Origin of the sequence: Rathayibacter sp. AY1G1, assembly GCF_002932095.1 — a bacterium.
Lineage (GTDB): Bacteria > Actinomycetota > Actinomycetes > Actinomycetales > Microbacteriaceae > Rathayibacter.
The window spans coordinates 56,617-141,736 of sequence record NZ_PSUZ01000005.1; the positions used below are offsets into that span (position 1 = coordinate 56,617).

Below are 85,120 nucleotides of genomic sequence, written 5' to 3' on the forward strand. Positions count from 1 at the left end.
AGTAGAACATCACGCCGAGGGGGAAGGCGAAGCCCGAGAAGGCGAAGACGAGGGGGAGGATGTAGAGCAGGATCCGCTGCTGCTTGAACGTCGGCGAGGCCTTCGCCTCGGGCGACATGTTCTTCGAGACGATCTGCAGCTGCGTGATGAACTGCGACGCGGTCATCAGGACGACCATGATCACCGCGATGATGATGACCGGCTCCTGGCCGCCCTCGGCGAGTGCGCCCTGGATCGACTGGTGCAGCGGTGCGACGCCGAAGAGGTTCGCCTCGCCGAACTGGCGGGCGAGCGTCTCGTCGAGCGGGCCCACGCCCTTCTGGCTGTGCTGCGCCGCGTTCAGCACCGAGAACAGGCTGAAGAAGATCGGCATCTGGATCAGCAGGGGCAGGCAGGAGGCGAGCGGGTTGGTGCCCGTCTTCTTGTAGAGCTCCATGGTCTCGCGGGACATCGCCTCGCGGGACAGCTGGTCGCGCTTGCCCTTGTACTTGTCCTGGATCTTCTTGAGCTGGGGCGCGACCTCGAGCATCCGGCGCTGGCTCTTGATCTGCTTGACGAAGATCGGGATGAGCGCGGCGCGGATGACGATGACCAGGCCGACGATCGAGAGGACCCAGGTGATTCCCGCGGCCGCCTCCATGCCGGTGAAGGTCAGCAGCTGGTGGAAGGCGACGAGGAGCAGCTCGACCACCCACTTGAGGGGCCAGAGGATCGTGCCGAGGAGGTCCATGGAGTGGGGTCAGTCCTTTCGAGGGCCCACGACGAACCCGGCTCGCGTCACGGCGAAGCGGGTCCGGCCGGAAGCCGGTCGGTGCAGGGGGATCGAGGTCGGGACGTCGTCGATGCCGCCGGCCGCCCACGGGTGGCAGCGGAGCAGACGGCGGGCCGCGAGGACGGAGCCGAGGACGAGCCCGTGGAGCTGGACCGCCTGGAGCGCGTACGCGGAGCACGAGGGGTAGTAACGGCAGACGTCCCCGTAGAGAGGGGACACGACCGCCCGGTAGACGATCAGGAGCAGGACGCCGATGTTCCGCGGCAGCAGGAGGATCGCCCACCCGAGCCGGGCGAACGGCGCCTCGCGGCGGGGGAGCACGGCGGTCACGAGGACGCCCCGCTCTTCCGCGCGGCTCGCGCCATCGCGGACCACACCTCGGAGCGCAGCTCCGACCAGGGGGCGTCGGCGCTGCCGGGCAGCGCGCGGACGACGACCTGGGTGCCGGGGTCGATCTCGGGGACGAGCTCGAACGCCACGGCCTTGAGCCGGCGGCGGACGGTGTTGCGCGTCACCGCGGTGCCGACCGTCTTGGCGACGATGAACCCGAACCGCGCCGGATCGCCCGCGGAGGACCGGCGGACATACGTGACGGTGTGCGGTCCTGTGGACCGCACACCGCGACGGACGACTGTCCGGTACTCGCCTCCGTGGACGATGCGATTGGCTCTGGCCAGCACCGCTGGTCGGTACCGCTCGCTGCTAGGCGGAGAGCTCGGTGCGCCCCTTGGCGCGGCGCGCGCTGAGGATGCCGCGGCCGGCACGGGTGCGCATGCGCAGACGGAAGCCGTGCACCTTGGCGCGACGACGGTTGTTCGGCTGGAAGGTTCGCTTGCTCATAATCAGATCTCCACGTACGTGTTCCGCGGCGCGAACCGGCACCACCCGCTCGGGCGGAGACTCGGATCCTCCGGGAAGAAGGGGTGCCCGGCTGCGGAATCCGCTCGGCCTGCGAGGGCCGCACGGACGACACCGGGCAGGCGTCAACTGATTTAAACTACGGCCTGTTCCGTCACCGGTCAAATGTGGACGGCGCGAAACCTCGATCATGCACACGGGACACGGGGTTCCGCGCATTGACACGCGGGTGTCGCTGTGGTGGATTTGTCTCCCGTCGGCTCCGTTCGTTACGGTGTTGAGCCGCAGTTATCCACAGGTGGGATCCGCGTCCTCCCGCACCCGCACAGGCATCGCTCGAGGCCGGTGGACAACCCTGTGGAGAGAGCGGCACTCGAGACCCGGCTCCGCGCCCGGTCCGCGACGCCCCTGCAGCGGGCGGCGACGGGTCCGGCGGAGACGGCGATCCCGCAGCGACTTCACAGCGACAGCACCCAGGACCGGAGACAGATGGCAGACGACACGTCGATGGTCGACGCGTGGAACGTGATCCTCGGCGCACTGTCCCGGGACGAGCGGATCACCGCTCCCCTCTACGGGTTCGTCTCGCTCGTGGAGCCCAAGGGCATTATGGCGGGCACCTTCTACCTGGAGGTCCCGAACGAGTTCACCCGCGGGATGCTCGAGCAGCGCGTGCGCGTGCCCCTGCTCAGCGCGATCGGGACGCTCGACGACTCCTTCGGCGTCACGACGTTCGCCTTCGTGGTGAACCCCGACATCGAGCACGAGCCCCTCAGCTCCCCGTCGTCGCAGGAGTCGATGAACCCGTTCGAGCCGATCACCGCCTCCTCGGCGACGGTCGCGCCGACCCGCGGGGTCGAGGAGCTGCGGACCGTGCCGGCGACCGACACCCGGCTGAACCCGAAGTACAGCTTCGACAACTTCGTCATCGGAGGCTCCAACCGGTTCGCGCACGCCGCGGCCGTCGCGGTCGCCGAGGCTCCCGCCAAGGCCTACAACCCGCTCTTCGTCTACGGCGACTCCGGGCTCGGCAAGACGCACCTCCTCCACGCCATCGGCCACTACGCGATGAGCCTCTACCCGGGGATCCGCGTGCGGTACGTCTCGAGCGAGGAGTTCACGAACGACTTCATCAACTCGATCGCGAACAACCGGGGCAACGCCTTCCACGGCCGCTACCGCAACGTCGACATCCTCCTGATCGACGACATCCAGTTCCTGCAGGGGAAGGCGGAGACGCAGGAGGCGTTCTTCCACACCTTCAACCAGCTGCACGACCACAACAAGCAGGTCGTGATCACGTCCGATCTGCCGCCGAAGGCACTGACGGGCTTCGAGGACCGGATGCGCTCGCGCTTCGAGTGGGGCCTCATCACCGATGTGCAGGCTCCCGACCTCGAGACCCGCATCGCGATCCTCCGCAAGAAGGCGGTCAGCGAGAAGCTGCTCGTGCCCGACGACATCCTCGAGTTCATGGCGTCGAAGGTGTCGAGCAACATCCGCGAGCTCGAGGGGACGCTCATCCGCGTCACCGCGTTCGCGAGCCTGAACCGGACGCCGGTCGACATGTCGCTCGTGCAGACCGTGCTGAAGGACCTGATCACGCTCGACGAGGACAACGTCATCTCGCCGGTCGACATCATCAACCACACCGCGGACTACTTCAAGCTCACGGTCGACGACCTCTACGGCTCGTCGCGCTCGCAGGCCGTCGCCACCGCGCGCCAGATCGCCATGTACCTGTGCCGCGAGCTGACGAACCTCTCGCTGCCCAAGATCGGCCAGCTGTTCGGCAACCGCGACCACACCACGGTCATGTACGCGAACAAGAAGATCTCGGAGCTCATGAAGGAGCGCCGCAGCATCTACAACCAGGTCACCGAGCTGACCACCCGCATCAAGACGAACCGCTAGCCGGCAGTCGTACGGTCCCCGGGACCACCTGTCCCAGGTGGCGTGCCCCGGGGTCCATCGGCGTCCGTGCGCCGTGGTCGGGTAGTCGCTCCCCTCTCCTCGTGTGAGGGGAGGGAGCGACGGGGATCGCGGCGCGAGCAGCAGGGCGTCGGTGTCGGCGCGCGTCGAGATCAGGCGAAGGCGCTGGCGGGGGTCTCGATACGGCTCGCTGGGGCTACTCGACCAGCATGAACCGCACGTGCTCAAGGGGTCCGGGTGAGCGGCTGAGCGGCCGGCGTGCGATCGGACGGTGTCGATCCGCCGAGCGACGGCCAGGAGAGCAGCGCAGGGGAGAGGGAGCGCGCATCGTCTTCCGCGCCGCTCGGACGGCGCGAGCCGCGTTCGACGGTCTCCGTCGTGACCCGGAGACGTCGTCGACGGACTCCTCGACCCACTGCGCGGGCCTCGGACACGCCGCCTCGCGCGCCTCGGAGGGCCGATTTCCACAGTGTGAGGAACCTGTGGATAACTGTGGACAACCGCCTCGGGACTGTGCGCCGGGAGAGCCCGCCTGTGGAGGGCGACCGGTCGGCTCGGATCGCTCCACAGGGCGTCCACGGGCCCGCTCACACTCCCTCCACAGGGGCGGGTCCCTCCGATCCCACCCAGGAGTAGGGGTCCGAAGCGTTTTCCACAGTTTCCACACGTGTTAACACTGTTAACGCAGTTCTCTCTTTAATGAAGCCTCGACCGGCAACCTCTCCACAGCGGCTCGGGAGTGCTCGGCGGTCCACCCCCTTCCGAGCTCGTCGAGCCCGGCGGGTACGATGGGCGACGGTCTTCGTCCGCGACTCGTCAGGGGTGTACTCGTGAGGTTCCAAGCCAACCGCGATGTCTTCAGCGAGGCGGTGTCCTTCGCGGTCAAGCTGCTTCCGCAGCGCACGACCCTGCCGATCCTCTCCGGAGTCCTCATCGAGGCGACCTCCGAGGGTCTGACGCTGTCCTCCTTCGACTACGAGGTGTCCGCGCAGACGCAGATCGCGGCCGACGTGGAGGAGACGGGGACCGTGCTCGTCTCGGGCCGTCTGCTCGCCGACATCGCGAACCGCCTCCCCAACGCTCCCGTGCGCATCGCCACGGAGGAGTCGCGCGTCTCGGTCTCGGCCGGCTCGGCGCACTTCACGCTCCTGCAGATGCCCGTGGAGGAGTACCCGAGCATCCCCGAGATCGATGCCTCCACCGGCCTCGTCCCGGCCGACGCCTTCGCGGCCGCCGTCTCGCAGGTGGCGGTCGCCGCATCCCGCGACGACGTGACCCCCGTCATCACCGGCGTGCAGCTCGAGATCACCGAGAACACGATCGGCCTCGTCGCGACGGACCGCTACCGCGTCGCCGTCCGCGAGATCGACTGGGACAACGGGGACAACCCCGCGCCCACCCAGCCGCTCACCGCCCTCGTGCCCGCGCGCACGCTGCAGGAGGTCGGCAAGACCTTCGGCCACTCCGGCACCGTCTCCGTCGCGATCACCAACCGCGACGAGCGCGAGCTGATCGCCTTCACCGCGGACCGCAAGACCGTCACGTCGCTGCTGATCAAGGGCAACTTCCCGCCCGTGAAGCGCCTCTTCCCCGCCTCCGTCGAGAACTACGCGGTCATGTCGACCAGCGACCTCATCGAGGCCACCCGCCGCGTCTCGCTCGTGCTCGAGCGAGAGGCGGCCCTCCGCTTCAGCTTCAGCAGCGACGGCCTCACCCTCGAGGCCATCGGCTCCGAGCAGGCGCAGGCGTCCGAGAGCATCGACGCGATCGTGACCGGCGACGACGTGGTCGTCTCGCTCAAGCCGCAGTTCCTGCTCGACGGCCTCGCCGCCGTCCACTCGGAGTTCGTGCGCATCGCGTTCACGAAGACCGAGAACCCCAACAAGCCCGGCCCCGTCCTGATCACCGCGCAGACCTCGCGGGAGCAGCCCGGCAGCGACAGCTACCGCTACCTGCTCCAGCCCAACCTGCTGCTGCGCTGACCACTCGCCGGATCGCAGAGCCGCGACCGCCCCGCTCCCGACGAGCGCCCGCCCGCCGGACAACGAATCCAGGAAGGTTCACCATGCACATCGGACTCGTCGGCCTCGGCAAGATGGGCGACAACATGCGCTCCCGCCTCCGCTCCAAGGGGCTCGAGGTCACCGGCTACGACCGCAATCCCGACGTCTCGGACGCGGCCTCTCTCGACGAGATGATCGCCGCACTCCCCTCGCCCCGCATCGTCTGGGTGATGGTGCCGGCCGGCGAGATCACCGACGCGGTCGTCAAGGACCTGTCGGAGAAGCTCAGCGAGGGCGACCTCGTCATCGACGGCGGCAACTCCCGCTTCACCGAGGACTTCAAGCACGACGCGCTGCTGAAGCCCAAGGGCATCCACTACATCGACGCGGGAGTCTCCGGCGGCGTCTGGGGACTCCAGAACGGCTACGGCCTGATGGTCGGCGGCCCGAAGGAGCTCGTCGAGTACGCCATGCCCGTCTTCGACGCGCTGCGCCCGGAGGGCCCCCGCGAGGAGGGCTTCGTCCACGTCGGCGAGGTCGGCGCCGGCCACTACGCGAAGATGGTCCACAACGGCATCGAGTACGCCCTGATGCAGGCGTTCGCCGAGGGCTACGAGCTGCTCGAGACCCGCAGCGACATCATCAAGGACGTCACCGGCACCTTCAAGGCGTGGCAGCGCGGCACGGTCGTGCGCTCCTGGCTGCTCGAGCTCCTCGTCCGCGCCCTCGAGCAGGACCCGGACTTCAAGAACATCGAGGGCTACGTGCAGGACTCGGGCGAGGGCCGCTGGACCATCGAGGAGGCCATCAACAACGCCGTCCCGGTGCCCACGATCAGCGCCTCGATCTTCGCCCGCTTCGTCTCCCGCCAGGAGGACTCCCCCGCGATGAAGGCCGTCGCAGCGCTCCGCAACCAGTTCGGCGGGCACTCCGTCAAGGCCGTCGACTGAGTGGGCTGGTGAGGACTGCCTCCGGCAGTCCTCACGGCGGTCGGCTTCCGGAGGGGGGCGCATTCCGCAGGGCCGGTGACGGACGGCGGACTGCGGCCCGCCGCCCCCGTGAGGCAGGGATGCTCTCACGGGGGCGGCGGGCCTCCGGCCGCCTCCACCTTGCTACCGGCGTCGGGCGGCGAGCCTGCGGCCGCCTTCACGGGCGGGGACGGGGCTCGGCCGATCATGGTGAGCGAGTAGTGGCCCCGGAGGGGCGTATCGGGATCCGCGTCCCGGACGGTTCCGCCGCCGTGCCGGTCGAGTAGCCCGAAGGGGTGTGTCGAGACCGGGGGCGCAGGCCAGGCCGGCAGGGGGAGAGCGGGCCGCAGGCGCCGGAGCGGGTGGATCGGCCGATCGGGACGGGCGAGGAGCCCGCAGGGGTGCAGGGAAGGCCCGCGACGACGGGTGGAGGAGAGGAGCGCGACGTGCAGGTGACGCAGCTGGCGCTCAGCGACTTCCGGAACTACGAGTCGGTCGACGTCGATCTCGTGCCCGGACCGAACCTCTTCGTCGGCCGCAACGGCCAGGGCAAGACGAACCTCGTCGAGTCGCTCGGCTACCTCTCCACCCTGGGCTCGCACCGCGTGTCGAGCGACCAGGCGCTCATCCGCGCCGGCCGGGACAGTGCCGTGGTGCGCGCCCGCCTCCGCAACGGCGAGCGCGACCTGCTGGCCGAGGTGCAGATCAACCGCTCCTCCCCCAACCGCGCGCAGATCAACCGCGGCGGGATCAAGCCGCGCGAGCTCCCCCGCTTCTTCTCCAGCGTCCTCTTCGCGCCGGAGGACCTCCTCCTCATCCGCGGCGACCCGTCGGCCCGCCGCCGCTTCCTCGACCAGCTGGTGATCCTCCGCTCCCCGCGGATGAGCGCCGTCCAGGCCGACTACGAGCGGGTGCTGCGCCAGCGCAACTCGCTGCTCAAGTCCGCACGGGCGAGCGGCGTCCGCGACCCCTCGAAGCTCGGGACCCTCGACATCTGGGACGAGCGCCTGATCGCGCTCGGGACCGAGATCATGCAGTCGCGCCTCACCCTGGTGGAGGAGCTGAGCGGACCGGTGCGCGCCGCGTACGAGGCGGTCGCCGGTGCCGACCAGCGTCCGGTGCTCCGCTCCCGCCTGAGCATCGAGGGCGCGGTCGACGACGACGGCGAGCCCGTGGAGCAGCCGGGCGCCGCGTCACCGGCGGCGGGCGAGGGACTGGCGGAGGCGTTCGCGTCCGCGCTGGCCGGGGTGCGACGCCGCGAGCTCGACCGGGGCGTCTCCCTCGTCGGCCCGCACCGCGACGACGTGCAGTTCGAGCTGAACGCGCTGCCGGCCAAGGGCTACGCCAGCCACGGCGAGAGCTGGTCGTTCGCCCTGGCGCTGAAGCTGGGCGCCGCGGAGCTGCTCCGGCGCGACTCCCCCATGGGCGATCCGGTGCTGATGCTCGACGACGTCTTCGCCGAGCTGGACGCGCGCCGGCGCGAGCGCCTCGCCTCGGTGGTCGCCGACTACGAGCAGGTCCTGATCACCGCGGCCGTCTTCGACGACGTCCCGGAGGCGCTGGCCGCGCACACCGTGCGGATCGAGGCCGGCCGGATCGTCGGCACGGGCGCCACCGCCGCGCCGATCGCCGTGCCGGAGCCGATCGCACCCGACTCCGCCTCGTCCGATCCTGTGTCCTCCGACTCCCCTCCTCCCGGTCCCGAGTCCTCCCGCTCCTCTTCTCCCGATCCGGTCTCGTCCGTTTCCCCTTCTCCTGGCGCCGTCTCCTCCGCCGCGGCGTCCTCCGCGGAGCCCGCGTCCCCAGCGCCGGCGTCCACAGATCCCGCGTCCCCGGAGCCGCCCGCCCCGTCGGAGCCGTCCGATGGCTGACTCCCCCCGCCGCGGAGCCCCCGCACCCGACTCCGAGGCCGCCCGCGTCTACCGCCACCTCAAGGAGGTGTTCGGCGCCGACGGCCCGCGCCGCATCCGGAAGACCGTCGAGCGCGCCGAGCCCAAGGGCGACGCGATCCCGTTCGGCAAGGGCCGCGACCCGCACGACCTCGGCGACGTCCTCGACTCCCTCACCGTGAAGCTCGGCTGGACGGCACCGCTGGCGCAGGGCGACCTGATGTCGTCGTGGACGGCGATCGCCGGCGAGGAGACCGCGAAGCACTCGACTCCGGTGGGCGTCGTCGACGGCGTGCTGACGGTCGCGTGCGAGTCCACGGCGTGGTCGACCCAGCTCCGGCTGATGCGGATCGAGATCATGAACCACATCGCGGTGAACTTCCCCGACGCGGGCATCGCGTCGATCCGTTTCCAGGGCCCGGACGTCCCGAACTGGAAAAAGGGTCCCAGGTCGATTCCAGGGCGTGGTCCGCGCGACACCTACGGCTGAGGACGCATTTTCGGTCGACCGCCGATCTTTCGCGCCTCAGATCGCCGTCCAGCGCTTCGGATCGACCCGGCACGCGGTAGAATGGAGGGCCGCCGAACCGCAGTGACGCCGCCGCGCGGGCGATCTCCAGATCACCGTGCGCGTCGCGACGGACCGTCAGAGGAGAACTCCACAGCTATGACTCACGAGCCGAACGACTCCACGTCACCCGCAGCGAACGACCTGGACGCGAACGGCTCAGCAGCCCCCTCCGCTCCGCACGAGAGCATGTCGACCAAGTCGTCCGGTGACTACGGCGCGAACCAGATCCAGGTCCTCGAGGGCCTCGAGGCGGTCCGCAAGCGCCCCGGCATGTACATCGGATCCACGGGTCCGCGCGGTCTGCACCACCTGGTCTACGAGATCGTCGACAACGCCGTCGACGAGGCGCTCGCGGGCTACTGCGACAACATCGAGATCCTGATGCGCGCCGACGGAGGCGTCACCGTCTCCGACAACGGCCGCGGCATCCCGGTCGACATGCACCCGACCGAGGGCATCTCCACGGTCGAGCTGGTCCTCACCGTGCTGCACGCCGGCGGCAAGTTCGGCGGCGGCGGCTACGCGGTCTCCGGCGGCCTGCACGGCGTCGGCTCCTCCGTGGTCAACGCGCTGTCGACGCGACTCGACGTCGAGGTCAAGCGCCAGGGCGCCGTGTACCGGATGAGCTTCACCGACGGAGTGCCGGACGCCCCGCTCGAGAAGGGCGAGGCCAGCGACGAGACCGGCACGACGATCACCTTCTGGCCCAACGCCGGCATCTTCGAGACGGTCGAGTTCGACTACGAGACCCTGCGCGCGCGCTTCCAGCAGATGGCGTTCCTCAACAAGGGCCTGCGCATCGCGCTGACCGACCAGAACGAGGTCGAGTTCGAGGGGGAGGGCGAGAACGAGACCGAGGGCGACCGGACCGACGTCTTCCACTACGAGAAGGGCCTCGTCGACTACGTCGAGTACATCAACTCGCTGAAGAAGTCGGACCTCGTGCACTCCGAGATCATCGATTTCGAGTCCGAGGACACCGAGCGCCGCATCTCGCTCGAGGTCGCCATGCAGTGGACCACGGCCTACACCGAGAGCGTCCACACCTACGCGAACACCATCAACACCCACGAGGGCGGCACCCACGAGGAGGGCTTCCGCGCCGCGCTGACCACTCTGGTCAACCGCTACGCGCGCGCGAACAACCTGCTCAAGGAGAAGGACGAGAACCTCTCGGGCGACGACATCCGCGAGGGCCTCACCGCCGTCGTGTCGATCAAGCTCGGCGAGCCGCAGTTCGAGGGCCAGACCAAGACGAAGCTCGGCAACACCGAGGCGAAGGCGTTCGTGCAGCGCGTGGCCGGCGAGCAGCTGGCCGACTGGTTCGACCGCAACCCGAGCCAGGCCAAGGACATCATCCGCAAGGCGATCCAGGCGGCCTCGGCCCGCATGGCGGCGCGCAAGGCGCGCGAGACCGCCCGCCGCAAGGGCCTGCTCGAGGGCGGCGGCATGCCGGGCAAGCTCAAGGACTGCCAGTCCAAGGACCCGTCGATCTCCGAGATCTTCATCGTCGAGGGCGACTCGGCGGGAGGATCCGCGGTGCAGGGCCGCAATCCCGAGACGCAGGCGATCCTCCCCCTCCGCGGGAAGATCCTCAACGTCGAGAAGGCCCGGCTCGACCGCGCTCTCGGCAACAACGAGGTCCAGGCGATGATCACGGCGTTCGGCGCCGGCATCGGCGAGGACTTCAACCCCGACAAGGCGCGGTACCACAAGATCATCCTGATGGCCGACGCCGACGTCGACGGCCAGCACATCACGACGCTGCTGCTGACGCTCCTCTTCCGCTACATGCGCCCGCTGATCGACCTCGGCTACGTCTACCTCGCGCAGCCGCCGCTGTACCGCCTCAAGTGGTCGAACTCCCCGCACGAGTACGTCTACAGCGACCGCGAGCGCGACGCCCTGATCGCGCACGGCTCGGCGACCAACAAGCGCATGCCCAAGGAGAACGGCATCCAGCGCTACAAGGGCCTCGGCGAGATGGACTACAAGGAGCTGTGGGAGACCACGATGGACCCCGCCACGCGGACCCTCCTCCAGGTCACGCTCGACGACGCGGCCGCGGCCGACGAGATCTTCTCCACTCTCATGGGCGAGGACGTCGAGTCCCGCCGTTCCTTCATCCAGAAGAATGCGAAGGACGTGCGCTTCCTCGACATCTAGTGGTCGAGGAAGCGGACGTCCTTCGAAAGACGGCGGCCGGGCGGTCCAGTGGACCGTCCTCGCGACCACCTCGAACACGTGACGGCGGCCCTCGATGGGCCGCATCCTCGACCAGAACACGACAGTAGCCCTCACCGGCCCGCACACCTGACACCCAGCGCGACCGCCGCCCCCGCTCCTCCGGGGCACGGACCCACCTGAGAGACCAGAGATCATGGCAGAAGAACCCACCACCCCCACCGGCCCGGACGAGAGCGACGACATCGTCACCGAGACCGGTGTGGTGATCCACGGTCACGACAAGATCGAGCCGGTCGACCTGCAGCTCGAGATGCAGCGCTCCTACCTCGACTACGCGATGAGCGTCATCGTCGGGCGAGCCCTGCCGGAGGTGCGCGACGGCCTGAAGCCCGTGCACCGCCGCGTGATCTACGCCATGTACGACGGCGGCTACCGGCCCGACAAGGCGTTCTCGAAGTGCTCGCGCGTCGTCGGCGACGTGATGGGCCAGTTCCACCCGCACGGCGACTCCGCGATCTACGACGCGCTGGTCCGCCTGGTGCAGCCGTGGAGCCTCCGCTACCCGCTCGCGCTCGGGCAGGGCAACTTCGGCTCCCCCGGCAACGACGGCGCCGCCGCCCCCCGGTACACCGAGACCAAGATGGCGCCGCTCGCGCTCGAGATGGTCCGCGACATCGACAAGAACACCGTCGACTTCCAGGACAACTACGACGGCCGCACGCGCGAGCCGGCGATCCTGCCGGCCCGGTTCCCGAACCTGCTCGTCAACGGCTCCGTCGGCATCGCGGTCGGCATGGCGACCAACATCCCGCCGCACAACCTGCGCGAGGTCGCCGCCGGCGCCAAGTGGGCGCTCGAGAACCCCGACGCGACGCGCGAGGAGCTCCTCGAGGCGCTGCTGCAGCGGATCAAGGGACCCGACTTCCCCACCGGTGCGCAGATCCTCGGCGTCCGCGGCATCCAGGACGCGTACCGCACCGGCCGCGGCTCGATCACGATGCGCGCCGTCGTCTCCATCGAGGAGATCCAGGGCCGCACCTGCCTCGTCGTCACCGAGCTGCCGTACCAGGTGAACCCGGACAACCTGGCGATCAAGATCGCCGAGCTGGTCAAGGACGGGCGCGTCTCGGGCATCGCCGACATCCGCGACGAGACCTCCGGTCGCACCGGCCAGCGCCTCGTCGTCGTCCTCAAGCGCGACGCCGTGGCGAAGGTGGTGCTGAACAACCTCTACAAGCACACGCCGCTGCAGGAGAACTTCGGCGCGAACATGCTCGCGATCGTCGACGGCATCCCGCGCACGCTCTCGCTCGACGGCTTCATCCGCGCGTGGGTCGACCACCAGGTCGAGGTCATCGTGCGCCGCACCCAGTACCTCCTCGACGAGGCGGAGGCGCGGATCCACATCCTGCGCGGCTACCTCAAGGCGCTCGACGCGCTCGACGAGGTCATCGCCCTCATCCGCCGCTCCCCCACCGTGGAGGAGGCGCGCGACGGTCTGATGGAGCTGCTCGACATCGACGAGGTGCAGTCCCGCGCCATCCTCGACATGCAGCTGCGCCGCCTCGCGGCCCTCGAGCGCCAGAAGATCATCGACGAGCACGACCGGATCCAGGCCGAGATCGAGGACTACAAGTCGATCCTCGCGAGCCCCGAGCGCCAGCGCACGATCATCTCGGACGAGCTCGACGAGATCGTCGACCGCTTCGGCGACGACCGCCGCACCGAGATCCTCTTCGGATTCGACGGCGACATGAGCGTCGAGGACCTGATCCCCGAGGAGGAGATGGTCGTCACCGTCACCCGCGGCGGCTACCTCAAGCGCACCCGGAGCGACTCCTACCGGGCGCAGCACCGCGGCGGCCGCGGCGTGCGCGGCGCGCAGCTGAAGGCCGACGACATCGTCGAGCACTTCTTCGTCACCACCACGCACCACTGGCTGCTGTTCTTCACGAACACCGGTCGCGTGTACCGCGCCAAGACCTACGAGCTGCAGGAGGCCGGCCGCGACGCCAAGGGCCAGCACATCGCGAACCTGCTCGCGCTCGAGCCGGGGGAGCAGATCGCGCAGATCCTCGACATCCGCGACTACGAGGCGGCCCGCTACCTCGTGCTCGCCACGCGCGACGGCCTCGTGAAGAAGACGGCCCTCTCGGAGTACGACACGAACCGCTCCGGCGGCATCATCGCGATCAAGCTGCGCGACGGCGACGAGCTCGTCTCGGCGCTCCTGGTCGAGGAGGACAGCGACGTGCTGCTGGTCTCCCGCAAGGGCATGTCGATCCGCTTCACCGCGTCCGACGAGGCGCTGCGTCCGATGGGCCGCTCCACCTCCGGAGTCCGCGGCATGTCGTTCCGCGGAGAGGACCGCCTCCTCGACGCCAACGTCGTCAGTGACGAGGGCTTCGTGTTCGTGGTCACCGAGGGCGGCTACGCCAAGCGCACCGCGGTCGACCAGTACCGCCTCCAGGGACGCGGCGGGCTGGGCATCAAGGTGGCCAAGCTGGAGGAGAAGCGCGGCGACCTCGTGGGCGCCATCATCACCGGAGAGGACGACGAGGTGCTCGTCGTGCTCGCCAGCGGCAAGGTGGTACGCTCTGCGGTGGCCGAGGTACCGGCCAAGGGTCGCGACACCATGGGAGTCGTCTTCGCACGATTCGCTGAGGACGACCGCATCATCGCACTCGCCAAGAACACCGAACGCAATCTCGACGCCCAGGACGAGGATCCCGACGCCGCGGCGCCGGCCGAGTCCGCCCCGGTGTCGGAGGAGGATGGGTCCGTAGATGAGTAGCACCGTCGCCGAGAAGCTCGCCAGGAAGTCCGCGAAGAGCCCGGCGGCGAAGCAGGTCCGCCTGAAGCTCGTCTACGTCGACTTCTGGTCGGCCGTGAAGCTCTCGTTCCTGCTGGGTCTGACGCTCGCGATCATCACGATCGTCGTCGTCTACCTGGTCTACACGGTCCTGGCCCAGACGGGAGTGTTCGACGAGGTCAACGGCCTCGTGCAAGACATCGCCGGCGCCGAGGCGTTCGACCTCAACACGATCATCTCGCTGCCGCAGGTCATGGGCTTCGCGATCGTCGTCGCGGTGCTGAACACCATCGTCACCACCGCGCTCGGCGCGATCGTGGCGCTGCTGTACAACCTCAGCGTCAAGATCACCGGCGGCCTCCTGGTGGGCTTCACCAACCAGTAGGGCGCACGGTCCGGCCGATTGGGATTCCTGCTCGATGTCGGGTAGAGTCTCCTCTGGCCATTCCGGGGGTATAGCTCAGGCGGTTAGAGCGCTTCACTGATAATGAAGAGGTCCCAGGTTCAAGTCCTGGTACCCCCACCCGGTCCGAACGGCCCGTCACCTCGCGGTGGCGGGCCGTTCGACTCTCGGAGACGGATCGCCCCGTCTCCGGCCCGGGGCCTTAGCTCAGTTGGTAGAGCGCCTGCTTTGCAAGCAGGATGTCAGGAGTTCGAATCTCCTAGGCTCCACACTTCCTCCCCTCTCGCGGGTGCTCCCCCTTCGCCGGCCCTTCTGGTCCACCGGCCCACGGCACTCCGGGTCCTCCGCCGTCGCAAGGTCACCGTGTCGAGGTCTTCGGCGGCCTCTCCTGTCGCCGACCGTGCGGTCGTGCGATCGAGGTCGCCGCTCGGACGGCCGAGCCGCCCGCTCAGCGGTTCACGCAGGCGAGGCCGAGGAACTGCTGGACCGAGAGGGTCTCGGACGTGCCGTCGCGGATGTCGCCGACGATGATCTCGCCGACGGAGAGCGTGTCGAACTGCTCGGCCGTGAAGACGACCGGGCGGGCGAGCACGGAGCGGTCGGTCGCGTAGGCGCCCAGCGCGAGGTAGACGCCGAGCGGGAACCGCTCGATCACCGTGTCGGCCGGCCAGACCGTGGATCCGGAGAGGTCGGTCGCGCCCAGCTGCGTGACCGGGGACGGGGAGACCCAGCGGGTGACCCTCCGCAGCCCGTCGCCGATGGTCAGGGGGGCGGAGTCGGAGGCGGCGAGGTCGAGGCCGTCGACGGATCCCGAGCACACGACGACGACGCCGAGGACCTCGCCGCGCTCGCCGCCCCGTCCGAGCCCGACCGCGGCCGTGGTCACCGGCTCCTCGGAGGCGCATCCCGAGAGCGCGAGGGCGCCGAGCAGAACGACGGTGCTCGCGAGCGCGGCGCGACGGTGCATGGGTCCTCCCGCGGCCACCCTACGCGGGCAGGGCGAGGGCCAGAGCGGCGAGAGCCTGCGGGAGGGAGGGGGCGCCCTCCGCCCGGAAGACCACCTCTCCGGCCGTGTCCCGCACGACGACCGTGGGCGTCGAGCGGATGCCGGCGGCCTCGGCCTCGACGGGGTGGAAGGCCACGTCGCGCTCGCGGATCTCGGCGGCGGGGACGAGCTCCGCGGCACGCTCCAGCACCGAGCGCGCGGCATGGCAGGCGCCGCAGAAGGCGGAGGTGTAGAGCTCGACGATCACGACGAAGGGAACGCCGGGGCGCGGCCGGGGATTCCCGGGCACCGTCAGCGGAGGAGCCAGGCCTCGTTCATGGTCAGGGCCGCGTCGACGAGCTCAACGCGCTCCAGCTCCTCGACGTCACTCAGGGGGAACCAGGCGGCGGCGTCCGTGGAGCCGTCCACCTCGTGCGTGAGCTCGCCGCCCACGATGCGGGCGCGGTACACGACGCGGATGGCGTGCAGGGGGCCGGCCTCGGGATCGCTGCGGCGGTGCGCGGGGATCACGTGCGAGTCCACGCCGATGAGGGCCTCGAGCTCGGCACGGTAGCCCGTCTCCTCGAAGATCTCGCGGACCGCGGCGTCGGCGGGCGACTCGCCCTCGTCGATCCCGCCGCCCGGAAGCGTCCAGGCCGACCAGGGGCCCTGGCTCCAGTGCGCGAGCAGCATCCGCTCACCGTCGATGATCACGCCGTACGCGGCGACCCGGATGTCCACCGCAGAAGCCTAACCCGGGCATGCGAAGGAGCCGGACCCCCTGAGGGGCCCGGCTCCAGCGACGAGAACGTCAGGAAGCGGTCGAGGCCGCGTTCTGCGCGGCGCTCTGCGGCTCGTCCTCGGCGACCCACAGCTCGTCGTCGGCGCGGAACGTCTGCCAGACGGCGTAGCCGATGCCGCCGACGGCGACCAGCGCGGCGCCGATCGCGAAGACCGTGCCGACCTTGTTCTTCTTCTTCGGGGGAGTGGTGAGCTCCTCCCAGCGCGCCTTCGAGATCTCGGCGAGCTTCGCGCGGTTCTTCGAGTCCTTGGCAGCCTCGAAGGCGGCGGCGGCCGTGCCACCGACAGCGGCGAAGGTCGGGACGACCTTGTGCTTGTAGGCGTGGCGGGCCGAGGAGTACGTGCCCTCGACGGCCGAGACGCCGTTGTCGTAGACCGGCTTGACGCGCGAGTCGTACGTGTCCTTTACGAAGGGGACGAGCTCCTTCTTGGCGTACTTCGACGCGTGGCGGCGGCTCTTCTCGAGCACGGAGGCCGCGTGCGCCAGCACCTCCTGCTGCTCGCCCCAGACCGCCTCGGCGTTCTTGCGAAGACGCTTGAGGTCCTTCTTGTGCTTACGTGACAGACCCATGTTGGTCCTCCATCGGCTACGAGCAGCGAACGCCTCAATACTGCCACTCATCGATCGGCGTCCGCATCGCGCACCCAGCGCATTGACACCGGGCGTTGCAGGGGCCTACAGACGCGCTGTGCGAGAATCCGAGCATGCCTTTGCACACCGCAGTCGCGACGTTCCACACCAACAAGGGCGACATCGTCGTCAACCTCTACGGGAACCACGCTCCCAAGACGGTCCGCAACTTCGTCGGTCTCGCGACCGGCGACATCGAGTGGACCCACCCCGCCACGGGTGCGAAGACGAAGGAGCCGCTCTACAACGGCACCGTCTTCCACCGCATCATCCCCGACTTCATGCTCCAGGGCGGCGACCCGCTCGGTCAGGGCATCGGCGGCCCGGGGTACCAGTTCGACGACGAGATCAACTCGGAGCTCGACTTCACCCAGCCCTACATCCTCGCGATGGCGAACGCCGGCAAGCAGGCGGGCCGCGGCACCAACGGCTCGCAGTTCTTCATCACCGTGGCGCCGACCACCTGGCTCCAGGGCAAGCACACCATCTTCGGCGCCGTCGCCGACGAGGAGTCGAAGAAGCTCGTGCAGTCGCTCTCGGCTGTTCCCACCGACGGCCGTGACAAGCCGCTCGAGGACGTCGTGATCGAGAGCGTCGAGATCACCGAGGTCTGATCGCCTCATCCACCACTCATTCGAGGGCCGGGTCCGTCAGGGCCCGGCCCTCGTTCTCCCCGGAGGCACGTCCGTGACCCAGGTCCCGCCGAGCAGCACCTACTCCTGCTACCGACACCCCGACCGGCAGAGCTTCGTGCGCTGCCAGCGGTGCGGCCGCACCATCTGCGGCGAGTGCCAGACGCCCGCTCCGGTCGGCGTGATCTGCCCGGACGACATGGCGCAGCAGCGCGCCACCGCACCGCGCACCCGCGGTCCCCTCCTCTCCCGCGTGCGGGCCATGACCCGTGCCGACCAGCCGACGGTGACCTACGCGATCATCGCGCTCTGCATCGTGCTGTGGATCGTCGAGATCCTTCCCTTCGTCGGCGGGCCGGCGGTCAACGCGCTCCTGTACGCCCCCGCCTACACGCTCCCCGGCTTCGGCGCCGGCTTCGAGCCGTGGCGGATGCTCACCTCGGTGTTCCTCCACAGCACGTCGCTCTTCATCGTCATCCCGTTCCACCTGGTGCTGAACATGTACACGCTGTGGGTGTTCGGCATGGTGCTCGAGCGCATGCTGGGCCGCGGGCGCTACCTCACCCTCTTCCTCCTGAGCGGTTTCGCCGGATCGGTGGGCGTCCTGCTCCTTGCGAACCCGTTGACCCCGGTGATCGGCGCCTCCGGTGCGATATTCGGGCTGATGGGCGCGTACCTGGTGATCCTCCGGCACCTGGGCGGTCAGGCGTCGCAGCTGCTGGTGCTGGTCGGACTGAACCTCGTCATCGGCTTCCTGCCCGGGATGAACGTGGCGTGGCAGGCGCACGTCGGCGGTCTGGTGGCGGGCGCGCTCATCGGGCTGGTCTTCACGAAGACGCGGCAGCGCGCCCAGCGGCGCACGCAGAACCTCCTCGTCGGGCTCATCGGAGTCGGACTGGTCGCGATCACCGCCGGCGCCTACGTCCTCGGCTGATCCCTCCCCCTCCCGCAGCGGCGGGTCCGGCAGTGCCTCGCGCACTCCCGGGCCCGCCGCTTCGTCGTTCCCGTGGCGACCGTCTCCACCGCTGTCCACAGGTGCTCTCAACAGGTGGGGAGGAAGTTATCCACAGAGTTGTTAACACTGGGGAGAACGTCCCGGGTGTCCTCCTCGGGAGGACGATCCGGGGACGGCGGCGCGTCCGAGGACCGGCGGACTGGTGCGGATCCGGGCCCTCCTCACCTCGAGCAGGCCAGCGCGGCGGGGACCGCGGAGTTCTCCACAGGAGATTCCACAGCTGGGGATAATTACAGCGGTGTAGTTCTCCGGCGGACGGCCACCAGGGCCGTCGCCTCACGGTCGTCGTCGCGGTGCAGCGAGGTGGCGAACCCGGCCGCCTGGAACGCCGAGGCACTCGCCGCGGCCTGATCCGCGCCGACCTCGATCACGACGACGCCGTGGGGTGCGAGCCACGCCCCCGCCTCCTGAGCGATACGGCGGTGCAGGGCTAGCCCATCCGACCCGCCGTCGAGCGTGAGCATCGGCTCGTGCACCCGGGCCTCCGGCGGCATGAGCGCGATCGCCGCGGTGGGGACGTAGGGGGCGTTGACGACCACGACGTCGATCCGCCCGCGCTCACTCCGGGGGAGCGCGTCGAAGAGGTCGCCCTCGTGGACGTCGGCGCGGCCTGCGAGCGTGCTGCGCGCGCAGGCGACGGCGGCGGGGGAGAGGTCGGCCGCGAGCAGGCGGACGTCCGGCCGCTCCTCCGCGATCGACCGTGCGAGGGCGCCGGATCCGCAGCAGAGGTCGAGCACCACGGCGCCGTCCGGGAGGACCTCCAGGGCGCAGTCGACCAGCCACTCGGTGCGCACGCGGGGCACGAAGACGCCGGGTGCGACGGGGACGCGCAGGCCGCGGAAGGCGACCCAGCCGAGGATCTGCTCGAGGGGTTCGCCCGTCTCGCGGCGTCGGAGCAGCAGCTCGAGGTCGGACGAGGAGTCGGCGGCCTCCTCGAGCAGGCCCGCCTCCTCCTCGGCGAAGACGCAGCCGGCGGTGCGCAGACGCTCCACCGACGACGAACGCCCCGTCGGCGGACCGGACGGGGCGTCGTTCACGACTGGGGGAGGCTCAGCGCCAGCGCGTCGTCATCAGGAAGCCGATGAACGCGATGCCGAAGCCGATCAGGATGTTGAGGTTGCCGAGATCGGGGATCGGCAGGGTGCCCTGGCTCACGTAGAAGACGATGATCCAGGCGAGTCCGAGCAGCATGAAGCCGAACATCACCGGCTTGAACCAGACCGGATTCGGTGCGTTCTCGCCGGTCCGGGCCTCGTCGCGCTCGGGCTTCGGGCTCTTCGTCGCTCGTGCCATGCCGACCACTGTACCTGGCGGAGGCTCCGGGCCGGGAGCACCGGGGCTGCGCGGGTGCTGTGCGGACTCGCGGAGCGGCCGGTGCAGGCGCTCGAGTGGTCCCATCGGCCCTCCTCAGGCGGCGACTCGGGAGGGCTCTCCACAGGTCCGGATCATGCGCCACAGCCGGTCACGGCTCGCGCCTAGACTCGTCGCATGACCGCCCAGAACCCCGACGGGGCGGCTCTGCGGCCGCGAGCGAAGCGACGGAGGGCCCGCCCGGTCCGACGACTCTCGTTCTTCGGAGTCGTCGGCGAGCTCCTGATGACCGCCGGCGTCCTGGTCCTGCTCTTCCTGGCCTGGCAGCTCTGGTGGAACGACGCGGTGATCGCGGGCCGGCAGACGACGCAGGCCGCGGAGCTCCGCGAGACCTGGGGCGACTCCTCGCCGGCCCCGCAGCCGACCGAGGCCGCCCCGGCGGAGCCGGTCGTCGCGTCGGTCGCCGCCCTCGACACCTCCTTCGGCAACCTCTACATCCCCCGCTACGGCGAGGGGTGGGTGCGCACGATCGCCGAGGGCATCGACGCCGAGAACGTGCTCGACGAGGGGAGCATCGGCCACTACCCCGGGACGCAGATGCCCGGCCAGGCCGGCAACTTCGCGCTCGCCGCGCACCGCAGCGCGTACGGCGGAGGCATGCACTTGATCGACGAGCTCCAGCTCGGCGACCCGATCTACATCGAGACGGCGGACGGCTGGTACACCTACCGCTTCCGCAACCTCGAGTACGTCCAGCCCTCCGACGTCCAGGTGATCGACCCGGTTCCGTGGACTCCGGACGCGGCTCCGACCGACCGCCTGATCACGCTGACGAGCTGCAACCCGCTCTACTCGACGGCCGAGCGGATCATCGCGTACGGCGTCTTCGACTCGTTCCAGCCGCGGTCCGCGGGCGCCCCCGCCGAGATCGCCGCCTCGCTGGCTCAGGAGGGCTGACCGTGTACGCAGCGCTGTGGCGGCTTCTGCCCGGGCCGTGGTGGGTCCGGCTCCTGATCGTCCTCGTCCTCGTCGCGGCGGTCCTGGTCGCGCTCGACGAGTGGGTGTTCCCCTGGGTGCAGTCGCTCGTGCTCGACCGGAACGTGACCGTCGGCTCGTGACCGGCGGCGCGGCCCCGCGGATCCTGGTCGTCGACCACCACGACAGCTTCGTCTTCACGCTCGTCTCGTATCTCCGCGAGCTCGGTGCCGAGGTCGACGTGGTCGAGTTCGACGACCTCGGGACGACGGCGCTCCTGGCTCTCGCGGAGGAGGCGGACGGAGTCCTGGTCTCACCCGGACCGGGCCGCCCCGAGGACGTCCCCGCGTCGACGGCGCTCGTGCAGCGGGCGGAGGCGACCGGGCGGCCGCTGCTCGGAGTCTGCCTCGGCCACCAGGTGCTCGCCCACGCTCTCGGCGCCCGCGTCACGGAGGCGCCGGAGCTGCTGCACGGCCGGACGTCCGCGGTCCTCCACGACGGAGATCCGCTCTTCGACGGCCTGCCCTCCGGATTCGCCGCGATGCGGTACCACTCGCTCGCGGTCGACGGTGAGAGCCTTCCCGAGGAGCTGCGGGTGACGGCGCGGACACCGGAGGGAGTGGTCATGGCCGTCCGGCACCGGAGTGCTCCGCTCGTGGGCGTGCAGTTCCATCCGGAGTCGGTCCTCACCGAGGGCGGGCGGCGCCTTCTCGAGAACTGGCTGCGCGAGGTGAGGCCGGGCGGAGCATCCGTATCGGCCGACGACACGCCCGGACTCTCGATCCCGGCTCGATGAGGCGGAATTCGCCGGGCTTATCGGGCTCGTTATCGAGTCGGAAGCATTGAGAATGATCAGCGACCACCGTCCCCCGAACGGGGATGCCGCCCTGAGTGCGTTCTCACGTAGAAATCCGCCATCTGACGGCTAAATGACGGCGGGCGGAGGAGAACGCCGCGACAGGGTATGAGCGTGACCTTGTCCACCCCCTTGCGCACCCCCCGATCAGGTGGCGGGATTTGACGGGCTCCCGGCGGAGGATGCGGCCCCTTTTCGCTGCATAATCAGAGGGCGTCGACAGGGGGTCGGCGCCACAAGAGAAGTCCGGGGGGACCAGATGGTCGCATCGATCTCCTGGGCTTTCTCGGGAATCCGAGAGCTCGAGAATCTCGGACCGCGCATCGTCGTCAAACCCGGCACCGTTCCGAGCATCACCGGTTCGGGATTCGGCACCGCCGATCTGAGCGTCGTGCTGATGACGGTCTCGCCTCTGCGCGTCCTCCGCGGGACGTGGCCGGCCGACGACACCTCCTTCCTCACTTTCAGCTTCCTCATCGACGGCTTCGTGCGCATGGTCGCCCCGGACCGAACGGTGCTGCTGCGTCCGGGCTCGATCTCGTACCAGCAGGGGACGACGACGTTCACGACCGAGTCGACGACTCCGGCCACGATCCTCCACCTCTCGCTGCGCGCCGACGAGATGCGCCGCTACGGCTTCGACACGTCGGCCCCGGTCTACGCGCTCGACCCCGACGCCCGGTCCACCCGCGCCGCGTACGCCTTCACGACCGCCTTCGCCCTCGCGGCGGAGTCGGGGACGGGGCTGCCCGGCGAGGGCGAGGTCACCGGCTTCGCCCACGTGGTCAAGCAGCTCCTCACCAGCGCGTTCCTCGCGGCGGCGAGCTCGCAGCCCGGCACCACGAGCGTGCGAGCCGCCACGCTCGGGCGCGCGCGCACGGTCATCGACCGGACGCACCGCACGCCGCGCTGCACTCCGGAGGCGGTGGCCGACGCGGTCAACGTGTCCACCCGCTCCCTCCAGCGGCTCTTCGAGGATGCGGGCACCACGGTCGCGAGCGAGATCGAGCGATCCCGGGTCGCCAGCGCCGTGGAGCTCCTGCGCCGCCGCCCGCGGGAGGTCCCGCTCGAGGCGATCGCCGCCGCGTCCGGATTCTCCTCGGCGGACCACCTCCGCCGTGCGCTCAAGCGCCGCGAGGGGCTCACCCCGAGCGACATCCGCGGCAGGATCGCGCGCCCCGCCGATGGATCGGCAGCCGGCGAGGTCGTGCTGCTCCAGCCCCCGCTCGCCGACGCGCGCAGGGCCTAGCCGTTCAGCTCGGGGCCGTCGGCCCCCGTGGAGCATCGAACCCGACGAGCAACGTCCGGACGAGCCCTTCTCGGCGCGCAGAGCAGCGACCCGGCCTCCACCGGGCACCGTCGGCCGACGCCGCAGCCGCAGCGGGCTGCAGGCCGGGTCAGCCCGCGCAGTATCCGAGCTGGACGGTCGATCCCTGCGGGACGTCGCCCGGAGCCAGGGACTGGGTCGTGATGGGCGGGTTCGCCCGGGTCGCGTCGCAGGTCTCGTCCGGGACCTCGACCCCCACGAGCTGCAGCTTCTCGGAGGCGAGGGTGGCCAGTGCGCTGCTGAGGGACGTCCCGACGAGGTCGGGGAGCGTGACCTGGCCGGAGGAGACCGTGAGGTCGACCGGCGTGCCCGGGGCGACCTGCTGTCCCGCTCCGGGGGAGGCGGAGAGCACGACGTCGCCCGGGACGGTCGGCGAGTTCTCGCGGGTCTGGGAGCCCTCGACGAAGCCGACGGCGGTGAGCGCGTCGATGGCCTCGGCGAGGCTCTGCCCGACGGTGTCCGGCACGGCGACGGGCTGGGGGCCCTGGGACACGACGATGCGGATGACCGTCTCGGGCGCGACGATCGTGCCCGAGCCAGGATCCGTGCGGATCACCTCGCCCTCGGGGACGGTCGAGCTGTACTCCGCGACCTGGCTCGGCACGAGATCGAGCTCGGTCAGGGTCGACTGGGCGCTGTCGTAGGTGGTCTCGGTGAGGGTGGGGACCTCGCGCGACTGCGACGGCAGCGTCGACGCGGGCTGGAGCGTCAGCACCCAGATCACGAGTGCGGCGACGATCACGGCCAGCACGACGATCGAGGACCAGATCCAGAGGACCGGCGGGCGGCGCTGGGTGCGGACGATCGAGTTGTCCTCGGCCAGCTGGCGGAGGGCGAGCTCGGAGTCGTTGACTCCGCCCTGGCTGCGGGCCGCGAAGAGCGAGGTGGTCAGCTCGTCGATCGGGCGGTGGTCGGGGAGGCGTCCCGCGGCGGCGTCGCGCAGGTCGTCGCGGAACTCCGCAGCTCCCTGGAAGCGCTCGTAGCGGTCCTTCGACAGCGCGCGGGCGACGACCGCGTCGAGCGCCGGCGTGACGGCCGGGTTGATGGAGCTCGGCGCCGGCGGCGTCTCGCTGACGTGCTGGTAGGCGACGGCCACCGGGGTGTCGCCGCGGAAGGGCGCACGGCCGGTGAGGAGCTCGAAGAGCACGATGCCGGCGGAGTAGAGGTCGCTGCGGGCGTCGACCTGCTCGCCCTTCGCCTGCTCGGGGGAGAAGTAGGCCGCGGTGCCGAGGATCGCCGTGGTCTGAGCGACCGTGGCGGCGGAGTCGGAGACGGCGCGGGCGATCCCGAAGTCCATCACCTTCACCTGGCCCGACGGGGTCAGCATGATGTTGCCGGGCTTGATGTCGCGGTGGACGACGCCTGCGCGGTGCGAGTACTCGAGGGCGGTGAGGATGCCCTCCGTGATGCGGACGGCCTCGTCCACGTCGAGGGGGCCCTCGGCGATCAGGTCCTTGAGGAGGCGGCCCTCGATGTGCTCCATGACGATGAAGGGCCGGCGCGACTCGGCGCCGTTGTCGTCGAGCGAGACCTCCTCGCCCGCGTCGAAGACCCGGACGATCGTGGGATGCGACATGCGCGACGCGGACTGCGCCTCCTGCCGGAACCGCAGGCGGAAGGCGGAGTCGGAGGAGAGGGAGAGCTTCAGCTCCTTGATGGCGACGGTGCGGCCGAGCCGGGTGTCGGTGCCGAGGTACACCTCGGACATCCCGCCGCGGCCGAGCCGGGGCCCGACCTGGTACCGTCCCGCGATCAGGCGACCCTCATCCGTCACGCGCACGCTCCCGCCCTGTACTTCCGTGTGGTGCGGCCCCGAGGAGCCACGGCAAGTGTACCTATGGGCCCCTGGTGTTCCGGGCGGGGGCGCGACGCGACGGCCGCGAGGCGCCGGGCCGGAGCGGTGCCCCGGCCCGGCGCGCCGCCGCTACTCGGAGGGGGTGGGCGTCGAGGTGGCCTTCGAGGTGGGGGTCGGCGCCGGGGTCGGAGCCGGTTCCTCGACGGTGACGGAGAGGGTGGGCGAGGCCGCCGACTCCGACTCGCCGCAGAGCACGGTGTACGTGACGTCGATCGTGCCCGCCGTGGTGCCGGCCTGGATCGTCGCGGTCGTCGAGTTCGACGGGTTGGTGCTCGTCACGCTCGCGCCCTCGCCGGTCGCGGTCACCCGGTAACCGCTCACGGAGGTTCCGCTCGGGCACTGGTTGTAGTTGCTCCAGGTGACGTTGAACGTCGCGCCCGCCTCGACGCTGGAGGCGGCGGGGGTGACGGTCGGCACGGCGGTCGGTGCGTCCGGGGTCGCGACCTCGGTGAAGACGGAGACCTCGATGGTCGTGCCCTTCACCACGTTCGCGGTGGGGTTCACGTCCTCGACGAGTCCGACCTGCTCGGCGGTGGGGGCGCTCGGGCCGTCCGCGCGGCGGACGCCCATGCCCAGGGCCTCGAGCTCGGTCTCGACGTCGTCGAAGGAGCGCCCGACGTAGTCGGCCTTGTCGATGACGACCGTGTTCGAGGTCGGCGTCGGCGTGGGACTCGGAGTCTCGGACGGCGTCGGCGACGGGGCAGTGCTGGTCGTCGCGGTGGGGGAGGCGGCCGGGTCGCTGCTCCCGCCGGTCGTCAGGGCGAAGATCGTGCCCGCGATGACGACGGCGAGGATCACGATGAGGGCGATCAGCGGCCAGGTCCAGGGGCTGCGCCTGCGCGGCTCCTCGGAGGCCTCGAGCGGCTCCTCGATCGGCACGAACGGAGCGGCGGCCGCGGCCGCGGGCGCGCCGGAGGGCAGCACCGTGGTCGCCTGCGTCGCGCCCTGGTTGGAGGGGAGGACGGTGGTCGCCTGCGTCGCGGGCAGGTCGCTGAGGACCGCGGGGACGGCCAGCGCCGCTCCGCGCACGTCGCCCGAGCGCAGCGCCTGGGCCGCCCGCGCGAGGTGCGCGGCGGTGGCGGGGCGGTCGGCCGGCTTCTTGGCGATGCAGGAGTACACGAGGTTGCGCACCGGCTCCGCGACCGTGACCGGCAGCTCCGGCGGGGTGTCGTTGATCTGCGCCATCGCGATGGCGACCTGCGACTCGCCCGTGAAGGGGCGGCGCCCGGCCAGGCACTCGTACGCGACGATGCCCAGCGAGTAGATGTCGGTGGCGGGGGAGGCGGGCTGGCCGCTCGCCTGCTCCGGGGACAGGTACTGGACCGTGCCCATGACCTGCCCGGTCGCCGTCAGCGGGACCTGGTCGGCGATGCGCGCGATGCCGAAGTCGGTGATCTTGACGCGGCCGTCCGGCGTGATGAGCAGGTTGCCCGGCTTCACGTCGCGGTGCACGAGGCCCGCGGCGTGCGCGGCGTGCAGGGCGAGCGCGGTCTGCGCGACGATGTCGAGGACCTTGTCGGTCGACAGGACGCGCTCGCGCTCGAGGACGGTCGAGAGCGCCTCGCCGGGGACGAGCTCCATGACCAGGTAGGCCGAGCCGTCCTCCTCGCCGTAGTCGTAGACGTTGGCGATGCCCTCGTGGTTGACCAGCGCCGCGTGGCGGGCCTCGGCGCGGAAGCGCTCGAGGAAGCCGGGGTCGCCGAGGTACTCGTCCTTCAGGATCTTGATCGCGATGGTGCGGCCGATGACCAGATCGGTCGCCTGCCACACCTCTCCCATGCCGCCGATGGCGATCCGGGACTGCAGCTCGTAGCGTCCCCCGAAGGTGAGGCCTGTCGTGGGTCTCATTTGTTCAGCACCGCCTCTAGTACCTGTTGTCCGATGGGTGCGGCGATCAGGTTGCCGTACCCGGTCTGGCCGAGCCCTCCACCGTTCTCCACGAGCACGGTGATGGCGTACTGCGGGTCGTCCGCAGGCGCGAAGCCGGTGAACCAGAGGGTGTACGGGTCGTCCCCGCCGTTCTCGGCGGTACCGGTCTTACCGGCCACAGTGACGCCCCCTATTGTTGCATTCGTCGCCGCGCCGCCCTGGACGCTGGCGACCATCATCGCCTCGACGGCGTCCGCGGTCTGCGTGCTCACCGCCCGGCCGAGCGACTTCTCCTGGAACTGCTGCAGCACGCTGAGGTCCTGCGAGCGGATCGAGTCGACCAGGTTCGGCTGCATCACCTCGCCGCCGTTCGCGATCGCCGCGGAGACCATGGCGATCTGCAGCGGCGTAGCGCGCACCTCGTACTGCCCGAAGGCGGTGAGGGCCGTCTGGGCGTCGTCCGTCTTCGTCGGGTACGTGCTCGCCTCGACCGACATCGGGATCTCGAGCTCGGTGTCGAAGCCGAACTTCTCGGCCTGCGAGCGGATCGCGTCCGCTCCCAGCTGCACGCCCATCTCGGCCATCGGGACGTTGCAGGAGAGCGAGACGGCGGTGGCCAGCGTGACCGTCTCTCCGGAGCCGCAGAGACCGCCTCCGGAGTTGATCACCTGCGACGAGGAGCCGGGCAGCGTGTACGACTCGACGTTGGGGAAGCTCGAGTCGGCGGTGAAGCGGCCGGACTCGAGGGCGGCCGAGGCCACGACGAGCTTGAAGACGGAGCCGGGCGGGTTGAGCGAGCCGCCGATGGCCCGGTTCACGAGGGGCTCGGAGGAGTCGTCGTTCAGCGCCCGGTAGGCGGCGAGGACGTCGTCGGTGTCGTGGGAGGCGAGCGCGGTGGGGTCGAAGGTGGGCTTCGAGACCATCGCGAGGATGCGGCCGGTGGCCGGCTCCGTCACGACGACGGCCCCCGTGTAGTCGCCGAGCGCGTCGAAGGCGGCCTGCTGGGCGACCGGGTCGATCGAGAGCTCGACCGACGCGCCCTTCGGGTCCTGGCCCGTGACGAGGTTGTTGATCTCGTCGAAGAACTGCGAGTTCGAGGTGCCCGAGAGGTAGTCGTTGAGCGTGCGCTCGATGCCGGTGGTGCCCTGGTTCAGAGTGAAGTAGCCGGTCACGGCGGAGTAGAGCGGGCCGTTCGCGTACTGCCGCTGGAACTTGTAGAGGTCGTCCGACGGCGTCGAGGAGGCGATCGGCTGACCGCCGGCGAGGATCGCACCGCGCTCGGTCGAGAAGCTCTCGTAGAGGGTCCGCGTGTTGCGGCCGTCCTCGTCGAGGGAGTCGGCCTGGATCACCTGAATGGTGGTGGTGGAGAGGAAGAGGGCCACGAACATCGTCAGCACGACGAGGCTCACCCGTTTGAGTTCTCGGTTCATCGACGGATCACACCACCAGACGAGGCTGACTGCGGACTGTGTCGGACAGGCGCAGCAGCACCGCCACGATCATCCAGTTCGCCACGAGGGAGGAGCCGCCGGCGGCGAGGAACGGCGTGGTCAGGCCGGTCAGCGGGATGACACGGGTGACGCCTCCGATGACGATGAAGCACTGCAGAGCGATCACGAACGAGAGGCCGACTCCCAGGAGGCGCCCGAAGTCGTCCTGCCCGGCGAAGCCGATGCGGAACCCGCGCGAGACCAGCAGGAGGTAGAGGCCGAAGATCGCGAAGAGCCCGGCGAGGCCCAGCTCCTCGCCGAGGCTGGCGATGATGTAGTCGGACTGCGGGACCGGCGTGAGATCCGGCATCCCCTGGCCGAGGCCCGTGCCGAGCAGCCCGCCGTGCGCGAGGCCGAAGAGGCCCTGCACGAGCTGGTAGCTGCCGCCCGGATCCGCCCCGTAGCGCTCGGCGCTGAAGGGCTCGAGCCAGTTGGCGAAGCGGTTGCCCACGTAGTCGAGCGTCTGGCTCGCCAGCAGCGCGCCGCCGAGGAACAGGCCGACGCCGATGAGGACCCAGCTGGTGCGGCCGGTCGCGACGTAGAGCATGACCAGGAACAGGCCGAAGTAGAGCAGAGCCGTCCCCAGGTCGCGCTGGAAGACGATGACGCCCATCGTGACCGCCCAGACCACCAGGATCGGGCCGAGGTCGCGCAGGCGCGGGAAGCGCATCCCGAGGACGGTGCGGCCCACCATCGAGAGGGAGTCGCGGTTGCGCACGAGGTAGCCGGCGAAGAAGACCGCGAGGGCGATCTTGGCGATCTCGCCGGGCTGGAAGCTCGCCACGTCGCCGATCCCGATCCACACGCGCGCGCCGCTGACCTCGCGGCCGATGAAGGGCAGGAGCGGCAGCAGGAGCAGCACGATCGCCGCGAACCCGGCGACGTAGGTGTAGCGGAACAGCACGCGGTGGTTGCGGATGACCAGCAGCACCACGATCGCCGCCACGACGGCCAGGGCGCTCCAGAAGATCTGCCGCACCGCCACCGACTCCCAGCCGGTCGCGCCGTCGGCGATGTCGATCCGGTAGATCTCGGCGACGCCCAGGCCGTTCAGCACGGTGGCGATCGGGAGGAGGAAGGGGTCGGCCGCCGGGGCCGCGAAGCGCAGCACGACGTGCACGGCGAGCACGAGCGCCGAGAGGCCGGCGCCCAGCGAGACCAGCGTGGTGTCGATCGAGCCGAGGGCGCCGAGCTGCACGAGCACGATCGCGCCGGCGTCGATGAGGCATGCGCCGATCAGGAGCAGGAGCTCGAGATTGCGCAGCTTCTGGCGGAAGAAGCCCTGCCGCTCGGGGGCGGGGCGGGCGGTGGCCGTGGCGGCGTCCGTCATGGTGCTCCGTTCGCGTCCGTGAGGCGCTCGACGATGTCGACCGCGCCGGCGTAGGAGTCGGCGCTGATCGTCTGCTCCAGCTGCTCGACGTCGTAGGCGCGGAGGGAGTCGAGCGGGATGCCCGTGTCCTCCTTCACCTCCGAGAGCGAGAGCGGGCCGACCGACTGCTGGATGCCCTGGTAGATGATCACGGTGTCCCCGTCGGTGCCGACGTAGAAGCGCGACTGCGTCCAGTCGTAGGCGAAGAGGATCCCGAGGAATCCGATGATGAGCACGAGGGACAGGCCGACGAGCCAGGTGATGCGGCGGCGCAGGTGCCGGCGGCGGTCCTCCTCGATCAGCTCGTCGAGGTAGTCCTCGGACGCGGGCTCGAAGTGGGTGGGGCCCTGCGCGGCGGGAGCGCGGGTGTGCAGGCGGAGGCCGGGGATCCGGACGCGGTTCTGCGAGTCGTCGGTGCTGAAGGGCGTGGGCGCGGCGGCGGATCCGACGACCACCGGCTCCTCCACGGGGGCGAGGATGCGCGCGGTGTCGCCCGCCCCGGGGATGTCGAGGACGACGACGGTGACGTTGTCCGGGGCGCCGTGCGAGAGGCTGTCGCGGATCAGGCGGTCGGCCACCTGCTGGGCGGTCTCGTCGCGGCTGAGCTCCTTGAGGATCTCGTCGTGCGGGACGACGCCGGAGAGGCCGTCGGAGCAGATCAGCCAGCGGTCGTGCGGCTCGGTCTCGAGCGTGAGCGTGTCGATCTCGGGGTTGGTGTGCACATCGCCGAGGACCCGCATCAGGACGGAGCGGCGCGGATGCGTCATCGCCTCCTCCTCCGTGATGCGGCCGGAGTCGACGAGGCGCTGCACGAAGGTGTGGTCGGTCGTGACCTGCTCGAGCCGGCCGTCGCGGAGGACGTAGATGCGGGAGTCGCCGATGTGCGCGATCGCCACCGACTCGCCGACGCGGGCGATCGCGCTGACGGTGGTGCCCATGCCGGTGAGCTCGGGGTGGTCGACCACGGCGTCGGCCAGCAGGGTGTTGGCCGCCAGCAGGGTGCGCTTGAGCTCGTCCTCGGCCTCGTAGGTGGAGGCGTAGACGCGGTCCGCCTCCGCGATGCGCTTGATCGCGATGGAGGAGGCGACGTCGCCGCCCGCGTGACCGCCCATGCCGTCGGCGACGACGAAGAGCTGCCGGCCCGCGTAGCCGGAGTCCTGGTTGTTGGAGCGGATCCTGCCGACGTGCGAGACGGCGGCGCTCTCGCGCACCGCGCCGTGGCCGGAGCCGCTCTCCGGAGTGGGGGCCACGCGCTACGACCGCCGCAGTTCGAAGGTGGTGGTGCCGACCTTCACGGGCGTGTCCAGCGGCACCTTGGTGGGCGCGCCGACGCGGCGGCCGTCGAGGAAGGTGCCGTTGGTGGAGTCGAGGTCCTGGATCATCCACTCGTCGTTCCAGAGGAGAAGGCGCGCATGGTGGGTCGAGGTGTAGTCGTCGCGGATGACCAGCGTCGACTCGGCGGAGCGGCCGATCGTCAGCGGGTCGCCGGTCAGCTCGAGCTCGGTGCCCCGCTTGGGGCCCGAGGTGATCACGAGGCGCTGCGCCGTGTGGACCGTGGCGGCGCCTCCCTGCTCGGCGCGCTCGGCGGCGGCCTCGCGGCTCCTCCGGGCCGAGGGTGCCGACGGGGAGGCGGGCTGCGCGGGCGTGGGAGCCGCGGCGGCCGCGGCGACCACGGGCTGGGCCGCCGTCACGAACGGGGCCTCGGGGGACGCGGCCTGCGCGCCGGGCGGCAGCTTGCGCACGCGCTGCCCGAACAGGTCGGAGCGCAGCGCGTAGACGATGCCGAACACGAAGAACCACAGCAGCGCGAGGAACGCGATGCGCAGGAGGAAGAGAGTGAGCTCGCTCATAGCCGGTCGTCCCAGAATCCCTCGGAACCGCGTCCGGCTGCCCTGCCGGACGACGGGCGGTCGGTGCGTGCGGGCGCGGAGCCCTGCACGACGCGGTAGACGATCGAGGTGCGCCCGATCGTGATGGTCTGCTCGGGGGCCAGGGGCGCCTGCGTGACGGGCCGGCCGTCGAGCTTGGAGCCGTTCGTGGACCCGAGGTCGTGCACCTGGGCACGGGACCCGTCCCAGAGGATCTCGACGTGCTTGCGGGAGGTGCCCGAGTCGTCGACGGTGATGTCGGCGTCGCTGCCGCGGCCGATGACGGTGCGCGCCTTCGTGATCGGGTGGCGCCGGCCGTCGATGTCGAGGACGGGCGTGTAGGCGACGGTGCCCTTCACGCTGCGGGAGTCGACCTCGACCATGCCGTCGCTGAGCGCCGGATCGACGGCGAGGGAGATGTCGATCGGGCCGGGGAAGCGGAAGCCCTGCTTGGTGGCGTGCTCGGTGGCGACCGTGGTGAGCTCGTCGATCAGCGTGGCGCCGAGGCGCTGCATCCGGTCGAGGTCGGTCGCGGACATCCGCAGGACCAGGCTGTTGGGGACGAGGATGCGGTCGCGGCTGACCACGGCGGCGGAGGTGTCGAGCTCCCGGCGGAGGGCGGAGGCGAGCTCGACCGGCTGCAGACCCGACTTGAAGGTCCGCGCGAACGCGCCGTTGACGACGCGCTCGAGTCCCTTCTCGAAGTTGTCCAGTATGCCCACAGTCTTCCGATCTTCCGGTTCTTCGCCTTCTCGGCGGTCGCGCACGGATCGAGATGTCTGCGCGCCCGTCGCCGCTTCCTCTTCTTGGTCTGCGCCGCGCACGGCTACGGGCATGTTACTGGGATGGTCTGGATGCGCGATCCTCCGCGGTGGTTTCGCGGCCGGAGTGCCGTGTGCGCGCTCTCACCGGCACGGCCCGGTGGCGGCTCCCGGGGGAGCTCCGACCCGGGGCGGCGGGTGCCGGTTCGGCTCCGGGGCCGGGGGATGCTACGATTTCTCGTCGGCGCTTCGGTGCCGCTGGTGAGCGCGAGTGGCGGAATAGGCAGACGCGCACGGTTCAGGTCCGTGTGCCCGAAAGGGCGTGGGGGTTCAACTCCCCCCTCGCGCACCAGAGTTCATGAGAACCGGGTTCGAGAGAACCGGAGAAGAAGCCCTCGATCGGATGTCCGGTCGGGGGCTTCTCCCGTTCCCGGCCGGAAGTACTTGCTGAAGTTCGAGCTGCCGGCAGGACTGAGCCTCGGGTCCCGTGCCTGCGCTAAGGGTTCTGCTAGCGAAGGTGCCGCTGACCTAGCGCGGATGACCCGGGGTCAATAATTGATCTCTGATTTCCCCTAGTAATCTTTGAGCCGTTGCCTGCACTCGGCCACGCCTTCGCGAATCTACGCGCAAATCTCGCGTCTGAGGTACTCATCCGACGGTGACTTTTAGGGGAGGTGCTGTTAATGCCGCCAAACGTACCCCTCTGCCTGTAAAAGCTTCTATTCTTCTTGTTTTATATTTTTCGCCGTTTCTTCAGCCGCCTCTGCGTCTGCGTCTGCTTCTGCTTCTTCTTCTGCTTCTTCTTCTTCTTCTGCTTCTTCTTCTTCTTCTGTTGCTTGCATCTGTCGAAGTTCCTCGGCTGCATCCCACTCTTCAACGCCGGATAAAAGGTTCTCCAGGGTGTTCAGTGCCGGATCGTCGCCGTGGCCGACTTTCTCTCCTCGAAGATACGCCGCGAGTAGGTCGACGGCAGACGAGGTGAGTTTCTTTCCCAGCTCGCGAAGGTCGATGGCGGATGTGGGCGCACGGCCTCCGGTGTCGGCAGCGATGTCCGCCGCTCCGTCGAGGAGCCGATTAATCTTCTTCAGCTTTGATCTTGCTTCAGGGTCGAGCAGGAGTTCTCCGAGAACGTCGGCCTCAAGGCTTCGCTCCTCAGTCCAGATTGCGCTCCATTTAGGCTGCCAACTCGCACCTCTGATCGTCTCTGCTAGTGAGGGTCTTGCCGCAAGGAGGTCGCGGTAAACTTGAGTGTAGAGCGCGTAGAGCAGTCGAATATCTTTTTGGTTGCTTTCTCGGAGGCGGGCCATTTTATCCCGTTCCCACGCTTCCTTGTCTCGTGCAAGTTGCAGAGTTCCAGCTATGCCCTGTGCCCTCAATTGGTTCTGCGCTGTATTGCGTTGATTGAGTTGAGTGAGCGTGAACGTCACGAGCGCAGCAAGGGCGGGCCTGCACCAATCCCAAAACGTCTCGTCCTGAAGGAAGTAAAGGAACCATGGCGGCGTGGTGATCCACCTATACGCCGAGGCTGCCCACAAGCTGATATCCATCAATTCTTCTTCTTGCCAACCGTCTCATTGTTGAGGTCGAAGCAGCGGCGGGTGAGCTCCACGACGGGGATGGTGCGGGTGGTGCGCTTCTCGTAGTCGAGGAAGCCGGCGGAGGCGGTGGTGAAGCGTGCCCAGCCGGCGTCGCGCTCCTCCCCGGCGAGGACGCGGGCCCGGACGTCGACGGTGCCGTCGTCGGGGGTCTCGATCGCCAGGTCCGGGTGGGCGATCGTGTTGTGGAACCAGGCGGGGTGCTTCGGCGCACCGGCGGCGGACGCGGCGAGCAGCCAGACGTCGTCGGAGGGGTGCAGCGCCATCAGCGGAGTCACGCGCTCCTGACCGGAGCGGGCGCCGCGGTGGTGCACCAGCACGAGGCTCCTCCCGAAGCCGCCCGTGGTCACGGTCCCGCCGTTCGCGCGGAACTCCTCGATGATCGTGTCGTTCCAGTCGGCCATGCTCGTCCTCCTCGACGCGGTGCCGGCACTCGAGTGCCGGGGTCAGGCGCGGGCGCCCAGGGCGTCCTCGCGGCTGCTGCTCCCACCCGGCGGCTGCGCGCCCCCGGTGACGGCGGCGGGATCCGCCAGCGCCCGCCGCCAGGGTAGCTCCGCGGCGCCGACGAGTTCCAGCCTCGAGCGCAGGGCGGCCCGCTCGATCCGCACGCCGCGCGCGAGGTCGCTCAGGGCCCGGGCGGAGACGCGGGCGGCGAGGCGCTCGCGGTCGACGGTGAGCAGCGAGCCGAGGAAGCCGCCCAGCACGACCGCGGTGGGGTTGAAGAGGTTGATGTAGGTGGACAGGCCCTCCGAGAGCAGGTCGACCTGGCGGGCGACCTCGCCGAGGACGGCGGGGTCGCGGGAGGTGCCCAGGGCGATGTCGAGCTCGTCCTGGTCGAGGACGCGGGCGCCGAGGACGTCGAGGAGGGAGCGCATCCGGACCTCGGCCTCCAGGCAGCCGCGCCGGCCGCAGCCGCAGAGGCGGCCGTTCGTGGCGACGAGGGTGTGGCCCAGCTCGGCCGCGAACCCCGAGGAGCCCTGGAGCGGGACGCCGCCGATGATGACTCCTCCGCCGATGCCGCCCGCGCCGCCGGTGACGTAGACGACGTCGGCCACGCCGTGCGCGGCTCCGAAGAGGGACTCGCCGATGGCGCCGAGGGTCGCGTCGTTGCCGACGGCGACCGGGAGATCGAGGGCGCGGCTGAGCTGGGTGGCGAGGTCGACGTCGCGCCAGCCCAGGTGCGGGGCGCGGTGGACGAAGCCGGAGTCGGCCTGGACGAGGCCGGGGACGGCGACGCCCGCGCCGACCAGCGTGCGCAGCGACTCCCGCTCGGAGCGGAAGCCCTCGACGATTCCGGTGACGACGCGGACCACCGTGGCGGGGCTCGCGGGCTTGGGGGTGTCGAAGCGGACGCGGCGGAGCAGCTCGCCGTGCAGCCCGACGAGGCCGACGATGATCGCGTCGGTGTCGAGGTGGACGCCCACGGCCGCGAACCGGTCGCCGGGGACGACGGTGGCGCTGGGGCGGCCGATGCGGCCGTCGGGCGCGGTGGTCTCCTCCGCCACCCAGCCGAGCTCGCTCAGCTCGCCGACGAGGTTCGCGACGGCGGAGCGGTTCAGCCCGGTGAGGCGGCCGAGCTCGGCGCGGCTGGTGGGACCGGAGCGGTGCACCAGCGTCGCGAGGCTCGCGAGGTTCGTGCGGCGCAGCAGCGCGTTGCTGGAGGCTCCGACTGCTCCTGCCATGATCGCCTGCCTGTCGCTGGACCCCGACGGGTCTCGGATGCACTCGGGCGCGGCTCCCCCGAGGAGAAGCCGCGCCCGAGAACTGTAGAAGAGAAGGACGAGGAGCGCCGCTGGGCGGCGCCCGGCGTTCGCCTAGCGGCCGCCGGCGCGGCGCTTGTTGAAGATGTCGAACGCCACCGCGAGCAGGAGCACGAAGCCCTTGATCGCCATCTGCCAGGCCGCGTCGACCGAGAGGATGGAGAGGCCCATGTTGAGCACGCCCATCACGAGTCCGCCGATGACGGCTCCGACGACGGTGCCCACGCCTCCCTGGACGGCGGCGCCGCCGATGAAGACCGCGGCGATCGCGTCCAGCTCGTAGTTCTGTCCGGCCGAGGCGACCGCACCGCCGGCGCGGGCGGTGCTGACTATGCCCGCGACTCCGGCCAGTGCGCCCATGTTGACGAAGATGAAGAAGTTGACCCACTTCGTCTTGACGCCGGACATCATCGCGGCGAACAGGTTGCCGCCCATCGCGTAGATGTGGCGGCCGAAGACCGTCCGGCCGAGCACGAAGCTGTAGGCGAGGATCAGCACGGCGAGCACGATCAGGATGATCGGGGTTCCGCTGTAGCCGGCGAGCAGCCAGGAGAGGGCCATGATCGCGATGACGGCGATGGCCGACTTCGCGACCAGCGAGCCGATGGGCTCTCGGGGCAGCTCGAGGCGGCGGAGGGTCGCGCGGCTGCGGAGCTGCTGGGCCACGAGGACGACGCAGACGATCAGGCCGAGGACCAGGGTGAGCGCGTCGCGCCCGGCGATGCCGCCGAGGACGCCCGGGAGCCAGCCGGCGCCGATCGCGGTGAACTCGGTGGGGAGGCCGTTGATCGTTCCGCCGGTGAGGAGGACGAGGGTGAAGCCGCGGAAGATCAGCATGCCCGCGAGGGTCACGATGAACGCCGGTATGCCGACGAAGGCGACCCAGAAGCCCTGCCAGGCTCCGACGGCGGCGCCGGTGACGAGGGCGACGACGACGGCCGCCCACCAGGGCAGGCCCCAGTTGTTCATCGCGATCGCCGAGATGGCGCCGACCATCGCCACGACCGAGCCGACCGAGAGGTCGATGTGGCCGGCGATGATGACCATCACCATGCCGATCGCGAGGATCAGCACGTAGGCGTTCTGCTGGATCAGGTTGTTGACGTTGCCGGGCAGGAGCAGGCGCCCGCCGGTCAGCACCTGGAAGAGCAGGATGATGATGGCCAGCGCGGCGAGGATGCCGTACTGCCGGAGGTTGATGTTCAGCCGGCGCGAGCGCTTGGGCGGGGTGGAGGGCGTGTTGGCGGGCGTGTCCGCCGGCGCTGTGGTGGTCGTGGCGCTCATCGGGCCTGTTCCTTTCCGGCGGTCATGTAGTGCATGAGGTGCTCCTGGGTGGCGTCGGCGCGATCGATCTCGCCCGTGATCCGTCCCTCGGAGATGGTGTAGATGCGGTCGGCGAGGCCGATCAGCTCGGGCAGCTCGGACGAGATGACGACGACCGCCTTGCCCTGGGCCGCGAGCTCGTTGATGATCCCGTAGATCTCGTACTTGGCTCCCACGTCGATGCCGCGGGTGGGCTCGTCGAGGATCAGCACGTCGGGACCGGAGAAGATCCACTTCGAGAGGACGACCTTCTGCTGGTTGCCGCCGGAGAGCTTCCCCGTGACGGCCGAGACGGTCGGCGCCTTGATGTTCATCTTCGATCGGTACGAGTCGGCGACCTTGTACTCGCGGTGCTTGTCGATCACGCCGAGCCGGGCCAGGCGCGAGAGCGCGGCGGCCGAGACGTTGACGGTGATGTCGCCGATGAGGTTGAGCCCGTAGCGCTTGCGGTCCTCGGTCGCGTAGGCGAGGCCGTTGCGGATGGCCTCGTCGACGGTGCGGGTCTGGATCTCCTCGCCGTCCTTGTAGACGCGGCCGGAGATGCCGGTGCCGTAGCTCCTCCCGAAGATGCTCATCGCGAGCTCGGTGCGTCCGGCGCCCATCAGGCCCGCGAAGCCGACGATCTCGCCGGCGCGGACGGTGAAGGAGGCGTCGTCGACGACCACGCGGTTGATGTCGACGGGGTGGTGGACCGTCCAGTTCTCGACGCGCAGCTTCTCCTCGCCGATCTGCGGGTCGCGCGGCGGGAACATGCTGTTGAGGTCGCGGCCGACCATCGCGCGGATGATCCGGCTCTCGGACGCCTCCTCGCCGGCCATCGGGAAGCTCTCGATGGTGCGGCCGTCGCGGATGATCGTGACGGTGTCCGCGATGGCGCGGATCTCCTTCAGCTTGTGGCTGATGATGATGCAGGTGATGCCCTGCTTGCGGAGCTGGTCGATCAGGCCGAGCAGGTGGTCGCTGTCCTCGTCGTTGAGGGCGGCGGTGGGCTCGTCGAGGATGAGGAGCTTCACCTCCTTGGCGAGGGCCTTGGCGATCTCGACGAGCTGCTGCTTGCCGACGCCCAGCTCGAGGATCTTGGTCGCGGGGCTCTCGGCGAGGCCGACGCGGGCGAGCAGCTTGGCCGCCTCCGCGTTGGTCGCGTTCCAGTTGATGACGCCGCGGGTCGACTTCTCGTTGCCGAGGAAGATGTTCTCGGCGATGGAGAGGTAGGGGCTGAGGGCGAGCTCCTGGTGGATGATCACGATGCCGTCGGCCTCGCTGTCGTTGATCGACCGGTACTGCGCCTCCTCGCCCTCGAACTCGATGGTGCCCTCGAAGCTGCCGTACGGGTACACGCCGGAGAGGACTTTCATCAGGGTCGACTTGCCGGCGCCGTTCTCGCCGCAGATGGCGTGGACCTCGCCGGGCTGGACCGAGAGCGAGACGCCGTCGAGGGCGCGGACGCCGCCGCCGAACTCCTTGACGATGTCGCGCATGATGAGGATGGGACTGGCCAACAGGGCCTCACTTCGTTGGGGGGGAGTGGTGTGCGGACGGGGAGGCGGGGGCGGGGAGGATCACTCCTCCCCGCCCCCGCCCGACGGATCAGAGTCCGACGTCGCCGGCCTTGAGGAAGCCGGAGTCGACGAGGACCGACTGCACGTCGTCCTTCGTGACGACCTGCGGCTCCAGCAGGTAGGACGGGACGACCTTCTCGCCGTTGTCGTAGGTCTCGGTGTCGTTGACCTCGGGCTCCTCGCCCGCGACGATCGACTGCACCATCTGGAAGACGCGGTCGCCGAGGGTGCGGGTGTCCTTCCAGACCGTCATGGACTGCTCGTCGGCGAGGATCGCCTTGACGTTGGCCTTGTCGGCGTCCTGGCCGGTGATGACCGGGTAGTCGGCGCCGGGGGTGTAGCCGGCCGACTTCAGCGAGGCCTCGATGCCGATGGCCAGGCTGTCGTTGGGGGAGAGCACGACGTCGACCTTCTGGCCTCCGGTGTAGAAGGACGAGAGGCGGTTGTCCATCTCGGACTGCGCCTTGTCGGAGGCCCAGCCCTGGATTCCGATCGAGGCCCAGTCGTCGTCCGACGCGGGCGACTTGCCCGAGGGGACGGTGAGCTTGCCGCTCTCGATGTAGGGCTGCAGGACGTCCCACGCGCCGGAGAAGAAGAACTTCGCGTTGTTGTCGTCGGGGCTGCCGGCGAAGGGCTCGAGGGTGAAGGGACCCGCGGCGTTCTTCAGGTCGAGGGTCGACTCGATGTACTGGCCCTGGAGCTGGCCGACCTTGTAGTTGTCGAAGGTCGCGTAGTAGTCGACGTCCGCGGTGCCGTTGATGAGACGGTCGTAGGCGATGACGGTGGCGTTCTGCTTCTTCGCCTCGGCGAGGACGGGCGCGAGCGCCTCGCCGTCGATCGCGGCGATGACCAGGATCTTGGAGCCGCCGGCGATCTGGTTCTGGATCTGCGAGATCTGCTGATCGGTCTTGTTGTCGGCGTACTGGAGGTCGACGGTGCAGCCGTCGCCCTCGAGCTGCGACTGGAGGCCTTCGCCGTCGTTGATCCAGCGCTCGAGGCTGCGCGTGGGCATCGAGATGCCGACGGTGCAGTCGCCTTCCGCGCCGGCGCCGGCAGCGGCGCCTCCGGAGTTGGCGGGGCTCGCGGAACAGGCCGCGAGGCCGAGGGAGATGATGCCGGCGGCGGCCAGCGTGGTGATGCCGCGGGAGAACTTCATGGAGTGCATTCCTCTCTGAAAGCAGTGTCCGAGGGAGAGGACGACAAGAGGCGTGCACGTGTGGCGCACGTCGTCGTGTCGTCGCCCGGGAGGGCGGGAGAGCCCCGAGGGGCTTTGTCCACGGAGAGAACATATTCCTTCGATCGGGGGGAGTAAAGCGCGGGCGGCGAATTTGTCCAGGCGATGCCGAAATGTGATCTTCGGGACGTCGACCCCCGCCGTTGCTAGGGGAGAACGCTCTCACCGCTCGGCTCCCGCCCGGCTCGCGCCCCTCCGCCGGGCGCCCGCCGCCGTCCGCGTGAGGGAAACGCGAGGACTCCGGGCCGGGCCGTAGGGGAACCGTGAGGACCGCTCCGAGGGGCCCCCGCGAGGTGTTGCATCGCTTCCTGTGCCGCTTCCCGGCAGGCGTCCGGTCCCGGGCGTCGTCCGCTCCCCGGATGGAGTCCTCCGTGCTCGACCTCGCCTACCTCCTCGGCGTGCTCGCCCTCTTCTCGCTCATCGCTCTCGCCGCGAAGGGGGTCGAGCGGCTGGGCGGACCGCCCCCCTCGGCGACCCGCGGGACCCGCGAGAAGGAGGCGGGCCGGTGATCGTCTTCGACGCCCTGGCGGCCGTGCTGGCGCTCGCCGCCGTCGTCTACCTCGTCGCGGCCCTGATCCGACCGGAGCGCTTCTGATGGATCCGCTCCTCGCCGTCCTCCAGGTCGCGACCGTCGGCCTGGCCGTCGCCCTCCTCCACCGCCCCCTCGGCGACCACATGTTCCGCGTCTACACCTCGACGCGCGACCTCGCCCTCGAGCGCGGCGTCTACCGCCTCATCGGCGTCGACTCCGCGGGCGAGCAGAGCTGGCGCGCCTACCTCCGGGCCGTGCTGGCCTTCTCGCTCGTCGGCGTGCTCCTGCTCTACGGGATGCAGCGCCTCCAGGCGGTCCTGCCCGGCTCCCTCGGCCTGCCCGCGGTGCCGGAGGGGCTGGCGTTCAACACCGCCGTCTCGTTCGTCACCAACACCAACTGGCAGTCCTACTCCCCGGAGGCGACCCTCGGCTTCGCGGTGCAGCTCGGCGGCCTCGCCGTGCAGAACTTCGTCTCGGCGGCCGTGGGCCTGGCCGTGGCGGTGGCGCTGATCCGCGGATTCGCGCGCCGCTCCTCCGGAACGCTCGGCAACTTCTGGGTCGACCTCGTGCGCGGCACGCTGCGCCTCCTGCTGCCCCTCGCGGTGGTGGCGGCGGTCGTGATGATCGCGGGCGGCGTGATCCAGAACCTGAACGGCCCGCTGACGGTGACCACACTCACCGGCGGCGAGCAGAGCATCCCGGGCGGCGCGGTGGCCTCGCAGGAGGCGATCAAGCTGCTCGGCACCAACGGCGGCGGCTACTTCAACGCCAACTCCGCGCACCCGTTCGAGAACCCCTCGGCGTGGGTGTCGCTGCTGCAGATCGTGCTGATCCTCGCGATCCCGTTCTCGCTGCCGCGCACCTTCGGCCGGATGGTCGGCGACGTGCGGCAGGGGCGCGCGATCCTCGCGGCGATGGCGACGATCTTCGTCGTGTCGCTCGCGGCCCTCACCGCGCTGGAGGCGGCGGGCGGCGGATCCGCGGCACAGGCCGCCGGAGCCGCGATGGAGGGCAAGGAGACGCGCTTCGGCATCGCCGGCTCCGCCCTCTACGCGACCGCCTCGACGCTCACCTCGACCGGCGCCGTCAACGCGATGCACGACTCCTTCACCGCGCTCGGCGGCATGCTGCCGATGCTCAACATGATGCTCGGGGAGGTCGCCCCCGGCGGCGTCGGCTCGGGCCTCTACGGGATGCTCGTGCTCGCGGTGCTGGCCGTGTTCGTCGGCGGGCTGCTGGTCGGCCGGACGCCCGAGTACCTGGGCAAGAAGCTCGGCCCGCGCGAGATCAAGCTCGCGAGCCTCTACATCCTCGTGACGCCGACGCTCGTGCTGGCCGGCACGGCCCTGAGCTTCGCGATCCCGGCGGTGCGGGAGGACGTGGAGAGCACGTCGATCCTGAACCCCGGGCTGCACGGGCTCTCGGAGGTGCTCTACGCCTTCACCTCCGCGTCCAACAACAACGGCTCGGCGTTCGCGGGGCTGACGGCGAACACGCCCTGGCTCAACACGGCGCTCGGCGTCGCGATGCTCCTCGGCCGCTTCCTCCCGATCCTGCTGGTGCTCGCCCTGGCCGGCTCGCTCGCGGCGCAGTCGCCGGTGCCCTCCAGCGCCGGCACCCTGCCCACCCATCGGCCGCAGTTCGTCGGCCTCCTCGTGGGCGTCACGGTCGTCGTGACCGCGCTCACCTACTTCCCTGTACTCGCGCTGGGCCCCCTGGCGGAAGGACTGCGACTCCGATGACCACTGCACTGACCGAGGCCCCCGCGGAACCCGCGCGCCCCACCCGCGCCGCCCTCGGGCCGCGCCAGCTCGCCGCTGCCCTCCCCGGAGCGCTGCGCAAGCTCGATCCGCGCCTGATGTGGCGCAACCCCGTGATGTTCATCGTCGAGGTCGGCGCCGCGCTGACCACGGTGCTGGCGATCGCCGAGCCGTTCCTCGGCGGGCCGGAGGAGTCGGGCGGATCGACGGTGCCCGGCACCTTCACGGCCGGCATCGCGATCTGGCTCTGGCTCACCGTGGTGTTCGCGAACCTCGCGGAGTCGGTGGCCGAGGGCCGCGGCAAGGCGCAGGCCGAGAGCCTGCGCGCCACCCGCACCAGCACTCCGGCCCGGCGCGTGACGGACTACGACCCCGCGGACCCCTCCGCCCTGTCGGCCCGCCTGGTCGAGGTCTCCTCGGCCGAGCTGCAGCTGGGCGACGTGGTCGTGGCGGAGGCGGGCGACCTCGTCCCCGGCGACGGCGACATCGTCTGGGGCATCGCCTCCATCGACGAGTCGGCGATCACGGGCGAGTCGGCGCCGGTCGTCCGCGAGAGCGGGGGCGACCGCAGCGCGGTGACGGGCGGCACGCGAGTGCTCTCGGACCGGATCGTGGTGCGCATCACCTCGCGGCCGGGCGAGACCTTCGTCGACCGGATGATCGGCCTGGTCGAGGGCGCGTCGCGGCAGAAGACGCCGAACGAGATCGCGCTCGACATCCTCCTGGCGAGCCTCTCGATCGTGTTCGTCGTGGTCGTGCTGACCCTGAACCCGATCGCCTCGTTCGCGGGAGCCTCCGTGAGCGTCCCGGTGCTGGTCGCCCTGCTCGTCTGCCTCATCCCGACCACCATCGGCGCCCTCCTCTCGGCCATCGGCATCGCCGGCATGGACCGGCTCGTGCAGCGCAACGTGCTCGCGATGTCCGGCCGGGCGGTGGAGGCGGCGGGCGACGTCACGACGCTCCTGCTCGACAAGACGGGGACCATCACCTACGGCAACCGCCGCGCGGTGGCGTTCCTCCCGCTCGACGGAGTGGCGCAGGCCGCCCTCGTCGACGCGGCCGCCTCCTCCTCGCTCAGCGACCCGACACCCGAGGGGAAGTCGATCGTCGACCTCGCGGGCGACTCGGGCCGTCCCGCCATCGAGCCCGCTCAGGCCGCCGTGGTGCCGTTCACCGCGCAGACCCGGATGAGCGGGCTCGACCTCCCCGACGGCTCCTCCATCCGCAAGGGCGCCGGCTCGGCCGTGCGCGCCTGGGTGGAGGAGGAGGGGCCGCTGCCTTCCGCGGTCGCGGCGCGCCTCACGGTGCTCGTCGACGGCGTCTCGGAGAGCGGCGGCACGCCCCTGGTCGTCGCGGTGAAGGACGCCCACGGCGCCCGCCTGCTCGGCGTCGTGCACCTGAAGGACGTGGTGAAGGACGGGCTCGCCGAGCGCTTCTCGGAGCTGCGCGCGATGGGCATCCGCACCGTGATGATCACGGGCGACAACCCGCTGACCGCGAAGGCGATCGCGGCGGAGGCGGGAGTCGACGACTACCTCGCCGAGGCGACCCCCGAGGACAAGCTCGCCCTGATCCGGCGCGAGCAGGAGGGGGGCGCGCTGGTCGCGATGACCGGCGACGGCACCAACGACGCTCCGGCCCTCGCGCAGGCCGACGTGGGCGTGGCGATGAACACCGGCACCTCGGCGGCGAAGGAGGCGGGCAACATGGTCGACCTCGACTCCGACCCCACCAAGCTCATCGACATCGTGCGGATCGGCAAGCAGCTGCTGATCACCCGCGGCGCGCTCACCACGTTCTCGATCGCGAACGACGTGGCGAAGTACTTCGCGATCATCCCGGCGATGTTCGCGGGGGTCTTCCCCGGGCTCGCGGTGCTGAACGTGATGCAGCTGCACTCGCCGGCCTCGGCGATCCTCTCGGCGATCGTGTTCAACGCGCTGGTGATCGTCGTGCTGATCCCGCTCGCGCTGCGCGGAGTGGCGTACCGCCCGGTCGCCGCCTCGCGCATCCTCAGCCGCAACCTCCTGGTCTACGGGTTGGGCGGAGTGATCGCTCCGTTCCTCGGGATCAAGCTCGTCGACCTGATCGTCGCCGCGATCCCCGGCTTCTGACCCGCCCGTCCCGACCACCGAAGACAGAGAGAAGAGACCATGTTCCGTCCCTACGGTGTCGCGCTGCGCGCGATGATCGTGCTCACCGTGCTGCTGGGAGCGGCGTACCCGCTCGCGGTGCTCGGGATCGGGCAGCTCGCCCTGCCCGCCCAGGCGAACGGCTCGCTGCTGCGCCAGGACGGCGCGGTGATCGGCTCGTCGCTGATCGGCCAGTCGTCCACGGACGCCGACGGAGCGCCCCTGCCGGAGTGGTTCCAGTCGCGTCCCTCCGCCGCGGGCTACGACGCCGCGGCCTCGACCGGCAGCAACCTCGGCCCCGAGAACGCCGACCTGGTCGCGTCCGTCGAGGAGCGCCGGGCCGCGATCGCGGCCTTCGAGGGCGTCGACCCGGCCGCGGTTCCGGCCGATGCGCTGACCGCCTCCGCCTCGGGGCTCGACCCCGCGATCAGCCCCGCCTACGCGCAGCTGCAGGCGCCCCGCGTCGCCGCCGCCCGCGGGCTCGACGTGAGCGCCGTGCGCGCGCTGGTCGACGAGCACACCGCGGGCCGCGAGCTCGGGTACCTCGGCGAGCCGACGGTGGACGTGCTCGAGCTCAACGCCGCTCTCGCGCGGCTGTGACCGCTCCGGTGGCGCCTCCGGCTCGTAGAATCGCGATCGGCTCGTCGGGACCGTCCGATCGAGCGGATCGACGCCGGACCCGCGAGCCCGGGACACCCCGGAGCCGCGAGCACGAGGGGAGGCCGGGAGCATGACGAAGGGCCGCCTGCGCGTGCTCCTCGGAGCCGCGCCCGGAGTGGGCAAGACCTACACGATGCTCGAGGAGGGCCGCCGGCTCGCCGCCGAGGGCCGCGACGTCGTGGTGGCCGTGGTCGAGACGCACGGCCGCACTGCCACCGCCTCGATGGTCGAGGGGCTGGAGGTCGTGCCGAGGAGGGCCGTCGAGCACCGCGGCGTGCTGCTCGACGAGATGGACCTCGACGCGGTGCTCGCCCGCCGGCCCGACGTCGCGCTGGTCGACGAGCTCGCGCACACCAACGCCCCCGGCTCCCGGCACGAGAAGCGCTGGGAGGACGTCCGGACGCTCCTCGACGCCGGCATCACCGTCTTCTCGACCGTGAACATCCAGCACATCGAGTCGCTCAACGACGTCGTGCACGCGATCACCGGAGTGCCGCAGCGCGAGACGATCCCGGACGCGGTCCTCCGCGCCGCCGACCAGATCGAGGTCGTCGACCTGGCGCCCCAGGCGCTGCGCGACCGCCTCGCCGACGGCCGCGTCTACCCGCCCGAGCGCATCGACGCGGCGCTGTCCAACTACTTCCGGCTCGGCAACCTGACCGCCCTGCGCGAGCTCGCGCTGCTCTGGCTCGCCGACGAGGTCGACAGCGCGCTCCGCGACTACCGCGTCGAGCACGGCATCGACAGCACCTGGGAGGCGCGCGAGCGCGTGGTCGTGACCCTCACCGGCGGGCCGGAGGGGGAGACCCTGCTGCGGCGCGGCGCGCGGATCGCGGCCCGTGCCTCCGGGGGCGACCTGCTCGCCGTGCACGTGGTGACCCCCGACGGCCTCCGCACCCCGCGCCCGCACGTGCTCGAGGCGCAGCGGGTGCTGGTCGAGAAGCTCGGCGGCAGCTACCACCAGGTGGTCGGCGAGGACGTGCCGCGGACGCTGGTCGAGTTCGCCCGCTCGGTGAACGCGACGCAGCTGGTGATCGGCGTGAGCAGGCGGAGCCGCCTCGCCTCGGCGCTGACGCCCGGCACGGCGTCGACGGTGATCCGCGAGTCCGGCAACATCGACGTGCACATCGTCAGCCACTCCGCCGCCGGGCGCACCGCGGTGCTGCCGAGGCTCGACGGGGCCCTGACGCTGCGGCGCCGCCTCCTGGGACTGGCCCTCGCCCTCGTGGGCGGCCCGCTGGTGACCTGGCTGCTCTCGACCCTCCGCAGCGACGAGTCGATCACGAGCGACGTGCTCTCGTACCAGCTGCTGGTGGTGGTGGTCGCGCTGGTCGGCGGGCTCTGGCCGGCCCTCTTCGCGGCCGTGCTCTCGGGGCTGACCCTCGACTTCTTCTTCGTCGATCCCCTCTACACGATCACCGTCGACGAGCCTCTGCACGCTCTCGCGCTGGTGCTCTACGTGCTGAACGCGGCGCTCGTCAGCGCCGTGGTCGACCGCGCGGCCCGGCGGGCGCGGGCCGCCAAGCGGTCGGGGGCGGAGTCGGAGCTGCTGGCGACGATCGCGGGCGGCGTGATCCGCGGGCAGGGGGCGCTGCAGGCGATCCTCGAGCGCTCGCGCGAGGCGTTCGGGCTGACCGGCGTGCGGCTGCTGCGCGGCGGCGAGCTCGTCGCGGCGGACGGCGAGCCGCAGCCGGAGGGCGATCCCGCGCGCATCGCGGTGGGCGAGGGCGCGGTGCTCGAGCTGCACGGCCGCGAGCTGGAGGGAAGCGAGCGGCGACTGCTCCAGGTCGTCGCCGCCCAGCTGGACTCGGTGCTCGAGAACGCGGCCCTCAGCGAGACGGCCAGCTCCCTCGCTCCGCTGGCCGAGACCGACCGGGTGCGCAGCGCCCTGCTCTCGGCCGTCAGCCACGACCTGCGCCGGCCCCTCGCCGCGGCCACCGCGGCGGTCAGCGGGCTGCGCTCGCCCGAGGTGGTCTGGAGCGAGCGCGACCGGGAGGAGCTGCTCGCCACCGCCGATGAGAGCCTCACCGTGCTGGCCGCGCTGGTCACCGACCTGCTCGACGTGACGCGGCTGGAGGCTGGGGCGCTCGCCGTGGCGCTCGCCCCGCTCGACGCCGCCGACGTGGTGCTCCCCGCGCTCGACGAGCTCGGGCTCGGTCCCGGCGAGGTCGACCTCGACCTCGATCCGGAGGGCCCGGCGCTGCTCGCCGACGCGGTTCTGCTGCAGCGCGTCGTGGTCAACCTGCTCGCGAACGCCGTCCGCTACGCGCCGTCCGGCACCCGGGTGCGCGTGGCCGCCAGCGCCTTCGGCGGGAGCGCGCAGCTGCGGATCGTCGACCACGGCCCCGGGGTGCCCGAGGAGCGGCGCGCCGAGATCTTCGTGCCGTTCCAGCGGCTCGGCGACGACGACAACCTCACGGGCCTGGGCCTCGGCCTCGCGCTCTCGAAGGGGTTCACGGAGGGGATGGGCGGCACGCTCGAGACGGAGGACACTCCGGGGGGCGGGCTGACGATGGTGGTGACGCTGCCGCTGGCGCCGGAGACTGCTGGCGCTGCTCCTGCGGCTCACGTCGCTCCTGCCGCCCCGCACGACGGCGGGTCGGGCACCGCTCCGCACGAGGACTCCGGAGGAGCCGCATGAAGATCCTGATCGCCGACGACGACCCGCAGATCCTGCGCGCCCTGCGCATCACCCTCACCGCCCGCGGATACGACGTGGTGACGGCCGGCGACGGCACCGAGGCGATCAACCGCGCGGTGGACGAGCATCCGGACCTCTACATGATCGACCTCGGCATGCCACGGCTCGACGGGGTCGAGGTCATCCACGGACTGCGCGGCTGGACGAGCGCGCCGATCCTGGTGGTGTCGGGGCGGACGGGCGCGGCCGACAAGGTGGGCGCGCTCGACGCCGGCGCGGACGACTACGTCACCAAGCCGTTCTCGATGGACGAGGTGCTCGCGCGCATCCGAGCCCTCTCGCGGCGGGTGCAGCCGGCCGACGGCGAGCCGCTGGTCGTGATCGGCGAGGTGACCGTGGACCTGGTGGCCAAGAGCGCGACGCGGGACGGCGTCTCCGTGCGGCTGACTCCGACGGAGTGGCAGGTGCTCGAGATCCTCATCCGCAACGCGGGCAAGCTGGTCACCCGCCGATCGCTGCTGGCCGAGATCTGGGGCCCCGCGCACGTCACCGACACCGGCTACCTGCGCCTCTACCTCGCGCAGCTGCGCAAGAAGCTCGAGCCCGACCCCGCGCATCCGCGGCACCTGCTGACCGAGGCGGGCATGGGCTACCGCTTCGTGCCCTGACCGGCCTCTGCTCAGCGGGGGAACCCCGGACCGTCGAGGGGGCCCGCTGGTCGTGGCTCCCGCGACGGTCCGGGATCGCCGGGCAGGTCACCAGTCGTGGACGGTGCCGTCGGCGAGGCGGTTGAAGGGCAGGTACGCGCGCACGTAGGGGTACTTCCCGGCGGCGTCGACGTCGAGCTCCACGCCCAGACCGGGGGCGTCGCCCGGGTGCAGCCGTCCCTCGCTCCAGGTGAACGACTGCTGGAAGACGCTGTCGGTCCGCTCGCCGTGCTTCATGTACTCCTGGATCCCGAAGTTGTGGATCGCCAGGCCCAGGTGCATCGCGGCCGCCATGCCCACCGGGGAGACGTCGGTGGGTCCGTGCATCCCGGACTTGATCTGGTACTGCGCGGCGTGGTCGAGGATCCTCCGGAGGTGGGAGACGCCTCCGGTGTGCGTGACCGCGCTCCGGATGTAGTCGATCAGCTGCTCGCGGATGAGGAGCTGGTAGTCCCAGACGGTGTTGAAGACCTCGCCGATCGCCAGGGGCGTGGTGGTGTGCTGCCGGACGAGGCGGAGGGCCTCCTGGTTCTCGGCGGGCGTGCAGTCCTCGAGCCAGAAGAGGTCGTACGGCTCGAGGGACTTGCCGAGGGCCGCGGCCTGGATCGGTGTCATCCGGTGGTGGCCGTCGTGGAGGAGGGGGAGCCCCGGCCCGAACTCGTTGCGGACGGCCTCGAAGACCCGGGGGACGTGGCGCAGGTAGGCGCGGGTGTCCCAGTCCTCCTCGGTCGGCAGGCCGCCGCGCTGCGCCGGCTCGTGGTCGTAGCGCACGCCGGCGTTGCCCTCGAGGACGGCGTTGGAGGCGATGCCGTAGATCGAGGTCAGCCCCGGCACCGCGGTCTGCACGCGGATCGCGCGGTACCCCTGCTCCTGGTGCTCGCGGATGCTGTCGAACAGCTCCGCGTCCGTCCGCCCGGACGCGTGGCCGTAGGCGAGCAGGCCGGTGCGGGACGCGCCTCCGAGCAGCTGGTAGAGCGGCATGCCGGCAGCCTTGCCCTTGATGTCCCAGAGGGCGGTGTCGACCGCCGCGATCGCCGCCATCGTGACCGGCCCGCGGCGCCAGTAGGACGACCGGTAGAGGAACTGCCAGGTGTCCTCGATGCGCGAGGCGTCGCGGCCGAGGAGCAGCGGCACGACGTGGTCGGCGAGATAGGAGACCACGGCGAGCTCGCGGCCGTTGAGGGTCGCGTCGCCGAGGCCGGTCAGCCCGTCGTCGGTCGTGAGCTTGAGGGTGACGAAGTTGCGGTCGGGACTGGTGACGACGACCTCGGCCTTGTCGATCTTCATGGGGTGCCTTTCGTGCTGGGGGATCGGGTCAGGGGTTCCGGCCGGGAGCGCGGTCCATCGAGAACGCGGCGGTCGAGAGGCCGGGCGCCACGGGCGCGGCCTGTCCCGTGCTCTCGCGGCGCTCGGCTATTTCGGCGACGATCTGCGCGTGCCGACGGTCGGTCAGCGGGTAGAACGCCATGATCAGCACCGCGAGCAGGGCCGCGACGGCCGGGATGAGGCCGGCGGCGGCGCGGATGCCCCACTCGGCGTGCTCGCTCTGCTCCGCGGCCCCGGCCACGTAGCCGCCCCAGGCCAGCGCGTACGCGGCGAGGGCGCCTCCGACCGCCTGGCCGGTCTTGCGGGTGAAGGAGAACAGGGCGTAGATCGTGCCCTCGGAGCGGATGCCGGTCTTCCACTCCCCGTACTCGACGGTGTCCGCCTCGATCGCCCAGACGAGCATGTTGACGAGCTGGATGCCGACGTAGGCGAGGACCAGTCCGCCGAAGCCGACCGCCACCGCGTCGCCCGGGGCGAGGAAGACGACCGTTCCGCCGCTGATCAGGACCCCGACTCCGGCCATGTAGGCGTTGCGCTTGCCGAACCGCCGCACGATCGTCGGGACGAGGGCGGCCAGGCCGAAGGTCAGGGCGAGCTGGATCAGCGACATCGCGGCGTAGAGCTGGACCGATCCGAGCACGTCGCGCAGGTAGTAGAGCTGCACGGTCTGGAGCGCGAGCGTCCCGGTGAGGAACAGGAACGAGCTGAGGCAGAGGAAGAGCAGCGGCCGGTTGGAGCGGAGGGTCGTCATGCTCTGACGGAACGTGACGTGCGCGACGTCGCGCTGGACGCGCTCCTTCGCGGTCAGGATCGTGAAGAGGTAGAGCGCGGAGCCGACGACGACGAAGCTCAGCGTGACGATCGAGAAGAGCGACTGCAGATCGGCGCCGGGGACGACCAGCGGGGCCATGAAGGTGCCGAGCCCGGCCCCCACGATCGCGCAGCCGATGGCGCGGGCGCTGGCGAGCTTCGCGCGCTCGGTGCCGACCTGCGTCATCGCTCCGGCGAGTGAGCCGTAGGGGATGTTGACGAGGCTGTAGGCGAGGCCGAGCGCGGCATAGCTCAGGTAGGCGTAGAGCAGGGTTCCGCTCTCGCCGATCTGCGGGACGGAGAAGGTCGCGGCCGAGAGCAGCAGGAGCGGGACCGACCCGAACATCAGGAAGGGCCGGAACTTGCCGAAGCGCCTGCTGTAGGTGCGGTCCACGACCCGGCCGGCGAAGACGTCGGCGAACGCGTCGAAGATCCGCACGACGAGCAGCAGCGTGCCCGCCGCGGCCGCGGAGATCCCGGCGACGTCGGTGTAGTAGACGAGCAGGAACATCGTGGCGGTGGTGAAGGCGAGGTTGTTCGCCGTGTCGCCGGCGCCGTAGCCCACGATGCTCAGCTTCGAGAGCTTCTCAGCGGCGGGCGCTCCGGGCGCGGTGGTGCGGGGGGTCATGCGGGCTCCTTTACCCGGGCGCGGACCCGTCGGGGATCCGCGCCGCATCGAGACGGTGCGAGGGTGGCAATCGGTTGCCGACGGCGCCGGAAGGCGCCGCGCGGAGGGGCGGGGTGGAGGTCTAGGCCGCCTGAGCGGTGACCGCGGCGACGAGGGCCGGGTCGTCGGCGAGGCGCGGGTCGACGAGCCGCAGCAGTGCCTCGACGGGTCGGGCGGAGCCGAGGGCGCGGTCGAGGGCGGGGCGCTGCGCGTCGGGCAGGCGGTCGCCCTGGAGCAGCAGTGCGATCCAGTCGGCGACGGCACGGAGGGAGGCGGCTCCGTCGTGTCCGCCCGCGCGCTCGGCGAGGAGCACGGGCGCGATCCGGATGCGGAGCTTGGCGGTCGCGTCGGCGCCGATCTGCTCGAGGCGGTGCTCGATCCGGGGGTTGCCGAAGCGCCCGAGGAGGGCGGCGCAGTAGGCGTCCGCGTCGAGACCGGCGGGGAGGCCGGCCGCCGCCTCCGCCCAGAACGCCTCGACGGCGCTCCGGCAGGCGGGGTCGGCGATCGCCTCCGCGACGGTGGCGCGGCCCCGCCGGCGGCCGGTGGCGGCGAGGAGCGTGTGCGCGCCGTTGAGGAGTCGCAGCTTGCGCCGCTCGAAGGGCTCGATGTCGTCCACGAAGCGGGCTCCGGCGCGCTCCCAGGCGGGCCGGCCGGCGGGGAAGCCGCCGCAGAGGACCCAGTCGCGGAAAGGCTCGGCCACGACGGACGCGGCGTCGCTGATGCCGGTGAGCTCGGCCGCCGCCTCCCGGTCCGCCGCCGTGGTCGCCGGGGTGATCCGGTCGACGGAGGTCGACACGAACGAGACGGTGCGGTCGATCCAGTCGGCGAGCGACGGGTCGAGCCGCTCGGCGAGCAGGAGCAGTCCACGGCGCACGAGAGGGCCGTTGCCGGAGAGGTTGTCGCAGGGGACGACGGCGAGCGGGCCGGAGCCCGCGTCGCGCCGGGCCGCGAGGCCGAGGAGGAGGCGGCCGAGTGCGGTCGCCGGCGCTCCTCCCGATCGGAGGGCGTCGAGGTCGCTCCGGACGGCGGGGTCGTCCAGGTCGGGGCCGCCGTCCGCGGCGAGACGGTACCCGGCCTCCGTGATCGTCAGCGTGACGATCGCCGTCGCCGGAGCCGCGACGAGCTCGACGAGACGCGCGACCTCCGCGCCGTCGACCGCCTCGACGATGCTGCCCACGACCGTCGCCGAGTCGCCCTCGGGTCCGCGCTCGATCAGCGTGAACAGGCCGTCCTGCGCGGCGAGCTCCTCGGCCGCGCGGGGGCTCCGGCCGGTGAATGCGGCGATGCCCCACTCGTGGTCGTCGTCGACGGCGTGCGTGTACCAGGCCTGATGCGCTCGGTGGAAGGCGCCGAGGCCGAGGTGGACGATGCGGACGGGAGCCGCCGGCAGGCCCGTGGATGCGCGATCGAGCGCGCCTCCTCCGCCGTGCCCGCTCACAGCTTGAAGACCTTCCGCGGCTGGGCGTCGACGAGGTCCAGGATGACGGCGCTCGCCGTCTCGGAGTCGATGCGCCCCTCGGCGACCAGGCGCGCGAGGAACGCGGCGTCCAGCCTCCGCGCCATGTCGTGACGGGCCGGGATGGAGAGGAACGCGCGGGTGTCGTCGATGAAGCCGGAGCTCCGCGAGAAGCCGGCGGTCTCCGTCACGGCGGCGCGGAAGCGCAGCACCGCGTCGGGCGCGTCGAGGAACCACCACGGCGCTCCGAGGAACACCGACGGGTAGTAGCCGGCGAGGGGAGCGAGCTCGCGCGAGTGGGTGCTCTCGTCGATCCCGAAGAGGACGAGGTGGAAGCCCGGTGCGTTGCCGAGCTCCTGCAGCAGCGGGCGGAGGGGCTCGGCGAACCGGGTCGCGACGGGGATGTCGTGGCCGGTGTCGGGACCGAAGCGCTCGAAGGTCGGCCGATCGTGGTTGCGCAGCACCCCGGCGTGGACGGTCATCACCAGGCCGTCGTCGACGCTCATGCGGGCGGACTGCAGCAGCAGGTGCGCGGCGAGGACGCGGCTGCCCTCGGCGTCGATCGTGCCGGCGCGGGCGCGGGCGAAGAGGGACTGCGCCTCGGCGGGATCGAGGTCGACGGTCAGCGGCTCCAGCACTCCGTGGTCGGCGGAGACGGCGCCGTGGTCGAGGAAGTACCGGCGACGGGCGCGGAGGGCCTCGAGGAATCCGGGGAAGCTGGACTCCTTCGTTCCGGTGGCGGCGGCCAGGGCGGCGACGCGCTCGGGCCAGCCGGGGGTGGAGGGATCGAGGTAGGCGTCGGGGCGGAAGGTCGGCAGCACGCGGCCCGGGAACGCCGGATCCTCCGCCAGAGCCCGGTGGACGGCCAGGTCGTCCAGCGGATCGTCGGTCGTCGCCAGCACCTCGATCCCGAACCGCTCGAAGAGCGCCCGCGGGCGGAAGGCGGCGGACGCCAGCCGGGCCGCGATCGCCGCGAAGAGGGCGTCGGCGGTGGAGGCGTCGGGCTGCTCGGTGATGCCGAACTGCTCGGCGAGGATCGACTGGAGCCAGTAGCCCGAGGCGGTTCCCGCGAAGATCCGCCAGTGCGCGCAGAACGTGCGCCACACCTCCTCCGGGCCGGCGAGGCGCTCGCCTCCCGGGATGCCGAGATCGCCCAGGTAGATCCCGGCGGAGTGGAGCAGCCGGGTGACGTAGTGGTCGTGCCGGAGGAAGAGCTCGGACGCGTCGGCGAAGGGGCGGTCCTCGAGCAGGAGGCGCGGATCCACGTGCCCGTGCGGGGAGAGGATCGGCAGGTCGGCGACGCTCGCGTGGAGATCGCGGGCGATCGCCCGGGTCGTCGGGTCGATCGGCAGGAGTCGGTCGGGATCGTTCAGCAGCTTCGTCGGCACGGGGCCATCCAAGTATGGGTGCCGAGAAGTGTCAACCGATTGCCAGAGGTGTCGCACCGGATGGCGCGCCGGGCGCGGACCGGGGTCAGGAGTCGCGGCGGGGCCCCGTCGAGGCGCGCGGGACGAACTCCGTCGGCAGGTCGTCGGCCCGCTCCGGAGGCTCCTCGTCGCCGAGCACCCGGCGGACCGCCCGCTCGCCCATCCGGCCCAGCGGTGCGCTGATGGTCGACAGTGGCGGCGAGGTGAAGTCGCTCCCGAAGATGTCGTCGAAGCCGATGATGCTGAGCTGCTCCGGGATCGCGACGCCCGACTCCTGAGCCGCGCGCATCAGTCCGATGGCGACCAGGTCGTTGTAGGCGATCACCGCGCCGACGCCGGAGGCGGTCACCCTCGCGAGCGCGCTCCTCCCGCCCTCGAGGGTCGAGACGCCCGGCCCGATCTCGACGACCGTCATGCCCCGCTGCGGAGCGCGGTCGAGGAGGGGCTCCCATCGCGCGGCGCTCATCCACGAGTCGGGCGGACCGGCGATGAAGGCGAGGGAGCGGTGGCCGAGGGCCGCGAGGTGGTCGAGCGCGGCGTCGATCCCGGGGGCGAGATCGGGCACGATCCCCGCGACGCCGGGGACCACGCGGTTGAGGACGACGACCGGGATGCGCCCGGCCAGCGCGATGATCTCCTCGTCGCTGAGGCGGGTGCTGACGAGGACGAGCCCGTCGGTGGAGGCGGCGATGCGGTCGGCCGCCTCGGCCTCGCGCTCCCCGGACTCCTGCGACTCGGCGAGGATCATCGTGAAGCCGCGGAGCGACGCCGCCCGCTCCGCTCCGCGCACGGCGGGGAAGAAGGCCGGGTTGGTGATGTCGGCCACCAGCAGCCCGAGGGTCGAGGTGCGGCCCGTCGGCAGCGCGCGCGCCATCGGGTTGAGCCGGTAGCCCAGCTCCTTCGCGGCGGCGCGGATCCGCTGCTCGGTCGCAGCGTTCAGCCGTCCGGGCGTGCTCAGCCCGCGGGAGACGGTGGAGGGGGCGACGCCGGCGAGTCGGGCGACGTCGTAGATCGTCGTCGCGGAGCGGCCGCGGCGTCTCGCGGCGGAGGGGCCGGTGGGCGCGTCTTCGCTGGGCACGATCGCGGTCTTCTCTCGAGGGGCACGGCGGCGGACGGGGCGCCGTCCGCCGCCCATGCTGCCACAGGGCCGAGAAGCCCGCCCGGCCCGTCGCTCGCGTCCGGGTCGCGCCGGATCGAGGAGCCCGCGCTCCGGGAGGCCGCCGTCACCGGCCTGCCGCCCACCACTCCGGTCCCGTCCAGCGCGGCTCCGCCCCGTCAGCTCCGCTCCGGGAACGCCCCCTCCTCGCGGATCCGCTCGTTGAGCGCCGCCAGGAACACGCCCTCGTCGAGGTCGAGCGGTACCTCGCGTCCCGTCCAGCTCGAGTAGTGGATGGCGTTGGCGAGCCGGACCCCGAGGATCCCCTCCGCCCCGGGTGCGAGCAGCGGCGTGCCGTGCAGGATGCTGTCCGCGAAGTCCTGCAGGACGGCCGTGTGCTGCTCGCCCCAGACCGACGCCGACTCGATCCGCTCCGTCGTGGAGAGGCCCGCGGTGTCGTAGCGACCGCTGAGCAGGAGGCCCACGTCCTCGGCGCTGAGGGCGGCGCTGACCTCGCGCTCGGGGGCGTTCAGCCGGGTGATCGTCGCGACCCGGGAGTCGTCGACGACGATCCGGCCGCGGTCGCCGATGATCTCGAGGCGGTCGGTGCCGATCGGGTCGTGCGTCGTGGTGACCAGCACGCCGGTCGTGCCCCCGCCGAAGTCGGCGAGCACCGTCACCTCGTCCTCCACCGCGATGTCGCGGCACCGCCCGTAGCCGGCCTTCGCGACCACCGACTCCGGCACTCCGCACAGCCACTGCCACAGGTCGAGCTGGTGGGGCGCCTGGTTGACCAGGACGCCTCCGCCCTCGCCTCCCCAGGTCGCGCGCCACGCGCTCTGGTCGAAGTAGGCCTGCGGCCGCCACCAGGTCGTGATGATCCAGTTCGAGCGCAGGATCCGGCCGATCCCGCCCTCGTCGACGACCTCCTTGAGCCGGCGGTAGAGCGGGTTCGCCCGCTGGTTGAACATGATCGCGAAGCGCTGACCGGGACGGGCGGCGGCGGCCTCGTTCAGCTCCGCCACCTGCGCGGCGTAGACGCCCGCCGGCTTGTCGACCAGCACGTGCAGCCCGTGCTCGAGTGCGTCGATGCCGATCCCGGGGTGGAGGTAGTGCGGAGTGCAGACGACGACGGCGTCGACCTCCCCGCTCGCGAGGAGGGAGCGGTGGTCGGCGTGGAAGGACGCTCCGGGTGCGAGCGCGGCGGCCGCCGCCTCCCGGGCGGGGTCGACGTCGGCGACGGCGGTGACGACGAGGTCGCGCACTCTGCCGTCGGCGAGGAAGCGGGCGTAGGAGGAGCCCTGGGCGCCGAATCCGATGATGCCGAGGCGGACGGTGGTCATGGGAGGAGTCCTTCGTTCGGGGTGGAGTGGGGGATCCGCGCGGGCGCGCTCGGGGCGTAGGCGGCCTGGACGATCGCGAGCGACCTCGCCGCCTCGCGGGGCGAGATCCAGAAGGGCTCGTCCTCGCCGAGGCGGGCGTAGAAGTCGTGCACGAGCACCTCGTGCGAGGCGCCCCAGTACGAGCGCCCGCCGGATCGGCGCTCCGTGTCCGGGACGACCTCGACGGATCCGTCGTCGCGCCGCACGGTGAGGGCACCGCGCAACGAGACGGTGGCGCGCTCGGTGCGCAGGCGGAGCTCGACCGGCTCGTCCCACGCGTTCGCCACGGTCGCGTAGAGGACGCTGCGCGCGCCGGAGGCGTGGGTGAGCACCAGGTCGGCGGTGTCCTCGACCTCGATCGGAAGCAGGCGCGTGGAGGCGGAGCCGCTCACCGCGACCACCTCGCCGAGGAGCCACTGCAGGAGGTCGACGGTGTGGATCGCCTGGTTCATCAGCATCCCGCCGCCGCCCTCGGCCCGCATCCCGCGCCAGGGGCGGTCGAGGTAGTAGCCAGGAGCGCGGTGCCAGAGCACGGTCGCGGCCGCACCTGTCACGGCACCCAGGGAGCCGGACGCCAGCAGCTCGCGGAGGCGCTGCACGGGCGGGTTGTAGCGGTTCTGGAAGCAGACGCCGATGCGCGCCCCGCCCCGCTCGGCCGCGGCGATCACCTGCTCGCCCTCGGCGACGGAGGAGGCGAGCGGCTTCTCGAGGAGCACCGCGACGCCGCGGTCCAGGGCCGCGACCGCCAGCGCGGCGTGCGTGCTGTGCGGAGTGCAGACGTGCACGACGTCGGGGCGGACGGAGTCGAGCATCCGGACCGCCTCGGGGAAGCCCGGCACCGCGTGCCTCTCGGCGGCCGCGGCGAGCCGGCCCGGGTCGGTGTCGCAGACCGCCACCAGCTCCGCGCCGGGTGCGGTGCCGATCGCCGCGAGGTGGACGGAGGAGATGTCGCCGCAGCCGATCACCGCCGCGCGGACGGTCATCGCAGGTCGATCCCGAGCGAGGAGGCGAGCCCCCGGAAGGCCCGAGCGGCCACTCCGAACGACTCGGGGCCGGAGAATCCGCCGAGGGCGTCCGTGATCGCGAGGTGCGGCTCCAGCGAGGCGACGCCCGTCCAGCCGTCGTCGCGCAGGGCGGTGAGCGTCTCGCGCAGCTGGCCGTCGCCCTCGCCGGCGGGCACCACGGTGCCGGTCGCGGCCACCGCGTCCTTCACCTGCAGGTAGTCGACGTAGGGCCGCAGCGTCGCCCAGCCGTCGTCGAAGGGCCGTACCCCGCACTGCACGAAGTTCGCGTTGTCCCAGGCGAGGCGCAGGGCGGGCGAGCCGACGGACTCGACCAGGTCGAGGATCCGCTCGGGGACGTCGCCGTAGATGTCCTTCTCGTTCTCGTGCAGCAGCACCACGCCCTCGCGCTCTGCGCGATCGGCGAGCCTGCGCATGCGCAGCAGGACGTCGTCGCGGATGCTCTCGACCGGCACTCCCTCGCCCCGGTAGAACGAGAAGACGCGGATGCTCGGCGTGCCGAGGGCGTGCGCGGCGCGGATGACGCGGTCGAGGCGCGCCACCTCGAGCTCGGGGTCGAGGGCGACGTCGACCTTGCCGATGGGCGAGGCGACGGCCGAGACGGACTGGCCGCCGCGCTCGAGCACGGCGGCGAGGCGGGCGAGGCGCTCGTCGTCGAGGTCGACGACGTTCCGGCCCCAGGCGCTGCGCACCTCGATGCTGTGCGCGCCGAGCGCTCGGAGGACGGCGACCTGGACGACCGGGTCGGGGTCGATCTCGTCGCCGAAGCCGGAGAGGGTCCAGGGCGCGGGGTTCTCGGATGCGGTCGTCGCTGGTGCGGTCGTCGCGGGTGCGGTGGTCACGGTGCGTGCCTCGTTCTCGTCGTCGGGAACCGGCGGGCAGGAGCGCCGCCGTGCCACGACCATACGCGTATTGGCAACCGATTGACAAGATCGGAGGCACGCCTCTACCGTCGGGGGCGTTCCGGGCCGCGGAGACGCCGGCCCCCACCGCGACCGGGAGGACTGCCGTGACCAGGATCGGCGTGCAGGCGATGATGCTGAAGGACGCGTTCGCCTCGGCGGGCGCCTTCGCGACGCTCCGGGAGGTCCGAGCGATCGGCTACCGGTCGGTGGAGATCTCGCAGATCCCGCTGACGGCGGCCACCGTGGCCGAGCTGCAGCGGGCGCGGGACGAGCTCGGCGTCGAGATCGCGGCGATCTCGGCGGGCCTGGCACCGGGGGACTCCCCGGGCGCCGCGCTCGAGGGCGGGCTCGCCGGGATCGTCTCCGACGCCCGCGCGCTCGGCACGCGCACGGTCCGGATCGGCATGCTGCCCGCCTCCGCGGCGGTCTCGCCGGCCGCTCTGCTCGACTTCGCCGACCGCTGCCAGGCCGCCGCGGCGAGGCTCCGCGACGACGGGCTGCGGCTGCTGCTCCACAACCACCACCACGAGTTCGCGCGGCACGACGGCCGCCTCCTGCTCGACGTCGTCGCCGAGCGGGCTCCGCTGCTGGGGCTCGAGCTCGACGTGCACTGGGTGCAGCGGGGCGGGCTCGATCCCGTGACGACGCTGCGCCGGTACGGGGAGCGCGTCGCCCTGGTGCACCTGAAGGACTACCGGGTCGGGCCGCCCGCCGACATGTCCGGCGGGTGGTCCGTGCACGCCTTCACCTCGAACGTGCAGTTCGCCGAGGTGGGGGAGGGAAACCTCGACTTCCCGGGGATCATCGGGACGAGCCTCGCGCTCGGCGTCGACCACCTCCTCGTCGAGCAGGACGAGCGCTACGGGCGGAGCGCGCTCGACTGCCTGCGGACCTCGCACGCGAACCTCGTCGCGATGGGCTTCTCGGACCTGTTCTGAGGAGCGGCCGAGGCTCCTCCCCAGGGATCGGAGCGGCCCGTTCTCCACCGCTCAGGGGCCCGGGTCCCCGCCGCGTCGGGCGCGACGGCATGCTCGACCCGTCGACGGAGGAGGTGGTGGCGGTGGTCGTTCCGGACAGTGTGCTCGGCGTGACGGCGCTCGTCGCGCTGGTGCTGTCCGGGGTGCTCCACGCCTCCGTGCGGGTCTGGGCGGCGGGGTCCCGCTGGACGACCGCACGGTCTCCGCGCGCCTGTTCAGGGCGGTCCTGGTGATCATCGCGCTCGACACGGCGTACCTCGTCGTGGCCGGCGAGGAGCTCTTCGCATCCGGGCGCAGCCCCGGAGAAGAAGCAGCCGGATCCGCCGGGGTCCGCCTCCGCTCCGCGGAGCGGAGGACAATGGAGGGACCCCCAGCGAAGGAGACCACCGTGGATCAGCCGCGCATGAACGTCGAGTCGTTCAACCTCGACCACCGCACCGTCGCAGCGCCGTACGTGCGCCTCGCCGACGCGAAGACGCTGCCCGGAGGCGACCACCTCGTCAAGTACGACGTGCGCTTCACCCAGCCCAACCGCGGGCACCTCGAGATGCCCACCGTGCACTCGCTCGAGCACCTGTTCGCCGAGAAGTCCCGCAACCACTCCGACCGCGTGATCGACTTCTCGCCGATGGGCTGCCAGACCGGCTTCTACCTGCTCCTCTCGGGCGAGCCCGAGCTCGCCGAGGTGCTCGGCCTGGTCGAGGCGACGCTCCAGGACATCACCGAGGCCGACGAGGTCCCCGCGGCCAACGAGACCCAGTGCGGCTGGGGCGCCAACCACTCCCTCGAGGGGGCGCAGGAGGCGGCGCGCACGTTCCTCGCGCACCGCTCGGAGTGGGAGACGGTCACCGCGTGAGCACGGCGATCGTCCTGGTCGCGATGGACGAGGAGGCCGCGCCGTTCCTCGCCGCCGCGACCAGCGCCCCCGAGCCGCGCGCCGTCGGCAACGCGCTGCAGTGGGAGCTCGAGCTCGACTCCCGCGCGGTGCTGCTCGTCCGCACCGGCATCGGCCTCGTCAACGCGGCCGGCGGTCTCACCGCAGCGATCCTGCGGGAGGGCGGCTCCCGGCCGCTCGTGGTGAGCGCGGGGACCGCCGGCGGCCTGGGCGCCGACGTCCGCGTGGGCGAGGTCGTGATCGGCGCCGAGTACGTGCAGACCGACGCCGATGCGCGGGCGTTCGGCTACGCGCTCGGGCAGGTCCCGGGGATGCCCGCCCGCTACTCCGGGGACGACGCGGCGCTCGCCGCGGAGCTCGAGCTGCTGGAGGGGCCGCCGGTGCGCCGCGGCCTGATCGTCTCGAGCGACGTCTTCGTCTCGAGCGCCCACGTGGACCGCGTGCGGAACGACTTCCCCGGCGCGCTCGCCACCGACATGGAGTCCGTCGCCCTCGCGCAGACGGCGCACGTGCACGGGCTGCCGTTCGTCTCGGTCCGCGGGATCTCGGACCTCTGCGCCCCCGGCGAGTTCGAGGCGCACGTCGACGACGCGGCCGATCGCTCCGTCGCCGTGGTGCGGGCGCTGCTGCGCGGGCTCGGCGACCGGGACTGATGGACGGGCGGCCCTCCGCGACAGCGCGGAAGGGCCGCCCGGCGGTCAGTCGTTGCCGACGTGCTGGTCGCCGGCCTCCTGGGCCTTGTCGACCTGGCCGGCGAACTTCCCGCCGGTCGCGGAGTCGGCGGCGTCGCCCGCCTTGTCGAGTCCCTTGTCGGTCAGCTCCTCGCCCTTGTCGCTGTTCACGGCGTTCTTCGCCTTGTCCGCGAGTCCTCCGAGATCCACCATGGGGTCGTTCCTTCCGTCGATGAGCGCCCGTCGAACAACGGGCCGCCGCCAGTCTCCGCCGCTCGGCGAGGATCTGCGCGGGGTTGCGTCTCACGGCCGCGCCGAGGACGATGCGCCTCCGGCCCGGCCCGTCAGCCCGCTGCGCCGAGCCCCGTCACCGCACCGGCGATCGCCGTCGTCTCCTCGCCGTCCGGCCAGCGCAGCCGCACGCCCGGCTCCGTGACGACGCTCCCCACCGCGGCCGTCGCGGTCCAGGGTGTGCCCATCCGCGACTCCCCCCGCCGGTCGGCGGTGATCATCGCGAAGCCGGGGAAGCAGCCGAGCCAGTCGGCGGTGCCGGCCGCCTCGGGGACGGGGACCGCCGCGAGGTCGATCACCGCTCCTCCTCCGCTGGCCTCGGCGAGCATGCCGACCGTCCCCACCAGCCCGGCCATGCTCACGTCCTTCGCCGCCCTCGGCCGCGCGAGTCCGACGGAGGCGGCCATCGCCCGGAGCTCCTCCGCGCGCCGGGACGACGTCGAGTCCCACTGGGCGCCCGCGAAGCCGGGCCGCCAGCCGCCGCCGAGGTCGGCCGTCAGCGAGAGCTCGTCGCCCGGAGCGGCCGCGCCCGGCACCGGCGCCGCGGTACGGCCGAGACCGGTGACGCTCAGGGCCGCCGGCACTCCGAGCTGGGTGTGCCCGCCGAGCACGGGGACGCCCCAGGCGGCGGAGGCGGCCCGCAGACCGCTCACGATGCGCGCGGCGGCGGCCGCGTCGCGAGCGCCGATCGCGTCCATCAGCCCGATGCCGGTCGCGCCCATCGCGGTGAGGTCGTTGACGTTGACCAGCACCGAGCACCACCCCGCCCACTCCGGGTGGCGCTCCACCATGGACGGGACGATCGCGTCGCAGACGGCGATCAGGTCGCTGCCCGGGACCGGTGCTCCGTCGTCGCCGACGAAGCCGGCCCCACCGAGGGCCCCCTCGGCCGCCAGCGGAGCCAGAAGGGCGCCGAGGGCCGCCTTGGCCGCGGTGGCCGCCCGGTCGAGCCGGTCGACCGGCCAGCGCATCCGGGCGTGCTCGACTCGGGCGACGGTGCTCGTGCCGATCCTCCGCCAGCCGAGCCGCCGGAACAGCACCTCGTTGCGCAGCTGCACCGAGGCCTCGAAGCGGAGCACCCCGCGCGCCTCCGCCTCCGCGCAGGCCGCGCGCACGAGGGCGGCACCGATCCCGGAGCCGCCCCGCGCCTCGCGCGCCACCACCAGGCGGCTGCCGGTCCACCAGCCCAGATCGCGTCCGCCGCCGACAGGCGCGATCCGGACCCCGCCGAGCACCGCGCCGTCCGGAGCCACCGCGACGAGCACCACCGAGCGCGGATCGTCGTCGGCGTCGTCGTGGTCGTCGCCCGCGAACAGCCCCTGCTCGGCGACGAAGACCTCGCGCCGCAGGGCCCGGTGCGCGGCGAGCTCGCGCTCCTCCGCCCGCACCACCGTGAACGCAGGCGCGACCCGAACACCCTCGAGGATCGAGAGCTCCACCATCAGGCGCCGGCCGTCTTCAGGACGCCGCAGGCCCCGCACGCCGCGCAGCCCGCACTCTGCCCGCTGCTCAGCATCCCGGCCTCGATCAGGAGCGCGGCGACCTCGGCGCTGACCCGCTCCAGCAGTGACCCGGCCGGCGGGAGCACGTGGTCGACCTCGGTCGCCAGGGTCCCGCGCAGCGGACGGAAGGGCACCACGAAGGGGTAGACCCCCATCCCGATCAGCTCGCGGGCGCTCGTGACCAGCTCGTCCGGGTCCTCGCCGAGGCCCACCAGGAGGTAGGTCGAGACCTGGTTGCGGCCGAAGATCCGCACTGCCTCGCGCCACGCCCAGCGGTACTCGTCCAGGCTGACCCGCGCCTTGCCCGGGGTCCAGCGCTGCCGCACCGCGTCGTCCATCGACTCCACGTGGATGCCGATCGAGACGGCGCCCGCGTCCTTCAGCGCCTGCAGCGCCGAGACGTCGGAGGGCGGCTCGCACTGCACCTGGATCGGCAGCCCGGGGACCGCCGCGAGCACCGCGCGGACGCAGCGCGCGAGGTGGGCCGCTCCGCGGTCGCGGCCCTTGGAGGTGCCGGTGGTCATCACCATCTGGCGCACGCCGTCGAGGCGGACCGCCGCCTCCGCGACCTCGGCGAGCTGGGCCGGGGTCTTGACCGCGATGGTCGCACCGGCTTCGAGCGAGGCCTCGATCGCGCAGAAGCGGCAGCGCTCCGCCTCGTCATAGCGCATGCAGGTCTGGACGACGGTGGTCGCGAGGATGTCACGGCCGTGCAGCCGGGCGATCTTCTCGTAGGAGACGCCGTCGGCGGTGTCGAGATCGTAGAAGCGCGGGCGGCGGACGGGAGTCACGTCCAGGCCGATGTCGGCGCCCTCGAGCAGGAGGCGGTTCCCGCTCACCACGTAGGGGCTGTCGGGGTTCACCGGGATCGCGGCGCCCAGGCCGCCGAGCATCACGTGCCCGTCGTCGCTCGGGCCGGCGCCGGCCTCGCGGTGCACCGGTGCCTCGACGCGGATGCCCTGCAGGGCGATGTCGACGCGAGTGCGGAGGGCGGAGGGGCCGGTGCGGCGGATCCCGGTCGAGTGCGCCCCGCCCGGGGAGTGCGCCCCGCCGACCGGGTGCGGGCCGGCGGCCGGGTGCGCCGCACCGGTTGCCGGCGGCGAGGACGCGGGGGAGGGACTGCGGAGATCGGTCACGAGGACTCCTTCGTGGCACCGCGGAGCGGGCCGGACGGGCCGCGCACAGCGGCGGCCGGGATGTCGGTGCGGTCGTCTCACCCCCCAGTCAAGGCGCCTCGTGTTTCGCCCTCGTGACGGGAGGAACGCGGTCTCGTTACGGATCCGCCGTCACGGGAGCTTCTTCCGGTGGAAACCACTCCGAAACATCCCGGCCGTTGACTGGACGCGTTCCACTCCGCACCACTGCTCCACCCCGGCGGACGTCGTCCCGCGTCGTCTCAGCGCATCCCGCCGGAGCCATGCACTCGCACGCCGCTTCGGCGGACCGACACCAGGAGGAACCATGTCCGTCTCCCAGGAGATCGAAGACCAGGTCAGCGCCAACATCGAGATGTCGCGCTCCGAGATCGCCCACCCGGCGCTCCCGAAGGGCAGCAACCTCTACGGCTCCACCAAGGTCTTCCCCGACTACCAGGCCGAGCCCGGGGAGTCGTACCTGACCCTCGTGCACGGCATCGCCCACGAGTCCTCGGTCAGCTTCGTCGCAGTGCTCCAGGCCACCCGCGCGGCGCGGAAGGGCTACGAGTCCGCGCTCTACTTCTACGGGCCCGGCACCATCAACGCGATGGCCACCCGCGGCTTCCCGACGGTCGGCGACTCCGGATTCCCCGGCGAGCAGAACCTCAACAACGCCATCGAGACCTTCATCCAGGAGGGGAACCGCGTCTTCGTCTGCCGGTTCGGCATGGCGCTCCACGGCCTCCGCGAGGAGGACCTGATCGAGGGCTGCATCCCCTGCCACCCGCTCGACGTGCAGGACGCGCTCATCCACTACGCCCGCAAGGGCGCGATCATCAACTCCACCTACAACCTGTAGGCGATCGCGATGACCCTCGTCGGATCGGTCGCGGCGAACTTCACCCGCGACCTGGATCAGAACTACGCGCTCATCGCCTCCCTGGCCGAGGAGGCCCGCGAGAGGGGAGTGCGCTTCCTGGTGCTCCCCGAGGCCGCGATCGGCGGCTACCTCTCCTCGCTCGGCAACCACGGCGACACGGTCGCCACCACCCGCCGCTCCCTCCCGCCGGCGGTGCGCCTGGACGGGCCGGAGCTGCGGCGGGTGCAGGAGATCGTCGGCGACCTGGTGGTGGCGATCGGCTTCTGCGAGCTCGACGACGACGGCGAGACCCGCTACAACGCGGCCGCGCTCCTGGACGGCGGGCAGGTCTACGGCAGCTACCGGAAGGTGCACCAGCCGCTGGGCGAGCACCTCTCGTACTCGCCGGGCCCGGGCTACGGCACCTTCGAGACGCCGGTCGGCCGGGTGGGCCTGCAGATCTGCTACGACAAGGCGTTCCCCGAGGCGGCGCGGTCGATGGCGCTGGACGGCGCCGAGATCATCGCCTCGCTCTCGGCGTGGCCGGCCGCTCGGACGGCGACGGCCGAGAACCTGCAGGAGGACCGCTGGACGTACCGGTTCAATCAGTTCGACATCGCCCGCGCCCTCGACAATCAGGTGTTCTGGCTCGCCTCGAACCAGTCGGGGACCTTCGGCTCGCTCCGCTACGTCGGGAACGCGAAGGTCGTCGATCCCGGCGGCAACGTGCTCGCGACGACGCTGCTCGGAGCAGGCATGGCCGTCGCCGACATCGACGTGCGCGGCGCCTTCGAGGCGATGCGCGGCGGGATGTTCCACCTGCGCGACCGGCGGCCCGACGCCTACGACATCGACCGGGTCTGGAACGGAGGACTCGTCCATGCCTGAGATGACCTTCCACGTCCGCTGGCCGGACGGCTCGGAGGAGCGCTGCTACTCGCCGAGCCTGGTCGTGCACGAGTTCCTCGGGACCGGGACCGCCTACTCGCTCGAGGACTTCGTCGCCCGTTCGAGTGAGGCGCTGCGCATCGCGTCGGACCGGGTGCGGGAGCGGTTCGGGTTCGCCTGCACCTCCGCGATGCAGCAGGAGTCCGACATCCTCCGCACGGCGCAGCGCTTCGAGGGCGGCACGGTCAGGGTGCTCGCGATGGAGCCGCCCGCTCCGGCCGGGCAGCGGGTGCGGCCGTGAGCGCCGCTATCGAGCCCGGGCGCCACGTCGAGGTCGCGGTGGTCGGAGGCGGGCAGGCCGGGCTCTCGATCAGCCGGCACCTGGTCGACGACGGCATCGAGCACGTCGTGCTCGAGCGCGCGACCATCGGCCACGACTGGATCGACCGCCGCTGGGACGCCTTCACCCTCGTCACGCCGAACTGGCAGTGCCGCCTCCCCGGGTACCCCTACGACGGGCCGGACCCGGACGGATTCATGACGCGCGACGAGGTGCACGCGTGGGTGCGCCGCTACGCGCAGAGCTTCGACGCCCCCGTGGTCGAGGGCGTGGAGGTGAGCCGGCTCCGCGAGCGCGCCGGGGGAGGTTTCGAGCTGATCACGAGCGCGGGCGCGATCACGGCCGACCAGGTCGTCGTGGCGACCGGCGGCTACCACCGCCCGGTCCTCCCCGCCGTCGCCGCGCGGCTGCCGTCGGACGTGCTGCAGCTCCACTCCGCCGACTACCGCTCGCCGGAGGCGCTCCCGCCCGGCGGCGTGCTCGTCGTCGGCTCCGGGCAGTCGGGCGCGCAGATCGCCGAGGACCTCTTCCTCGCCGGGCGCGAGGTCCACCTCGCCCTCGGCAGCGCGCCGCGGGTGGCGCGCTTCTACCGGGGCCGCGACTGCGTCGCCTGGCTCCAGGACATGGGCGTGTACGACGTGCCCGTCCACGCGCAGGTCGGCGGGCTCACCAAGCGGGAGTCGACCAACCACTACGTGACGGGGCGCGGGGGCGGGCGGGACATCGACCTGCGCGCCTTCGCCCGCGACGGGATGCACCTCTACGGCCGACTGGCCGGGGTGGAGGGGTCCCGGCTGCGCTTCGCCCCCACGGCGGAGGCGTCGCTCGACTACGCGGACTCGGTCGCGGAGTCGATCAAGGACGACATCGACCGCTACATCGCGGCGCACGGCATCGACGCTCCCGAGGAGGACCGCTGCCGTCCGGTCTGGCGGCCGGAGTCCGAGGCGACCGGGCTCGACCTCGCGCGCATCGGCAGCGTCGTCTGGGCGGTCGGGTTCCGCTCCGACTATCGCTGGGTCGAGATCGGCGTGTTCGACGGCGCCGGCCATCCCACCCACCAGCGCGGAGTGACGAGCGTGCCGGGCCTGTCGTTCCTCGGGCTGCCGTGGCTGCACACCTGGGGGTCCGGCCGCTTCGAGGCGATCGCCCGCGATGCGGGGCACCTGGCGGAGGAGGTCCGGCGAGTGCGCGAGGCGGGGCGCTTCGCTCGGGAGCGCGAGCCGGATCTCGCCGGATAGCCTCCTCGCATGACGGAGACGGTGATGGGTGCGGTCGCAGCGCACTTCGGTCGCGACATCGACCGCACCCTCGCCAAGCTCGCCGGCATCATCGCTCACGCCCGCGAGCGCTCGGTCGACCTGCTCGTGCTCCCGGACGCGACCCTCGGCGGCTACCTGCTCGACCTCCAGCACCCCGGGCCGGACCTGCCGCCGAGCCTCGAGCTCGATGGGCCGGAGGTCGCCCGCGTGGCCGAGCTGGCGGGCGATCTCACCGTGTGCTTCGGGATCGCGGAGCGCGCGCTCGAGGGCGGTCGCGAGGTCCGCTACGACACCGCGGTCTGCGTGCACGGCGGGCGCGTGATCGGCACGCACCGCAAGGTCCACCTGCCGCTGGGCGAGTCCGAGGCGTACCTGCCGGGTCGCGGCTTCGCCGCCTTCGACTCGCCGATCGGGAGGATGGGGATGCTGATCGACTTCGACAAGACCTTCCCGGAGTCCTCGCGCTCGCTGGCCCTCGACGGCGCGGAGGTGCTGGCCTGCCTCAGCGCGTGGCCCGCGAGCGTGACCGACCGCTCCGATCGGATCCGCAACGACCGCCAGGCCCACCTGTTCGATCTCTACGACTGCGCCCGCGCCGCCGAGAACCAGGTCTACCTCGTCTCCTCGAACCAGACCGGCGTGCTCGGCGGCCTGCGGTTCCTCGGGCAGGCGAAGGTCGTGGATCCGGCGGGAGAGATCATCGCGAAGACCTGGGCGAAGGGCGGGCTCGCGCTCGCCTCCGCTGACGTCGCCGGCTCCGTCGCCCGCGCCCGCCGCACGATGCACCACCTCCGCGACCGCGCGGAGCACGCCTACCGGAGCTGAGATGCGGATCTGCCTGCTGACCTACTCCACCCGGCCGCGCGGCGGGGTGGTGCACACCCTCGCCCTCGCCGAGGCGCTCGCGCGCGCCGGACACGACGTCACGGTGCGCACGCTCGCCCGGGGCGGCGACGACTCCTTCTTCCGCCCCGTCGATCCGTGCGTGACCGTGCGGGTGGTGCCCTTTCCGCACCGCGAGGGCGAGCCGGTCGGCGCCCGCATCGTCCGGTCCATCGCCGCGATGGCCGAGGCCCTGCGGGGCGAGGACGCCCCGGTCGTCCACGCGCAGGACTGCATCTCGGCCAACGCGGCGCTCGCCGCCGGACTCGCGCCGATCCGCACGATCCACCACCTGGACGACTTCACCACCCCGGAGCTGCGCGCCTGCCACGACCGCGCCGTCCGGCTCCCCCTGACCCGGCTGTGCGTGTCCGCTGCGGTCGCCGAGGAGGTGCGCGCCGGCTGGGGGCTGCTGACCGACGTGATCCCGAACGGTGTCGACGCGGCGCGGTTCGCGGCCGCCGTCGACGATCCGCTGACCGGGGGGTGGCGGGCCGAGCTCGGCCCGTACCTCCTCGCCCTCGGCGGCATCGAGCCGCGGAAGGGCAGCATCGAGCTGCTCGAGGCGTGGGCTCTGCTGCGCGAGCGCGGCCACGACGTCGCGCTGGTGTTCGGCGGCGGCGAGACCCTGTTCGACTACCGCGAGTACCGGGCTGCCTTCGACCGGAGGGCGGCCGAGCTCGGGATCGCTCCGGTGATCCTCGGCACCGTTCCGGAGGAGAGGCTCGCTCCGCTCGTCGCCGGCGCCTCCGCGCTGGGCTTCGTCTCGGTGAAGGAGGGGTTCGGGCTGGCGGCGATGGAGGCGCTCGCCGCGGGGGTGCCGGTCGTGGCGCGGGAGCTGCCGGTGATCCACGAGGTGTTCGGGGACGCGGTCCGCTACGGGCGGGACCCCGCCTCCTTCGCCGACGCGCTGGAGGAGGCCCTGACGCTGCCCTCGCCGGACGGCCGGGCCCTGGCCGCCTCGCACTCCTGGGACGACGTCGCGGCCGCGCATCTGCGGTTCTACGAGCGGGTGCTCGACGGCTCGGTTCAGAGCTCAGGAGGAACTCCTCCGGACGGGCCGGGATCCGCGCGAGCAGGCGTGCCCGGATGACTCCGTCCTGCCGCCTGGAAACGATCGGGCGCCGCCGGTGACCCGCCGGTCGATCTCGCGCATCGTCACCGGTCTCGCCGACGCCGATCCCGACCGGATCGTCGCCGTGGCCGACGAGGGCGCGCTGACGGCGGGGGAGCTCGACCGCGAGAGCACCCGCCTCGCCCGCGCCTACCGCGATCTCGGCGTCCGGACCGACGACCTCGTCACCGTCTCGCTCTCGAACTCGCTGGACGCGCTCGTCGTCTGCGCGGCGGTCTGGAAGGCGGGCGCCGTGCCGCAGCCGGTCTCGACCGGGCTGTCGGCGGCGGAGCGCGCCGAGGTGGAGCGGATCGCGCGGCCGGCGCTCGTCATCGGCGCGCCCTCCTCCTCCGCTGTCCCGTGGCGCGCGGGCGACTGGCGGCCCGGGCCGGAGGTGCCGGCCGGCTCGCTCGAGGACCGGTGGGCCTCGTCCTGGAAGGCGCCCACCTCCTCCGGCAGCACGGGGCGGCCGAAGGTGGTGCTGGCCGCGGGCCCGGCGCTGCTGGATCCGGACGCGCCGGTCGCGCCGTTCCTGCCGCGCGAGGGCGTGCAGCTGGTGAGCGGCCCGCTGATGCACTCGGCGACCTTCACCTACGCCTTCCGCGGGCTGATGACCGGGCAGCGCCTGGTGCTGCTGCCGCGGTTCGACGCCGCCCGGGTCCTCGCGGCGATCGAGGAGCACCGCGTCACCTGGACCCTGCTCGTCCCGACCACGATCCGCCGCCTGCTGGCTGCGCCCGAGCGGTCGGGGGCGGACGTGTCCTCGCTCGCGACGGTGCTGCACCTCGGAGCGCCCTGCGCGCCCGCCGACAAGCGGGCGCTGATCGGCTGGCTCGGCCCGGAGCGGGTGGTCGAGGTCTATGCGGGCAGCGAGTCGAACGGACTGACGATGATCACGGGCCGGGAGTGGCTGGAGCACCCGGGCAGTGTCGGACGGCCGATCAGCGGGACGACCCTGCGCATCCTGCGGGAGGACGGCACGGAGGCTCCGACCGGCGAGCTCGGCCGCATCTGGCTGCACCGCGGCGAGGCCCCCGCCTACCGCTACCTCGGCGCGGGCTCGCGGCGGACGGAGGAGGGCTGGGACACCCTCGGCGACGTCGGCCGCGTCGACGGGGACGGGTGGCTCTGGGTGGTCGACCGCGCCGACGATCTGATCCTCCGGGGCGGAGTGAGCGTCTGGCCGGCCGAGGTCGAGCGGGTGCTGGAGGCCCTGCCCGGAGTCCGCGGGGCGGTCGCCTTCGGCGTGCCGGACACGGAGCTGGGGCAGGCGGTGGAGGCGGTCGTCGACGTGGGCGACGCTGGCGTGGACCCGGCCGGTCTGCTCGCTCGGGCGAACGCCGAGCTGGGCGCTGAGCGGCGCCTCCGGGCCCTCCGGATCGTGCACGAGCCCGTTCGGAGCGACGCGGGCAAGGTCCGTCGCTCCGCGCTCGCCCCCGTGGCGCAGACGCTCGGGACCCACCGTTCCGCCGGCACCCCGGATGGGCCAGAGTAGGCCCTGCGCCCCCGCGCACCGACCCCAGGGAGACCCGATGAAGTACATGCTGATCATGCGCGCGACCGATGCGGCGAAGGAGGCCTACGCCTCGATCCCGTTCGACGAGATCATCACCCGGATGGGGCAGTACAACGAGGCGATGATCGAGGCGGGCGTGCTGCTCTCGGGCGACGGCCTGGCCGACGACGTCGCCTCCTCCGGCTTCGTGGTCGACTTCTCCTCCGAGCCGCCGACCGTCGTCGACGGCGCCTACGGCCCGACCGAGTCGCTCTTCAACGGCTTCTGGATCATCGGGGTCGACTCCAAGGAGCAGGCCCGCGAGTGGGCGCTGCGCTGCCCGCTGGTGCCCGGCAACCGCCTCGAAGTGCGCCGGATCACCGACGAGAGCGACTTCGCGGAGTTCGCCGACAACGAGTACGTGCAGAAGGAGGCCGGCTGGCGCGAGGACGAGGCGGCCCGCGCCTCCGGGGACTGACGCGGCGGCGGGCGTCACGCCTCCGTGACGACGCCCGCCTCGACGTGCCAGTGCCGCGTCAGCTGCACCGTCTCGAGCATCCGCCGGTCGTGGGTGACCAGCAGCAGGGTGCCCTCGTACGCCTCGAGCGCCTCCTCCAGCTGCTCGATGGCGACGAGGTCGAGGTGGTTGGTCGGCTCGTCGAGCACCAGGAGGTTCGTGCCGCGGGCCTGGAGGAGCGCCAGGGCGGCCCGCGTCCGCTCGCCCGGCGAGAGCTCGCCGACGCGGCGGCCGACGTGGTCGGCCTTCAGCCCGAACTTCGCCAGCAGCGTGCGGACCTCGGCGGTCGGCCACTCGGGCACCAGCGCCTCGAACGCGTCCGCGAGCGGCACCTCGGCGGCGAGCATCCCGCGGGCCTGATCGATCTCGCCGATCGCCACGCTCGCTCCGAGGGAGGCGCCGCCCTCCTCCGGCTCGGCGCGGCCGAGGAGGAGCGACAGCAGCGTCGACTTGCCGGCGCCGTTGGGCCCGGTGATGCCGATCCGGTCGCCCGCGTCGACCTGGAGCGACACCGGCCCGAGCGTGAAGGCGCCGCGGCGGGCGACCGCGCCGTTCAGCGTCGAGACGACCGAGCTCGAGCGCGGGGCGCTGCCGATCGTGAAGGCGAGCTGCCACTCCTTGCGCGGCTCCTCGACCTCCTCGAGCCGCGCGATCCGGCTCTCCATCTGGCGCACCTTCTGCGCCTGCTTCTCGCTCGACTCCGCCGAGGCCTTGCGGCGGATCTTGTCGTTGTCGGGGGCCTTCTTCATCGCGTTGCGCACGCCCTGGCTCGACCACTCCCGCTGGGTGCGGGCGCGGGAGACCAGGTCGGCCTTCTGCTCGGCGAAGTCCTCGTACTTCTCGCGGCGCTGGCGCCGCGCGGTCTCGCGCTCCTCCAGGAACGCGTCGTAGCCGCCTCCGTAGACCCGGTTGGTGCCCTGCGCGAGATCGAGCTCGAGCACGCGGGTGACGCTGCGGGCGAGGAACTCGCGATCGTGGCTCACGAGGACCGCGCCGCCGCGGAGTCCGCGGACGAAGGCCTCCAGGCGCTCCAGGCCGTCGAGGTCGAGGTCGTTGGTCGGCTCGTCGAGCAGCACCACGTCGAAGCGCGAGAGCAGCAGCGCCGCGAGGCCCACCCGCGCCGCCTGCCCGCCGGAGAGGGAGGTCATCGTCGAGGAGGCGGCCGCGGCTCCGAGCGACAGGCCCAGGTCGGCCAGGACGACCGGGGTGCGCTCGTCGAGGTCGGCCGCGCCGCTCGCGAGCCAGCGGTCGAGCGCGAGGGCGTAGCGGTCGGCGATCGAGCCGTCGGGATCGGGATCGGCCAGGGCGGAGGCGGCGGTGTCGAGCTCGGCGGAGGCCTCGGCGCAGCCGGTGCGGCGCGCGATGTAGCCGGCGACGGTCTCGCCCTCGCGGCGCTCGTGCTCCTGCGGCAGCCAGCCGACGAAGGCGTCGCCCGGCGAGAGAACGACGGAGCCCTCGAGTGGAGCCGTCTCGCCCGCGAGGATGCGCAGGAGAGTCGACTTGCCGGCTCCGTTCGCCCCCACGACGCCCACCACGTCCCCGGGGGCGACCGTCAGGTCGAGTTCGTCGAACAGGGTGCGGTGCGCATAGCCTCCGGAGAGGCCCTTGGCGACGAGGGTGGCGGTCACCGGTCCAGCGTAGGCGCGGGCGACTCGCTAGACGGCCTGGTGATCAGCCGGTCTAGGATGTGCGGATGAGCGACACGAGCCTGCGGAGCGGCGCCGGGTACTGGTACCCGGACGAGTCGTCCACCCGCCGCGCTGTCGAGGTGCTGAGCGCGATGCGCACGTACCGCGTCTCCGAGGTCTCGATGCGCCGCCGCACGCGTGAGCGGATGGCGATGGGCGAGACGGACCTGATCGCCATCCAGTACCTGCTCCGCCAGCAGCGCAAGGGCGAGCTGGTGACCGGCAAGGACCTGGCCTCGCACCTCTCCATCTCGTCCGCGTCGACCACGGTCCTCATCGACCGCCTGGTCCGCAGCGGCCACCTCGTGCGCAAGCCCAACCCGACCGACCGGCGCGGGATCGTCGTGGAGGCGACCGTCGACAGCGACGACGAGGTGCGCGCCACGCTCCAGGAGATGCACCGCCGGATGCTCGAGATCGCCGAGGACCTGGACGCCCCCGAGGCCGAGGTCGTCGTCAACTTTCTCCGCCGGATGAGCGCGGCCGTCGACGAGATCGACGCGGAGCACGGCGACGGGCACGATACGGACGAAGCCGACCCGGCGGAACCCTCCGAGGCGAAATAGCTAGACGGACTAGTAATAAGCCGAGGGGCCTATAGTCTGGCGGCATGGGTCAATTCCTCTACGGCACTCCTCCCGCCGTCATCGAGATCGAGGACCGGACCCTGGCCCACCTCCAGATCGTGATCTACGCGAAGTTCCGCCGCGACGAGCGCTTCAGCCTCACCCTCGACTCGATGCCCGAGGGCGCGCGCGGCCGCCACTCCTTCTGGATGAACCCGAACATCGCCCTGCAGTTCCATTTCGCGGGGAGCCGGCAACCGACGATCAACCCGACCTGGGTCGAGCTCCTGATGGACGCGGCGAACAGCGGCGGCGGGCTGCGCCTGCTCCCCGAGCCCCCGTCGTGACCCGGTCCCGGTGAGGCCGACCCGGCCCGGACGACCGCGGAGCTCCCTCCACGACGGTGGATCCGCACACCGGCCTCCTGCGACAGCGCACGTGCCCCCGGCCGCCCCGTCTCCTAGGGTGGAGCGGGCGCCGCGGGGCGTGCGGAGGGCGGGGGACATGCGCAGGACGGTCATCGGAGCGACGGCACTGGCCGGTGTGCTCGCGCTCGCGGGGTGCTCGGCGCCCGCTCCGGCTCCGACGGTCACGGTCACCGTGTTCGCCACGGCGACGCCGACTCCGGTGCCGGACCCGACCGTCACGGCGGCGCTCCCGCAAGCGACGGCCACGGTCTTCGCGCCGGTCCCCGAGGCGACGGTCACCTTCACGCCGAACGCGACACCGGACATCCCCGAGACCGCCTTCGCGGTCGACAACGGCGCGGTTCCCGGGGCGAACGGCGAGCCGACCCGCGATGGGGAGGGGGACATCGTGAGCTACACCGTGGTGCAGGGCGACACGTTCTTCGACATCGCGCAGCGCTTCGGGATCCCGGTGCAGCAGCTGCTCCGGATGAACCCGACGATCGCCGGAGCCGGCGAGGCGGTCTACATCAATGCAGTCATCAACCTCGACGCGAGCACGCTGGGCTGAGCGGAGCGGCGAGCCGCGGAGGCGGCCGCCCGGAGCGACCCGGCTACTGCGACTTCGGCAGGACGTGGAACGCGACGGCGAGCGATCCCGAGATCATCAGGATGCCGCCGACGAAGAGGAATCCGGCGATGTCGGGCAGCAGGAACGAGTTGCCGAGAACGAGGATCCCGCCGAGGAACAGCACGAACGAGAGGACGACGCCCAGACCAGTCATGCCCTCATCGTACGCAGGTCACGGGAGCAGGAGGTCCGCGAGCTCCTCGGCGCCGGACACCAGCGCGATCGTCCCGACCGCCTCGAGCGGCGATCCGTAGCCCCACTCGACCATGATCGTCGGCACGCCGTGGGCGGCGGCGCCCTGCACGTCGTGCTCGCGGTCGCCCACCATCACCGGCGCCGAGAGGTCGACGCCGAGCTCGCGGAGCCGGCGCAGCGCCTCCTCCACGACGTCGGCCTTGGCGCTGCGGACCTCGTCCTCGGAGGCGCCGCAGATCACCGTGAAGTACTGCGCCAGGCCGTAGTGCTCGAGGATGCGCGTGGCCGCCGACTCCGGCTTGGAGGTCGCGAGCGAGAGCGGCACGCCGGCCTCGGCGATGCGCGCCAGCACCTCGGGCAGCCCCGGGTAGACCGAGGAGTCGAACAGTCCGCCCGCGTTGTAGCGGCGGCGGTAGACCACGAGCGCGGCCTGTGCCTCCTCGACGGTCATCCCGCCGAGCTCGCGGAACGCCTCGAGCAGCGGAGGGCCGACGTAGGCCAGCAGCTCGGCCGGAGCGGGCACGGGGCGGCCCAGCTCGACGAAGGTCTCGACGAGGGTGCCGGTGATGCCGGGGGCCGAGTCGGTGATCGTGCCGTCGAGGTCGAAGAGGATGCAGGACCAGGTGCCGGCGCGCGCGTCGAGGCCGGTGGCGGCGAGGGTCGTGTCGGACATGGCGGGCTCCTGACCTCGGAGGACGGGGTGACGCCGGCGCTGCCCCGCCGGGGGCCACACTCTACGGCCGTTCGGCGTCCAGAGCCCGTTCGACGAACGAACGGGTGACGACCTGGGCGATCGAGCCGGGGTCGAGCTGCACGGCGACGAAGTCGGCGGTGCGGATCAGCGCGAAGGCCTCGCGTCCGGGGAGGACCAGCATCTGCACCCGCGGATGCTGCTGCCGGGGGACCGCGGTGCGCACCTCGTCCGTGGAGGTGAACAGCGGCAGGACCTGCTCCCCGGTGGTCGTCGCGACGGTGCGGACGTGCGGCACGCCTCCGGGCTGGGAGCCCGTGACGTCGACCACGAGGGAGCCGTCGAGGCAGGCCTCGAGCAGCCGGTCGACGGCCTCGGCGGTGGGAGCGGCGACGAGCGCCTCCAGTGCTTCCCGAGCCTCCGCATTGCGGTACGGACCGGGTCGCGCCGGGCGTGCAGGGGGTCCGCCTCGTCGTGCCATGACTCCACGCTAACGAAGACCGGGGCGTGATCGGAATCGCCGGGACCGGTTCCCGGGAATGCGCGCGATCGGTGTCCGGAATCGTTACGGCCGTCTGCGGACACCGTGTCCTCTATTCGACGGCTGGTGGCGAACAGCTCGATTCAGCCGTGATTGCCTCCGCTTATCCTGAACATTCCCCTCGACATGGCGCGAGAAAGGGACGAATGGCGCCATTCATGGCGCACTCGATTGTGAAAGGGGGTAATGTCTCTCCCGGTCCGGGTCGAGACAGTCCGGTCCCGCGAACTCCAGGAGGAAAAGTGGCCCAGAAGATCACGCTTGTCGACGATATCGACGGAACCCTTATCGATTCCGGTGACGGCGGTACCGTCCGCTTCAGCATCGAGGGCGCCAACTACGAGATCGATCTCGGCCCCGACAACATCGCCGAGCTCCACTCGGCGCTCGAGAAGTTCGTCTCGAGCGCCCGCCGCGTCGGCTCGCGCCCCGCGGCCGCCACGAGCGTCGCGACCGCCTCCAAGAGCGACCCCAAGCAGCTCAAGGCCATCCGCGAGTGGGCGAACGCCAACGGCCACCCCGTCTCCGACCGCGGACGCATCCCCTCCGAGGTCCAGGCCGCCTACCAGGCCGCCCACAAGTAGCGGCCGCCGGGCTCTCGGCCCGGTGAGACGCCGCATTCCCGGGCCTCGCGCCCGGTGAGCGGAAGGCCCCCGTGATCCGATCGCGGGGGCCTTCGCCGTGCCTGTCGCCGTGCCTGTCAGAACAGGCGCGTGTGGGAGTCGTCGGTGCCGCGCATGGCCTCGTAGTCGAGCACCACGCAGCGGATTCCGCGGTCCTCGGCGAGAGTCCGCGCCTGCGGCTTGATCTCCTGAGCGGCGAAGACTCCCGTCACCGGGAAGAGGTGCGGATCGCGATTCATCAGCTCGAGATAGCGGGTGAGCTGCTCGACTCCGTCGATCTCGCCGCGGCGCTTGATCTCGACGGCGACGGCGGCTCCCGAGGAATCGCGGGCGAGGATGTCGACCGGGCCGATCGCGGTCATGTACTCGCGCCGGACGAGAGTGTGCCCCTCTCCGAGGAGGCCGATCTGCTCGGCGAGAAGGCGCTGGAGATGCGACTCCACTCCGTCCTTCACGAGTCCCGGATCGACGCCGAGCTCGTGCGCCGAATCGTGCAGCACCTCGTGGATCGAGACGACGAGAGCGTCGCCGGTCTTGCGGTGCGCGACGGTCCACTGCTGCGTCACTCCCGCGGTGCGCGCCTCCTCGTCGGGCTCGCCCGTGATCAGCGTGCAGGGCGGGCTCATCCAGTTCAGCGGCTTGTAGGAGCCGCCGTCGGAGTGGATGAGGACGCTCCCGTCGGCCTTGACGAGCAGGAGGCGGGTGGCGAGCGGGAGGTGGGCGCTGAGACGGCCGGTGTAGTCGACGGAGCAGCGCGCGATGACGAGACGCACCCGTCGAGGATAGACGGCACGGCCCCGGCGGGCTCCCGGCTCAGTGCGCGGCGACGGGAGGCCGGCGGCCGAGCGGAGGAGCGGGCGGCGGCACCGAGAGCGAGGCGCGCAGCGCGACCGCGAACTCGGCCGGCGCCTCCGCCCACGGGTAGTGGCCGCTCGACTCGATGACGGCCAGGCTCGCCTGCGGCAGGAGCGCGGTGAGCGCCTCCAGGGCTGCGATGCCCGTCACCGGATCGTCCTCGCCGCCGAGGACGACTGCGGGGCAGTCGAGGCGCTGCAGAGCGTCGCGGATCGCCGCGGTGTCGTCGGAGCCGGCGGGAGTCGTGTGACCGGCAGCCCGGTCGTCGATCCCGAGCCAGGCGGTGCCGGGGGCGATCAGGAGCAGGTGGGCGACGCGCTCGGGCGCGTCTACGGCGGCGAGCAGGACGGCGCGGCAGCCGGAGTCGTGCGCGGCGAGATCGAGCTCGTCGACGCCGAGGTGGCGGCGGAGGTCCTCCACGTCGGCGGCCGTCGTGGCCGGGGGAGCGGGAGGCAGCTCCGCGGAGCCGCCCACTCCGCGCGGGTGCAGCACGAGGACGCGGCGCGTGCAGGCGATCGAGGCGAACGAGCCGAGGTAGGAGGGGTGGCGCTCCGGCTCACCGGGGACGACCACCAGGGGCCGCCCCTGACCGGCTCCGTGCTCGTCGACGTGGAGCAGGGCGCCGTCGCGCGCTCGGTACCGCATCCGCTCCCCCTCCACCGCCGTCCTGGGAAGCCTAGGGGGAGGCGCGCCAGGGCGCCCGGGCCCCACGGGGGCTTGCGGAGGCGCGTGGAGCGGGGCGGTCAGCTCCGCCGGCTGCGGGCGGCGGGGGAGGCGAGCCCGGCCACGACCACCAGGGCCAGCACCAGGAAGAGGGCGTTCAGCAGTCCGTAGTGCTCGCCGAGGAAGCCGATCGCCGGCGGTCCGACCAGGAACGCGACGTAGCCGAGCATCGCCACCGCGCTGACGCGGGCGGCCGAGTGCGGCCCCTCCGCCGCGGCCGACATGCCCACCGGGAAGCCGAGCGAGCAGCCCAGACCCCAGGCGACCGCGCCGATGACGACGAGCGCGTCGACCGGGGCGAGGATGAACAGCAGGATGCCGACGATCGCGAGCCCGGCGGAGGCGCGCAGCACCGGGACGCGGCCGAAGCGGTCGAGCACGGGTCCGCCGATCACGCGTCCGACCGTCATGGCGGCGACGAACACGCCGAACACGACGGCGGCGGTCGTCTTGTCGGTGCCGTGGCCGTCGACCATCGCCAGGGTCAGCCAGTCGTTCGCGGAGCCCTCGGCGAAGGCCATGCCCAGCATGATCAGGCCGATGAGGACGAGGCGGCCGTCGCGCCAGACGCCGAGGGAGGCGGCGACGCGCTCGCGGACCGGCGGCTTCACCGTGGTCGCCGCGCCGGAGGTGTCGAGCTCCTCGCGGACCGGGACGAAGCGGATCGCGATCACCGCGGTCACGGCGATCACCACGGCGATCGCGCCGAGGTGGACGGCGACGGGCACGGCCAGGGCGGAGGCGCCCGCGCCGATCAGCGCGCCGGCCACGGTGCCCAGGCTGAAGAAGGCGTGGAACAGCGGCAGGAGCGTCTTGCCGAAGGCCTTCTCGTTGGCCGCTCCCTCGACGTTCATCATCACGTCGACCGCACCGTTGCCGAAGCCGAGCATCGCCATGCCGGCGAAGGCGGCGGGGAGGACGCCGATGACGTCGGCCGAGACGCCCAGCACCGCGAGCCCCGCCGCCGAGACGGTGAGGCCGAGCGCCATGCCGCGCCGGGCGCCGATCGCGCCCATGACCGGCGTCGAGAACGCGAGTCCGACGATCGCGCCGATCGACATCGAGAGGATCAGCAGGCCCACTCCGGCGGTCGAGAGCTGGAGCTCGTCGCGGATGGCGGGGGTGCGCGAGACCCAGGTGGCGATCGAGATCCCGCTGAGGACGAAGATCGTGAAGACGGCGTTGCGCCAGGCGACCAGCTGCGGGCGCGTGAGCGCGGACGTCGAGGTCATGGCGGTTCTCCTGGTGCGGGCGGGATCCGGACACCGGATCGAGAGGCACGGTCGAATCGATTCGAAGCGAGCCGGTCTAAGCTATCCGGAACCCCGGGGACGGTCAACCGATGACGAGCGCGCCGCCCCCACGAGGAGGAACGTGGAACCCCGCAAGAGCCCCCGGCCGACGCTCGCCCGCGTCGCGAGCCGGGCCGGAGTGTCCCCCTCCACCGCCTCGCTGGTCTTCAGCGGCTCCGGCCCCGTCTCGGAGGCCACGAAGGAGCGGGTGCTGCGCGCGGCGTCCGAGCTCGACTACGCCGGCCCCGACCCGCGGGCGCGCTCGCTCCGCCGCGGCCGCTCGGGGATCGTGGGGGTCGTCGTGGACGAGCGGATGCTGCACGCGTTCCGCGACCCGATCAAGATCGCCATGCTCGACGGGATCGCCGACGTGCTCGGCGGGGTCGACGCCGGGATCCTGCTGCTCACCGAGACCGGCGACGGCGCGGGCCTGCTGGCGACGGCCCCGGTCGACGCGATGATCCTGGTCGGCTGCAGCCCGTCGGTCGACGACTCCGTCGCCGTGCTGCGCCGCCGGGGGGTGCCGGTCGTCGTGGTCGAGGGCCTCTCGGAGCTGGGCGGCGCCGTGATCTCGCTCGACAACCGCGAGGCCAGCCGCACCCTCGCGGAGCACCTGCGCGAGCTCGGCCACGAGCGGGTCGCGGTGGTCGCGCTCCCGTTCGCGAAGGACCGCCGCCGCGGCGCGATCCCGCCCGGCTGGCGCTCGAGCCCCAGCATCACTCCGGTCGACCGCCTCCTCGGCGTGCAGGACGTCTTCCCGGAGGCGTCGGTCGTCGCCGCCGCGGCGAGCTCCGTCGACGAGGGCGTCGCCGCGGGCCGCACGCTGCTCGAGGGGGCGGAGCCGCCGACCGCGGTCGTCGCGCAGAGCGATCTGCTGGCCGCGGGCGTGATCCTCGCGGCGGAGGAGCACGGGCTGCGCGTGCCCGAGGACCTCTCGGTGGTCGGCTTCGACGGCGTGCAGGTGCCCGGTCTCGCGGCCGAGTACGATCTCACGACGATGGCCCAGCCCGCGGTCGAGAAGGGCCGTGCGGCGGGACGGGCCGCGGTCGCGCTCCTGGCCGACGAGGAGGCGGAGGCGGTCTGCTTCCACGCCGTCTTCCACCGCGGGAACACCAGCGCACCGCCGCGCTGACCGGAGTTGTCCACAGGCTTCTCCACAGGGGAGGAGTGCGGTCAGCGGAGCCAGACGTCGCTGCGGACCCGGAGCCCGAGGGTGACCGCGCGGGCGCCGAGGAAGCCGACGGCGAAGGCGAGCCAGAGCGCGAGGAGGCGCCATTCGGTGGGCGCGGCGGGGGCGAGCAGGGCGAGCGGGACGAAGACGGCGAGGTTCGCGAGGCCGCTGAGCGCCAGGTAGCGGCCGTCGCCGGCGCCGATCAGCACGCCGTCGAGCACGAAGACGTAGCCGCCGAGCGGAGCGGTGAGGCCCACGACGGCGATCGCCGCGGGCAGCAGCCGCAGCACCTCCGGGTCGCTCGAGAAGACGTACGGCAGGACACCGCTCAGACCGGTGACCAGCGCTCCGAGCACTGCACCCGCACCGATTCCCCAGGTCACACAGCGTTTCGTGACGGCTCGGGCCTGCTCGGCGTCGCCCGCGCCGAGGAGGCGGCCCAGCAGAGCCTGCGCGGCGATCGCCACCGCGTCGAGGGCGAAGGCGACCGTCGAGAACAGCGTCATCGCCACCTGGAAGGCGCCCAGCTCCTCCGCCCCGAGCGAGGTGGCGGTCGCGACCGCGAGCAGGATCGCCGCGCGGAGGCTCGCTGTGCGCAGCAGCATCCAGCCGCCGGATCCCGCGGAGGAGGCCAGGCCCGCGAGGTGCGGCCGCAGCGGCGCGCCGACCCTCCGGGCGAGCCGCAGCGCGACTCCCGCGTAGGCCGCGAGCATGGCCCACTGCGCGATCACCGTCCCCAGTGCGGAGCCGGTTATCCCCAGGCCGGCCGGGTAGATCAGCACGGCGTTGAGAGCGGCGTTGAGAGCGAATCCGCCGGCGGCGATCACCAGCGGAGTGCGGGTGTCCTGGAAGCCGCGGAGGAGCCCGGTGAGCGCGAAGACGCCGAGCATGGCGGGGATCCCGGCCATGCTCACCGCCAGGTACCGCACGCCCGCCTCGGCCACCGCCGGCTCCGCGCCGAAGAGCGCCACGACGGCCGGAGCGGTCAGCGCGCCCACCACGGCGATGCCGGCGCCGAGGAGCAGGGCCAGCCAGCCGCCGTCGATCCCGGCCGCCACGGCCCTCCGCTCGTCGCCCTCGCCGAGGGCCCGGCCGACCCGCGGAGTGGTGCTGTACGCGAGGAAGACCATCAGGCCGACGATCGTCTGCAGCACCGTGCCGCCCAGCGCGAGCCCGGCGAGCGGGACGGCGCCGAGATGGCCGACCAGGGCGGAGTCGGTGAGCAGGAACAGCGGCTCGGCGACCAGCGAGCCCAGCGCCGGGACGGCGAGCCGGAGGATGCTGCGGTCGAGGGCGGAGGTCACCGCTCGACGCTAGCGGCTGCCGGAGCTCCGGGACCGGCGTACCGTGGGCGGGATGCAGCGCTTCGGGATCGGGCTGGCGGCCGTGGGCCGGCCGGCGTACATCACGGCAGGGCGCGACGACGACCTCGGCCCCGCGGCCGAGCGGAGCGTCGACGCGCTGCGCGAGCGCACGCACCTGCTGCTCGACGCGGCGTGGGACGCCGGCGTCCGCTTCCTCGACGCCGCGCGCTCCTACGGGCGCGCGGAGGAGTTCCTCGGCGGCTGGCTCGCCCGGCATCCGGAGCGGCGGGCGGCGCTCACGATCGAGTCGAAGTGGGGCTACGAGTACGTCGGCGGGTGGGCGATGGATGCGCCGGTGCACGAGCGCAAGGAGCACTCGGTCGCGATGCTCGACCGCCAGTGGCCGCTCACGCTCGACGCGCTCGGCTCGGCGCCTGACTCCTACCTCGTCCACTCGATCACTCCCGAGAGCCCGGCCCTCACCGACCGCCCGCTGCTGGACCGACTGCGCGGCCTCGCCGGCTCCGGAGTGCGCGTCGGCCTCTCCACCAGCGGACCCGAGCAGGCGCGCGTGATCGAGCTCGCCCGCGCGATCCCGGAGTCGCCGTTCAGCGCAGTCCAGAGCACCTGGAACCCGCTCGAGCAGTCCGCGGGCCGGGCGCTCGCCGCCGCGCACGACGACGGCTGGCTGGTGGTGGTCAAGGAGGCCCTCGCCAACGGGAGGCTCGTGGCGCACCCGATCGAGCACGCCGGCGCCGCGCCGGACGCCGTCGCCCTGGGGGCCGTCCTCGCGCAGCCCTGGGCCGACGTCGTGCTGAGCGGCGCGGCGACTCCGGAGCAGCTGCGGGCCAACCTGCGCGCGCAGCCCCGGGAGCTCCCGGACCTCCCGGCGCTCGCCGTGGATCCGACCCGCTACTGGGCCGAGCGCTCCGCTCTCGACTGGACCTGAGAGCACTCGAACGAAGTGAGGCGTGCGCTCCGGCGCCGCACGGGATAGCGTTCCTCTCAGCGCCCCGTCTGCCCTCTCTGCGAGGGCTGGCGCGCGGATCGGCCCTCGTGATATCCCCCGAGGGGATCCGCCCCGGCCCGCCACCCCTCTTCGAGTGCGGGCGAATCGAGCTTCCGGTTCTCAGGCGATCCGCAGGTTACGGGCGGGGCGACGGCAGTGCCAGAGGAAGCGGGGCGCGCGGGCTTAACGGGGGGTGACGCATCGGCGGGCTATTGCCGGGGAGGCCGGACGGCCGTGGTCCGAGGGGTCGATCCGGATGGCGCACTCGAGGAGCTCGGCGCTCCTCCACAGGGCGCGGATCAGCGCGGGCATCCCCGGGAACGATCGTCACGATCCCGAGCCCTCAGGACTCGGAGCCCCGCCGCACGCGGAGCCGCGTCTCCTCGAGGTCGAGCAGCGACTGGGCGTCGCGGAGGATGCGCTGCGGGTAGGCGCGGCGCGAGCGCGCGTCCAGCAGCGCCTCCCGCTCGGCCGCGACCACGGCGAGGCGCAGCGCTCGGTAGAGGCGGTGCGGAGTGTCCGCGACCGACCTCTCCGTGCCGCGCGCGCGCTCCCAGGCGGCCTCGGAGCGGAGGAACGACGTCTGCCGCACCCGCTCCAGGACGTCCGGAGCGACGCCGTCGGCACCCTCGACGGCGTCGCCCGGGCGCTCCAGCACCGAGAGGCCCTTCTCGGTGATCTCGTCGAGCAGGCCCGCGAGCGCGCGCTGGTCCTCGGGCACGTCGATCCCGCGGATGCCCAGCGCCCGGATCAGCAGCGGCAGCGTGCTGCCCTGGATCAGCAGGGTCGCGACGGCCACGGTGAAGGCGATCAGCACGAGCTGCGGACGGTACGGGATGTCCTCGGGCAGCGACTGCGCGGCCGCGAGGGTCACCACTCCGCGCATCCCGGACCAGCCGAGCACCAGACCGCCGCGCCAGCCGATGCCGTTGCGGCTGAAGTGCCGGTAGTCGCTGCGCCGCAGCAGGTAGCGCCGCTTCGCCCGGCCGCGCTCCTCCTTCGGCAGCTCCTGCGCCTCGGGCGACTCGAGCAGCTCCTTCTGCTCGCGGGCCCGGCGCTCGGCCCGGCGGGTCTGCCAGCGCTCGCCGAGGAGCACCGGGCCGACCCAGAGGAAGCGAACGACGATCAGCCCGACCACCGCGATCAGGCCGATGCCGACCGCTGCGGGCACGGAGAGGCGCGCGCTGTCGGCGTCGTGGATCAGCGAGCGGATCTCGAGCCCGATCAGCAGGAACACGCCGTTCTCGAGCAGGAACTGCACGGTCCGCCAGTTGATCCGGTCGTTCACCCGCGACTGCGCGGTGAAGGCGCGGGAGGAGGCGTGCCCGGTGTGCAGGCCGGCGACGACCACGGCGAGCACGCCCGAGGCGCCCAGGCCCTCGGCGGGGATGAACGCGACGAAGGGGACGATGAAGGAGAGGACGGTGTTGAGCACCGGGTCCTCGAGCCGCGAGCGGACGAAGACGGTGACGACGCTGGCCACGAACCCGACCACGACGGCCACGACGACCGCGTAGAGGAAGTCGCCGATCGCGGCCCACGGCGTCGCGAGCGTCCCCGCGGCGGCGGCGAGGGCCGAGCGGAGGAGGACCAGCGCGGTCGCGTCGTTGATCAGCCCCTCGCCCTCGAGCAGGGTGAGCAGCCGCGGCGGGAGGCCGAGCCGCCGGCCGACCGAGGTCGCGGCGACGGCGTCGGGCGGGCTGATGATCGCGCCCACGGCGATCGCCAGGCCCAGCCCGAGCTCGGGGAGGAGGAGGAAGAGGAGCGCGCCGACGCCGGCCGCCGAGATCAGCACCAGCACGACCGACAGGCCGGTGATGGTGGTCAGGTTCCGGCGGAAGTCGATGAACGGGACGCTGAGCGCCGCCGCGTACAGCAGTGGCGGCAGCACGCCGTCGAGCACCCACTCGTGCGGGACGACCACCTCCGGCACCCCGGGGATGTACGAGAGGCCGACGCCGGCGAGCACGAGGACGATCGGGGCGGCGACGCCGAGGCGCCGCGAGAAGACGGCGACCGCGACGAGGACCGAGACGCCGACGATCGCGGCGATGCCCAGCTCCATCAGCGGAGGCTCTCGAGGGCGCAGAAGGGCATGGTCTCGTCTCCAGGGGGTAGCGGGCGATCGCCCGGGACGAGTCTGCGCCTCTCGGCGGACGCGGGGCAGGGGGTTGCGAGCACCCGGCGTCCCGCGCCGGGGTCAGCCGTCGTCGCGAGCGGCGCGGCGGTCGAGCAGGCGGGCGAGCGCGAGGAGGAGCGCCATGGCGCCGAGCGCCGCGACGGCCAGGGCGAGCGCGGCGCCGGGCTCGAGCGTGATCCCGCGCTCGACGACCTGCGCGCGCAGCACCGGGTCGGCCGAGACGACGAGCAGGCCGATCGAGGCGGCGGCGAGGACGAGTCCGTAGAGGACGGCGCCGACGCGGATCCGCGTCGGCGCCGTCCTCTACGGACTCGTCCTCGC

General features: G+C 71.9%; 81 protein-coding genes, 3 tRNA genes and 1 pseudogene (1 of these 85 cut by a window edge). 41 read left to right on the forward strand and 44 right to left on the reverse strand.

Annotated features, from left to right (window positions below):
• The 4 genes in view from yidC to rpmH are tightly spaced (at most 22 nt apart) and all read right to left on the reverse strand, a layout consistent with a single transcriptional unit that may run on beyond the window.
• Positions 1 to 730, reverse strand: the 5' portion of a protein-coding gene (gene yidC, locus C5C36_RS04090) for a membrane protein insertase YidC (RefSeq protein WP_104222681.1). 230 nt of this gene lie to the left of the window's left edge; only the first 730 of its 960 coding nucleotides appear in the window; the start codon lies at positions 728 to 730; its stop codon lies off the left edge, out of view.
• Positions 731 to 739: 9 nt separating this feature from the next.
• The gene (gene yidD, locus C5C36_RS04095) at positions 740 to 1,093 is read right to left on the reverse strand and encodes a membrane protein insertion efficiency factor YidD (protein WP_244230695.1); all 354 of its coding nucleotides are present in this window, start codon (positions 1,091 to 1,093) and stop codon (positions 740 to 742) included.
• Positions 1,094 to 1,098: 5 nt separating this feature from the next.
• Positions 1,099 to 1,452 (reverse strand): ribonuclease P protein component, encoded by a 354-nt coding sequence (rnpA, locus tag C5C36_RS04100; protein WP_104222680.1) that lies wholly within the window; start codon positions 1,450 to 1,452, stop codon positions 1,099 to 1,101.
• A 22-nt stretch (positions 1,453 to 1,474) separates the two neighbouring features.
• The gene (gene rpmH, locus C5C36_RS04105) at positions 1,475 to 1,612 is read right to left on the reverse strand and encodes a 50S ribosomal protein L34 (protein ID WP_055784512.1); all 138 of its coding nucleotides are present in this window, start codon (positions 1,610 to 1,612) and stop codon (positions 1,475 to 1,477) included.
• 627 nt (positions 1,613 to 2,239) lie between these two features.
• Between rpmH and dnaA the strand changes: the two genes are divergently transcribed.
• From dnaA to C5C36_RS04155, 10 genes and pseudogenes are all read left to right on the forward strand, one after another.
• A complete protein-coding gene (gene dnaA / locus C5C36_RS04110; protein WP_374952921.1) occupies positions 2,240 to 3,544 on the forward strand; it encodes a chromosomal replication initiator protein DnaA in 1,305 nt (434 codons plus the stop codon).
• 848 nt (positions 3,545 to 4,392) lie between these two features.
• Positions 4,393 to 5,544 (forward strand): DNA polymerase III subunit beta, encoded by a 1,152-nt coding sequence (gene dnaN / locus C5C36_RS04115; protein WP_104222678.1) that lies wholly within the window; start codon positions 4,393 to 4,395, stop codon positions 5,542 to 5,544.
• A gap of 83 nt (positions 5,545 to 5,627) precedes the next feature.
• Complete coding sequence (gene gnd, locus C5C36_RS04120) at positions 5,628 to 6,515, forward strand: phosphogluconate dehydrogenase (NAD(+)-dependent, decarboxylating) (protein ID WP_104222677.1); 888 nt, start codon at positions 5,628 to 5,630, stop codon at positions 6,513 to 6,515.
• Between the two features lie 464 nt (positions 6,516 to 6,979).
• Positions 6,980 to 8,134: pseudogene (recF, locus tag C5C36_RS04125) on the forward strand (DNA replication/repair protein RecF); the annotation flags it as partial.
• Positions 8,135 to 8,396: 262 nt separating this feature from the next.
• Positions 8,397 to 8,912, forward strand: a complete 516-nt coding sequence (locus tag C5C36_RS04130) for a DUF721 domain-containing protein (RefSeq protein ID WP_104237766.1) — start codon at positions 8,397 to 8,399, stop codon at positions 8,910 to 8,912.
• A gap of 267 nt (positions 8,913 to 9,179) precedes the next feature.
• The gene (gene gyrB, locus C5C36_RS04135; protein ID WP_208543372.1) at positions 9,180 to 11,159 is read left to right on the forward strand and encodes a DNA topoisomerase (ATP-hydrolyzing) subunit B; all 1,980 of its coding nucleotides are present in this window, start codon (positions 9,180 to 9,182) and stop codon (positions 11,157 to 11,159) included.
• Between the two features lie 214 nt (positions 11,160 to 11,373).
• Complete coding sequence (gene gyrA, locus C5C36_RS04140) at positions 11,374 to 13,974, forward strand: DNA gyrase subunit A (protein WP_104222674.1); 2,601 nt, start codon at positions 11,374 to 11,376, stop codon at positions 13,972 to 13,974.
• A complete protein-coding gene (locus C5C36_RS04145; protein ID WP_104222673.1) occupies positions 13,967 to 14,377 on the forward strand; it encodes a DUF3566 domain-containing protein in 411 nt (136 codons plus the stop codon). Before gyrA ends, C5C36_RS04145 begins: the two co-directional genes overlap by 8 nt.
• A 64-nt stretch (positions 14,378 to 14,441) precedes the next feature.
• Positions 14,442 to 14,515: transfer RNA gene (locus C5C36_RS04150), tRNA-Ile, on the forward strand.
• Between the two features lie 76 nt (positions 14,516 to 14,591).
• Positions 14,592 to 14,664, forward strand: a tRNA-Ala gene (locus C5C36_RS04155).
• Positions 14,665 to 14,843: 179 nt separating this feature from the next.
• On the opposite strand, the gene C5C36_RS04160 is transcribed toward C5C36_RS04155, so the two are convergent.
• From C5C36_RS04160 to C5C36_RS04175, 4 genes are all read right to left on the reverse strand, one after another.
• Entirely contained in the window at positions 14,844 to 15,362 is a 519-nt protein-coding gene (locus C5C36_RS04160; RefSeq protein ID WP_104309310.1) for a hypothetical protein, read from the reverse strand.
• Between the two features lie 19 nt (positions 15,363 to 15,381).
• A complete protein-coding gene (locus C5C36_RS04165) occupies positions 15,382 to 15,690 on the reverse strand; it encodes a thioredoxin family protein (protein WP_258059325.1) in 309 nt (102 codons plus the stop codon).
• Between the two features lie 2 nt (positions 15,691 to 15,692).
• Positions 15,693 to 16,121, reverse strand: a complete 429-nt coding sequence (locus C5C36_RS04170; protein WP_104222671.1) for an NUDIX hydrolase — start codon at positions 16,119 to 16,121, stop codon at positions 15,693 to 15,695.
• 70 nt (positions 16,122 to 16,191) lie between these two features.
• Positions 16,192 to 16,752: a hypothetical protein gene (locus tag C5C36_RS04175; protein ID WP_104255643.1), complete on the reverse strand. Its 561-nt coding sequence runs from the start codon at positions 16,750 to 16,752 to the stop codon at positions 16,192 to 16,194.
• Between the two features lie 134 nt (positions 16,753 to 16,886).
• On the opposite strand from C5C36_RS04175, the gene C5C36_RS04180 reads away from it, so the two are divergent.
• Both C5C36_RS04180 and C5C36_RS04185 read left to right on the forward strand, forming a co-directional pair.
• Complete coding sequence (locus C5C36_RS04180; protein ID WP_104222669.1) at positions 16,887 to 17,426, forward strand: peptidylprolyl isomerase; 540 nt, start codon at positions 16,887 to 16,889, stop codon at positions 17,424 to 17,426.
• A 73-nt stretch (positions 17,427 to 17,499) separates the two neighbouring features.
• Positions 17,500 to 18,378 carry a rhomboid family intramembrane serine protease gene (locus C5C36_RS04185; RefSeq protein ID WP_104222668.1) on the forward strand — a complete coding sequence of 293 codons (879 nt, stop codon included), beginning with the start codon at positions 17,500 to 17,502 and terminating at the stop codon, positions 18,376 to 18,378.
• Between the two features lie 311 nt (positions 18,379 to 18,689).
• On the opposite strand, the gene C5C36_RS04190 is transcribed toward C5C36_RS04185, so the two are convergent.
• Together C5C36_RS04190 and C5C36_RS04195 are read right to left on the reverse strand one after the other, a co-directional pair.
• Positions 18,690 to 19,496, reverse strand: coding sequence for a putative protein N(5)-glutamine methyltransferase (locus C5C36_RS04190; RefSeq protein ID WP_181133771.1), 807 nt, complete (start codon positions 19,494 to 19,496; stop codon positions 18,690 to 18,692).
• Positions 19,497 to 19,509: 13 nt separating this feature from the next.
• Positions 19,510 to 19,752, reverse strand: a complete 243-nt coding sequence (locus C5C36_RS04195) for a cell division protein CrgA (RefSeq protein ID WP_104222667.1) — start codon at positions 19,750 to 19,752, stop codon at positions 19,510 to 19,512.
• A gap of 195 nt (positions 19,753 to 19,947) precedes the next feature.
• On the opposite strand from C5C36_RS04195, the gene C5C36_RS04200 reads away from it, so the two are divergent.
• The 4 genes from C5C36_RS04200 (at position 19,948) to C5C36_RS04210 (ending at position 22,850) form a co-directional block, all read left to right on the forward strand.
• Positions 19,948 to 20,727 (forward strand): class E sortase, encoded by a 780-nt coding sequence (locus C5C36_RS04200; protein ID WP_104232997.1) that lies wholly within the window; start codon positions 19,948 to 19,950, stop codon positions 20,725 to 20,727.
• 2 nt (positions 20,728 to 20,729) lie between these two features.
• Positions 20,730 to 20,888: a hypothetical protein gene (locus C5C36_RS17470; protein WP_167299010.1), complete on the forward strand. Its 159-nt coding sequence runs from the start codon at positions 20,730 to 20,732 to the stop codon at positions 20,886 to 20,888.
• Complete coding sequence (locus tag C5C36_RS04205; protein ID WP_104309312.1) at positions 20,885 to 21,541, forward strand: aminodeoxychorismate/anthranilate synthase component II; 657 nt, start codon at positions 20,885 to 20,887, stop codon at positions 21,539 to 21,541. The genes C5C36_RS17470 and C5C36_RS04205 overlap by 4 nt, the downstream gene beginning before the upstream one ends.
• A 319-nt stretch (positions 21,542 to 21,860) precedes the next feature.
• Positions 21,861 to 22,850, forward strand: a complete 990-nt coding sequence (locus C5C36_RS04210; protein ID WP_104273227.1) for a helix-turn-helix domain-containing protein — start codon at positions 21,861 to 21,863, stop codon at positions 22,848 to 22,850.
• A 148-nt stretch (positions 22,851 to 22,998) separates the two neighbouring features.
• Here the strand turns inward: C5C36_RS04210 and pknB are convergent, their stop codons facing one another.
• The 7 genes from pknB to C5C36_RS04245 form a co-directional block, all read right to left on the reverse strand.
• The gene (gene pknB / locus C5C36_RS04215) at positions 22,999 to 24,702 is read right to left on the reverse strand and encodes a Stk1 family PASTA domain-containing Ser/Thr kinase (protein WP_104222663.1); all 1,704 of its coding nucleotides are present in this window, start codon (positions 24,700 to 24,702) and stop codon (positions 22,999 to 23,001) included.
• A gap of 150 nt (positions 24,703 to 24,852) precedes the next feature.
• Entirely contained in the window at positions 24,853 to 26,631 is a 1,779-nt protein-coding gene (locus C5C36_RS04220; RefSeq protein WP_104273226.1) for a protein kinase, read from the reverse strand.
• Positions 26,628 to 28,082, reverse strand: coding sequence for a penicillin-binding protein 2 (locus tag C5C36_RS04225; RefSeq protein WP_104225778.1), 1,455 nt, complete (start codon positions 28,080 to 28,082; stop codon positions 26,628 to 26,630). Before C5C36_RS04225 ends, C5C36_RS04220 begins: the two co-directional genes overlap by 4 nt.
• 7 nt (positions 28,083 to 28,089) lie before the next feature.
• On the reverse strand, positions 28,090 to 29,472 hold the full coding sequence (locus C5C36_RS04230; RefSeq protein WP_104225777.1) for an FtsW/RodA/SpoVE family cell cycle protein: 1,383 nt from the start codon (positions 29,470 to 29,472) through the stop codon (positions 28,090 to 28,092).
• Positions 29,469 to 30,761, reverse strand: a complete 1,293-nt coding sequence (locus C5C36_RS04235) for a Stp1/IreP family PP2C-type Ser/Thr phosphatase (protein WP_244229533.1) — start codon at positions 30,759 to 30,761, stop codon at positions 29,469 to 29,471. The genes C5C36_RS04230 and C5C36_RS04235 overlap by 4 nt, the downstream gene beginning before the upstream one ends.
• A 3-nt stretch (positions 30,762 to 30,764) precedes the next feature.
• Positions 30,765 to 31,361: an FHA domain-containing protein gene (locus C5C36_RS04240; protein WP_104222659.1), complete on the reverse strand. Its 597-nt coding sequence runs from the start codon at positions 31,359 to 31,361 to the stop codon at positions 30,765 to 30,767.
• Positions 31,358 to 32,101: a DUF3662 and FHA domain-containing protein gene (locus C5C36_RS04245; RefSeq protein WP_104225775.1), complete on the reverse strand. Its 744-nt coding sequence runs from the start codon at positions 32,099 to 32,101 to the stop codon at positions 31,358 to 31,360. Before C5C36_RS04245 ends, C5C36_RS04240 begins: the two co-directional genes overlap by 4 nt.
• A gap of 304 nt (positions 32,102 to 32,405) precedes the next feature.
• On the opposite strand from C5C36_RS04245, the gene C5C36_RS04250 reads away from it, so the two are divergent.
• A tRNA-Leu gene (locus C5C36_RS04250) sits at positions 32,406 to 32,492 on the forward strand.
• A gap of 367 nt (positions 32,493 to 32,859) precedes the next feature.
• Here the strand turns inward: C5C36_RS04250 and C5C36_RS17475 are convergent.
• From C5C36_RS17475 to chvE, 6 genes are all read right to left on the reverse strand, one after another.
• On the reverse strand, positions 32,860 to 33,687 hold the full coding sequence (locus tag C5C36_RS17475) for a hypothetical protein (protein WP_181133772.1): 828 nt from the start codon (positions 33,685 to 33,687) through the stop codon (positions 32,860 to 32,862).
• Complete coding sequence (locus tag C5C36_RS04260; protein ID WP_104309314.1) at positions 33,687 to 34,139, reverse strand: nitroreductase/quinone reductase family protein; 453 nt, start codon at positions 34,137 to 34,139, stop codon at positions 33,687 to 33,689. Before C5C36_RS04260 ends, C5C36_RS17475 begins: the two co-directional genes overlap by 1 nt.
• A gap of 42 nt (positions 34,140 to 34,181) precedes the next feature.
• The gene (locus C5C36_RS04265; protein WP_104222655.1) at positions 34,182 to 35,417 is read right to left on the reverse strand and encodes an ROK family transcriptional regulator; all 1,236 of its coding nucleotides are present in this window, start codon (positions 35,415 to 35,417) and stop codon (positions 34,182 to 34,184) included.
• A gap of 132 nt (positions 35,418 to 35,549) precedes the next feature.
• The gene (gene mmsB / locus C5C36_RS04270; protein WP_104222654.1) at positions 35,550 to 36,779 is read right to left on the reverse strand and encodes a multiple monosaccharide ABC transporter permease; all 1,230 of its coding nucleotides are present in this window, start codon (positions 36,777 to 36,779) and stop codon (positions 35,550 to 35,552) included.
• Positions 36,776 to 38,296, reverse strand: a complete 1,521-nt coding sequence (gene mmsA, locus C5C36_RS04275; RefSeq protein ID WP_104222653.1) for a multiple monosaccharide ABC transporter ATP-binding protein — start codon at positions 38,294 to 38,296, stop codon at positions 36,776 to 36,778. Before mmsA ends, mmsB begins: the two co-directional genes overlap by 4 nt.
• 109 nt (positions 38,297 to 38,405) lie before the next feature.
• Positions 38,406 to 39,533 (reverse strand): multiple monosaccharide ABC transporter substrate-binding protein, encoded by a 1,128-nt coding sequence (chvE, locus tag C5C36_RS04280; RefSeq protein WP_374952918.1) that lies wholly within the window; start codon positions 39,531 to 39,533, stop codon positions 38,406 to 38,408.
• Positions 39,534 to 39,970: 437 nt separating this feature from the next.
• On the opposite strand from chvE, the gene C5C36_RS17480 reads away from it, so the two are divergent.
• From C5C36_RS17480 to C5C36_RS04310, 7 genes are all read left to right on the forward strand, one after another.
• On the forward strand, positions 39,971 to 40,120 hold the full coding sequence (locus C5C36_RS17480; RefSeq protein ID WP_167299012.1) for a hypothetical protein: 150 nt from the start codon (positions 39,971 to 39,973) through the stop codon (positions 40,118 to 40,120).
• A complete protein-coding gene (gene kdpF / locus C5C36_RS04285) occupies positions 40,117 to 40,206 on the forward strand; it encodes a K(+)-transporting ATPase subunit F (RefSeq protein ID WP_068209492.1) in 90 nt (29 codons plus the stop codon). The genes C5C36_RS17480 and kdpF overlap by 4 nt, the downstream gene beginning before the upstream one ends.
• Complete coding sequence (gene kdpA, locus C5C36_RS04290; RefSeq protein WP_104222651.1) at positions 40,206 to 41,885, forward strand: potassium-transporting ATPase subunit KdpA; 1,680 nt, start codon at positions 40,206 to 40,208, stop codon at positions 41,883 to 41,885. Before kdpF ends, kdpA begins: the two co-directional genes overlap by 1 nt.
• Positions 41,882 to 44,017, forward strand: a complete 2,136-nt coding sequence (gene kdpB / locus C5C36_RS04295; protein ID WP_104309315.1) for a potassium-transporting ATPase subunit KdpB — start codon at positions 41,882 to 41,884, stop codon at positions 44,015 to 44,017. The genes kdpA and kdpB overlap by 4 nt, the downstream gene beginning before the upstream one ends.
• Before the next feature lie 39 nt (positions 44,018 to 44,056).
• The gene (gene kdpC, locus C5C36_RS04300; RefSeq protein ID WP_104309316.1) at positions 44,057 to 44,635 is read left to right on the forward strand and encodes a K(+)-transporting ATPase subunit C; all 579 of its coding nucleotides are present in this window, start codon (positions 44,057 to 44,059) and stop codon (positions 44,633 to 44,635) included.
• 130 nt (positions 44,636 to 44,765) lie between these two features.
• Complete coding sequence (locus tag C5C36_RS04305; RefSeq protein WP_104309317.1) at positions 44,766 to 47,336, forward strand: ATP-binding protein; 2,571 nt, start codon at positions 44,766 to 44,768, stop codon at positions 47,334 to 47,336.
• The gene (locus C5C36_RS04310) at positions 47,333 to 48,004 is read left to right on the forward strand and encodes a response regulator (RefSeq protein WP_104222647.1); all 672 of its coding nucleotides are present in this window, start codon (positions 47,333 to 47,335) and stop codon (positions 48,002 to 48,004) included. The genes C5C36_RS04305 and C5C36_RS04310 overlap by 4 nt, the downstream gene beginning before the upstream one ends.
• A gap of 87 nt (positions 48,005 to 48,091) precedes the next feature.
• Here C5C36_RS04310 and manD read toward each other — a convergent pair whose 3' ends face one another.
• The 8 genes from manD to C5C36_RS04350 all read right to left on the reverse strand — a co-directional run bounded on the left by manD (position 48,092) and on the right by C5C36_RS04350 (position 58,071).
• A complete protein-coding gene (gene manD / locus C5C36_RS04315; protein ID WP_104222646.1) occupies positions 48,092 to 49,330 on the reverse strand; it encodes a D-mannonate dehydratase ManD in 1,239 nt (412 codons plus the stop codon).
• Between the two features lie 28 nt (positions 49,331 to 49,358).
• Entirely contained in the window at positions 49,359 to 50,807 is a 1,449-nt protein-coding gene (uidB, locus tag C5C36_RS04320) for a glucuronide transporter (protein WP_104309318.1), read from the reverse strand.
• A 121-nt stretch (positions 50,808 to 50,928) separates the two neighbouring features.
• Positions 50,929 to 52,284, reverse strand: a complete 1,356-nt coding sequence (locus C5C36_RS04325; RefSeq protein ID WP_258072184.1) for a mannitol dehydrogenase family protein — start codon at positions 52,282 to 52,284, stop codon at positions 50,929 to 50,931.
• Positions 52,281 to 53,690 (reverse strand): glucuronate isomerase, encoded by a 1,410-nt coding sequence (gene uxaC / locus C5C36_RS04330; RefSeq protein ID WP_104309319.1) that lies wholly within the window; start codon positions 53,688 to 53,690, stop codon positions 52,281 to 52,283. The genes C5C36_RS04325 and uxaC overlap by 4 nt, the downstream gene beginning before the upstream one ends.
• 85 nt (positions 53,691 to 53,775) lie before the next feature.
• Positions 53,776 to 54,807, reverse strand: coding sequence for a LacI family DNA-binding transcriptional regulator (locus tag C5C36_RS04335; protein WP_181133773.1), 1,032 nt, complete (start codon positions 54,805 to 54,807; stop codon positions 53,776 to 53,778).
• A 197-nt stretch (positions 54,808 to 55,004) separates the two neighbouring features.
• A complete protein-coding gene (locus C5C36_RS04340; RefSeq protein WP_104261422.1) occupies positions 55,005 to 56,168 on the reverse strand; it encodes a Gfo/Idh/MocA family protein in 1,164 nt (387 codons plus the stop codon).
• Positions 56,165 to 57,190 (reverse strand): Gfo/Idh/MocA family protein, encoded by a 1,026-nt coding sequence (locus C5C36_RS04345; protein ID WP_104309321.1) that lies wholly within the window; start codon positions 57,188 to 57,190, stop codon positions 56,165 to 56,167. Before C5C36_RS04345 ends, C5C36_RS04340 begins: the two co-directional genes overlap by 4 nt.
• Positions 57,187 to 58,071 (reverse strand): sugar phosphate isomerase/epimerase, encoded by an 885-nt coding sequence (locus C5C36_RS04350; RefSeq protein WP_258072185.1) that lies wholly within the window; start codon positions 58,069 to 58,071, stop codon positions 57,187 to 57,189. The genes C5C36_RS04345 and C5C36_RS04350 overlap by 4 nt, the downstream gene beginning before the upstream one ends.
• Positions 58,072 to 58,238: 167 nt before the next feature.
• Between C5C36_RS04350 and C5C36_RS04355 the strand changes: the two genes are divergently transcribed.
• The 3 genes from C5C36_RS04355 to mtnN all read left to right on the forward strand — a co-directional run bounded on the left by C5C36_RS04355 (position 58,239) and on the right by mtnN (position 60,659).
• On the forward strand, positions 58,239 to 59,072 hold the full coding sequence (locus C5C36_RS04355; protein WP_258072187.1) for a sugar phosphate isomerase/epimerase: 834 nt from the start codon (positions 58,239 to 58,241) through the stop codon (positions 59,070 to 59,072).
• A gap of 397 nt (positions 59,073 to 59,469) precedes the next feature.
• Positions 59,470 to 59,967 carry an S-ribosylhomocysteine lyase gene (locus C5C36_RS04365; RefSeq protein ID WP_308470894.1) on the forward strand — a complete coding sequence of 166 codons (498 nt, stop codon included), beginning with the start codon at positions 59,470 to 59,472 and terminating at the stop codon, positions 59,965 to 59,967.
• Positions 59,964 to 60,659, forward strand: a complete 696-nt coding sequence (mtnN, locus tag C5C36_RS04370) for a 5'-methylthioadenosine/S-adenosylhomocysteine nucleosidase (RefSeq protein ID WP_258072189.1) — start codon at positions 59,964 to 59,966, stop codon at positions 60,657 to 60,659. The genes C5C36_RS04365 and mtnN overlap by 4 nt, the downstream gene beginning before the upstream one ends.
• 45 nt (positions 60,660 to 60,704) lie before the next feature.
• On the opposite strand, the gene C5C36_RS04375 is transcribed toward mtnN, so the two are convergent.
• From C5C36_RS04375 to C5C36_RS04385, 3 genes are all read right to left on the reverse strand, one after another.
• Complete coding sequence (locus tag C5C36_RS04375; RefSeq protein WP_104222638.1) at positions 60,705 to 60,890, reverse strand: antitoxin; 186 nt, start codon at positions 60,888 to 60,890, stop codon at positions 60,705 to 60,707.
• A gap of 131 nt (positions 60,891 to 61,021) precedes the next feature.
• The gene (locus C5C36_RS04380; protein ID WP_104309323.1) at positions 61,022 to 62,410 is read right to left on the reverse strand and encodes an MSMEG_0567/sll0787 family protein; all 1,389 of its coding nucleotides are present in this window, start codon (positions 62,408 to 62,410) and stop codon (positions 61,022 to 61,024) included.
• A complete protein-coding gene (locus tag C5C36_RS04385; protein ID WP_258059779.1) occupies positions 62,410 to 63,606 on the reverse strand; it encodes an MSMEG_0568 family radical SAM protein in 1,197 nt (398 codons plus the stop codon). Before C5C36_RS04385 ends, C5C36_RS04380 begins: the two co-directional genes overlap by 1 nt.
• Before the next feature lie 325 nt (positions 63,607 to 63,931).
• Here C5C36_RS04385 and C5C36_RS04390 point away from each other — a divergent pair, with 325 nt between their 5' ends.
• From C5C36_RS04390 to C5C36_RS04425, 8 genes are read left to right on the forward strand one after another with little or no spacing between them, the layout of a single operon-like run.
• Positions 63,932 to 64,465, forward strand: a complete 534-nt coding sequence (locus C5C36_RS04390; protein ID WP_104222636.1) for an MSMEG_0572/Sll0783 family nitrogen starvation response protein — start codon at positions 63,932 to 63,934, stop codon at positions 64,463 to 64,465.
• A 9-nt stretch (positions 64,466 to 64,474) separates the two neighbouring features.
• Entirely contained in the window at positions 64,475 to 65,353 is an 879-nt protein-coding gene (locus tag C5C36_RS04395) for a carbon-nitrogen hydrolase family protein (RefSeq protein ID WP_104222635.1), read from the forward strand.
• Positions 65,346 to 65,654, forward strand: coding sequence for an MSMEG_0570 family nitrogen starvation response protein (locus C5C36_RS04400; protein ID WP_104222634.1), 309 nt, complete (start codon positions 65,346 to 65,348; stop codon positions 65,652 to 65,654). The genes C5C36_RS04395 and C5C36_RS04400 overlap by 8 nt, the downstream gene beginning before the upstream one ends.
• Complete coding sequence (locus C5C36_RS04405) at positions 65,651 to 66,934, forward strand: MSMEG_0569 family flavin-dependent oxidoreductase (RefSeq protein WP_219812201.1); 1,284 nt, start codon at positions 65,651 to 65,653, stop codon at positions 66,932 to 66,934. Before C5C36_RS04400 ends, C5C36_RS04405 begins: the two co-directional genes overlap by 4 nt.
• A gap of 9 nt (positions 66,935 to 66,943) precedes the next feature.
• Positions 66,944 to 67,780: a carbon-nitrogen hydrolase family protein gene (locus C5C36_RS04410; RefSeq protein ID WP_104222633.1), complete on the forward strand. Its 837-nt coding sequence runs from the start codon at positions 66,944 to 66,946 to the stop codon at positions 67,778 to 67,780.
• 1 nt (position 67,781) lies between these two features.
• On the forward strand, positions 67,782 to 68,930 hold the full coding sequence (locus C5C36_RS04415; RefSeq protein ID WP_104309324.1) for an MSMEG_0565 family glycosyltransferase: 1,149 nt from the start codon (positions 67,782 to 67,784) through the stop codon (positions 68,928 to 68,930).
• Between the two features lie 37 nt (positions 68,931 to 68,967).
• A complete protein-coding gene (locus C5C36_RS04420; RefSeq protein ID WP_104288521.1) occupies positions 68,968 to 70,446 on the forward strand; it encodes an AMP-binding protein in 1,479 nt (492 codons plus the stop codon).
• A gap of 37 nt (positions 70,447 to 70,483) precedes the next feature.
• On the forward strand, positions 70,484 to 70,924 hold the full coding sequence (locus tag C5C36_RS04425) for a YciI family protein (RefSeq protein ID WP_104222630.1): 441 nt from the start codon (positions 70,484 to 70,486) through the stop codon (positions 70,922 to 70,924).
• Between the two features lie 14 nt (positions 70,925 to 70,938).
• Here the strand turns inward: C5C36_RS04425 and C5C36_RS04430 are convergent, their stop codons facing one another.
• Entirely contained in the window at positions 70,939 to 72,591 is a 1,653-nt protein-coding gene (locus C5C36_RS04430) for an ABC-F family ATP-binding cassette domain-containing protein (protein ID WP_104309325.1), read from the reverse strand.
• Between the two features lie 65 nt (positions 72,592 to 72,656).
• Here C5C36_RS04430 and C5C36_RS04435 point away from each other — a divergent pair, with 65 nt between their 5' ends.
• From C5C36_RS04435 to C5C36_RS04445, 3 genes are all read left to right on the forward strand, one after another.
• On the forward strand, positions 72,657 to 73,217 hold the full coding sequence (locus C5C36_RS04435; RefSeq protein ID WP_104247561.1) for a MarR family winged helix-turn-helix transcriptional regulator: 561 nt from the start codon (positions 72,657 to 72,659) through the stop codon (positions 73,215 to 73,217).
• Positions 73,218 to 73,261: 44 nt separating this feature from the next.
• The gene (locus tag C5C36_RS04440; protein WP_104225758.1) at positions 73,262 to 73,564 is read left to right on the forward strand and encodes an ATP-dependent DNA ligase; all 303 of its coding nucleotides are present in this window, start codon (positions 73,262 to 73,264) and stop codon (positions 73,562 to 73,564) included.
• 157 nt (positions 73,565 to 73,721) lie between these two features.
• The gene (locus tag C5C36_RS04445; RefSeq protein ID WP_104222627.1) at positions 73,722 to 74,195 is read left to right on the forward strand and encodes a LysM domain-containing protein; all 474 of its coding nucleotides are present in this window, start codon (positions 73,722 to 73,724) and stop codon (positions 74,193 to 74,195) included.
• A 43-nt stretch (positions 74,196 to 74,238) separates the two neighbouring features.
• Here C5C36_RS04445 and C5C36_RS17485 read toward each other — a convergent pair whose 3' ends face one another.
• From C5C36_RS17485 to C5C36_RS04455, 3 genes are all read right to left on the reverse strand, one after another.
• Positions 74,239 to 74,409 (reverse strand): hypothetical protein, encoded by a 171-nt coding sequence (locus tag C5C36_RS17485; protein WP_159911733.1) that lies wholly within the window; start codon positions 74,407 to 74,409, stop codon positions 74,239 to 74,241.
• A gap of 18 nt (positions 74,410 to 74,427) precedes the next feature.
• On the reverse strand, positions 74,428 to 75,123 hold the full coding sequence (locus tag C5C36_RS04450) for an HAD hydrolase-like protein (protein WP_104222626.1): 696 nt from the start codon (positions 75,121 to 75,123) through the stop codon (positions 74,428 to 74,430).
• A 61-nt stretch (positions 75,124 to 75,184) separates the two neighbouring features.
• Positions 75,185 to 75,622: an SseB family protein gene (locus tag C5C36_RS04455; RefSeq protein ID WP_104222625.1), complete on the reverse strand. Its 438-nt coding sequence runs from the start codon at positions 75,620 to 75,622 to the stop codon at positions 75,185 to 75,187.
• 302 nt (positions 75,623 to 75,924) lie between these two features.
• Here C5C36_RS04455 and C5C36_RS04460 point away from each other — a divergent pair, with 302 nt between their 5' ends.
• Positions 75,925 to 76,266 carry an Lsr2 family protein gene (locus tag C5C36_RS04460; protein WP_104222624.1) on the forward strand — a complete coding sequence of 114 codons (342 nt, stop codon included), beginning with the start codon at positions 75,925 to 75,927 and terminating at the stop codon, positions 76,264 to 76,266.
• Positions 76,267 to 76,382: 116 nt separating this feature from the next.
• On the opposite strand, the gene nucS is transcribed toward C5C36_RS04460, so the two are convergent.
• From nucS to C5C36_RS04475, 3 genes are all read right to left on the reverse strand, one after another.
• Entirely contained in the window at positions 76,383 to 77,078 is a 696-nt protein-coding gene (gene nucS, locus C5C36_RS04465; protein ID WP_104247564.1) for an endonuclease NucS, read from the reverse strand.
• A 40-nt stretch (positions 77,079 to 77,118) separates the two neighbouring features.
• Complete coding sequence (locus C5C36_RS04470; protein ID WP_104297330.1) at positions 77,119 to 77,805, reverse strand: alpha/beta fold hydrolase; 687 nt, start codon at positions 77,803 to 77,805, stop codon at positions 77,119 to 77,121.
• 98 nt (positions 77,806 to 77,903) lie between these two features.
• Positions 77,904 to 79,115 carry an MFS transporter gene (locus C5C36_RS04475; protein ID WP_104309326.1) on the reverse strand — a complete coding sequence of 404 codons (1,212 nt, stop codon included), beginning with the start codon at positions 79,113 to 79,115 and terminating at the stop codon, positions 77,904 to 77,906.
• 142 nt (positions 79,116 to 79,257) lie between these two features.
• Between C5C36_RS04475 and C5C36_RS04480 the strand changes: the two genes are divergently transcribed.
• Positions 79,258 to 80,307 (forward strand): LacI family DNA-binding transcriptional regulator, encoded by a 1,050-nt coding sequence (locus C5C36_RS04480; protein ID WP_258072190.1) that lies wholly within the window; start codon positions 79,258 to 79,260, stop codon positions 80,305 to 80,307.
• A 41-nt stretch (positions 80,308 to 80,348) separates the two neighbouring features.
• Here C5C36_RS04480 and C5C36_RS04485 read toward each other — a convergent pair whose 3' ends face one another.
• Positions 80,349 to 81,650 (reverse strand): MATE family efflux transporter, encoded by a 1,302-nt coding sequence (locus C5C36_RS04485; protein WP_104309328.1) that lies wholly within the window; start codon positions 81,648 to 81,650, stop codon positions 80,349 to 80,351.
• 52 nt (positions 81,651 to 81,702) lie between these two features.
• Here C5C36_RS04485 and C5C36_RS04490 point away from each other — a divergent pair, with 52 nt between their 5' ends.
• A complete protein-coding gene (locus tag C5C36_RS04490; protein WP_104309329.1) occupies positions 81,703 to 82,599 on the forward strand; it encodes an aldo/keto reductase in 897 nt (298 codons plus the stop codon).
• 403 nt (positions 82,600 to 83,002) lie between these two features.
• On the opposite strand, the gene C5C36_RS04495 is transcribed toward C5C36_RS04490, so the two are convergent.
• Positions 83,003 to 84,724, reverse strand: a complete 1,722-nt coding sequence (locus C5C36_RS04495; protein WP_104309330.1) for a sodium:proton antiporter — start codon at positions 84,722 to 84,724, stop codon at positions 83,003 to 83,005.
• 135 nt (positions 84,725 to 84,859) lie between these two features.
• Entirely contained in the window at positions 84,860 to 85,006 is a 147-nt protein-coding gene (locus C5C36_RS17490) for a hypothetical protein (RefSeq protein WP_181125774.1), read from the reverse strand.
• Positions 85,007 to 85,120 lie beyond the last annotated feature (114 nt).

Coding starts and splice junctions, on each gene's coding strand:
- uidB (WP_104309318.1), bottom strand. CDS start 50,807: ATGACCCCCCGCACCACCGCGCCCGGAGCGCCCGCCGCTGAGAAGCTC.
- C5C36_RS04450 (WP_104222626.1), bottom strand. CDS start 75,123: ATGTCCGACACGACCCTCGCCGCCACCGGCCTCGACGCGCGCGCCGGC.
- gnd (WP_104222677.1), top strand. CDS start 5,628: ATGCACATCGGACTCGTCGGCCTCGGCAAGATGGGCGACAACATGCGC.
- C5C36_RS17475 (WP_181133772.1), bottom strand. CDS start 33,687: ATGGATATCAGCTTGTGGGCAGCCTCGGCGTATAGGTGGATCACCACG.
- dnaA (WP_374952921.1), top strand. CDS start 2,240: ATGGCGGGCACCTTCTACCTGGAGGTCCCGAACGAGTTCACCCGCGGG.
- C5C36_RS04425 (WP_104222630.1), top strand. CDS start 70,484: ATGAAGTACATGCTGATCATGCGCGCGACCGATGCGGCGAAGGAGGCC.
- C5C36_RS04130 (WP_104237766.1), top strand. CDS start 8,397: ATGGCTGACTCCCCCCGCCGCGGAGCCCCCGCACCCGACTCCGAGGCC.
- C5C36_RS17485 (WP_159911733.1), bottom strand. CDS start 74,409: ATGACTGGTCTGGGCGTCGTCCTCTCGTTCGTGCTGTTCCTCGGCGGG.
- C5C36_RS04160 (WP_104309310.1), bottom strand. CDS start 15,362: ATGCACCGTCGCGCCGCGCTCGCGAGCACCGTCGTTCTGCTCGGCGCC.
- C5C36_RS04490 (WP_104309329.1), top strand. CDS start 81,703: ATGCAGCGCTTCGGGATCGGGCTGGCGGCCGTGGGCCGGCCGGCGTAC.
- C5C36_RS04375 (WP_104222638.1), bottom strand. CDS start 60,890: ATGGTGGATCTCGGAGGACTCGCGGACAAGGCGAAGAACGCCGTGAAC.
- C5C36_RS04230 (WP_104225777.1), bottom strand. CDS start 29,472: ATGACGGACGCCGCCACGGCCACCGCCCGCCCCGCCCCCGAGCGGCAG.
- C5C36_RS04195 (WP_104222667.1), bottom strand. CDS start 19,752: ATGGCACGAGCGACGAAGAGCCCGAAGCCCGAGCGCGACGAGGCCCGG.
- C5C36_RS04240 (WP_104222659.1), bottom strand. CDS start 31,361: ATGAGCGAGCTCACTCTCTTCCTCCTGCGCATCGCGTTCCTCGCGCTG.
- C5C36_RS04340 (WP_104261422.1), bottom strand. CDS start 56,168: ATGACCACCGTCCGCCTCGGCATCATCGGATTCGGCGCCCAGGGCTCC.
- C5C36_RS04225 (WP_104225778.1), bottom strand. CDS start 28,082: ATGAACCGAGAACTCAAACGGGTGAGCCTCGTCGTGCTGACGATGTTC.
- C5C36_RS04390 (WP_104222636.1), top strand. CDS start 63,932: ATGTCCGTCTCCCAGGAGATCGAAGACCAGGTCAGCGCCAACATCGAG.
- C5C36_RS04180 (WP_104222669.1), top strand. CDS start 16,887: ATGCCTTTGCACACCGCAGTCGCGACGTTCCACACCAACAAGGGCGAC.
- kdpC (WP_104309316.1), top strand. CDS start 44,057: ATGTTCCGTCCCTACGGTGTCGCGCTGCGCGCGATGATCGTGCTCACC.
- C5C36_RS04365 (WP_308470894.1), top strand. CDS start 59,470: ATGGAGGGACCCCCAGCGAAGGAGACCACCGTGGATCAGCCGCGCATG.
- C5C36_RS04395 (WP_104222635.1), top strand. CDS start 64,475: ATGACCCTCGTCGGATCGGTCGCGGCGAACTTCACCCGCGACCTGGAT.
- mmsB (WP_104222654.1), bottom strand. CDS start 36,779: ATGAGCGCCACGACCACCACAGCGCCGGCGGACACGCCCGCCAACACG.
- rpmH (WP_055784512.1), bottom strand. CDS start 1,612: ATGAGCAAGCGAACCTTCCAGCCGAACAACCGTCGTCGCGCCAAGGTG.
- gyrA (WP_104222674.1), top strand. CDS start 11,374: ATGGCAGAAGAACCCACCACCCCCACCGGCCCGGACGAGAGCGACGAC.
- C5C36_RS04495 (WP_104309330.1), bottom strand. CDS start 84,724: ATGGAGCTGGGCATCGCCGCGATCGTCGGCGTCTCGGTCCTCGTCGCG.
- C5C36_RS04200 (WP_104232997.1), top strand. CDS start 19,948: ATGACCGCCCAGAACCCCGACGGGGCGGCTCTGCGGCCGCGAGCGAAG.
- C5C36_RS04445 (WP_104222627.1), top strand. CDS start 73,722: ATGCGCAGGACGGTCATCGGAGCGACGGCACTGGCCGGTGTGCTCGCG.
- C5C36_RS04265 (WP_104222655.1), bottom strand. CDS start 35,417: ATGGCAGGAGCAGTCGGAGCCTCCAGCAACGCGCTGCTGCGCCGCACG.
- manD (WP_104222646.1), bottom strand. CDS start 49,330: ATGAAGATCGACAAGGCCGAGGTCGTCGTCACCAGTCCCGACCGCAAC.
- C5C36_RS04310 (WP_104222647.1), top strand. CDS start 47,333: ATGAAGATCCTGATCGCCGACGACGACCCGCAGATCCTGCGCGCCCTG.
- C5C36_RS04380 (WP_104309323.1), bottom strand. CDS start 62,410: ATGGTGGAGCTCTCGATCCTCGAGGGTGTTCGGGTCGCGCCTGCGTTC.
- C5C36_RS04305 (WP_104309317.1), top strand. CDS start 44,766: ATGACGAAGGGCCGCCTGCGCGTGCTCCTCGGAGCCGCGCCCGGAGTG.
- C5C36_RS04210 (WP_104273227.1), top strand. CDS start 21,861: ATGGTCGCATCGATCTCCTGGGCTTTCTCGGGAATCCGAGAGCTCGAG.
- C5C36_RS04470 (WP_104297330.1), bottom strand. CDS start 77,805: ATGCGGTACCGAGCGCGCGACGGCGCCCTGCTCCACGTCGACGAGCAC.
- mmsA (WP_104222653.1), bottom strand. CDS start 38,296: ATGCGCGACATCGTCAAGGAGTTCGGCGGCGGCGTCCGCGCCCTCGAC.
- C5C36_RS17480 (WP_167299012.1), top strand. CDS start 39,971: ATGGAGTCCTCCGTGCTCGACCTCGCCTACCTCCTCGGCGTGCTCGCC.
- C5C36_RS04455 (WP_104222625.1), bottom strand. CDS start 75,622: ATGGCACGACGAGGCGGACCCCCTGCACGCCCGGCGCGACCCGGTCCG.
- C5C36_RS04175 (WP_104255643.1), bottom strand. CDS start 16,752: ATGGGTCTGTCACGTAAGCACAAGAAGGACCTCAAGCGTCTTCGCAAG.
- C5C36_RS04145 (WP_104222673.1), top strand. CDS start 13,967: ATGAGTAGCACCGTCGCCGAGAAGCTCGCCAGGAAGTCCGCGAAGAGC.
- C5C36_RS04415 (WP_104309324.1), top strand. CDS start 67,782: ATGCGGATCTGCCTGCTGACCTACTCCACCCGGCCGCGCGGCGGGGTG.
- C5C36_RS04260 (WP_104309314.1), bottom strand. CDS start 34,139: ATGGCCGACTGGAACGACACGATCATCGAGGAGTTCCGCGCGAACGGC.
- C5C36_RS04435 (WP_104247561.1), top strand. CDS start 72,657: ATGAGCGACACGAGCCTGCGGAGCGGCGCCGGGTACTGGTACCCGGAC.
- C5C36_RS04475 (WP_104309326.1), bottom strand. CDS start 79,115: ATGACCTCGACGTCCGCGCTCACGCGCCCGCAGCTGGTCGCCTGGCGC.
- chvE (WP_374952918.1), bottom strand. CDS start 39,533: ATGAAGTTCTCCCGCGGCATCACCACGCTGGCCGCCGCCGGCATCATC.
- gyrB (WP_208543372.1), top strand. CDS start 9,180: ATGTCGACCAAGTCGTCCGGTGACTACGGCGCGAACCAGATCCAGGTC.
- C5C36_RS04440 (WP_104225758.1), top strand. CDS start 73,262: ATGGGTCAATTCCTCTACGGCACTCCTCCCGCCGTCATCGAGATCGAG.
- kdpA (WP_104222651.1), top strand. CDS start 40,206: ATGGATCCGCTCCTCGCCGTCCTCCAGGTCGCGACCGTCGGCCTGGCC.
- C5C36_RS04220 (WP_104273226.1), bottom strand. CDS start 26,631: ATGAGACCCACGACAGGCCTCACCTTCGGGGGACGCTACGAGCTGCAG.
- C5C36_RS04410 (WP_104222633.1), top strand. CDS start 66,944: ATGACGGAGACGGTGATGGGTGCGGTCGCAGCGCACTTCGGTCGCGAC.
- kdpB (WP_104309315.1), top strand. CDS start 41,882: ATGACCACTGCACTGACCGAGGCCCCCGCGGAACCCGCGCGCCCCACC.
- C5C36_RS04400 (WP_104222634.1), top strand. CDS start 65,346: ATGCCTGAGATGACCTTCCACGTCCGCTGGCCGGACGGCTCGGAGGAG.
- C5C36_RS04345 (WP_104309321.1), bottom strand. CDS start 57,190: ATGACCGTCCGCGCGGCGGTGATCGGCTGCGGCGACATCTCCTCCGTC.